This is a genomic window from Dyadobacter sp. AC419 (assembly GCF_979253085.1).
Window position 1 is genome coordinate 229,257 of record NZ_CEEDCD010000023.1, and the last position, 115,343, is coordinate 344,599.

The following is a 115,343-nucleotide window of genomic DNA, read 5'->3' on the forward strand; positions in this document are numbered from 1 at the left end:
CCCGCGAGCACAAACGGCCAGGTCCAAAAAAATCCGGGACCGGCAATGCCGTAACCCATATGGAACATCTGGAAAAGCCCCGTCAAAATAGAAATGTAAGAGAAGCCGGCAGCAAAACTGGAAAAGCTGCCCATCGAGCGTTTCAATTCCTGCCGATAGCCAAAGCTGGCCAGGTCGGCGTGATCAGCAGCCCGGGAATCCTTCATATTAGTTTGTAGGGTTTATCTTACAATTACTACATAAAAAAGGATAGCTCCTACTTTATACTTGACCCCCGGCCCGATTTATAAGGCTTTATCAAACTTATCTTCATTGATAACCTGCGTTTTAGCTCAGAAGCGCTTCTAGGGCATGGTTATGGAATAGCAGTGTGGCGGAAATCAACGCCAGCGATTTTGTAACTTGCCGGTTGATCAAACATTTAATAAACTATAAATCATCAATGAGACTAAATACATTCATGTTATCGCTAACCCTGATCTGGCTCTGCGGATGTGCCGCCAGCAAGAAAACGGGCGGAAAGATTTCAACAAACGATGCAGTCCAGGTGTCGATCGACCTGGCTAATGTTGCATCAGACCAGGTAAAGGTGACTGTCACTTCCCCAAAACAAACGGCTTCAACCATTGCCTATCATTTTCCGAAAATTATCCCTGGAACATATGCGATCGCAGATTATGGCCGCTATGTGACTGACGTTAAAGCTTTTGACAACAAAGGAAAAGAGCTAAAAACCACCCGGACCGATTCTAACACCGTCACTATTGATAATGCAAAGGCGCTGAAAAGCATTTCTTATCTGGTCAATGACACCTTTGATAACGAGAAAGATGATGACACATTCACGGCGGAAGGAAAAACGATTTTCTCACCTGCCGGGACCGATATTGACGCCGGAAAGCATTTTATGCTCAATATGGCAGGATTTGTGGGTTACTTTACGGGCCAGCTCGAAAAGCCTTACCAGATTTCAATCACGCACCCAGCCAATTTATACGGATCAACGGCCTTGATCGACACCGATAACAGTCCGCAATCCGACGTTTTCAACATTGCGCGCTACCCCGATGTGGTCGACAACCCGGTGATGTATGCCGCACCTGACACTTCCACATTCTATGTCAATGGCATGGAAGTGCTGCTGGCTGTGTATGCCAAAAGTGGCACCGTGCGCGCCAGTGATCTTCGTCCCGATCTGGAAAAGATGATAAGGGCGCAAAAAAAGTTTCTCGGGCCGGTCAACGATACAAAGAAATACGCAGTGCTCACTTACATTTCATCGGGCGGCGAAAATGATGCAAAAGGATTTGGCGCACTGGAACATAACAATTCCACAGTGGCAGTTTTTCGTGATCCGATGCGCAGCAAAGATTTGATCCATGTGGTCAGCCATGAGTTTTTTCACACCATTACGCCACTGAAAGTCCACTCAAAGGAGATCCAGTATTTCGATTTCAACGATCCGAAAATGAGCCAGCATCTTTGGTTTTATGAGGGCGTGACTGAATATTTTTCCAATCTTTTTCAGGTTAATCAAGGTTTGATCAACGATAACCAGTTTTACGACCTGATGGCCCGAAAAGTGGAAAATTCAAAAAGATATGATGACGAACTGTCCTTTACTGAAATGAGCAGCCAGGTTTTGGACAAGAAAATGAAGACACAGTACACCAATGTTTACGAAAAAGGTGCGCTCATTGCCATGTGCGTGGACATTTTGATCAGAGAAGAAAGTAAAGGCGAGCGCGGGTTATTGTGGCTGATGGGCGAGCTTTCTAAAATTTACGGTCCTACCAAAGCATTCGATGACGCGGAGTTGATTCCGGAGATCACGAAACTGACAAGCCCCGCCGTCGGCGACTTCCTTCAAAAACATGTTGTCAAGGGAGAACCTATTAATTATGAGTCTTTTACAAAGAAAGTGGGTGTCGTTGCGGAAGTGGTTCCTTTCCCTGAGCCGCTCGTTTTCATGATCAAACGCACGCCTTACATTCGAATTGACAAGACAAGCAGGCAAATCCTCGCCGATTCCGTTGACGGTGCAAATAACTTTTACAACAATCTGGGCATCAAAGACAATGACCGTTTTGTAGAGATCAATGGGTTAAAATTAGACCCAAAAGACCCTAACGGGTTCATTTACATGGGTTATGAACTCCAAGAAGGCAGCCCGATAACGGTAAAAGTGAATCGCAATGGCCAGGATCTGGAACTGAAAGGAACCGTAAAGCAAAACTATTCCGACGGCGACGGTTTCCGTTTCAAAGACGAGTCAAAACGTGCTTTGAATGAGGCTTGGCTGAAAAAATGACCCGGTTCCGCTATTCAATTAAACGCCATGCGTCAACACCAGAATCAATGTGCTGCTGTTTGACGGTTCCTTCAAACAGTTTTACAATGTCCGGATGTTTGGACGCAATGTCAGTGGTTTCGTTACGGTCTTTTTTCAAATTGAATATCTGCCACGGGCTTCCCGGATTATTCTTTAAGTCCGTTTTTACGCCTTTAAAATTGCCCATGCGAATGGCCAGTTGACCGCCTTTTTCAGGATATTCCCAATACAAAAAGTCGTGTTTTTTCTGCTTGCTTTTCCTGCCTAGTAATTCAGGTAAGAATGAGATTCCGTCCGTTTTTGGCAGCGTTTGACCGGTTAGTTCCGCCAGCGTTGCCATTAAATCATACTGAACAGAAATATGATTGCTTACACTGTTGGCCTTGATCCTGCCCGGCCAACGCGCGATAAATGGCTCCCGGATGCCGCCTTCATACACATCCATTTTAAGTCCGCGCAGACCGTCAACGCTGTTAAAAAATTTCGCATTGACCCCGCCATTGAATGTTGCACCATTATCGCTGCTGAACATAACAATCGTTTTTTCATCCAGGCCAAGCGCTTTGAGCTTTTCCATGATAATGCCTACCTGATCGTCCAGATAGGTGATCATTGCCGCGTAAGTTGACAGCGGATATTTTGTAGAGGCATAACCATTTTCACCGTAATAAGGCTTCTCATCAAAAAGACCAATATACTTTTTCACATATTCGTCGGGTGCTTGCAACGATACGTGCGGGATGGTGTATGGCATGTATAGGAAGAAAGGCCCGCCTTTACTTTTTTCAATGAAGGCCAACGCCTTCTCCGTCATTTTAGCTGGCGCATACGCTTTCCCTTTAAAATATGCGAAATCCGCATCGGTTGCCGTCGATGGGTCCAGCTTCTTATGCACATTTATCCAGGGCTGTGGCAATGTGTCCCACTGATCATTTTCCCACAAATGGGAAGGGTAAAAGTTGTGGGCCTGCTTTTGATCGAGGTAACCATAATAATAATCGAAGCCTTGTTTGAGAGGCGATCCTTCTGTATTATTCATTCCGAGACCCCACTTTCCGGTTAATGCTGTCGCGTAACCTTTTTGTTTCAACATTTCGGCAATCGTAAATTCTGCTGCCGGAAGCGGTTTTTGACCGTGTTCTTCTTCGTCTTTGAACCCGCCAAGCTCTAAGTTGCCTCGAATTGCTGAATGTCCGCCATGTTTGCCGGTCAATAGCATAGCGCGTGCTGGTGCGCAAACGGGCATGCTCGTATAATGCTGCGTGAACCGCATTCCTTCTCGCGCCATTTTATCCAGATTGGGCGTTTTGATCTTCAACTGACCATAACAGCCCAGCTCTCCGTAACCCAGATCGTCGGCGTAGATATAAATGATGTTGGGCAACTGCGTTTTTTGAGCAACGCTGAAAACCGGACTTAAACAGAATCCTAAAATCAGAAAAAAGAAGGCAAACTGTTGTGCGGGTCTAAACATAAATGCGAATTTCAAGTGGTTTTGTAACAAAAGTAAGCGGAGAAGCGCTTAGTCTTCTTAAAAAGCCGTTACTAAAACACATATTTGTGATACTTTTATAAAAGGCGAAGCGCTGAGTTAAATACAAGAAAACATTGAAATACTTTAAACTTATTGTTCTGGTTTGTTGGATCTTAACTGCCTGCTCCAAGAAAGAATCGAAGCAGTATACCGTTGGTTTTTCGCAATGCACGGGTGCGGACGATTGGCGAAAAACCATGCAGGAGAGCATGTATCGCGAGTTGTCTTTCAATCCGGAGATCAACTTTGTGATGAAGGATGCGGGCGGACAGAGCAAAACACAAATCACACAAATTGAAGAACTGCTCAAACAAAACATTGACCTGCTGATTGTCTCGCCCAATGAAGCCGAGCCGATTACACCCATTGTAGAAAAAGCCTATCAAAGCGGAATTCCGGTTATTATTCTCGACCGCCGGACAAATTCGGATCAGTATACAGCTTACGTAGGTGCTGATAATGTGGAAGTTGGACAGATCGCCGGCGCTTATACGAATACGCTTTTAAAAGGAACCGGAAAGGTCATTGAGATCAGCGAAAAACCGGGATCGTCTGCGGACATTGATCGCCACAAAGGTTTTATGGAGATCATTAATCGGTTTGCCGGCATCGAACTGGTTGCCAAACTCGATGGTGACTGGGATAAATATTCCTTTGAAGCTCCGCTGACCAAATTGCTAAAAGCAAATACAGACATTGATGTTATCTTCTGCCAGAATGATCGCCGTGCGCTGACTGCTTTTAAGGTTTGTAAAAATTTAGGTCTTGAAAAAAGATCCGTTTAATTGGTGTTGACGGCTTAACCGGCCCAAATGGCGGCATTGATCTGGTTGATAGGGACATTTTAAATGCTACCATTCTTTATCCCACCGGCGGAGAAGAAGCCATACGAACTGCCATTTCTATTCTTCAAAAGAAGCCCTTCAAAAGAGAAAACCGCCTGCAAATCACCATGATCGATTCGACCAATGTCAGGATCATGAAGTTGCAGAGCGAGAAACTGGTGGCGCAGCAGCAGGACATTGAGCGTCGGCAGGAAAAAATTGAAGAACAGCGCGCGATCTCTGAAAACCAGAGCATTGTCATTTACACCGTTTCCATCACGCTTGCATTAGCACTAATTTTCGGGGCCATTTCCTTTTATTCTTTACGCGAAAACCGGAAGATCAACAAGCGGCTGGAAGTGCAGAATCATGAAATATCAGATCAAAAAAATCAGATCGAGCAACTGGCGCAAAGTGCCGAAATTGAAAACGAGGCCAAGCTCAAATTCTTTACCAACATTTCACACGAATTCCGCACGCCGCTGACATTGATTTTAGCACCGATTGAGGATGTTCTGGCGAGCGAAAAAATCCGCGATCCGTTGATCAAACAGGAGCTTTCACTGATCAGGAAAAACACATTAAGACTGCTTCGGCTGGTGAGCCAGCTGATGGATTTCCGCAAACTGGGAAGTCACCGCATGCAGGTGCGCGCTGGCGAACATAACCTTGTAGCATTTGTTAAAGACATTATGGTGGCGTTCGAACGCATTGCCTCCAAGCGCAAGATTGATTTTCAACTGATCACTTCCGATCCCGAAGTGATGGTCTGGTTTGATGCCACGATGCTCGATAAGGTGGTTTTTAATTTGCTTTCCAATGCATTCAAGTTCACGCCGGATAAGGGAAGGGTTTATTTATATATCAAAACAATTGCTAACAATCAGGCGCAGATTACGGTGGAAGACAATGGAATAGGGATGACGGAATCGGAAGTAGCGCACGTTTTCGAGGTTTTTTACCAAGCCGAAAGCGGTTATAAAGCGCTCGGAACCGGACTCGGCCTGGCGCTTTCCAAAGAGTTGATCTCGCTGCACAAAGGAACCATTTCCGTCCGCAGCCAGCCGAATAAGGAAACAGCATTCACCATTGAACTGCCGCTGGGTAACAAGCATTTCCGGGAAGATGAATTACAAACCGGGCACGCGGAAGATTTTTTTATGGTTCAAAACTTTGAAATTCAGGAAGAAGATCCGGCTTCGAATAATGCTTCTGCTAAGGAGGTTTCCGTTCACGATCAATCTGTCCTGCTCATTGAAGACAACAATGATCTGGTCAGGCTTTTGGAACAAAAACTAAATGTCAACTACCAAATATTGGTGGCTAATGACGGTGAAGAAGGTTTGAGGCTGGCATTTGAGCACATTCCCGATCTGATCGTTTGCGACGTGACATTGCCCAAAAAGGATGGATTGGGCGTGAGTTCAATCCTTAAATCCGATTTCAGGACATCACACATTCCGGTGATTTTGCTAACCGCCAGGACCACCATCGAACAGCAGATCGAAGGCATTCAAACGGGCGTGGATGCGTACATTACCAAACCGTTCAACCTGCAATATGTGCAGGAAAGCATTAAGACTTTGCTGAAAAACCGGTCGATGCTTCGCGAGCACTATACAAGCGAGCTGCCCATTGAAACCTCGTCGGGCACGAATCCGAACAAACTGGACAAAAAATTTATCACGCAATTCACTGCATATATTGAGGAGCGTTACGATAATTCCGAGCTCAGCGTGGAGGACATTGGCAGAGACCTCGGCATGTCGCGCGTGCAGCTTTACAGGAAAGTGAAGGCGTTGCTGGGTATGAGCGTGAATGAATACATTCAGCAGGTAAGGCTCAACAAAGCCAAGTTCCTGCTGCGCCGCGACGATCTGACCATTGCTGACATTGCCTATAAGGTCGGATTTTCCTCCCCTACCTACTTTTCCACGGCCTTTAAGGGAAAATATAACCAAACGCCGATGGAATATAAGAAATCATAAAGAATGATACGAATTTTAAAGATCATGTATCAAAATTGAAACATCGCGCATGTATCAAATTTTAAATTCTTAGCTAATTCACTGGTTATCATCATTATAACCTTCTAAAATACCACTGTATCAAAGTTTAACTTTATTGAGATATTATTTAGTTATTCCGGGTAGCAAGTGGCGGTAGTTTTGACAAAAAATCAGAACTACCAATGAAAAACAGTAAGGTATTAGTTTGGTCGATCGTCGTTGCGCTTGGCGGATTTCTTTTCGGATTCGATACGGCCGTCATCTCGGGAGCGGAAAAAGCCATTCAGCATGTATGGGATCTCTCCGCGGTCGAGCACGGATTCACCGTTTCCATCGCGCTCATAGGAACGGTGCTCGGCGCCATGCTAGGCGGCATTCCGGCTGACAGACTGGGGAGAAAAACCACCTTATTCTGGATCGCCATCTTATATCTGGTTTCTCTCTCGGCTCGGCGCTTGCAACCGACTGGTATGTTTTCATATTCTTCCGCTTCCTGGGTGGCTTGGGCGTTGGCGCTTCTTCCGTCGCCGCCCCGATGTACATTTCCGAAATTTCTCCTGCCAAATCACGTGGGAAAATGGTTGGGCTGTTCCAGTTCAATGTCGTTTTCGGCATTCTCATCGCTTACTTCTCTAATTACTTCATGCAGGATATGGGCGACAATGCGTGGCGCTGGATGCTGGGCGTGCAGGCTTTGCCCTCGCTGATTTTCCTTCTGGCCATTCTTTACGTTCCGGAAAGTCCGCGCTGGCTGATCATGAAAAAGGGTGATGTGGCGCAGGCAAAAGAAATCCTGAACATTATCGATCCCCAAACCAGCGAAGAAACATTGTTTGCGATCATGAATGCAAACGAAGAAACCAAAGACAAACCTTCTGCCCGGCTGTTTTCTACCAAATACAAAACACCCGTAATGCTTGCCATTCTGTTCGCGGTTTTCAACCAGGTTTCAGGCATTAACGCCATCATTTATTACAGTCCACGCATTTTCGAAATGACAGGATTAGGTGCAAAAGCTGCGTTTTTGTCTTCTGCGGGAATTGGTTTCGTCAACTTCGCTTTCACACTTTTAGCCATCAACTTTATAGATCGTTTCGGCAGGCGCACATTGATGGCGATTGGCTCCGTGGGTGTCATTATCACACTTGGATTGGTTGCCAGGGCATTTTTTATTCAGGATTTTACGGGTGTTCCGGTTTTCCTGTTCGTTTACATTGCCTTTTTTGCCTTCTCACAGGGCGCTGTTATCTGGGTTTTCATATCTGAAATTTTCCCAAACGAAGTGCGTGCAAATGGTCAGGCACTGGGAAGCTTTACACACTGGTTTATGGCGGCCGTCATCGCCTTTTCTTTTCCTATCATTTCCGAATATCTGGGCGGCGGAATCACATTTTCCTTCTTTGCGATCATGATGATTTTGCAGCTCATTTTCGTGTGGCGCATCATGCCGGAAACCAAGGGAACCTCGCTGGAAAGAACAGATAAAACAATGATTCTACATTAATATCTCCACTTATATGACACCAACAATAACCGTTTTCGGAGAAATGCTTTGGGATATGCTGCCTTCTGGCAAGCAACCCGGCGGAGCGCCTATGAATGTGGCCATTCACCTGAAAAACTTTGGCTTGAATCCGGCATTTATCAGCCGCGTAGGCGACGACGACCTAGGGGCTGAACTCATGGATTACCTTAACAACCAGGATTTTAACACAGATTTTATCCAAACCGGCATAACACATCTTACCGGCATTGTAAAAGTTAACCTGACGGACAAAACCGAAGTCACCTACAAAATCGTGCAGCCTGTTGCCTGGGACTACATTATGTCGACGCCTGAAAACAAGCAACTGGTAAAGGATTCAGATGTGTTTGTCTACGGCACGCTTTCCGTTCGCAGTCAGCAATCGCGCGACACGCTTTTTGAATTGCTGAAAGATGCGAAACTGAAAGTGTTTGATGTCAACATTCGCCCTCCGCATCTGGACAGAGCCACCACCGAATATCTGCTGCAACAGGCCGACATTGTAAAAGTTAATGAGCACGAGCTGAACACCGTTTGCACATGGTTTGGCATCCAGCCCGAATTGGAAACGCAGATGAAATTTCTTTACGAACGCTTCAATCTGAAACTGGTTTGCGTTACGCTCGGTGCCGATGGCGCGGTTGTTCTTTCCAACGAAGGATTTCATTCGCAAGGAGGATATGCAGTGGAAGTGCAGGACACTATTGGCAGCGGCGATTCCTTTCTGGCGATGTTTCTGAAAGAATATATGTCCGGCTCTTCCATTCCGTCGGCTCTCAAAAAAGCCTGTGCCGTTGGCGCATTGGTTGCCTCCTATCCCGGCGCTACTCCCCGGATCTCTGAATCAGAACTTGATCATTTTCTTACCGTTAACCAATAACTCCATGAACAAAGGATTACTAATGATGGCATTTGCCATCCTATGCAGTATGCAGCTGGCATGGGCACAAAACAGGGTTTCGGTCTCCGGAACCGTGAAAGCAGCGGACGGCGAAATCCTTCCGGGCGTGAGTATCCTCGAAAAAGGAACCACCAACGGAGCCGTTACGGACGCCGCAGGAAAATACACGATTTCGGTAACTGCATCTGCGACATTGGTTTTTTCCTATGTCGGCATGATTGCAAAAGAACTGCCGGTTGGCAATCAATCTGTTGTGGACGCTACGCTGGAATACGACCAGAAAAGTCTGGACGAAGTGGTCGTGGTCGGTTACACGAGTTCTAAAAAGGAAGATCTTACCGGCGCGATTGCCATTGTGGACATGGCTCCGCTTAAAAACATCAGTTCAGGAAACCCGATGCAGGCGCTGCAAGGACGTGTTCCGGGACTTTACATTGAAAAAACAGGTTCGCCCAACGGAGCAAATTCCCGCATCCTGATCCGCGGAGCCAACACGCTCGGCAACACCGATCCGCTGTACATCATCGACGGCGTTCCCACCAAAAGACCGGAAGTTTTTCAGGGCCTGAACCCGAATTCCATTGAGTCTGTGCAGGTTTTGAAAGATGCCTCTGCTTCTTCTATTTACGGTTCAAGGGCTTCAAACGGGGTCATTATCGTCACGACCAAAAACGGAGCCAATGCCGACGGAAAGATCAGCATTGATTTTAATACGAGCATTTCGGCGCAATCGGAAAAATACGCGAGGTTCAAAATGCTCAATTCCGTGGATCGCGGACGCGCACTTTGGCAAGCTTCGGTAAATGACGGCGTAAATCCGGAAGATGGTTATGGCGCGCTTTACCAGTTTGATTGGAACAAAGACTTTAAAAACCCGGTCTTGAACGGCGTAACCGTTCAGCCGCTGGTTGGTGGCAATGCGAATATGCCCGCTGGCAACACGGATTGGCAAAAAGAGCTGTACAAAACCGGCATTGTAACCAACAATGAACTGACGATTTCGGGAGGAAATAAAACGTCTTCGCTGCAAATCAACCTGGGTTATTTCAAAAACACGGGAATGCTCAGATATACGGATTATGACAAACTGAGCGGCCGTATCAATGCATTGACCAGCGCGTTCAATGGCAAACTTAAAATCGGGGCCAATGTGCAGATCGCTTCCTCCAATGAAACCCTTGCTTCCACAGACATCGGCGGTGCCGCAACCACGGGCCTTGCCGTTACCCTTGCACCTACGATTCCCGTTTATGCCGAAGACGGCACCTGGGGCGGCGCAATTGGCTCAGGATATTCGGACCGGAACAATCCGCTGCACATGCAGGAAATTAACAAATGGGATAACACAAACCGTGTGACCTTGTTTGGAAACGTATTTGCTGAAATTGAACCGGTTAAGAACCTTTTCCTGCGTACAAGTCTGGGTATGGACAATGCGCGGTATTATTTCAAAAACATAGAGCAATCATTTGAAGAAGGCTCATTTGGACGGACCAATAATAGTCTGACCATTGATCAGAACCGCTATCTGAGCGCAACCTGGTCCAATACGATCCGCTACAATTTTGATCTGGGTGAGCATCATTTCAAATTGCTTGGCGGAATTGAAGCTATCAAAAATGACCTGAATTTTGAAACGGCACGTAAGGAAGGATTTGCGCAGCAGTCGGAAGATTATTTTGTATTGAATGCAGGAACCGGAAATGCCAACATTACCGGAACAGGATCGGGAAGCAGATTGCTTTCGCAGTTTGCAAGAGTCGATTACGGGTTTTCTGACCGCTATCTGGCGGCTGTAACGATCCGCCGCGACGGTTCGTCCCGGTTTGGAAAAGAGAATGCCTATGGAATTTTTCCGGCTGCGTCCGTCGGCTGGCGCATTGACCGTGAGGCATTTATGCAAAACCTGAAGTCAGTGAGCAACCTGAAACTTCGTGCCGGCGTGGGCCGCGTGGGAAATCAGGAAATTGGTGATCTGGCAAGATTTGGTTTATACGACACGCGTTACGGCTCCCGACGTTCTCAGTTTCCCGACGGCCATAACAGTTTCTTTGATCAGTTTTATAACATTGGAACGGCTTACGATTTGAATGGCGCCAATACCGGCAACCTTCCTTCCGGAATCGTTTCGATACAAGGCGCTAACCCGAATTTAAAATGGGAAACAACGGATGAAGCCAATTTCGGGGTCGATTTCGGGTTTTTCAACGGAAGCATTCAGGGATCGCTTGATTATTTTACCCGCAAAACCAGCGACATATTAATTACTCCGCCAATTGCATCCGCCGTGGGCGAAGGTCAGCTGAAAGTGGTGAACGGTGCGCAGAAATCCAATAACGGTTTCGAGTTTTCAGTCGGCTATTATGCCAAACCAAAAGGCGATTTTACGTACAACATTATGGCAGGCGTGAGCCGTTTCCGGGACAAAATCACTGTATTGCCGGAAGAAGTTCGTGCAGCTTACGCGGGCAATGTTACGCAGACGATTTTAGGACATTCGCAGTTTGATTTGTTTGGTTATAAAACCGATGGACTGTTCCAAAATCAGCAGGAAGTCGATGCTGCTCCGACGCAGGTGGGCGCAGGTCTGGGCCGTATTCGTTATGTGGACACCAACGGTGATGGCCGGATTGATGATCTGGACCGCGTATTTTTTGGAACGACCTTGCCCGCATTCGAATACAACCTGAAAGTGGAGGCATTTTATAAAAACTTTGACCTGTCCATATTCGGCTCAGGCGTTGCAGGCCGCGCAGGTTTTGATGCGTACACATTCTATAACAACTTCATAAGAGGTCGTGAAAACTCCGGCCCGGGTGTGTTCGATGCCTGGACGCCGCAAAATACCGGCTCAAAAATTCCTGCGCTATCACTTTCCGACGCCAACAATGAAACCCGCGCTTCCGATTATTTCAATGTGAATACTTCCTATTTCAAGTTAAGGAATGTGCAGCTGGGTTATGCCATTGATTCCAAAGCCATTGAAAAAATCAAACTGCAAAGGCTGCGCGTGTATGTAATGGCTGAAAACCTGTTTTTGATCAAATCAAAGCAGTTTGCGGGTCCGGACCCAGAGCGCGTGGATGTGAACGCCATCCCGATTCCAAGGACGATTACAGTTGGCTTAAATCTTTCATTCTAACTTTTGACAGAACTCCAATGAGAACCAAAATCATATACGGCCTTTTACTGGCAGGCGGCTTACTTACCGCCACATCCTGCAAAGATTACCTCGATTACGAACCGAAAGGACTTTTATCCTCAGATGCCGTAAAATCCGCTTCCAATGCAGAAGCCCTGGCCACTGCGGCCTATGCAGCGATTGGCAACGATGAAATGATCGGGCCGATGACGAGCATGTGGGTGTACGGCAGCGTGCGTTCCGATGATGCCTACAAAGGCGGCGGCGGGGTTTCCGATGTTGCGGAAATCGATTTTTACGAGCATTATAATCTGACGCGCCCTGATCTGGGTTCCATGCATCCATTTACATGGGAGAATTTTTACAAGGCAATCAGTCGCGCCAATGCTGCGCTTGCCAGTATGAATGCGCTGAGCGATGCGGAGTTTCCCTTAAAGCAAACGCGGATAGCCGAAATGCGTTTTTTGCGTGCGCATTCTCATTTTATGCTAAAAATGCTTTTCAAGAATATTCCCTACATCACCGAAAACCTGACCAGCGAGGAAATCCTGAAAACGTCCAATGTGGAATTTACCAATGATCAGCTTTGGGATAAAATCGGAGAAGATTTCCAGTTCGCGGTAGACAATCTGCCGGCCAAACAAACGCAGATCGGAAGGGCCAGCAAAATCGCAGCGGCGGCCTATCTTGCCAAATTGCGCTTGTATCAGGCTTACGAGCAGGATGATACGCATAAAGTTACGAGCATTAACAAAACCCGTTTGCAGCAAGTGGTGACGCTTACGCAGCAGGTGATCGCTTCGGGACAATACAGTTTGCAGCCGGATTTTGCCGAGAATTTTATCGCTGAAACAGAGAACGGCCCGGAATCGATTTTTGCCATTCAATATTCCATCAATGACGGAACGGCCGTCGGCCGACTGAGTTATGTAACCGGCTTAAATTATCCGCACGGCGCGCCGCAATACGGCTGCTGCGGTTTTCACCAGCCGAGCCAGAGCCTTGCCAATGCATACAAAACAGGAGCCGACGGCTTGCCGCTTTTTGAAACGTACAATGATAAAAATGTTGATTTCAAAACCGAAACCGTCGATCCGCGCGTAGATCACACCATTGGAATTGACGGACATCCATACAAATACGACGCGACCAAACCATTCAGCAACAGCTGGATACGTGACCCGGGAGTTTATGGATTTTTCCATACCATGAAAGAGCAGCAACTGGCCACAAGTGCTTCTTATCATAAAGAAGGCCCGTTTATCGGTTCATCCAAAAACATTGATGTGCTGCGTTACGACGACGTTTTGCTCATGCAGGCAGAAGCTTACATCGAACTCGGACAACAGGCTCTGGCGCTTCCGCTGATCAATCAGATCCGGAAACGCGCGGCCAACAGCACTGGCAGGTTGAAAAAGACAGACGGCACATTTGCTTCCAAATACAATGTCAAAGAATATTCGGCAACGGGCTGGACGCAGGAGTATGCGCGCAAAGCATTGCAATGGGAACGCCGGCTGGAATTTGCAACGGAAAGTCCGCGCTTTTTCGACCTGGTTCGCTGGGGAATCGCTGAAAAGACGCTGAATGCGTATATTGAAAAGGAAAAAATGAGAAGACCATTTCTGGCAACCGCCAAATTCACGGCCGGCCGGGACGAGTATCTTCCCATTCCGCAACGTGAGATTAGTTTCACAAAAGGCTTATACAAGCAGAACCCGGGATTTTAAGGGAGCAGTCGGCTATCGGCTTTCAGCTTTCGGCCATCGGCTGGTCGATCAACGGAATTGAAAGCCGACGGCCGACCGCCGACTGCCAAAACAACAAACACCTACTTATATGAAAAAAATCATTATTGCATTACTCCTTCTTTGTGCCATAACCGGCTCGACTGCTTTTGCTCAGGAGTTTAAAGAAAAATACCGTCCGCAGTTTCACTTTACGCCCAAAGCCAACTGGATGAATGATCCGAATGGCATGGTGTATCACAATGGGATTTACCATCTTTTTTATCAATACTACCCTAATGACAAAGTCTGGGGGCCGATGCACTGGGGACATGCTACGAGCAAGGATATGATCGCGTGGAAAGAGCAGCCGATCGCTTTGTATCCGGATAGTCTGGGTTATATCTTTTCAGGAAGCGCGGTTGTTGATAAAAATAATACGGCAGGATTTGGCAAAGACGCATTGGTTGCCATTTTCACGCATCATGACCCGGTTCAGGAAAAGCAGCAAACCGGCAAACACGAAACGCAGAGCATTGCGTACAGTTTGGACGACGGTAAAACGTGGACGAAATACAAGGGAAATCCGGTGATCCAGAATCCGGGTGTAACGGATTTTCGGGACCCGAAAGTGCGGTGGTTTGAGCCTCAGAAAAAATGGGTGCTGACTTTGGCAACCAAGGACCGCATTACGTTTTATTCTTCTCCTGATCTGAAATCCTGGACGTGTGAAAGTGAATTTGGTGCGAATGAAGGCGGCCACGGTGGCGTGTGGGAATGCCCTGATCTTTTTCCGATCAAACACGAAGGAAAAGACATTTGGGTGCTGATCGTGAACATTAACCCGGGAGGGCCAAACAAGGGTCTCTGCAGGACAATATTTCCTCGGAGATTTTGATGGTAAAACATTCACTTCCAATTCCAAAGAAACCAAATGGCTGGATTTCGGAACAGATAATTACGCGGCTGTAACATTTGCGAACACAGGCAACCGCAACATTCTGATGGGCTGGATGAGCAACTGGCAATATGCGAATCAGGTCCCGACAGATCCGTGGAGAAGTGCAAATACAATCGCTCGTGAATTGGGTTTAAAAACAGTTGGAAAAGAAACTTACCTGACGTCAGTTCCGGTAAAAGAACTGGATGTTTTGAACACTACAACATTTTCAATGAGGAATGTAAAGGTGAAAGATCATCTGGATCTGACGGATAAGGCAAAGAATAAAACCGGATTGTTTCGCCTGGATTTAACAACCAAAAACACAGCGGATTTTTCGATTGTGCTTGCGAATGAAGCTGGTAACGAACTGATCGTCGGTTATGACAAAGCAAAAAATCAATTTTACATTGATCGGTCAAAATCCGGTGCCATTGACTTTGAAAAAGGTTTTGGAGAGAAACACATTGCACCCAGGTTTGCAACGGGAAGCGATATTCCATTAACATTAATTGCAGATGTCGCTTCTGTGGAGCTTTTTGCAGATAACGGACTTACCGTAATGACGGATATTTTCTTTCCTGAAACCCCGATGTCCAAAGTGTCCATTAAATCCGTTTCGGGGATTAGTATTGATAATTTGAAATACACGGTTTTGAAACCTTCGATTGAATAAAGTAGGTTTTCCATCTGACCACTTTTAAGAGGTGACTAGCTCCCTGCCGATTTTGCCGGTAGGATCATATTTCAAAGCGCATTTTATCTAAAAGCACATGACCAAACAATGTTTCACCTTTCTTCTCGCAGCTTCGTTGGCCGTAGGATCCGCTTGGGCACAGGTGGAAAAGTCTGCTGTCAAGGACGACTTTAAGCCATCGGAACTTAATCAGCCCGGCCAGGACTATCCTCAGGTGAATTCACAGGGATATGTCAGGTTCCGTATCAAGGCACCGCTGGCAGATAGCGTAAGGGTAAGCCTTGGACTGGGCGGAAGGGGTGGCACCAAACTCACTAAGGATCCGGAAGGTTTTTTTACCGGAACCACCGAAGGCCCCATGGACGAAGGCTTTCACTATTACCACCTTAATGTGGATGGAGGGACCTTTAATGATCCGGGCACACTGAACTATTACGGCTCGGTTCGATGGGAAAGCGGCATTGAAATCCCGGCTCACGATCAGGACTTTTATCAGGTGAAGAATGTACCTCATGGCCATGTGCAACAAATATTATTCCCATCTAAAAGCACAGGCACTTCCCGTCGTGCATTTGTTTATACCCCTCCCGGATATGAAAAGGGAAACAAACGCTACCCGGTACTGTATCTCCAGCACGGATGGGGAGAAGACGAAACCGCATGGAGCAATCAGGGCCGTGCAAACCTGATTATGGATAACCTGATTGCAGACGGCAAAATCGAGCCTTTCATCATCGTGATGACCTACGGAATGACCAATGAAGTAAAATGGGGAAAGATAAAAGAATTTAAGATCGACCCTTTTCAAACCGTACTGGTTGACGAGCTAATCCCGTATGTAGACGCTACTTACAAGACATTAGACAGCCGCGACAAACGCGCCATGGCAGGCCTTTCAATGGGCGGAATGGAAACTAGGATGATTACGGTGAACAAGCCAGACGTTTTCGGGTACTATGCGCTACTCAGCGGAGGTCTTTATTCACCGGAAGATCTAAAAGACAAAACCAAGCCTAAGCTTGTTTTCCTCAGTGCAGGTAGTAAAGAGAAACCCGACGGCGTAAGGAACGCGGAGACTGAGCTTAAAACGGCCGGATATAATGCGGTTTCGTACGTTTCCGAGGGAACAGCACATGAATTTCTTACATGGCGCCGCAGCCTGTATCAGATGGCACCGCTTTTATTTAAATAAAACCAGCCTTGGTGTTTGGGTGGTTGATAAACGGTTGAAATTTCGCTAAAAGCTTAGTTTCAACCGTTTATTTGTTAAATATTACTGTGGATTTTGCTTAATACTACAAAGGATCAGTTACCCGGAAAATAAGTCTCTTTCAAATAATCGCGCAGCGAACTTGGCTTGCGGCCCAGTAAATGTTCGACCGTATTGTGCGTCCCTCCCAGCATGCCGTTTTTGGCGGCCTGGCCCCATTGGGCGATGAAGTTGGCAACGATCTCCGGGAGGCCGGCGGCTACTTTCTGTGAAACAAAAGTTTCAGGCTCAACGCTTTTGTAAGTAATGGTCCGTCCCGATAACTCGGAGAGTTCGCGGGCAATGTCGTGAAACGAATAGGCTTCACTTCCGGCCAATGTATATTCCTGATTATCATGCCCTTCGCTGGTCAGCAGCGCCGCTGTGGCTTCTGCCAATTCGTTCCGCGTCACGAATGCAATCTCCCCATCTCCGGCCGAAAAAAGGATTTCTGACTCCGGTAACTCGCTTCCGATCATGTACGAAAGACCTTCAAAATAGAAGCCGTTTTTGATAATGGTGTATGTCAGCCCGGACGCTTTGAGATAGGCTTCCGTTGCCAGATCGCTTTCTGTAACTTCCACCATATTGAATTCTGCACTGCGCTGAATACTTGTATAAAAGAGGTGTTTCACTCCCGCCCCCTTCGCAGCGTCGATCACATTCCGGTGCTGAAGCAGCCGATCTGTAAATGCCACCGCGGAAACCAGCAGCACTTTATCAATGCCCTGAAATGCTTTCACCAGCGCAGGATAATCAAGATAATCGCCCTGCCTGACATCCACACCCCGCTCTGCAAGGTCGGTGGCTTTGCTGATATCACGCACCAGCGCGGCAATTTCTGTGGGCGGAGTCGTATTAAGTAAGAAATCGATGGTTTGGTGTCCTAGCCCGCCGGTGGCTCCTGTTATTAAGATCATGATGAAAAGAAATAAAAATCCGTGTATATTTACTTGCAAATTGCAAGTGTAAAGGTAAGCTATTTTACTTGCAATTTGCAAGTAAAATATAAAATCAGTTGTATGAAAGAAATAAAACAGCGATCCACCTGCCCAATCAGCACATCACTCGATGTGCTTGGGGACAGATGGACTCTGCTCATTCTCAGGGATATGGTGTTTGCGGGGAAATCTACTTACGGAGAATTTCTGATGTCAGGAGAAAAAATAGCGACCAACGTCCTGGCCGACCGACTGGCTGTCCTGGAATCACAAGGCATCTTGACGAAGGATGTGGCTGCTGATAAAAAATCAAAATTCACTTACCGCATGACGGAAAAAGGCGTCGATACCCTGCCGATCATTGTAGAGCTCATTCTCTGGGGAGCCAAACATTGCCAGACCGTCATTGACCCGGGCCTCTTGGAAGAAATCCGGGCCGATAAGGACGCAGCCATCGAAAAATACCAGCAGCGCGTACGCGAAAGCGAGTAAAATCCGTTTAGTCTCTCGCTATAAGCACCTTATGCGTGCTTAAGGTTCCATCCAGGTGTGTTATGGTCATGGTGTAAATGCCCTCACTCAGCTTCGAAACGTCGATTCCATCATTAAAGTGGTTTTTCATTTCATACACTTTGACACCGGATACTGCGTGTAATGTTACCTGCTTCACCTTTTCATCATCGGTGATCCGGATCACATTGCCCGCTGGATTTGGATAAACAGTGAGCGTAGCGGTCTTGTCAAAAAGAACATTCACAATTTTACTCAACGAGAAGGTTTTGTCGTTATCGATCATTTTGAGGCGATAAAAATTCTGGCCTTTTACAGGATTCGCGTGTTCGAACGTATAATTTGCCTGAACGCTGCTTTCGCCCTTTGCTACTACGGCCCCGATTACATTCCAGTTTTTCCCGTTGGTGCTATGCTGAATATCAAAACGATCTGCATTGGTTTCCTCGGCTGTGGCCCATTGTAGTGCCACATGATTTTCTTCTATGCCACCTTCAAAAGTCATTAATGTAACCGGAAGCGCGCCTGAAAATGGTATAAAGTAATCTTCAACTTCTCCGTCAGTAGCGAAGCCAGCTACACTGGCGGTTATTAACGAATTCGTGCTAAGCCGAAACCTGGCGTAAGTCCCCTTCGTGCCTGCGGGGCCAGTGAGCGTCGAAGACGGCCACACCAGCGTAGCTTCTGTTCCCGATGCCGCCAATGTTGTGCATACGCCTTCCTCTGACTCAAAATTGCCGTTATTGTTCCAGTCGATCCAGCCACATAAGTTAGCGGTAGCCCCTGTCGTGTTACGGGCCGAAACTTTCACCGTATAATTTGTAAATGTTGTGCTTACGGCGGGTGAAATCGTCGGGAATTCGGAAATACCGTCCTCGTCGTTCTGGCCTCCGGAGTTGTCACCTCCGGCTAATGCATCCGGTGCACCATTTGCGTCAACATCAATTGTGCTTCCCAATGTAAGCCCGGGATTTACTTCATGAAATGCCCCACCGGTTGCTGATAATGTGCCATAAGAATCGGGTGCATCACCATAATCATATGCGGAATTTACAAACTCCACATGCACGGTCTGACCTGCGAACACTCTGATGGATGCACTGTTCGTTTGAAGACTCTTAACCACGGGGACGGAACCACCAGCTGAATTGATGCCCGTAAGTTTCCAGTTACCGGGATTCTCAGTCACGTTGTAAAGGCCCGGGGGAACATTCACAATGATACTGTTGCCACTGCCAGACGCCCGCACTTTGTGGCTGTTCATCCAGCTGCCGTCTTCCCTGCGCTGGACGATTTGTCCGCGAGAGGTTGCGGGCGCATCGTCTTCTGCATTTAATGTCATAATGGGTGTATCGCCGTCGGATCCAGCCGATATACCTGATCGGTTACGTCCCTCTCCTACACCGCTGCTGTTGGGTGCTTCAACAAATACATCGTTTTCCAGATAATAGCATCTGTCCCTGGTCACACCCCAAACTTTACCATCGGCTGCGACTGTAATATCCCTGAATCCCTGAGCAGGAAACGATTTTTGGATTGTAGCAGTCGTTCCTTCGATTGTGACAAGCAATACTGCCGCCAATTGTTCGCTAAGCACATATATGTCGCCATTTAGACCTACGTCCAGGCGCTGACCGCAAATATTTGGATAAGAAGTCAGATTTTCTAATCCTGAATAATTTGCCAGTGTGTTGCATCCACCAGCATTCCTGACTAATACATACAAACCACCACCACCAGCTGCGGGAGCTCCGACGTCCACAGCATTTGCTCCTTGTGATAACAGTTGAAATTGGTTGTTCCTCCAGCCGAATAAATTACCATCTGTATTCACAAGGACGGCCTGGCCGCTCACCGTGGCATCTATTCTTGTTCCCATGCCATTCACCTGCACCCACCCTGTGTTACCAGGATTCCTGTAATAAACGTTTCCATTGCCTTGTTCTACATCTGGCGCACCAATGGCCCAGATCGTATTCTCCCCTCCCATGCCAAGATCCTGAATGGATATAAATGCCGGATCATCATTCAATATGATGTTTTGGCTGACCGGGAGGTTACCCGTGAAAGAGAAATCTGCACCCGGAGAAATTGGCGACACTGCTTTTTTAGAAATCACGATTGTTCCCTGAGCACGAGCGAAGGAATTAATGCAGACAAAAACCAATAGCAGGATTAGTCTTTTGCTCAGTGATAATACCAAGTCATTGAAGTATAAAGTTTTCATATCGAGTAAATAAGGTTGGCTTCAACACAAATTTACCGCGTCAAAAACTAGCGTGGTATAGCTAATAATTGCTATACCCAATGCTGCTGCTCCTGCCAGGACAAATGCCCACCAACTGGTTAGCATTCACACACAAGCTGGATATTTTGAAAACGAAGGATGCCAACGCCAAACATTGAAACTTACAATTTTTTCAATCCGATTGATCCAGAATCCTTTGGTAAGCGTACCTCAGTGAAAAGTAGATGATTTCTTCTGCATAATGGACCGGACCGTTTTGCAACCAATCGATTCCATTAGATGAGTATTCGCATTGCCGTGTTTTCAGGGATATTTTTTCTGATCCTTTTTCTGAGTGCAGAGATTTTGCTCAGAATTGGACTCACCTTTTACGGCTATCCATTCCTGCGGCCGGGCGATTATCTGTATTCTGGCTTTTATCCGAACCTGGAAGAAGTCAAGAAAAACGACATTCGGAATGACGACGATATTCAGGACGTGCTGATTTTGGGCGGCTCAGTAATCAGCAAGCCATGGTCGAACATGGGTTACCGGCTTGATACTATTTTACAAAAGAAATACGGTCAGGGAAAGAAATTTGCTTTTTACAACATTGCAGCGGCCGGGCATACTTCTCTCGACAATCTCATCAAATACAGGTTACTCAAAGACGAGCGGTTTGATCTGGTCATCTATTATGAGGCCATCAACGAAAACCGCGCTAACAGCATCCCTAAGGAAGATTTTCGCGCAGATTACTCGCATATGAAGTGGTATAGCGACCTCTATATGCTGCAAGCCCATCCCGAAATGAATGTAACGGTCATTCCCTTCATCATGGATATGGCCTTCAAAGCGCTTAAAGACCGGGTCACGAAAAAGAAATATATCAGCATGGATAATGTGGATCAGGTGTACTCGGTTCTCGGCTCGGACATTAAAACTGCGGCTTCATATAAGCAGAATTTATCCGATATCGCAGATCTTGCGGCGGCAAGAGGCGATCAAATGCTGTTTACAACTTACGCATCTTATTTCCCGGACAGCGTCCAGCTTACCGGCGAGCAAAGTGATATGAAGTATTTTGCTGGCTGCATATATGCATCGCCGGTCAATATTTGGGGCAAAGCGGACAATGTTAAAAAAGGCATTGCGGCGCATAATCAGATCATGAAAGAGCTGATGGCGAGCAGGAAGCTGCCTTACCTGGACATGGAAGCGATTATGCCCAAAAAAGGCTCGCTTTTTTGCGATGTTTGTCATGTGAGTGAGCCTGGCGCAACGCTGTTTGCCGAAAATATGGCCTCCTATATTGTTACAAATCACCTCCTTGAAGATCGTCAGCGACAGCTCAGCAGCAAGCCTTAGTCCTGATTAATTGAAATATCAGAAGCCGAAACGGAAAATATTTCCATCATTTTACTCCGGCCTTTCAGCAGATTTTCTCCAACAGATCGTATCTCGTATGTGGCTGGAAGATGTAGTATTTTGGCAAGGTCTTCCGATATCAGCAGGTCCGCACCGAAATCGTTGCAAAGTCCCTGAATCCTTGCGGAAGTGTTAAGCACGTCCCCTGTAAAAATGATTTCCTTTTTGAGCGATCCAATTTCGCCGGCAGTCACTGTGCCACAATGCAGCCCGGCCTTAAAAGCTGGTAAAATACCGAAATTTGCATTGTATTTCTCCGCCTTACCCGCCAATGTCTTTTTCATTGCGAAAAAGCATTCAATGCAGTTATTATTTGTCAACCCGCCTTTCAGTTTCCAGCTGATGATCATTTCATCACCGGCGTATTGATAAATGGCGCCCTCGTAATCAATAACCGCCTCCGACAGGTCAAAAAAGTATTCTTTTAACATTTCAAAGTATCTGACATGCCCAAGTTTTTCCGCGATTGTAGTGGACGACTTCATATCCAGAAACATGAATATTCGCTCTTCCTCGACCGGATGATGATATTTCCCCAAGAAGAAATTATGCAATGTGCCCGGCCCGATACTCTGGCTGAATTCGGCATAAAATTGTGTGATCAGGATTATCGAAGCAATGTAAAGCGTCAGACCGACCGCAGCGTAGTCCGTGAAAAAAGCGAAGGCTGGCGAAGCGAAGTTTTCAAAAGTGTGCTCACCAGGCGAATTCAGCGCATTCATAAACAACGTGAGCGCCAGAAAAAGGATCACAATGATCAGGTAAAGAAGCGATTTGAAAACAATTTTCCTGGCAAAGCTCTTTTTTATAAACCACTTACTAAAATAACCGATTTCCATAATCCCGGTAATCAGGCCCATCATCAGTCCAGCGGCGGGCAGGGCGATCAGGTTTGCTGCAAATTTGTACTGATTGCCAGTCGAAGGATAATGGTCCAGATCGCCTAGAACTCCCCTTTCCAGCATGCAATAAATCACGCTGAAAATAAACCACAATGCGCCAAAGGGAATAACACGCGCAATATTTCTCTTGGTTTTCGGTGACAGCATGAATTGAGGGTTGTGGTCGGGTTTGAAATTAAACCTAAATTTTCAAAACGAGCCTTATTCATAGGAAAATGTTAATGGTTTACGACCCGCCGTGGGCATTTGCTTCCTGAAGTAAAAGCAAGGGTTCCAACTATGACGAAGAGCTGCGATTTACCGGAACGGCCATCATTAAAAGCAAGCTTGGCGTAGAAGACGATAGAGTTTCAGGACTTCTCAAATCCTCCGACGGATCTGCATTTTGGAGTTCCGCAGATGATCGTTATGATCAAAAAATTCCGGTTACCCTGCATAGAAAACAATATCCGAACCCGATCCGATAAGCAAGCTGGCAAATCGGATTTAGAAGTAGCCAAAATGAAAAATCGTTGTCAAAACCATCCGTGTTTAGGCTAAGACAAACCGAGATTCGGCTAAATTTTCCGAAGTAATCATCCTCATTTTTGCAGTCAAACAAAATGAAGATTATGAAAGCTGTAAGAATAAGCGAGTTTGGCGGTCCGGATGTCATGAAAATAGAGGATATTGAGGTTCCTGTTCCGGCATCTGATGAAATTCTGGTGAAAGTGTACGCTAGCGGTGTCAACCCTGTCGACTGGGCAATCCGGAAGGGCGACAATGAAAGTTTGAGATCATTTTTAACCTTACCCTTGACCCTCGGCTGGGATGCGGCAGGACTCGTTGAAGCGACCGGAAGTGATGTAACCAGCCTGAAAGCGGGAGATGCTGTTTATGGTGTGCCGAACTTTCCTGGCGATGGGAGTTACGCTGAATACTGTGTCGCAAAAGCAACGCAATTTGCACTAAAACCAAAGCGCCTCAGCTTTAATGAAGCCGCAGGTGTTCCCTTGGCAGCACTTACTGCCTGGACAGGGTTGTTTGCGCACGGAAAACTAATGCCCGGCCAACGCATTTTCATTCAGGGCGCCTCAGGTGGCGTTGGAGGTTTCGCAGTGCAGTTTGCCAAAGCAAAAGGGGCCTTTGTAATCGGAACGGCTTCGACAGACAACTTAGCGTATGTTAAGGAGCTCGGTGCCGATGAGGTCATCGATTATACAACCCAGAACTTTCTGGAACTGGTGCGTGACATCGATTTAGTTCTGGAGGCTTCCCCGACCCGGTACCAATGATGAGCGGATTAGGGCATTGGGCATATTAAAAGAAGGAGGAACATTTGTTAGCGTGAATACAGATTTCCCCTTCAATGATCAATTATTGGAAACCGCAGCTGTTAAGAAAATAACTGCAGAACTTTCCGCTAATCAGCCCCGTCAGCAATGGCTGTCTGAAATTGCGCAGTTAATTGATGAAGGCAGCGTGAAGGTTACGATCAGCAAAGTATTTCCTTTGCACGAAGTGGCCAAAGCACACCTTGAAAGCGAAACCTGGCATGTAAGAGGCAGACTGATACTGGAAGTAAAGAAGGATTTTTAACCAGGATACGGCTTGTAGCACGATAATGGCTTTAAATTTAACCACTTAGACGAGATCGGGACACAGAGAATTGTCCCGATTAATCTTAACTTTATGAAAATCATATTAAATACCATAACTAAACTAAGAAGAACTGATGATGAAAAATTTATTCAAATTCTTACCGCTACTGCTATTACTGAGTGTATTCTCGGCTTGTGAAGATCACAATATTCCAAGCGATGTCATTGAGCAAAAAGGATTGCTTTTAAGCCCTGAGCAGGAGTTCCCAGTAAAAGAAAGCGGGGCTTATGGTTGGGCTGATGTATCGTATAACAAAACCACCAAGATTTTAAGTTATACGATCAACTGGTATAATCTGTCTGGTGTACCCACGGGAGCACACATGCATGGGACGGCGTTGCGGGGCGCTAATGCAGGCATTAAACACGATTTCTTTGGATCAATTCCCAAAACACCAACAGGCACTTACTCTGGCAGTGTGCTGGTCGACGGAACTGCTATTAATGAAACGGACTTGTTGAATGGGCTCTATTATTTCAATTTCCATACAGCTCTTAATCCGGGAGGCGAGATCAGAGGCCAGATAGAATTTTATAATCAGCCGCATATTATCAGCAAAAAGGGCTTGTCCATTGATGGAATGCAGGAAGTGCCTACCAAAACTACGCAGGCAATCGGTACAGCAGATGTCTCTTACAATAAGAACACAAAAGTGCTCAGCTATTATATAACCTGGAAAAACCTGACCAGTATCCCAACCGGAGCGCACATTCACGGAACGGCTGCCAGAGGCTTCAATGCTCCCATTAAGCATGACTTCTTCGATTTAATTCCAAAGAAACTTGCGGGGGCATACTCTGGTTCGGTTTTGGTTGATGGAGCCAACATTAATGAAACTGACTTACTGAATGGCCAGTATTATTTCAACATCCATAACATCATTTATCCAAGTGGAGAAATCCGTGGACAAATTGAATTCTAAAACCGATTATTTTGAAATAAAATGATTTGTTGAGGACACTGTAAAAGAACATTCATATTGTTTAAGAACTCGGCCGTCTCATTTAATTTGAGACGGCCAAGTTACTTTTTTGACCAACCTTAATGCTTTATAAATTTGTTTTGTAATGACCGGCCGTCTATCGTTTTTATCAACAAGACATATACACCACTCGGCAGATCACTTACTGAAATTCCATCCGCGGAATATTTTCCAAAACTCCTAACGGCAACACCCGAGGCGTTATAAATCGTTAGTCCTTTTATATCACTGGTATGTTTCAGATTAAGGAACAACCTGTTTGCGACCGGATTGGGATATATAAAGGCAATTAAGCTTTCGTGCTCAAAAACAACAGCACGAATGTTACTATATGCAAATGTTCCGTCCTAGTCAATCATTTTCAGGCGATAGAGATTTTCTGCTGCATGCGGATTCAAGTCCAGAAACTCATATGCTTTGTTCAAAGAGCTGTTTATTGATGCGCTAACCGTTCCAATTGTTTTCCACTTTTTCGCATCCGCTGTTCTTTCTATTTCATAGTGACTACTGTTTGTTTCCTGTGAAGTCGCCCACGACAGTTTTACCAACGTTTCTTCCTTCATTGCTTTAAAACTGATCAATGTAACAGGCAATGGATCATTTATGACTTTCAGTTTGACCGTTCCATTCACCTTATCATAAGTGGTTTCCCAGATTTTGGGCGCGATTGAGGGAAGATTTAATGTTGTAAATATGCCGGTAAGACTTTCGGCATCAATCATGGTAAATTCATTTCCCAAAACAGGTGCGAAACCGTTGATAAGCGTCACATTGAACGTGCCTGATACGACAATGCTGCCCGCTACATTTATCTGATCGTAACCTGTGGCCGCGGCCATTCCGCCGATTTCCATATCAAGCGTGCCGCTATTTGTAAGATCACCATTGAAGGAAATTTTGCCCGCAGAATTTCCCGGAGCTATCGTTCCCGCGTTATCAAAGTTACCATTGACGATCGTGCCGTTGCCTTTGAGTGTGCCAGCGTTCGAAAACAAATCCGTAATAGTTAATCCACCTGAGGCCAGATCAATGGTCCCGTTGTTATTCAGATCTTCCACTTTTGCATAAAAGTCAGCCGGAACAATGATAGTCTGATTGGCTGAAACGGTAGCGACCGCACCCAAAGCATCAGGATAATTTGTTGCATTGATCCAGATATTATTGTCGGGAGAGGACTCCCAGCTTGAAGCCTCATCCCAGTTTGCGCTGTTTAATGTTGCTCGATAATAATCTGATGGAGAACTTTCAGGAGTTTTGGTGTTAAAATCGATTTCATTGCCATAAGAAGTCCCCACAGAGTTGGTGGCGTAAGCTCTTACGTAGATGCGCGAACCTTGCGGCAGGCCGGTAATTACTTTGGTAAAATTGCCTGTGCCTGCGTCGATTTGCACTTTATTGGACGAAGTTGTAGGATTAGGCGATGTGCTCCATACTATGCCGCGGTCGCTGACAGGCGCGTTGCCGTCGGCTGTAACTGCGCCACCAAGCCGGGCCGATGTCTGCGTAATTTCTTCGGCAGTGGCTGTCGTAACGGTGGGCGCCGTCAACGTCACACCAGTTGTAAATCGCAATGCAGCATTGCTGCTGATGCCTGTGAAGATGCGGCCGTCCGGATCCACAAGATGCAGCCTTGTCGATTGTAATGTAATAACCCGTTGCACCATCCAGATCCGAGGTGGGATCAATGGTGATATTGTTGGTTCCGTTGCCTGTTACCTGCGAGCTGTTGGCTGCAATGGTCGCGACGATGTTATTGTTATCAAAGCGCCGTATCAGAATGTTTTTGTTTGCCGCTCCGCTCACCGGACGGCTGAATGTAAGTGAAATATTTCCGCTCGCAGATACGCCCGTTGCCTGATTTGCAGGATTGGTAGCTGTGATCAAAGGCGGCGCGTCGTTCTGACGAAAGAAATAGTTTTGCTTCGCAGCCGTGTAGTTGGTTACGAAAACATCCACATCCTTATCATTGTCCCAGTCTGCCACGAAAGCCTTTTTCGCATTATTATAAAATGCGCCCGCATTAGGAAGCGAATTGAAAGGGTTGCCCGCGCCCGTCACCTGAGTAAAAACGCCGCTCCCATTATTGCGCCAGAAAACCAGTGTGGTAGACCCATCTGAGGTGTGCAGGTCTATATCCCCGTCAGAATCAAAATCCCCGGAAAGGATCTGATTGTTCGTTGCGATCGCCATTCCGTTGAAAGGGTTGGCTGAGCCCGTTTGCAGCGAATAAACGCCATTGTCGTTGCGATAGTAATCTCTGACGGTCTCATTTCCTTTCAAAGTATTTAAAATGTCAATATCCCCGTCGTTATCCCAATCCGCAACATAAGCGTATTGTGCGGAGGAAAATGCCGCTTTTCCTGCCAAGGTGTTAAATGGATTTTCGGCCCCGGTTGTTTTTGTAAATGCACCGCTGCCATTATTTCTCCAAAATTCATTTTCCAGCTGGTTACCCGGATAGTTGTGCAGATCTACATCACCATCATTGTCAAAGTCGCCAAAGATGAGCTGGTTATCGCCACTAACATTCACATTCGCGAACGGGCTTGATCCGCCGCTTAGCAGCTTATATTTTCCATTGTCGTTGCGATAGAAAAAGTTTTTCTCACTTTTTTGTGGTCACGCATCGGCACGTAAATATCAACATCCCCGTCGTTATCCCAATCTGCAACGAATGCCTTGCTAGCAGCGTACAAACTGCATTTTCAACAACTTTTTCAAACGGATCTGCTGCACCGGTCACCTTCGTGAAAGAACCGGATCCGTTGTTTTGCCAAAAATCGTTTGTGGTTAATGTGCCGCCCCAGGAGTGGATATCGATGTCGCCGTCAGCGTCGAAATCTCCATAGATCAATTGGTCATCCGTGAAAATGGGTATGCCAGTGAATGGGCTGTCGGAGCCAGTTAGTATCGAAAACAGAGGCACCGAACCGATTTCAAAGTTACCGCTGGCCAGCTGGCAAACAGAAATTGTAGTGCAGGCGGCAAAAAAGAATTTGATAGAAGTTTTTTTCATGTATTTTTTTCCGAAATCTATGTTTCCTTTTTTCGAAAAATCGTAACATGATAATATTTATTATTAATTGAAAAATCCGTTGAAAGGAAATGCGTCAACGGACTAAAAATCAGCTCAAAATATTTTATTGCGGAACTGTCAGTTCGGACCGGGCATTTTGGTAGGACCATTCAACAAGTTGGCCCACAGCCTTTTGAACCTGCTTCATATCTTCCGATTTATTAATGTCAATGCCGCAAAATGAGCTCCCGTTCACCTTTGCATTGAGAACGAGATAATAAATACCTGGAACGATAACGGCGAGCACTGCCCGGAAATTAACGTCCGTATCTTCAAAATAGGGTTGTATGATTTGTAACAATTCCTCGCCGATCCTTTCCCTTGCATCTGCAAGGCTGCGTGCAATTTCGTTCGGCCCGGAAATTTGCCAGCGCATGATTTCCTGCATTTCTTCATTTTGGAAAAAATAGGCGATTTGGCCATTCAGCGTGTGTTTGGTGAACTCTTTTCCATTATCGTCCTTGGTTGCTGCGAGCAAATCTACAAGCTCTCCCTGCATCGATATCCAAAAATCTTTTTGTGCCAGATACACCTTAAAAAGCTCCTCTACATTTCCGAAGTAACGGTAAATCAGCGTCTTACTCACGCCAGCCACATATGCGATTTTGGAAGCCTTCAACCCAAAATAACCTTTGGTCATAAAGATTTCACCTGTTGCCTGAATGAGCTTCCTCTTCGTTTCTTCCTTATCCTTTTTTTGTAAATTATCCATGAGTGCTTATAGTACAGGGTTTGTTGAGCGTGTTTCGCATTGAAATGCAGCAGCAAGAAGCGCGTGATCTGTCAGTCACAAAAGGCGAAGAGCTGGAAAAGTTATTTGTCGCCCTTGCAAATAGAAAACAACATTCCCTGTGAATCAAACAGTAACTCGAAATAGCTGTCCAGATAATTGTTTCCATTCTTTATCTCATTGATACTGGCGAATGCAAAACTCATATTCCTGGATTCACCGGCATAACGATTAATAATCAGCCCTTGAAAGTTAGCAGGCCTCGCTGATCCAGACGTCAATCTATCTCCAATTTTGAAGATTTGACCATTGACCTCTCCAACCCAAATATTGCTGTCCTTTATCTCATAGCTGGTTAACTTTCCTTTCAGGAAATACAGCTCATTTTGTCCATACTTGTACATTTTCATGGGTATCCTCATCGATCTCGGAGTAAAAATTCGAAATCGTATCAGGATGTCCCAATATCCGTATGCATTTCTCGGAATTCTCATTCAGTAGCAGTCCCGCGGATTTGCTATTAGGGTTGATTAGCGCAATCTGCAGCAACATTTACTTCCGCAATCTGGGCCTTCAAACTTAAAGCACTAAGCGTAAACAGCAACATTAAGTTGTATCTCATGGACGACATTCTGTTGTTTTGGATATTGATAGGAAGTGCATTCTTCTTGGACAGACGCGAGAAGTTACGGCAATTTTAATGATCTCATCATTAGTCACAAGGGCACCTCATTAGTTTGTCTAAAAAAAGTTTATCCTCTCAATTTTCGCATTCATAAAAAACATCTATACATTTGTATCGTACACGATTTAATCTTAAACGATACAAATATGGAGACCATATATCAAACCACGGTGGAAGTAACCGGTGGCCGCAACGGAAAAGTAAAAAGTGAAGATGGCATTTTGGAATTGGAAGTGCGCGTACCCAAGGAAATGGGGGGCGTTAGTGGCTAACACAAATCCTGAGCAGCTGTTTGCAGCTGGCTATGCAGCGTGTTTTGACAGCGCATTGAATCTTGTAATGAACCAGGCGAAAGTAAAAACTGATGAACCAACTTCTGTTAAAGCGACCGTTGGGATGGGATCTAATGGAGCTGGCGGATATGGACTGGCAGTGACGCTGGCAGTGACAATTCCGGGTGTCGATAAGCTTCAAGCCACACAGCTGGTGGAAAAAGCCCACTCCGTTTGCCCCTATTCTAATGCAGTAAAGGGCAACATTGAGGTCCATTTACAGGTAATTTAATTTGTGCGGCAGCCCTGCCAGGGTTGCCGCATCTTATCAATTTAAGTAACTTCGGCGGTAAGCTGAACATTAATTTAATTCCTCATTACCATGGCTGTCAGTAGCGAAGAATCTTTGAAATTGGAAAATCAATTATGCTTTCCGCTCTATGCAGCATCGAGGTTAGTAACGCAATGCTATCAACCCGCTTTGGAGGAAATTGGAATAACTTATCCGCAATACTTGGTGCTAATGACGCTCTGGGAAACGGACCTTGTTAGTGTGACCGTGCTTTCCCAAAAACTTTATTTGCAATCCAACACCCTCACGCCGCTCCTGAAACGCATGCAGGAAATGGGTTTGGTTAATCGCGACCGTTCCCGAGAAGACGAGCGCAGTGTCATTATTTCGCTTACAGCAAAAGGCAATGCACTAAAAGAGCAAGCACCAAAAATTCAGGATCAATTAACAGAAAGCATCGGAATTTCAGACCAAGAAGCGCAGGAATTGCATGGCTTATTATACAAGCTGATCAAAGCGGTCAAAAAGTAAATTCAATCAGGCAGTTGTTACTATCAAAACCCTGTTGAAACGCAACGTCGTCTCATCCTTTTCATTGAATAAAACCCGCAATCCGCTCCCGACAAATCCGCTCCGTCAAATCTCTCAGCAACGCCACCCGGGTTCCTAAATACGCCAGTTCCGCCTTTTCAATCTTGTAATTCTTGTTATATCTCGCATCGATATATGCTTTTTTAAGAAGCACAAACAGCCGCTTTTCCTCCTCACTCGTCATCGGAAAAACAGTTGCAAACTCAGCATGCTGCTTAATTACCTGATTTCCCAATATCTCAATATCATGGATTCTTGGTTTATAATCGGTAAAAACAAGGAGAATAGCTGAATAAAACCTTTCTGTGGTTTGATGCAGCAGAAAGGCGGCTTCTTTAAAATTCGCGCGGTTAAAAGTATCCTGGTAACTTCAGGAAGAAGTTGCTTGCACTTTCAAACCAATGCTCAAATTCCTCCGTCGACTTTTCAACCCGTTGCGCCGGATTTAGACCTTTCGGCTCTGACAAGGTAAATTTTCCCGAATCAAAAAGCGTGATTCCTTCTTTCAGGATATCGACAAAAAAGTAATAATTCCGCTCGATTTTGTCATTCACAAAACCAATGCTGTGGTAGATAATGCTAGTCCGGGTGATGTCGTCATTGGCCATCAATTCCTCGTCCAGCTCACGCGATTTCTTGACTTGCTTAGCCGAATTTTTGTCTTTGGTAACGATCAGAATGTCAAAATCGCTCACATATTCGTATTTCTCCTGATAATCCTCAACCCAGTCACCCCGCGCATAGCTCCCGAAAAGAATGATCATTTCAGCCGGGACTTTATCCAGGACAATTTGAGTAAGCGCTTTTAATTGGTTTTGTTTGTTTTGCGGAAGGTGCGATAGGGAAGTTTTCATTCGTGTGTGGGGTTTTTGAAATTTCGGTAAGATACAAAATTTCAAAAACCCATTTTATAATAAGCCCTAATGTTCAATTGCCATCGCGCGCACTTTTCCATTTTCAAAAGTATAAACGTGAAATAATAGTGTGTCGGTTAAAATGTGGCCTTCCAAATCTTTTATAATCTGACGGACTTTGATCGCAATCCGCCCGTCCGGCCTCACATCAAACGAAACCGGCTCGACCAGCGGATCAATCTCCTGCCATTGCCGCAACCAGTAAGCACGCACTTCCTCGTGCCCGGATACATAGCCGCCCTCCCAGCCATTGGGCCAGCTTACGTCAATGTGCATATGCGCCAGCACCGCATCGATCCGGCGAGCATTAAAGTCCTGGTAAAGTCGGCGAAGCAGTGTTTGATTGTCCATCTTTTAATGTTGTTTGAGATCTCAAAACTACATTCAGTCAGACGCTTCCAATGTCGGTAGATGTTGACATTTAATCGCAAATTCCGATCAGAGTTTAAACGAAATTGATTTGCGGAAATAACGTCTCATGGCACAATGTCCTCCCTATGCTCTTTAAACCATCGCCAAAAAAGTTATCAGAATGTTGAATTATTTCTGTATTTATGGCAATTAATCAGTTTAATCGAAACACAATTAACTAAGTAAACCGGGTCATGCGTAAGCTATTGGTAATAATTTTTTGCTTTGTTTCTATGAACTCTTCGTTCGCTCAATTTGGCGTGAGCGTTCACCAATCCAATTTGCCTTTCATTGGCTTTAACTATGAAGTGGCAGACCGCTTTGTTCCGGAGCTCCGCTTGGGAATGGACACAAATCTGGAAAATATGTCGATAGAAGCAGTTGCAACGTACCAGTTTGTCAATAAAAAAGATGTGGAAGTTTATGTTGGATTAGGAGGTCGAGCTAATAATATCGCAGGACTGGTTATACCCGTGGGAGCCCATTTTTTTCCTTTTTCTTCAAAAAATTTCGGATTTCATATTGAATTGGCGCCTATCGTTTATGAGGGTTCAGCAATTGTTAGGGGCAGTTGGGGAATACGCTACCGGTTCAAAGAGAAAGTAAATTAGGTGATTCGGCAGACCGCTAGTTCATACAAAGCGTTGACTGCCCGGCGGGAATGGCACTGCGGATTTTGAGGAATAAGTTGATGCCTAATGGCTCCTGCTCGACGGTAATGTTGTCTGGATGCACACCGGCTTCTAACGAAAGACCCTTTAATTCTGCTACGCTTCTGTGAATCAGCACCCATTCGCCGAAAATCTCCATATAACCGCGGGTTGGGTTATTTTCCGAGAAATTACCAATCAGAATCTCGCCGCCTGGTTTGAGAAAAGTGAGTAACCTTTTGAGCGCCAGGGTGAAAACGCGATCTTGAAAATAATCGAAAAGCCCTGCGGACCAGATCACATCGTATTTCTCAGCTCCCGAAAAATGCAGCACATTTTGCCGGCGAAAATGGATCTGATCTGCAAACGGCCTGCAAAGTTCACTCGCAAAAGCCACGGCATCCGCATCAATATCGACGCAAGTTGTGTTAAGCACCGCCGGATCGATCATTTGATAAAGCTCGAATAAATCTCTTGCGGGGCCGCTGGCTACATTCAGCAAATTCAAAGGTTCGTTGCGGCCTTCCAGCTTTTCAAGCAGTTTGCTTTTGAAAAATGCTTTCCGGTTTCGCACTGCCTGCGTGGCCGCATGATAGTGAAAGTAACGGTCCCAGTTCTGGTAAGCAGGGTGGCCGAAACTGTCATAGGTGTAGATCATGTCAATGAGTGCATAATCGCCTGCATAACCCAACGGCTTGCGTAAAACGTAACCATGAATCGTGTTTTTCAGGAATTCTTCGTCGAAAATGCTTTGCAGAAAAGCGGTTTCCTGCTGGCCGATCAGACCATTTTGCTTCATGCGGTACAACTGCTGCATCAATTTATCAAGAGCAGGATAGTCACATTCCTGTGGCCCGCCATTGGAGACCAATTTATGCAGCATGGAAATGGTAGCAGATTGAAATTTGAAGTCATTTTTTGATTGAACAGAGACATAGATGTCCTGGTCTGCATCCGCGGGGAATGCAAGGCTGAGCTTGTTCATGAATGAAAGCTTTTTGGTTGAGTAAATAATGTTTTGGTGACCTGTTTACATCACAGCTTCGGCAGTCCTGACTTTGCTGGCCATGTATTTTTTCGCCTCTTCCGCGTCATCAAGCCACGGGAAAATCGAAGGCGGATGGTTAAATCCGTTGACGAAATCAGATGCGATTTCAGGGTTTTCCGTGGCTGCGCCCAACACTTCTATCACATGCGGCTGCGCTGGTGCGAGGAATATGTCTGAGAACCGGTTCACGTATTTGGAGTAATTCCAGAATTCTTCAAAAGTCTCATTCATCCATTCCACATCGAAAGGCTCGTTGCCTCTTGCAATGATCGCTTTGGCATATACGTTGGCCATTTTGGATGCATTGTTGCCCCCCTGCCCAACGATAGGATCATTTAAAATCACCGTATCCCCCACCCCAAGCACCGCGGCAGATGAGTTTAGCTGCACGACCGGTTTGCGCACGACCGGCGTGAATGCGCCTTTCAAAAATGCATTGTCTGCAATGACTTCTGCATTGGCAAAAGCCGGGTAACGCCACGGCAAGTAAGTGCGGATCATTTCTTTTGCTTTTGCAAGCAATTCCGAAGCGGTTGTCGCCTCATCAAAAACATCCATCGGGCCGCCGGGGATACATTCAAAAAGCACGAAGGAACATTGAATGTCGTCTTTTTGATAAAACGGAGCCGTGATAATCTCCCCGCCGCCTAAGAGTGCGTCCAGGGTTATGGAAGTAAATTTGGTCTTATCACTTTGTTCAAAATCATTGATATGCAGCTGCACGAGCTTACGTGCAGGCTTTTCATGCGTAGAACGCGCCTCATCTTTGGTGAATAACCTTGCAAGCGGACCTTTGCCCGAGGAGACGATTACCAGATCAAACTGCGACGTGCAGGCAAGCAAATCGGAAGGCGTCGTGTCGCTAACCACAAATTTTCCGCCTAGTTTTTCAAAAAGCTTGATCCATTGGTAAAATTTCAGCCGCTGATCAATGGATACGCCAGGCTTGCTGGTGCGGGATTTAACGCCGAACGCGAAGCTACCGTCGGTCTTACCGAAATTAATGTTAAAGCCCGTCGAATGGTAAGCGGTGTCGCTCCAAAAGTCCAGACCAAGCTCGCGTTCCAGTTGCAGTGAATCGTGAAAAAGATACGTAGCACCTGTCGGCTGGCCATTGAATATTTCTTCTGCTGAGCGTTCCGAAATGATCGTCACATCATACCCGTTTTTGACAAGTCTAATCGCCAGGTGCAATCCCGACTGGCCGGCTCCCATAATTGCTATCTTTCTCATTGATCCTTAAAGTTTTAATTTCGTTTTGACAGTGACAAAGGTAATGCAGTGCGCCGTGGGCAAATCGAAAGAACTCCTTAAAAAGTATAAAAAATTATAAAAATCGGGCAGCATGAATTTGACGGCAAATGCTGATTCCTACCTTTACATAACTTTGACATACAACATATTAAGCTAACGCTGGCCGCCGTATGATAACCATTCCCGATTACCGGATCATTGCCGAACTGCATAAAGAATCGAATAAATCGCTCATCCGCGCTGTGGAGCAAATCACCGGCAGAAACGTTATTTTAAAGATTATTCCGTTCACCGGGATCGTGGATTCACATTATAAAGAGATCGATCAGGAATTCAGTTTTGGCAGCGCATTTGCATTCAGCGGGATATTGAATTACCATCGGATGCTGCGGCCGGAGAATTATCTGGTGCTTGAAATGGATGATTTTGAAGGTTGCAGACTGGAAGATTATTTGCTAGAATATAAACCTTCCGTTCAGGCAGCACTGCGCATTTCATTAGCACTTACCCAGATCGTCGAAGAGCTTCATTATCTCGGAATCTCCCACCCCGACCTCCGGCCTGCACATTTCCTGATTAACGCCGAAACCTATGAAATCCGACTTGCTGATCTAACCTGCGCTGTTGCGGACGATCGTCCGGATGAGTCTGCATGCCAGAGTAAAGGTGCGATTGCGCTGCAATATATGTCACCGGAACAGAGTGGGTTAATGGATATTCCTGTTGATTTCCGGTCGGATTATTATCATTTAGGCGTCATTTTTTATCAGCTTTTTACGGGTATTTTGCCATTTGAAAATGCGGACGCTAACGAGCTGGTGCACGCGCATCTCGCCCGTTCGGCTGCATCCCCGTCAGCAGTTGATCCGGCAGTTCCGGCAATTGTATCTGACATCATATTAAAGCTGTTATCAAAAAAGCCCTCAGAGCGTTACCAGACCACATTAGGAATCCGGTCTGACCTTTTAGCTTGCCAAACATGCATTGAAAACAGCAGCATTCCCAAGCAATTCCAAATTGGCAAAAACGATGTTCCCGGCCGGTTCCATTTGTCTGAAAAGCTTTACGGCAGAGAAAAGGAAATGGCATTGCTGCTTGCGGCTTTTGAGAAAATCAGCGAGCGTAATGAAATGGTGCTGGTGTCGGGCAATTCCGGCATTGGCAAATCGTCTCTTATCCGGGAATTACAGCGGAAAGTTGAGTCTAAGAATGTGCTTTTTATCACGGGTAAGTTTGATCAATATGTGCAAAACATTCCTTTTGAAGCCATTATAAAAGCATTTAATGAGCTGGTTTGTAAAATATCGCACGGTCAAACGAACTATTGGAAAAAAGAGATTCTGAATGCCGTTGGCCAGTTCGGGCGCGTCGTTATTGATGTGATTCCGGAGCTGGAAAAGATCATCGGCACCCAGCCGGCCGTGGAAGCATTGACGCCCGTTGAAGCGCAAAACCGCTTTGTGAATGTGTTTACCAGGTTTATCAATGTATTTACCAAAAAAGAACATCCGCTCGTCATTTTCCTGGACGACCTGCATTGGGCGGATCCGTCCAGTTTGCGGTTTCTCAGTCGGGTTACCTACGCCGTCGAAGGTTCTAATCTGCTGATTGTGGGCACTTATCGCGACAATGAATTAGCAGAAGATCATCCACTGAAAGCGGCGCTGAAATCCATGGACGCCGCATCCGGTTTGTCGCAGCTCAGACTGTATCCGCTACGATCAGCCGACATTACCGAAATGATCTCGGAAACGTTTTCCTGCCCGCCAAAAGTCGCTGCACAGCTGGCAGAAATTGTGCTCACGCGCACGCTCGGCAATCCGTTTTTTGTTACTGAAACCATTAAAGATCTGGTTGCCAAAGGCTTTGTAACCTATAACACGCAGGCTCGCAAATGGACCTGGGAGCAGCAGCGCGTGCTCAACTACGCATTATCCGGCTCTTCCCAGCAATTGCTGACTTCCAGAATCAACGCATTAAGCGAAGCTGCGCGCCATGCATTGGTCACGGCCTCGTGCATCGGTTCAGATTTTGAGCTGACCATGCTTTCGGCATTGACCGACAAAACGCCGCAGGAAACTGCGGAAGATCTGCGTGAATGTGTTACAGAAAATTTGCTTCGGCTAACGGCAGAACGTGGTCATGAAAATCAGTTTTTATCGGCAAATCGCTATCAATTTGTCCACGATCAGGTGCAGCAAGCTGCTTACAATGTGCTTTCGCCAGAATCCCGGGATGAAATGCACGTTAACATTGGCTACTTTTTGCTTGAAAGGCTTTCGGCGGCCGAGCGTTATGAGCAGTTGTTTGAAATAGTCAACCACCTGAATCACCATCCGAAGGCGTTTGCACTGGCCGAAGAGCGTTATAAAATTGCCGGGCTAAATCTTGACGCCGGTAAAAAAGCCCGGTCATCGGCTGCATACTCGGTTGCGATGGCCTATTTTCAGATTGGGAAAGACCTGCTGGTGACCGAAGATTGGGCTAATGAATATCCGCTGACATTTACCTTGCATTTGAACCTTGCCGAAAGCGCATATCTGGCTGGTAATGCTGAAAAGTGTTGGGAAGTTGCCGAAACAGCACTTGCTCACGCCAATACTACGGACCAAATTGAGCTCTATCATATTCAGATTCAAAGCCTGATATTTCATGAGCAGCATTTGGATGCAGTTCTGCTTTCATTGAAAGTTTTGAAAACGCTTGACGTCAGTTTTCCTTCGAAAGTCACGAAACTGCACACCGCCGCTGCCTACATTAAATCCAAATGGCTCATGCGCGGAAAAACGATTGAGGAGCTGGAAGATTTACCTAAAATGACTGCTTCGGACAAGCTGACGGTCATGCGTTTTTTACAAAATATAACAGCAGCCTCCTTCTCGGCTATCCCCGAATTGTATCCCTTGATGGTGCTTAAAATGGTTGAATTGTCGCTCAAATACGGCATTGCACCAGAGTCTGCCATTACATTCGCCACCTACGGAGCGATTGTGAATGCAATTGAAACCAACCATCAGGCTTGTTACCGTTATGGAAATGTGGCATTGAAACTGGCGGACCTGATGGAAAATTCGGACGCGAAAGCACGCACATTACTGCTCTATAATATCGTCAACAGGTCGTCGGGCGAGCATCTTAATGAATCACTCGAACCGCTCCGCATTTCCTACCAGACCGGCCTCGAACGAGGCGACGTAGAATATTGCTCCTACGCATCAAGCTCATACAGCTTTCATTTGTTGCTTTCGGGTAAAAACCTGCACTGGGCAAAGCATGAAATGATCACCTATAATCAACTGCCCAAATCGCTTTCAAAAGGATCTTTATCGCATTATAATGAGCCCCTGATCCAGATCGCTTCCAATCTGCTCGGTGAAAATAATGACCCTTTGTCCCTTACCGGTGATTATTTCGATGAAGGAGAGGCCAGTGAAGGCATTTTTGCGATGAAGAATAATTCCCGGATGTTCGTCGCTTTCACTTATAAAATGATCCTGGCTTATTTTTCCGGTGAACTGGAAAAAGGGCTGGTCTTCGCCCAAACTGCTACGGGTTTTGCGACTAATGTGCGCGGAACCCATTTCGAAGCGCTGTTCTCCTTCTTTTTTGCACTGCTTAACATTGCCGTTTATAGAACGCGTCGTCAAGATTCAGCTGGTTTGAAAACCGCTATAACACATTACAATAAGCTCAGGAAACTTTCGCGGCATATCCCGATTAACCTGGAACATCGAGTGTTTTTATTAGAAGCAGAAATCTACGCTGCCAAAGGGAAAAGCGAGCAGGCCGCAGCCTGTTACGATAAGGCCATTAAAGCCAGCAATGTGAACCGGCACCCGCATGAAGCTGCATTAGCCAATGAGCTTTGCGGCAAATATTGGCACGAAAAAGGCCAGCATAAAATGGCGCTGACGTATCTGACCGCCGCTTTGGAAGGATACAGAGAATGGGGTTGTATGTTAAAAGTGCGGCTATTGCTGGATGCATTCCCGGCACTGTTGCAGCCAAATACTGACTTTTCATCGCCTTTTGCAGCCAAAAATGTCGCAGGAGAAAGCATTGTTTCGACTTTGGATCTGGCTACACTCATGAAGGCGTCCATTGCCATTTCCAGTGAAGTGATTTTCAGCCGATTAATGGACAAGCTAATGCAGTTTGCCATTGAAAATGCCGGGGCGCAATCGGGTTATTTTGTGTTGGACTGGGGAGGTGAACTGTACATTGAAGCCCGGCGGTCTGTGGTGGACGAAGGCAGCGAAATCCGGAAATTGCGGCTTGCAGATTCGGATCAGGTTCCTGTAAGCATTATCAAACACGTATTTGAAACCAAATCGGACGTCATTTTGCATGACGCACTGGCCAGTGATACGTTTGGCAGCGACCCGGTGATTGTTGAAAAGCAGATCCGTTCCACATTATGCATTCCGGCATTGAATCAGGGCAAACTGGTTGGCGTGCTTTATCTTGAAAACAATCTTGCGACCGCCGTCTTCACCAATGAACGGACGCAGCTTTTGAAATTGCTTTCGGGGCAAATCGCTGTGTCGATCGAGAATGCCATCCTGTACGAAAAGCTGGAACAAAAAGTGGCTGTCAGGACAGCTGAAATTCAGGTGCAGAAAGAAGAAATCGAGCGACAGAAGCTTTTGGTGGAGGAAAAATCGAGGTTTAAGGAGCAGTTTTTTGCCAATATGAGCCACGAGATCCGCACGCCGATGACGGCTATTCTGGGCATGTCGGAGCTTATATTTGATACACCATTAAACCCAAAACAAACCGAATATGCGAAGGGAATCCGCTATTCTTCGGAGAACCTGCTCGCCATTATCAACGATATTCTGGACTATTCGAAAATTGAGGCTGGCAAATTTTCATTTGTAAACAAACCATTTCAGGTCCGTGACCGGATGAACCGGCTGGTTTACATTATGAAAGTCATTGCCGAGGAAAAAGGGCTGCAATTGGAACTTAGCGTGGATGAGAATGTGAGTCCCCAGCTCATCGGCGACCCGATCCGGCTGCATCAGATATTGCTGAATTTGGCTGGAAATGCGGTTAAGTTCACCGACAATGGCGCAGTTCGCATTAAGGTAAGCATGGTAAGCCGCGACCATGAAAGTGAAGAACTGCTTTTTGAAGTCATCGACACGGGGATGGGCATTGCGCAGGATAAGCTGGCGTATATTTTCGAAACTTTCACCCGCATTGACGACGATCTGAACACCAAACAGTCGGGGACGGGACTTGGCTTATTTATTGCGAAAAAGCTGGTTGAAGAACAAGGCGGCACCATGCGTGTGCACAGCGAGCTGGGAAAAGGCACAAATTTCAGTTTCAACCTGACGTTTGAAATTTGCAATCCGGGTGAACAAGTTGACGATGAAGACAATCAAAAAGTGCTTTCCGGCGTCAATATCCTGCTGGTCGAAGACAATCTTTTCAATCAGGTGGTAGCTGAGGAAACATTGAAAAAGATCATTCAGAATGTGCGCGTTACGATTGCAGATCATGGAGCAATCGCGCTGCAAAAACTGGATGAAGCCAGCTTTGACATTATCTTAATGGATGTAAAAATGCCGATTATGGATGGTTATAAAGCCACGCAGGCCATCCGTGCTCGTGAAAAAGACAGGCACACCCCCATTCTGGCATTCACTTCAAATGCTAATCCGGCAGAAGCGCAAAAGTGCCGGAATGCAGGAATGGATGATTACATTACCAAACCAATTGAAGCGAAAAAGTTGAAATTTAAAATCAGGAAACTGCTCGAAGCGGCAGCAAAAACAGAAGAAACGCTTTGAGGATATTGTGTCAGTTTTCAGGAAATTCGGTTTGCCAGAAATGATCAAACTTTTTGGTGAATTCAGCTATGCGGGTTGCAATGAATGCGGTTTCACCATTGTCGACACTTTCCTCCATCTTGCGCATTTGTTCGGCAAAGTCGGTCATTAACATATAATTGAACTGCGTTTTAAGACTGTGAAATGCGGATGAAAGTTCTTCCCAATCTTCATTCTCACATAAGCCCGGCAACTGACTGACCTGTGCTGGGACCTGCGCTTTAAAAATGGAAACAAAGCGAGCGACAAGCTTCTCATCACCAGCCATTTGCCTATTCAGAAAAGAAAGATCCATCATGAAATAACACGCTGTTTGGAAACCAGTTTGTAACCTTCGCCGTGCAGATTAAGAATCTCGACAGAGGAATCCGGTTTGAAAAATTTGCGCAGCTTGCTTACATACACATTCAGGCTGTAACCGCGATAATGTTCTTCGTCGCCCCAGATTCCCATCATCGCCACTTCGCGGGTGAGCACTTTGTTTTGGTGTTCACAGAATAATTTGAGCAGCTTGGATTCGATGGAAGTGAGCTTGATTTTCTCTCCCGCAACGGTAAGCTCGCGTAATTCAAGATCAAATTTCGAATTTCCCCATTGATACTGGTCGATTACAATGGCTTTTTCCTGCACTTTGACCCTTTTCAGAATCGCTTTTATCCGCAGATAAAGCTCTTCCATACTGAACGGTTTGGTAAGATAATCGTCGGCGCCAAGCATGAGACCTTTGATTTTATCTTCTTTGAGCGACTGACCAGTCAGGAAAATGATGGGCGTCATTTCATTAATTTCCTTGATCTCCTCAGCCAGCGTGAAGCCGTCCTTTTTGGGCATTTTAATATCGAGCACGCAAAGGTCAAATGTATGTAGTTTGAATGCGTCCAATCCGGCTTGTCCATCGTGTTTGAGCACCACATTGCAGCCTTTCATTTCCAAATATTCCTTAGTCAATTCACTGTACTGGACTTCGTCGTCGATCAATAAAAGGCTTGTCATCTTTAAGAGTGAGTTTAGTTGAGAATCCCAGATGTAAGGGCGCCAAAAATAGAATAATCTCCTCTTTTACTCCTGTATTTTCCAAAGTTCTTATTTAAAGGTTTGGCCATAAAAACTCCGCTTATCTGTGATAGACTAATTTATGATTACAACTCACAAAAAAGCCCTACTATCTTGATAACCAATGAACTATAATCGATTTTTTGATGCTCATTTTTATACTTTTTTAGAGTTTTTAGCATTTCTTTCAATTTGCACAATCCCGCGACAGGTAATTTTGTCGAGTCAAAAAAGTAAAAGAATTTAAATCAAAACTCAATTATGAAATCACAAAGTTCTTTCGAAAAAACGATTAAAAATGCGGGCGCAATGATGTGTATTGCAATCATGTCTGCGTGCAGTTCCAGCAGTGACGAGCCTGAAACTCCTGCACCATCCGTAAACTTTACCGAAGTAAAAGGCAGTGGAGACATTATTTCGCAATTGGCTTCTTTCAAAAGTCTGCTTGGTGACCAGCTTAACACAACGCCCGGACAAACCACCGGACGCCGCGAAATAAACTGGGACGCAGTTCCCGACAATCAGACCAATACAGACACATTCCCCGGCGACTTTTTCAATAGCATAGACCCGAATGTTGCAGCCGGAAGAAAGCGTGGAGCCATTTTCACAACGCCAGGAAACGGGCTTCGGATCAGCGATAAAAATTTCAGCGATCTCGTTTCAAATTACAAAGACCAGTTCAATGCATTCAGCCCGGCCCGCACATTCGCCGCCACCGGAAGCAACAAAATGGACGTTACATTCAAGGTGCCCGGAACGGCAACGGCGGCTTTTGTGAAAGGATTTGGCGTTGTATTATCAGATGTCGACAAGGCGAATTCTACGACCTTGGAATTTTTTGAAGGTGATAAAAGCCTTGGAAAGTTCGCCGCACCGATCCGAAAAGATGACAAAGGATTTTCTTTCCTGGGAGCCGTTTTCCCGGATAGCAAGGTGACAAAAGTGACCATTACTTCGGGTTCGGCGGCAATCAGCAATAAGTACGCGGATAATGCTGAAAATGACCTGGTTGTGATGGATGATTTCCTTTATAGCGAACCGGCTGCATTGCAGTAGCACATTGATTTTTAAACCAATGCAAAATAAAACCGCCACTTTGAATGGCGGTTTTATTTGTTATTAACTAAATCCACTTCATTAATGCTGCTTCTTCTCACATCGTAATTCCGGTGCCGATAAGTGAACAACTCAAACTCCGACTATCCTGTCAATGTCAACATAATATCGTCCTGATTTCACATTGACATCCAGGAGGATTTTTCGGCAAGTATCGGCAGTGATAGCGCCGCCCAGCGCAACTGCGGAAGCTAACTGAGGCCAGGATAGAATCGTCTTACCAATCTGGGTCATTGAAAATTTTAAGCGATCTGAGATGTTATTCATATCAATGATCTCACCAACCAATTTTATTTTCTCTTCTGTTGTGAGGTTAGTCATGCTGTTCATATCGAAATCTTTCAATAATCCGTGAAATATCGGGCGTTGCGGCTCCATGTCGAAACGCTCAATATCAATCATTCCCCGATCGCTTGTATCCATCACAACCGGAATTTCAAATGCGCGCGCCCGATGTCGCGTCATGAACTTAATGTCCAGGCCATCACAAACCTCCACCAACAGGTCAAGCTTTCCTCCCTCCGTCAGAAACTGATCAATATTGCCTTCCGAAATTCCACTCTGATACACCTGGACATTGATAAACGGATCCATTTCTGCAACGGCCCTCGCCGCGACGATAGCCTTATTGATGCCCAAATTGTGCGTACTCGTCTGGATCCGGTTCAGGTTTGACAGTTCAATTTGATCATAATCTGCCAGGCGCAGTTCGCCGACGGAGCGTTCTGTGGCCAGCGTCATTGCGACGGCATGTCCAATCGACAAGCCAATGATGCCCACTTTTTTCGTTGACAAAACCTGCTGTTCCTGATTGGTGATCTTGCAGTTATTCCTGTTGGTCCGCACGGTGTGAAACTCTTCACGGTCAAGCAGGTGAATTAGCCTGCGGCTCCATGGGTAAAAAACCCAGACACCGTATTCTTGCAAGTCCCTGCCATCAAGATGGTTTTGAACACGCTCTTCTGCCTGCTCCTGACTTAATCTGACGCCCGCATTTTCAATCTTTACGAGCTCAATAAGCTGATCGTAAATCGTATCAAATACTAAAACATCAGCATTTCGTTCGAGCAAAAGGTCCAACCTTTCTTTGTCAGCTAAATCAACCAGCCGGAACATCAGCGGTTTAAAAGTGATGCTTAATTGCTCTGACATATTCTGGGTATAATTCGTTATTGAATCCATAAATACTGGTGTGAAGATTTATAAAGCGAAAGATGGAAGTTGTTGACCGGCATTGGTTTTCTCGAAAAAATTATCGCCCAACACACCAATTCCATATCTGCAAACAGTGCCGGCAAGAATAGCCTGGTTCATCTGTTTTGGCGAAATATGTTGGATTGATGATAGGACAGCCGCAGACGACGTCGGGAATTTAAATCCTGGATAACCATATTCTTTTTGCACCGCCGTGGTGTTCTCCATCATTGGCACCAGATCTTCATGAAATTTCACTGCGCTGGTCGAGCAAGAATAAAGACAATATTCAGCCTTGTCCAGAATCGAAATCCCGATCGCTGCCAACATTGCAAACCGGCATAAACCCAATCCTCTATACGCATCTGCTACTGCAACCCTGCTAAGCTCGACAGTTGCATCATTGTAAAGCGGGCATCCGTGTGAGCTTATATCAAAGGCATATTCCGTGGGAAGCGCATTGGATAAATCGGGCTGGATTTGGAGGTGAAATTTTTGATTAATGTTCTGCAGCTGTTTTTCAATCGATTTGTTAACATGTCTTGTCACAACCCTTATTGTTGCAATTTGTTCTCCCTTAGAATATATGCCGATCAAATTTGCTTTCCAATCACTGGGTAGCAAATCATATTGATTGTCCGTGTATTCGCGGGAATATTCCTTTTTATAGATCTCTCGTCGTAAAGCAAGGTGATCTACGATATCCGTCTCACTTCTGAGTTCTCTGAGTTCGAAGTTTTCAATTAAATGGTGAAAGTTGAATGACATTGGAGCTGGAATTAAATGATTTAAAAATGTTTTCGCGCCGATGGTCTAGAACTTTAAATAACTGAAATCTCCTTTTGCAAAGAGTTGCATCATAATGGCATCGGCTCAACAAAATTACCTCCCGCTCAAAGCCGAGTTTTTCAACAAGTCTTAATAAGTGTAAAGAATTATTAAAATGTAGTCCAACCTGACAAGGCGCTCACGCCAAACATTCTTCCTACAAACGCTACAAACAAAAACAGGTCTCCACCAGTTGTTCGCACCGAAGCATTTATCTTCAATTGACACATTTTCAAACGTATCTGCAACAAATTCAAAACCCATTTCCAGCCTCATCGTCGAGCTTTGTGATCTTCTTAATCACCAATCTTGAAACCGATGAAAAACTCAATTACCTGGCTGATTTGCCTAGCTGGTATTTTAACAATTGTCTCTTTTATAAGCGCCCCCGATCCCATTGTGGGACGCTGGCAACGGATACAAAAATCTCCAAACGGAGACATTAACCTGATGTTTGTCTTTCGGGCCGACAGCACTTATGATGGCATTGTGAATGGGAAAGCATTCACTACCGGGCGCTATTTTATCAAAAATGACACCATAAGTGTTTCTGACAACGGTTGTAATCTCGCTTACTACGGGACTTACAAGCTGAAATATTACGCTCAGGATTCACTGCTGTTTACTGCCATTTCCGACACCTGTCAGGAGCGCTATCAGGGTGCGAATGGTTTGGCTTGCAAGAAGTTGCCAAAAAAATAACCGCAATATTTCCCGTGAAAGCAAAAATAGTCATACTGCTCTGCGCCGTTCCGCTGCTTTTCATCCGCAGCGTGATGCACGAACCCGAGCCGGCGACTTCCCTTGAATTGGGAAAGCGACTGTTTTTTGACCCGATCCTTTCCGGAAACCGGGCCATCAGCTGCGGATCTTGTCATAAAGAAAATCTGGCTTTCGCAGACTCTTTACAAATAAGCCCGGGCGTGAATGGACGGGTGGGGACAAGAAATACGCCTTCTGCTATGAACATGCGTTTTCAGGAAAGTTTTTTCTGGGACGGAAGGGCTGCGACTTTGGAACAACAGGTGCTCATCCCCATAGAAAATCCGGTCGAAATGGACTTGCCGGTGGATTCGGCCATTGCCCGGTTGAACAATGATGCATTTTACCAGCAATCGTTTCTGCGCATATTTAACGAGCTGCCATCGAAAAGCAATTTAGCAAAGACATTGAAAATTTCCTGATCTCCCTCACAGACAGGCGTTTTTTGAAATAATTATTACACAATCTTTCATCATTTATCCTTAAAACTATGTTCAAACTCAGCATTACCTCATTTTTTCTAGCACTTGCTTACGGTGTACTTGCGTTGGCCGTGTCTTGTTCAGATCACGACGTGCCAGCCAGCAACCTGCCCGAATCCAAATGCAAGGATGTGAACGGCGGCGACCGCCTCTATCCCTGCGAATTTTTAATTGAAAAAATCACCTTCCTGGGTGCAGATGGCGTAGAGGCCGGAACGGTAACCGGCTCGAACCAGGTGCTCGCATTGCCGCGATCACTCGCTAAGACGGACAGTTACGCCGGAAATGAAGAAGGAAAAATTGGCTCGGCTATATTTGACATAAAAATCACGCTGAAAAGAATCGCTTCACCTTCCTTTCCGGTAAATGAGGGTTACCTGATCGGATATACGCACAACACTTCGGGCGGAAAAATTCTCCATACCAGCACTGGAGGCGGCACATATGGAGAAAGAGATAAATTTGGGCCGCCTGTGGCTTTAAACATGGCAATTGGTGAAAATATGGATGTTACGTACGAAATGATCTTTCCTTACAGGATGGAAAAAACAGGGTCAGTAGTTGTGCCTATCACGGTGTTTTCCTCGTCGTCTTTCTTTGTTGACAATGATGTTACAACCGTGAAACTGCCCCGCAACACCAGTCCTTATAATTACGTTGGCAGCGTAACCGAAGCTTTTTACGAAAGATTGAGGGTGACCTTGAAAAACTGATCATTACTGTTTTTCAAAACTTACAGCACTGGGCGGATAGCCGAAATGTTTGGAAAAGCTGGTTGAGAAATTGGCCGGGTTACTGTAACCGACCATATAGGAAACTTCGGCAATGGTCCCGGCCTTATTTTCCAGCAGTTCATGCGCTTTCTGCATGCGAATGCTGCGGACAAATTCGCCCGGACTCTGGTTAATCAACGCTTTTAGTTTGCGATGAAGCTGCGCCCGGCTCAGGCCAAGCTGCCTGCCAACCCAATCCGTACTGATCTGTTCATCGTCGAGATTTTGCTCAATAACCGTCCTGATTTTATAAAGAAATGCCTTCTCCACAGAAGGCATTTCTTCTGAATGGGTAAGCCAACGGTAATTCTGAGTGTATTTTTCCTGCAAAGTCTTGCGTTGCCGCATCAGGTTTTCGATCACCGCCTGCAACTCCCGGTTATCAAACGGTTTACCCAGATAGGCATCCGCACCCGTTTCGAAACCGTGGATCCGGCTAACCTGATCGGCTTTGGCCGTAAGCATGACAATGGGAATGTGGCTGCTGCGCTCATCTGCTTTCAATTCTGCACAAACCTGATAGCCGTTTTTGACCGGCATCATTAGATCGGTGATGATCAGCGCAGGGATTTCTGCCAGTGCAAGATCAATTCCCGCCTGTCCGTCTTCTGCTGTCAGGACCAGATATTTTTCGGACAAAGTTGTTTGGATAAATGCGTTCAGTTGCTGATTGTCTTCAATAAGCAGGATTACGGGTAAAGAGCCTCCGGCTTGCTGTTCAGCAACTTGCTCATTTCCGTTTAAATGGTAAACGGGCGTTTCGGGATATGGCATTGGTTCCGCATTTTCGGCACTTAATTTGTAAGGCAGGCGGACGGTAAAGGCGCTTCCCTTCGCCTCGGAACTCTCTACGCTAATGTTCCCGCCAAGCAATGTGACCAGTTCCTTGACCAGCGCCAGGCCTATCCCCGCTCCTTCCCTGGTTCGGGTGTCGCTGCTATCAGCCTGATAGAACCGGTCGAAAATGAATGGCACTTTATTCTCCGGAATGCCAATTCCATCGTCCTCCACCCTGATCTCGTACTGCTCCTCAGCCAGCATATTGAAAAAAATCTTCACTTGTCCGCCTTTATGACTGAATTTGATCGCATTACTGATCAGGTTCTGAATGATCTTTTCAAGCTTGTCGGCATCTTCGTTGATAATCAAAGATTCCACATTTGTAAAGAAATCCAGTTGAATGTTCCGGTCGTTTGCGAGAGAATCAAACTGGGCAACGTGCATGCGCAAAAGCGCAATGATATCAACCGGATTTATGTCGAGATTCGTCTGCCCGGATTCCAACCGGCCTAGGTCAAGTAACTGATTGATAAGCTGTAACAACCGATTGCTGTTTTGGAGGATATAACCAGCGTATCGCTCGGCAACCTTGCGGTCGGGGTTAGTTAACAATTCCCTCGCAGGGTTCATGATCAGCGAAAGCGGCGTTTTGAACTCATGCGTGAGATTGATAAAAAACCTTGATTTCGCAGCGTCCATCTCCTGCAAACGCTCGGCTTGTTCTCTTACCTGGGCGGTTCTTTTCAAAACAGTGGTTTCCAGCTCCGTTGTATGTGCCAGAATCAGCCTTTGTTTTTCCTGTTCCTGGGCTAAGTTGGCGGCTGCCAGATCGCGGGTTTCAATGAGTTGCTTTGCCAGAAAACGATTGGTACCGGCCACTTCCAAAGCCAGGTAAATGGTAAAGAGCGCGGGCACCACCAGATTTCCCCAGGCAAATGCAAGCATTACTTCCGGTACTGTAAACCAGTTGAAAACATTGGCGCCGATAAGTATTCCTGTCAAAAAATGAAAGATCACCCCTGCTGCAACCAACCACAATGTCTTTCTGCCTTTTCGCACTTCCCGCAACACGGCAAGAAAGGCATCGGTATAAAAGAACAGGATAAATAGCAGCAGATATAAATTGTGAATGTTGGTTATGATCTGGTCATACCATATGTCATACCAATTCCAGACGGTCAGGAACGTAACGGGAATGGAAATCGCAAAGACCGCGATTATTTTTCTGCGCGGCAATGTGCTGTAACCTGCCGAATAGAGCAGTAATGCGCCAAATGCGAGGTTCATGGTAATAAAGCACAAGAACACTTTCGTATAAAAGATCTGCATCGCCGGGTCAGTCGCGACAATGGTCTCATACCGCGCATAAAGCCCCAGCGCAATCATGGAAACATACAACACGTAGCACAGATGAATCCGCTGTTTGGGATAGAATGCAAACAGGAGCAGATGCAGCAGCACCAGCGTACAAGCGGCAGCCACGCTCATGAGAAGCAGATCCATGAAATGGTGATCTGCCACGAGCTGGCTGTTCATTTGATGCAGATCCTGAATCTGGGCCTCAAAGCCGATGAAGTTTGGATAAAATGCCTCGTGGTTGCTGAAACGGATCGCGATCAGGTGCGGCAGCGTGTCCCTAATAGCCAGCGGAATCGCCACATTCGGTCTCCGTACGGCCTGCATGGCCTGTTTTGAATTTCCCAGCCGGCCAAAAGACATGATCTTTTTACCATCCAGATACGTTTCAGAAGCTGCGTCGTGGCTCAGTTTCAAACCCCAGCTGTCTGTCAAATCCGGGCTTGTCTTTTTGACCCATAACCGAAACCAGCCAAAGCCTGTACAGTTCTTGGGCGCTGCGGATTTGATATATTTTCCTTTTCCAAAGTTCGTCCCGGCAAGGGTTTGCCAGCTGCTGTCAGAAAAGCCGGGGCTAGCCCATTGCGCATTGTCCCCTGGGTGGAATTTCCAAGGGGATTTGATCAATGATAGAGGTTTAAATCGAGCGCTATCGGTTAGTAGAACCGGAGCTGTTTGTGCAGTGGCAGAAAAACTAAAATGTAAGAAACAAACAAAAAGAAGTGCTTTTTGCAAGGCGTAATGCTTGTGAAAAACTTTGATCTTTCCAGTCAAAATTCTGTTTCGTTATTACAATTAGCAAATATTTCGGCCAATCCGCATTTCCCATTGTACAACCGCTGTACAATTTGAAATGGAGCAAACTATTCCTAAAAATAAAACTTACAATAACATTTCCTATTACTCGTACCCAAAAGTATAACTACCGCAGAAGCTTTCCCAGTCTGCATTCTTGGAATTTTTATTGGGGATCATGTGAACTGTGCTGATCATCCATTTGCCAGCGCCGTATTAAACCAGGCATCTGACTTGTTCGGTTTTAAACAGCCGAAGATCTTAACAAAGCAGTATCATAAGCCCCCGGACTTGCCCAGTTGTCTGGCGCGATTGCCTGCCACCATTTCCTCTCGTGTGGGCAAAGATTTGCGCTGCACCAGCTCACCGATGATCTCATCGCGTATCTGCGGCGCCTTTCCTGGCACTGCATCATCGAGTGCTGCTGTTAATTCAGCAGCGGTCAATTCTGTGCAGTAAGCTGGCGTGCCTGGCTGCTGTCGCCAGGAGTCGGCCAGGGTTCCTCCATCTACCACATCAAAGCCCAGTTCATTGGCAAGGCCAGCGATTACCTGTTTGGCATGTTGATCATCACCTGCAATAGAAAGCGCAATCCGGCCGGGTGTACCCTCGGGCTTTCCGCCGGCGGCAATCGTTTCGGAGAGCAGGTTGTTAAATGCCTTTGTAATAGGACGTCCCAGTTGCTGAGCAACCCACACACTTTCAACTTGTCCCTGCTCTAAGGCATCGATTTTCTCGTCCCGGAAAGGATAATAATTGCCTGTATCCGCTACAATCACCTCGTCTGGCAGTGATCGAAACAGGTCTTTGGGAAATTTGGGAATTGCGCCGAAAGGCACACTGATGAAAACAATGTCAACATCCTTAACAACATCTTCAATTGTGGCGGGACTTGCGCCAAGAGATTGCGCTTTTTCAGTCAGTTCTGCAAACGGGCGGGTATTGGTCACTTTGACATTGTGTCCGGCAGCTGCAAGGTTCCTGGCAAGTGGGGAGCCGACTGCGCCGGTTCCAATGATTCCGATATTCATGATTCTGTATGTTTTGTTAGAAATTATATTTGTAAAAGCGACCGGATTGCCCGGCTTCGCGGGAAACTACAATGGTTAATTAAGCAGACTGTCCCGGAATTTATTGGGAGCAGCCCCTACTTCTTTTTTAAATAGCCGGGAGAAATAAGTGGTATTTTCAAAGCCGAGTAATTGAGAGATTTCTGAGATATTCGGAGTTCCTTCTCTCAACAGGTTCTTTGCCTCGCCAATTAAAAAAAGATGGATCAGCTCGAGTGCTGTTTTTCCTGTTTCCTGTTTCAACAGATCGGTTAAATATCTGGGAGAAATGTTCAGTTCATCTGCCATGCCCGAAACGGTGGGAAGACCAATATTTTTAGTCTTTCTGTCTTCAAAATTAGCCACCAGCAATGCATTAAACCGGGTGACGGTCGAGCCGGTTAGCTGTGTCCGGTTGATGAATTGTCTTTTGTAAAAACGCTGTGCATATTTAAGCAGGGAATCTAAAAGGCTTATAATGATAGCCTTGCTGAGCTCATCCGTATTGTTGTAATGTTCTTTTTCTAAACTATAATATAGATTCCAGATGATGTCTTCTTCGGAAGGGGAAAGGTGCAACGCCTCATTGACCTCATAATCGAAGTAACCGTATTTCTTAATCTCGCTGTAAAGGGCAGTTCCAGGCAAAAAGTCTTCATGAATGATGATCAGAAAGCCCTTATCCTGTAATTCCACATGCTTAAATGTCACCTTCTGCTGTGGTTTTACAAACGACATTGCTCCACGGTCATGGTCATACTTTGTTTTTCCGTAATGCATGCTGCCCGATTTCAACCTTTTGAAACCGATGATGTAAAATGCGGAAGTAAATTCAACATCATAAGTTCCATCACATGAGCCGTATTCGCCATACATGACGCTAAAAAGCGGATGCTCTGGGGGCTTTACACCCAGCGCTGCATGCAGTTCGCTTATTTTTGTGAAATGTTTCATTGGTTTGCATTGATAAAAACGGAACCCGGGAAATCCGGATTCCACTTATTCTAAACTTCATCAACCGTGTGCTGCCACAGATATTTCCTCCCATGATTCCCACGTTTTCAGGCGCTGTTCATAGGTTTGTTTCACCCAGGGCAAAGCAATTTTACCTAATATCAATCTTGATGGCGGATTCTCGGCATCTACCAAGGCAAAGAGCGCATCGACCGTCGCGGCAGGATTACCCGAATCTCCCGCCTCGGCATATTCCCAAAAAACCTTTTTCATACCATCATAAACCGGGATCGGCTCACTTACAGCCAGCGAATCCGAACCATTGAAGTCGGTGTCGTAAGGGCCTGGTTGCAAAAGCGTGACCTTGATTCCAAAATCAGCCACTTCGGCAGCCAATGTTTCTGTTAGACCTTCAATGGCGAATTTAGTCGCACTGTAAAGTCCCATGAATGTCACCGTATTCAACCCCAGCGCACTTGAAAGTTGAATGATATGCCCAGAATTTTGCTCCCGCATCACAGGTAACACAGCCTGAATAGTCCATAATGAACCCAGAACATTCGTTTCAAACTGGGACCTTACTTCCTGCTCGCTTACTTCTTCAACGGCTCCGATTTGTCCATAACCTGCATTGTTGATTAACACATCGATGCGGCTAAAATGTGCTTTTGCAGTTTCGATTGCCTGAAAACTTGCTTGCTTGTCCGTTACATCCAGTTTTAACACCACTAGATTTGACGGAAATGCTTTTGAAAGTTCGGTCAATGTTTCAGGCTTACGCACAGCTGCGACTACATTGTCACCACGTTTTAAAAATGCCTCTGTCCAAATCCTGCCAAATCCGCGGGAAGCGCCTGTTATAAAAATAGTTTTTGTCATTGTTTTATTTGTAATATTTATAACGACAAAGTTCCGCCGATCGAGCGTAGGAAGTATGATACAAAAGTCGGCAATAGTGAAACGTTTTTACGAAATCCGGACATCCATGCCATACTGTTCCGGCGCGCCCAAATGCTTGCGTAGCGTTTTCCCTTCGTAATCCCGATGAAATAATCCCCGCTTTTGCAGGATAGGAACTACTTCATCTACAAAAGCATCGATTCCGTCTGCATTCACGTCCGGCGAGATCCAGAAGCCGTCGGCCGCACCTGCTTTGAACCATGCCTGCATATGATCTGCCGCTTCAATGCCCGGACCGACAATCACGGGATGATAGTCTATGACTCCGTGAGCCAGGATATCGCGCAAACTCCATCCTTCTTTTGCAATCTTCAATGCATGGGGAGAACGCGGGTCGTAGCGGGATGGACGGGCATCGGCCAGCAGCTCTTTTGCTATTGGCTGGTCGAGCTGGTTTGCGTCAAGTGGAATACTGAGCATTTGCTGCAGATAACTTACTCTCTGACGGAACGTGTGCTTGTTTAGCTGAATCCGGCGATCGAGGGCGGTGCGCCTGTCTTTTGCAATGGTGGTCATCAGGCCGGGAATGTATTTGATCTCGTCCGGATCACGCCCGTAACGTTTCGCCGCCTCCCTGAATGCATTCCGCTGTGCGCGTGCATCTTCAATGGTAAATGCCGCACCGATAACCGCATTGGCAAAACGCCCCGCAAGCTCATGTGCATTTGGACTGCCTCCGGCATGAAAGACGATGGGTTGCCCCTGCTCAGAAGGGGGAATGTAAAGCGGCCCGCGCGAACCGACATATTTTCCCTGAAAATGGATGGGAAGGATCTTATCTTTCTTCGCGAACTGGCCGGTTTGCTGATTATGAATCCAGGCATCCTTTCCCCAGCTGCCCCAAAGTGCCTGGATCAACTGGATAACCTCATGGGCGCGACCGTAACGATCCTCGCTGGATGGAATTTTCCTGCCATAGTTCGCCGCCACATCGTCGCCGCTTGATGTAACAGCATTCCAGCCCGCCCTGCCGTGGCTCATCACATCCAAAGCTTTGAATTGTCGTGCTAAATTAAAAGGCTCATTGAATGTGGTTGACCCTGTTGCGACCAAACCGATATATTCCGTCTCCCTTGCCACGGCGGCAAGCGTCATCATGACATCCAGATTGAAACCCGGTGATTCCGTAGCGATATCAGACATAATTGCGCCAGGGCCATCCGGCAAAAAGATAAACTGAAACTTTCCACGCTCTGCTGCCTGCGCCTGCTTCACTCGCGCATCAAAGCTGGTATAACTTTCCGGATCTACACCCGGCATTCGCCACGCCCCAGGCTGAGAGCCATAACCGTTACCTAAATGCAGGCCGATCAGCATTTGTTTGTTTGAATTGGAAAGTTTATTGGTTTGTTTTATTAAAGAATCCATAATTCTGTTTTTTGAATTACATATACAGTGTACGGTTCAGTCGACGGACGAAATCCCAATCAATATTGTCAGGGGAAATACCACCAAGACGTTCCGTAAGAACTGCAATGCATAATTCTCTACGTTTCGGTAAACGCTCCTTTTCTGCGGTATCAATGACAGCTTGTAGTTCCGCTAATGTCAGATCTGTACAGTAGGCAGGAGCTGCCGGCTGATGCCGCCAGGAATCGGCCAGACAGCCAGCATCAAAGGCATCAAATCCGGTTTCATCAACCAGTTGCAAAGTGATTCCCCGGTCAACATCCCGGTCCGCTGATATCGGTATTGCAATACGGTCTGGATTTCCTGCAGGTTTGCCCTTTGTAGCAAAAGAATGGGCAATAATCGCGTTCCAGGCTTTTGCGATAGGACGTCCAAGCTGCTGCTGAACCCATAAGCTTTCAACGAGTCCTGCTTCTATACTCTCAATTTCACCATCGCGTGCTGGAATATAATTAGAGGTATCAATCACAACTACGTCCTTGGAAACGTCCGCAAACAAAGGCGCAACTTCGGGTGTCCGCTCCAAGGGAATAGAAAGAATGATAACATCTTTATCCTGCACGGCCTGGTGGGCCGTAACGGCAACAGCACCCGTAGCAATCACAGACGGATCTATACTTTCAGGTCCACTCGAATTAGCCACAACTACTTCATGTCCCGATTTGGCCAGCTTCAAGGCCAATGTTTTTCCAATATGGCCGACGCCAATAACTCCGATCTTCATTTTTAAACTGTTTTTAAGTCACATCATTAAATAAATATATAAGCAAACGTTTATATGTTTGATTAAAATAAAACCCACTGCAATGTGATTTCAGCGGGAGTAAACTTCTTATGCTATTTTTAGGGATTGGAGAAAATGAGTCAGCTCCTCCAACTTTTCATCATTAATGGCAAGGCGCATATTCCGGCCTTCCTTATGTGACTCAATTAACCCAGATTCTGCCAATGATTTCAGGTGCTGCGACATGGACGGCTGGCTTATCGGAACAAATTCAAATAGGTCAGCGCACCCTCTGTTCGTTCCCTTTGCTATTTCCTGTAACAACGCCAGCCTGGTAGGATCGCTGAGCGATTTGGCCATTTTTACAAGTGATTTGCTATCCATTTATTTGATTTTTTAAATACATGCGCATTCGTTTATGTATTAGTAACTGGATGCTGGATGAAATAGTTCTTTTAGCAAGTAATTAATCTCGGGAGAATAAGAAAAGCGCCGCTGGTTTAGTGCATTGTCAAATCATAACAGTTTGACCTTGAACAAGTAACCACAATTCTGCTATGCGGAACCTCTTCGGCTGCAAATACTGCAGTTAAAAAGTCAATTAAATCAGCCGACGATCGCGATATGATCCATGGCGTTACGGCTGTGTAGTTGTCGGGGATAACTTTGATTTTCTTGTCTTTCATGCTGCCTGTTTTTAATGAACACTGTATCGCCGCCCACTGACAGCGCTATGTCAGGAGCATTAAAAACCATGATTATCGCTGACGCCCAACACAAGCCACCGATCAAAAAAAACCCTTGCTGGCGTATCGATTCAAAAAGTAACTCTGGAATGACGGAACCCGCCCGGTAACTTACAATCGATCGCCCTACGCGGGCCGCCCGTAAATTATCCGGAAACTTCCCGGGAGATTTACATAAATTGCCTTTTTAACCAAACACCCTTTACAAATGACACATACTACCTCCAATCCCAAGATCCACGAAGGCCGCAATCTCAAAAGATTTCGGGAAATGCTCGCGATCAAACAAGACGCCCTCGCATTCGAACTAGGCGAAGAATGGAACCAGCAAAAAGTCTCGCTGCTAGAACAAAGGGAAAAGATCGATTCTGATATTTTGGAGCAGGTGGCGGCAATTTTGAAGATTCCTGCGGAGGCGATTCGGAACTTTGATGAAAATCAAGCGATCACCGTTATTTCAAGTACATTCAATAACAATTCGGCTGTCGTAAATAATAATCCCGTTTTCCATCCAATTGACAAGATCATTCAACTTCATGAGGAGAAGATTGCATTGTATGAGCGAATGTTGAAGGAGAAGGATGAGATGATGGGAAGGTTGGAGCGGCTGATTGGGAAGTAGCAGAAAAATAGCACACTATAAAAAAACAAGTGACACGTGACACGTTTCGTGTTGCATTCATGTTATGATTATAAGTTTTAGACATAAAGGCTTGGAGCTTTACGCTACCAAGGGCGACCGTTCAAAATTACAGCAAAAGCATATTCTAGGATAAAACTGATTTTGACCAGGTTGGATGCGGCCAATGCGCCAGAAAAAATGAACGAGATAGGGTATTATTTTCACGCCCTAAAAGGTGATTTAAGATCGTTTTATTCGGTCAGAGTATCTGGAAACTGGCGAATTATCTTTCGTTTTATTGGAGAGAACGCCGCAGATGTTGATTATGTAGATTATCACTAAACAGGAGTTACAGTTATGGCTTTATTTGATCCAGCTCATGCGGGCGAACTTATTCGAGAAACCCTTGACGGGATTTATGAGGAAACAGGGCAAAAACTTACAGTTGAGCAGGTTGCCACAGTTTTGGGGACAACCAGGAAAACGCTATCTGCCATTATCAATGGGAAATCTGCGGTGTCACCCGAAATGGCAATCCGTTTAGGCGCAGCGTTCCCTAACACGGATGCCGAGTTTTGGTTAGCTGTACAGAAAAATTATGATCTTGCACAGGCGAGGAAGCGTGTAGATGCATCTAAAATTCGTGCAATATGGCCGCCGAAGGCGGTGCAGACTGCGTAAACATTATAATTTAGAAAGTACAGATATTGTCAGATTTCGTTAATTATTTGAATGAGGGATGTGTAAGGAAAGGATGAGATGATGGGGAGGTTGGAGTGGTTGATTGGAAAGTAGCGAAAAGCCATTGTAAAGGTCATGTCGCGTTTCGATGAGAATGATTTTTCTTGTAACTTCCATTGTTGTATGATAAAATTAAGGGAAATGAGAACAGGTAATGCAATGACACCGACCGAATTTATAAAGACCTTTGAGGCCTTCCCGGCAAAGGCACAGCTAACTATTGCTAAAAAAATACAGGACCGCATGATTGATCAACTCTTCGAAGAACTCGACGCAGAGCTGCCTGATATCGAAATGTCTACCCGAGAGATCCAGGATGAAATCAATGCGTACCGGAATGAAAAAAAGCAAAAAGCTCAGCATCGTCCTTGATGCTAATTGGTATGTATCTGCCTGCATCAGTCGAAAATCCCGCCGAACACTTTATTATAATATCCTAAAAAATCCAGATTTGCAGGTATTCTATTCATCTACCTTAATGGATGAATTCAGTGATGTTATTGAACGTCCTAAATTTTCAAAATACATTTCGCACAAGCAGGTTAATCGCTTCAAGATTATTACATTGAAGTTTTTGAAGAAAACCGAGGACGGTGTAGCTCCTGAAATCGTCCGTGACATAGATGACAACTATTTACTTGGAGTTTGCGAAAGTTGTAAAGCTGATTTTTTAATTACCGGTGATCAGGATTTATTAGTTCTTGGCGAATATCAGAAAACTAGAATTGTGACAATGTGGCAATTTGAACTAGAAAAGAAGTAGTTAGATACTTAAAATGTCGAAAGCATCAAATTAGCCGCCGGTCAGTATCAATTATCCTACAACCAGATTTTCAGCTGGACGTTTCAGTCTCTCTCTGTAAATTCCCGCATTCAAAAAACATCCTAAATCTGAATGCAACTCGCCGCCAATTAATACCCGCAAATCCCTGCTGAACTAAAATCCACTATCCGCCAAAGTCACCTCAAAGCGTCCCTTTCGGCAAATGCAGAAATGCTGATGCTATACTGGCAGATTGGAAAAATGATCGTCGAGCAACAGCAGGCTGTAAGTTGGGGAGCGAAAGTCATCGATCAACTGGCATCGGACCTACGAAAAGAATTTCCTGATATGAAGGGACTTTCGCCTAGAAACCTGAAATATATGCGCCAATTTGCTACTGCATATCCCAATGAAGCAATTGTGCAAGAGGCACTTGCACGAATTACCTGGTACCATTATCAATCCGCACAATCTTAACGGCTGCGCGCGCTCCTTCCAACTTATTAAAAGGTAGCACTCCACACCTATCACATCCTTACTTTCAGTTGCGCTTCTCCTCTCAAATATCAGCTTAAATAATCAACGCAAACGCTACGCGTCCATTTTAGCGGTAATGGGCACATTTGCTCCTTTTTTGAATGCCTTTAATCTAAACAAATCAACTTCAACATTCATCATCCTATGAAAAGAAACGCATTCATTGGCAGTATGGCTGTCATTTGTTCACTTCCTGCCATTGTATTTGCTAAGGCAGCGGCACTAAGGGGAATGATCGGAAAAGTATTTAAAGCGAAGGCTGGGGAAGGCCGCAGACATGGTCACATCCAGTTAAAGGGCGTCAATGCGAATGTATTGGATGTTAAGGTTTCGGGTAGTGATACGGATGGTGGTTTTGCGATTTTTGAGCAAACTTCACTCAGTCAGGGCCGTGGAACTCCGCTGCATGTGCATCCGGGCCAGGATGAAGTTTTTTATGTGCTGGAAGGCGCTTATGAATTCCTTGTGGATAAGGAAAGATTTAGCCTGACTGCCGGAGAGAGTATCTTCCTGCCGCGGGCAGTCCCCCACGCTTGGACGCAGGCATCGGCCAAAGGCAAAATGCTGGTAACCTTGCAGCCGGCCGGGAAACTGGAAGATTTTTTCTTGCAAATGGCGGCGCTGACACATGATCCTTCGCCACAGGAAATTGCCAAAATATTTGAACAAAACGAAATGAAGGTGGTTGGGCCACCGTTGAAACTGGATTAATGGTGCATCCTACATCGCATTATCTATGTCAAATAGAACTTGGCAAAAATTGCTGAAAAACGTCATAACCATAGCGCAGGATCATCAGTGAAACGACGACCAGAAATATTTTCCGGACGAATCCATTTCCTTCACGCAATGCCATTCTGCTGCCGATAATGTTGCCGGCAATGTTAAAAACAGCCATTGTCAGGCCGATGCCTAACAGGAAATTGCCATTCCGGATAAAAACAAGCAATGCTGAAATATTGGTGACACAGTTGATGAGCTTTGCATATCCCGAGGCTGTTACGAAATCGAACCGTAGCAACACGACAAAACCCAGGATCAGAAAACTTCCTGTTCCCGGGCCAAAGAATCCGTCATAAAAGCCAACTACCAGACCGATCAATGATCCCAGCACCAACTGTTTAGCCAGAGGAAGTCCCTTGTTTTGTGCTGCTCCGAGGTTTTTATTTGTGTAAACGTAAATCAGCATTACAATCAAAATGATCAAAATCACTGGTCGTAAAACTTCTGCCCGGACCATGCTTACCACCTTGGCGCCTAGAAACGAGGCCGTAAAAGCAGCCAGACTAACGACGATGAGGAGACGATAGTCAAACCTAATCCGCTTGCTATAATTGTAAGCGGCCACAGATGTTCCGGAAATAGCCGCGATCTTGTTGGTGCCGAAAAGGGTCGCTACAGCCTTATCCGGAAATGCGATCAGGAGCGCTGGTATCTGTATCAGGCCGCCCCCTCCTACCACCGCGTCAATAAATCCGGCAACAAAAGCTAGGGAACTTAATGCGACGAGCAAGGCAAACGAATAATCTGTGCTGAAAGAACTTAGATCCATGATGGACGCAATTTAGCGTCTAAAAAGCCAGTTCATATCGTTTTCGCACGGGAATTTCTGATTTAAGTTTTGCGCTGCTTTTAATGAACGCCTACTTTTTCTGAACCATTCCAATGTCCGCTAACCACCCTAAAAAACTTTCAGGCCAGTATTTCAGGGTTTCTCCTTTTGTAAAATCCATTGCAAATCCATGAGAGCCTTTGTTGTAAATATGCATTTCGGCCGGAATTTCTGCTTTTAGCAATGAGGAATAAAAATCAACACATTTGGCGGCTGTGGTCAACTTATCGTCGTGCGCATTGATGAGGAAAACCGGGGGACAACTTTCCTTTCGAACCGTGTAGTTTTTTAAAAATGCAGCATAGAAAAGACCGGCGAAATTGGGTTTCCAGCTAACCTTGCCGGATCCCTCATTGATTTCGTCGGTTGCTGCGAGTTCTACCGCCAATGTTCCGCCAGCCGAAAAACCTGCTATGCCAATTTTATTGGGATCAATTTTAAGTTTAGCTGCATCTTTTCGCAAAGTGATAATGGCCTGCTTTGCATCATCGAATGCAGCTGCGAAATAGGTTTCTCTGGGAATGACAAAATTTTTGCTGCTATCTCTGGTATTAAGTCGATACTTCAACACCAACGATGCAACGCCCCGTTCTTTTAGCCAAAGTGCAAGGTCAGTCCCTTCCCGATCGAACCAATTATCCACAAAACCACCTCCGGGACATATCACTACGGCTACTCCCGTTTCCTTTCCCGGCGGCGGCAAATGAAGCACGTAAGTAGGAACGGACACTTTGCGAAAAACCCTGTTCTTCTTTGAAAGTGACTGGGGATTTACATCGAAATCTACCACCTCTTCGCCAGTAGGATATTTCACGGGATTATCTGTGATACCCGATGGCCATAGTGGTTTTTCTTCGGATGTCTGGGCATCAGCGGTAAATCGCAGGGCAAGTGAAAGACCGAGTGTTAAAAATGTTATTAATATGCATTTCAGGTTCATAAAGCAAGATTTATGATTATAAACTCTTCAAAAAATAGCACCCTACATCGCCTCAATCTCCAACACCACGCTTGTCCTCCGCGCATTCACAACCGGATTAAAACCAGCCGTCATCAAATATTCTCCCGAATAAACCTGATCTTCCTTAATCGCAGATTTGGTCCCTGGATAGAGATTCAACTCCCTCACTTTATAATTCTTTGTTGCATCCAAACCTTCCAGTCGGATCGGCGTGTCGGAGCCGTCACCGTTCCTGTTGCCGACCAAATAGGAGAATAGAATGGCTTTCGATTTGTTTTTCGCCGCGTACATCAATGCTGCATAGTCATTCTTTTTAGGATCTACCAACCGGAAAAGATCACCCTGGAAAATGACGTCTTTCACTGCATTGTAATTGGCGACTGCCTGCTGGCTGAATTGCAGATCTTTTTCATTTAAATGACTGACCACAATGTCATAACCCAGCCGGCCCATCATGGCCACATCCGTACGGAATTTCAAAGGTTGTTTTCCCCAATCGGTTACGTGTGCGCTTTGCGCGATCGATGGGAAAAAATACGAATATTCCCATTGCATAAATACGCGCTCCAAAGGATCGGTGTTATCGCTGGGCCAGAATTCTGTGAAATATTTCAGCGCTTCATAATCCACTCGACCGCCGCCCCCCGAGCAAAGCATCATGGGGACTTTCGGATATTTCGCCCGCAGCTTTTCCAGCACTTTATACAGTCCTTTCACATAATCCACATAAAGCTTGCCCTGACTTTGCTTGCTTTTTTCGAGGTAAGCCGAGTAAGGGTTGAATGTGGTTGCATTGCAGTCCCATTTGATGTAGGCAATGTCCGGATTTTCGGTAAAAAGCTTATCCAGAATGCCATAGACAAAATCCTGAACTTCCGGGTTTGACAAATCCAGCGGAAGCTGGTTGCGCATGTAATGCTCCGGCCGTTGCGGTTGTTTGATCACCCAATCCGGATGCTTTTCATACAGCTCACTTTTAGGATTTACCATTTCCGGCTCAACCCAGATCCCGAATTTGATTCCCGTCTTCTGCGCTTCCTTCACCAGATAGCCAATCCCGTTTGGCAATTTCTTTACATTTTCCTGCCAATCTCCCAAACCCGCACCGTCGCTGTTTCTTGGATATTTGTTGGCAAACCAGCCGTCGTCCAACAAAAACAGATCCACACCCAGCTTTTTACCATCTTTGAAAAGCTCAGAAAGTTTACTTTCATTAAAATCAAAATAAGTGGCTTCCCAGTTGTTCAAAAGCGTCATTCTGGTGCCTTCCCCATCCAGGATGCGGTATTTTCTGGCCCAATTATGCAAGTTGCGGCTGGCTTCCCCTTTTCCGTTTTCTGAGAATGTGTAGATAAATGAAGGTGTTTTAAATTCCTGTTTTGAAGCAAGCGGATACTCTGAGGAGTAAGGATTGATACCCGCGATCAACCGCAGATTATGATAAGAATCAACCTCAAATTCCATTTTGAAATTGCCTGACCAAGCGAGTGTTCCCAGTAAAACTTTCCCTTCTGTTTCCGTGGCCGGTTTATCAAAAGACAAGGAAAAACTCGGTGGCTGATAGAGATTCGCGCGTGTTCCGAGTTTCGAATCCAGCACCCGGATCCCGGCCGTCAATTGTTCTTCTTCCGGATTCATTTCTTTGGCCCAGGTGCCATTGTAATGCGTCAGATAATAATCTTTTGCAATGAAATAGAGATTGGCGGAAGCGTATTTTTGAAGCGTAACAGGTTTCTTCTCTTCGCTTTTGATCACACTCCACTGCTCCACCACATTTTCCTGGAAATAGGTTTTGTAAAAAAGTGTCACCTCCACCGCATACACCGGATCTTTCAAAACAATGCTCGTAAGACTGACATTGTCGTTTTCCTTAGCGGTTTTGTGGCTGACATAAACAAGATCCAACGATTTATTTCCATCACCATGCGTCAATTGCAGCGCGGGTTCGGAGACATTCCACGTTCCCGCCGGAGTGTAAGCCGAGTTGTAAATCCCCGCATTTCCATCCTGTTGGCGACTCTGTGATGGGATGAGTTTGTATTCTGCAGGCTGACTTAATTTCTTTCCGAAATAAGTTATTTCAAGATGATTATCCTTGTCTGTTTGCAAGACCAGCACATTCTGTCTGGTTTCAATCGGGATGATGGTTGGCGCATTCTGGGCAAAAGAGCTGGCCGCGGTTACTGCCAGAAAAACGCTGTTGAAAATATGCTTATACACAACTATACTATTTGATATGGATTGATTTTATTCACCGGCGCCGAAACGAACAGCTTTAATTCTGATCGGCGCTCCTGTAAACACAAAATAAACATCTTTTACACCGGAAGCTGCACCGGCAGCAATGTTAAGGATCATTTGATCGCTGTATTCACCGGAAAATTTTCCCAAAAGAACTCCGTCGGCGCTGCCAGCATGTGCCTCGATCGTTCCCGAGGGAGGTGTCGGTGCATTCCGCCCGGATGCGCGGACGATTTCAATGTGTTTGATGCCTGTCAGATCAGTGCCTTTAAGCCTGAAAGACGCGCCGGAATTTCTGACAAATGCCATCGTACTGTCGTTGTTGAAACTGATATCTTTTACCTGGTCGGCCAATCTTACCGGCACCATCGGATTTCGAAGGACAAGCGTCGCTTCCGAGGATTGCGAGGATGCTGTTTTTGTGCCCCTATCAGCATATGCGGCGCGGAAAATGAAGCTGCCTTCAGTATCGCCCTTGGGAACAACGGTTGTATAAGTGCCTTTTACTGGCAATGTTTTGGCCGGTTTGGGCGCGTCCGACAAGCTCATAATGTAGCGGACAATTCCTTTCACATCGCTTTCCGCCATGGTCGGGTGCGCGGGCATGAATGCATCTCCCCAGACGCCCGAACCACCATTCAATATCTTCTTGGACAAACCTGCTATTGCAGTTGGGTCACCCTTGTATTTGGCAGATATAGCCGTAAAAGATGGCCCCAGCACTTTTTCTTTAATGGCATGACAAGCCTTGCAATCCCCATTATTGATCAGTGAAATGGCAGTTGCATACTGCGCCGAAGCATCCACGCTCATTTGCTTTTGAGCGATGCGGGTGAGATTAAAACCCTCTGAAAGATAGTTCGTACTGACAGAAACCTGGGAAGGGGCGATCTTCTTGTTTGCAAGACTGCCATCTTCGTTGTCGCTCACACGAACCTCATAATCAATGCTTTTTCCCGGAAAATAGAAGGTGGAATTCCCTTTCAGTGATTTTAAATTCAACCACCGGAGGTTCGTTACCTGCCTTTATCTCAACCGATTTGGTATTCTTTTCTCCGGCTTTATCCGTGACAGTTAAAGTTGCCTGATAAGTGCCCGGCGTAGTAAAAGTGATCGAAGGATTCGCCTCTTTCAGCGTTTTGAAAACGCCTTTGTTTTTGGTGACAACCCATTCGTATTGCAGCGCGTCGTCTTCGTCAAAGTCCTTGGTGCCTTCCGATGACAGCGTGACCTGCATGGGAAGCGCGCCTGCCGTTTTGCTCACGGATGCTTCTACCAAAGGTTTTCTGTTTCCGCTGTTGTATTCGATCCGGATCAGTTCTGCCTCGGGGTTGTCTTTGAAATACCCATTCCCATATTCCAGCACATACAGATCACCGTCAGGCCCGAATTTCATGTCGATCGGCCCCTTTAATTTCAAGTCAGGAAGAAAACGCTCCATCGATTTGTATTCGCCGTTTTCATCCATTTCCACCACATTGATCCAGCCTCTTACCCAGTCGGTGATAAACCACTTTCCTTCATAGTATTCGGGAAATAACCGCGATGCATTTTTGAAATCATCTTTTCTGAATACCGGGCCGCCTACTGCGCTGTTGCCGCCACTTTCCATGAGCGGAAACTCCTGGCTTTGCGCTTTTGAATACCAGATAAATGCGGGCTGCGCAGCCGGAAGCTCCTTTAAACCAGTGCTGTTGGGAGAATTGTTGACCGGGCGGGCAGGGTCAAAAGGCGCGCCGGAAACTTTGGTGGCGAAGTCATATTTCACATAAGCCTTATTATTGGCAACAAAATACGGCCATCCGTAAAACCCGGGTCCTTTGGCGCGGTTGAATTCATCATAGGATTGCGGTCCGCGTTTTTCGATATCATCACGGGAACCATCCGGGCCTACTTCTCCCCAGTAAAGCCAGCCGGTTTTTGAATCGATCGTTGGCCGCCACGGGTTTCTGTTGCCCATTGTGTAAATCTCAGGTTTAGTCTGCGGCGTTCCCGGAGGAAAAAGGTTGCCTTTGGGAATGGTGTATGTACCATCCGGTTCAGGATGAATGCGCAAGATTTTTCCTCTCAAATCATTGGTGTTCGGAGATGATTTTTGAGAATCGCGGGGTGATTCTCCTGGCCTTTCATCAAGGGGGGCAAAACCGTCGGAAGCTCTGGAAAAAGTATTGTCGCCCGTAGTCAGATACAGGTTTTTGTCTTTGTCGAAAAGCATTCCACCACCCACGTGGCAGCATTCTTCACGCTGCACTGGCACTTCCAGAACCACCTTTCGCGAGCTTTCTAATAACTCCTTGCCATGCCACTCGTAACGCACCAGCACGTTTTTTGCCTCGTCGCCAGCCAGCGAATAGTAAATGTAAATCCAGTGGTTTTTGTCATAATCCGGATCCAGGATCACGCCCTGCATGCCATCTTCCCCTTCGGTGACCTCGCCTGCTTTATTGACATATTTTGTACTGACGGCAAACTCAGCCACCGTTTCCATGGCCTGCGACTTTGGATCATACACCTTCAACTTCCCTTTCCGCTCCGCATAAAGTACCCGGCCGTCTTTCAGGATCTGAAACTGCATGGGCTCTTCAAGCCTTTGCGCAAGAACCACTTTGGTGAACCGGTTAGCTTCCGGTTTTTTGGGGGTCTGGGCAAATAAATTTTCAGTTGTTAAAAGCAAGCTTAGCAATGCAGAAAAGAGCATTGAAGGTTTCAGCACTGCATATCTATTGCAGAAATTGTGTGGTTTTGACATTAGGAAAATGCTTGAATAAATTTCAATTCTATAAGTCTGAACAGCTGACAATATTACTTGAAGAGCTGATAGGCTTTGCTCAAAAATGGCTTATACATCGGCTCGTGCTTGGGCATATTCAGGTAAAACAGCACGATCATGTTGTTTTCCGGATCGATAATGTAATCTGTGCCGTATAACCCACCCCAGGCAAATGCGGTGTTGGAAACCTCAGGAACCGGTTTCTTTTCTGCATTGTAAAGTTCAAATCCAAGCCCGAACTGAAAGCCTTTTCCACCGGAATTGACCTCAGGCAGGCGGTTAACTTTCGTCATCAGTTCAATGGTCTCGGGTTTGAGAATGCGCTTGCCATTGTACTCGCCTTTATTCAAAAGCATTTGGCAAAATTTGGCATAGTCGCCGATAGGTCCGTTTAACCCGATAGCGCCCTCGGCATAAGTTTGCACCGGGCTGATCGTGGTCTCGCTATATTTGTTGGATTCCGGCACGAGCTTGCCATCAATGTCGCTGTAAGCCTTCACAAACCGGCTCATTTTCGAGGGCTCATAATACCAGTCCGTTTCGGTCATTCCCAACGGATCCAGAACCGTTGACTTAACATATTCACGCAGGCTTTTGCCCGAAATGAGCTCTACCATGTAAGCCAGCATATTGGTGCTGATATGGTAACTCCACTCGCTGCCGGGATCAAAGCCCAGCGGATATTTTGCAAGCGCGATCATTTCATCTTTCAGATACTTCGAAGTGCCAGCTCCGCCAGTCCGCTGTCCCGGCCCTGCCGGTGGCGTGGCTCCCGAAGTTGCAGCGGCGTTTTTTTTCTCCATTTCGGCGCGACGAGCCTTTCCTACCAGCCCGGCGCTGATTCCCGATGAGTGCGACATGAGATGCGCGAAGGTCATCGGCGTTTTCACCGGCCTTGTCTCAAATGTTCCATCCTCTTTAATGGCCGTCGCCACTTTATCGGATATCTCCGGGAAATATTTCGAAACCGGGTCATCAACCGAAACCAGTCCCTTTTCCACCAGCGTCATAAAAGCGACTGTCGTCACTGCTTTAGTTTGAGAAAACAGGATATAGTAATCGTCCACAGCCGCTGGAACCTTGTTTTCAACGTCTTTATAGCCAAATGCTTTATTGTAAACGACATTCCCGCCTTTGGCAACAAAACCTACAATGCTGCTCGCCTTTTTATGATCAATAAAACTTTGCAGCAGCGAGTCGATGCGTTTTGTTTTGTCCTCGCTTGTGCCGGTGGCTTTGAGATCAGCTTTGTAGTTTGATGTTTGCGGCGCAGGCGATTTCTGCTGCGCTATTGTGCTGTTGAATGCAGCTAAAAGCGCAATGCTTAAATAGATTTTTTTCATAATAATTTAAAGGGTTAGGAATAGCAAAGCTTACTTCTCGCCAACGAATTTTAGTGAGTCTTTCGATTCAACCGGCAATCCGGAATAAGCGATCAAACTAATTTTCCCCTTCGTGGCTGCCTTGGGAATTTTCACAACCAACTGACCGGCTGCTTTGCTGACGAACGTTGTCACAGGTTCTGTCAAACCGGTAAAAAGCACGCCCATTGTCAAATCCAGATTCGTGCCCGTGATAGTAAGGTTTTTTTCACGTTCGGCAATCGCCGGTGCGAAGCTTTTTATTGCTGGCAATGTGATGACCAGTTCCGTTTCAGATTCAATGGAAAGTGGTTCGGTGCCACCGGCTGAAAAAATGACCGGGCCGGTTTGAGCGCCAAAAGGCACAGTTACGACCAGCTCCGTCATGGTTTGGCTTACAAATTCTGTTATCGTCGTATCCTGCGCAAATGTGACTCCCTTCACCCAATTCAGGTATTTTCCTGAAATCGTGATCTTATCGCCGGGTTTGGCCTGCGTGGGGATTTTGGTAATTTCTACGGGCACTTCCAGGCTCAGTATGGTTTTGGAAACAATGTCCCCTGCGGTCGTTTTTAGCGTTACAAGTCCTTCCGAGGTTTCGTTCGGAACGGTCAGCACAATGCGATCGGGAGTTTGTTTTACAAATGCAGATGCCGGAACGCTGGCTCCTGTCAGTTCGACAGACGTTACTTTATCCAGATTTTTACCAATAAAACTGATCGTATCCCCCAGGCTCACGCCCGATGGCCCGAAACTGAGCAATTGCACTTCGCTGCTTGTGGCCACCTCATCTTCTTTGCAGGCTACAAGCAACCCCGCAAGCATTAGAGAAACCGCTGCGTTCAACAACCGCAGATCATATATTTTTTTCATCCTGAATGTCTTTGATGTTACTTTTTGAGAATTTTTGGCACTACCCTGAAATTGTCCATGGAAATATCGGCATCCAGATCTCCGCCACCATGGAAAAGCAGCCGGGTGTAGTAACCGTTTGGATTCACAGCCATTTTTACGCCCAAAGTTTCATAGCTGGCTGCTATTTCGTTAAAAGGAATTGTAACCGTTCTCCATTCGCCCTTCGTATCGTAAGGCGGTGCCCATTGGTAAGCGTCGGTGATGAAGTCTTTTGCCAATCCCACATTGATTTTCAACAGGTTGTTATTGTAAGGCTTCAAAGTATTAACCTCGAATTTCAGGTTGTAATCCGCCGGTCGCAGGATCGCTTCATCGGGAATGTTTTTGCTGATCGGCCCCATCGCCTCGGGTGGTCCTCCCGCAACTTCCTTCCATTGCCAGCCGCTGACCGCTTCTTTCACCCGAATGTAATTTCCATTAATCGCCACCGGATCTCCTGCGCCTGGCTTAGTAACCACATATGCCTGGTTCCACCAGCCTGTAAAGGGATCATTGCTTAAAAAGATGTTGCGGTTATCTCTGAACCAGAAATCCGATTTGGTTTCTCCAAAAGCAGTTTTTACCGTCACCTGCCCTGGCAGCGCGCCTTGGGGCACACGCACTTGAATGATCTGGTCGGTTACAGAAACGAGCTCACCCGTTATGCCTCCTGCAAATGTGACCGTAAGCGGCGGGTAAAAATAGCTTCCGTTAATGGTCGCTATGCCGCCCGTTGCCACATATTCACAGTTCATTCCCGTCAGTTCGGGTTCGCTGATCTGCACTTCGAAATCGTGTTCGAGCGTCCGGCCGTTTGAGAAAACCATGCGCATTTTGTTGCTGATTTCCTTCGGGACCATTGCGGGAACACTCACCAGAATCGTCTTATTGGTAATATAAGTTGGTGTCAGAACTGCTTTTTGGTCATTGAACCAGATTTCGGTAACGTTCTGCAAATTCTCCCCTACGATCGCGATGAGGTTACTTTGGAAAGCGCCGACCAGCAATGAGTCCGACGAGGCCGGGTTGGTCACGCGGATGTAAGTAATGGAAGGTTCGCCATGTGAGTCAACGTCATCTTCCTTACACGAAATCTGAAATGCAGCCATGAGCGCCAGCAGGGCAAACATCAGGGCCGATCTATATCTGTTTTTCATTTGAATGTCGATTTTTATAAATCCGAAAATTATTTGCTGTAATAATCAACAGCGGGTTTTTGCAGATTGGGCGCCTGGCTCAGTTCTGCCGACGGGATTGGAAGCAGGAAATTTCCGCTGTTCGCATTGATCGTGCGCTCGGTCGTCGACCAGGCCGTTTTGGTAAATGTCCATGATGTCGGGTTTGGAAAAACGTCTGGCGCCGTAGCGAACAATCCCCTGTCCTGACTGTTCAGGATGGCATAGGCTTTCGTGGGATTGTAGTAATGCAGGCTTACCAGGTCATACCACGCCATTCCTTCCATGGCAAATTCCACCAGCCGTTCCTTGAAAATAATGTCGAAAGTCAAAGGCCCCGCGAACACCGGCAAGCCAGCACGCGTATGTATTGCATTGTAATATTTCAGTGCGGTGGGATCATTGGTCGATGCATTGTTTCCCAAAACCGCTTCTACATACACCAGATACATTTCAGCAAGCCGCATCATGTACGTGTCGTGTCCGTAGTTCTGCGAAGCCGACAAGCCGCCGACGTCCTTGGCTTTTCCGGTTACGTATTTTTTGATGGAAACAAAATTGTTGTCGCCGCCTGGATTGGGAACGATCAGTTTCTGCTCACCACCTGGGATCGTCTGCGTAATCTCAGGATAAGATGCGCCCGGAAGCATGAATGTTGCTTTCAGGCGCTGATCCACGGTGCGTCCCTGCATACCGGTGGCCGTTTGCTTTATACCTTCATATTGACCCAGCATCCACCAGGTGGCGCTTTTGTCACCGCCCCAGCCGTCGCCATTTGCAATATCCGGACTAAATGCCAGGTAAGCCGGTGTCGAATTTTGCGTACCATACGCTCCGGGGGAATAGACCCATTGCAGCGAGAAAAGCGACTCGGAATTGTTGTCATAAGGAAACAGGAAGAGGTCGCCATAGTTTTTGAGCAGCGACAAGCCGCTTTGCGTAATCACCCTTTCGGAATAGTATTTGGCGCTATCCAAAAATGTTTGGTTTCTGGTTCCCGATCCTGCGGACTCCACGCCTGCACGCGTCAGGTAAAACCGCGCCAGCATTCCTTCTGCCGACCACCGGGTAATGCGGCCCGGACGTATAGGTGTTGCAGGAAGATCTTCGGCCACCTGACGCATCTCGCTTGTGAGAAACTTCCAGACACTTTCAGGCGTGTTTCGTGAAACGGTCGTATCGGAGAGCAGTTCCAGGTTATTTTCAATGATCGGCACTGCGCCCCAGTTCATCACAAGCGACCGGTAAGCCACGGCGCGCATAAATCGCGCCTCAGCAATCGCCATTTTCTTGATCGCCGGAGAAACCGCGTCTCCCGCATATTGATTAATGTTACTGATCGCCAGATTGGACTGACCCACCACGATAAAAAACGAACGCCATGCAGAACCATTCTCCGGCGTGTTTCCAGTGGTATTAAAAAGCACATTTCCACGATCGTTATAGGCAGAAAACGCTGTTCCGGCCCTGAAATCGCCCAGATTGTAGGATGCTTTGTCGTTATAATCAAACCATACTTTGCTGTAAAGCAATGCGGTCGAGGCCAGAACCTGATCATCTGTTTGGTAGAAACCTGCATCCACAATGGCGTCAACAGGAGGCCTTTCCAGAAAATCTTCTGAGCAGGAAGTTACCGCGAGCAGCGAACCGAATAAGCTGCCGAGATAAAGGATATTGTTTAAAATTTTCATCTGATTCGTTTTTAGAAGTCCAGGCCGAGGCTAAAAGTGTAAACAGGAGTCAGCGGATAGCGACCGTAATCCAGACCGATCGCCTGGTTTCCAGGACTTGCATCCCGCGATACGTAGGCGCCTACCTCAGGATCAAAACCGCTGTATTTGGTGAATGTGAGCACATTCTGCGCGCCAACGGAAAGTCTTTGCGCCCCGGATTACTTTCTGTTTTGACATAAAAGCGGCGGGCACATTGTAGCTCAGCGAAACGTTTTTGAGGCGGATAAATGAGCCGTCCTCCACCCATTTGTCTGTATGCCGGTTGAAATTATTGTTGGGCCCATTAGATATGCGCGCGACGTCTGTTCCGGGATTGGCCAGCACCACTTCGCCCGCTTCGTTGGTGATCGGCTTGGCATAATCCATGGCGTGTACGAGCAGGTTGCGGCTCAGGTTAATGTTGCTCGCATTGGTGTTGAGCTTGCCGAGGTAATTATAAATGTCGTTTCCATACGTGCTGGTGAACAACAAACTCAGGTCAAAACCTTTGTAGGAGAATGTGTTGGTAAAACCGGCAAACATTTTCGGCCATGGGTTACCAATGTTGGTAAGGTCCATTTCATTGATCTTTCCGTCGCCATTGATGTCTTTGAATTTCACATCGCCTACCCAAATGTTATCGATATTGGTAGGCAAGCGGTCTCCATTGTTATCAACCGGAACTGCACTGCCGTCAATCTCAGCGACATTCTGGAATAAACCTTCTTCCATATAACCCCGGAAGAGCCACGGCGCTTCTCCCACTTCGGAACGTTGCGTCCAATCCTGCATCCACCAGGAGGTGCGGTCTACGAATGCGCTTTCGGAGTAAAACGATTTTATCTTGGTTTTGAAACTGGAAATATTCAGGCTGCTTTCCCATTTGAAGCCGCCTTTATTGATGTTGATCGTGTTGATAGTAAAGCCATAACCCTTATTTTGCAGCGCACCAATGTTCACCGTCGGAGAGCTTACCGCACCCGTGCCGTTGGTGCCCATATACCAGGGAAGCGGCTTCTCCATCAGCAGGTTATCGGTGTCTTTGATATAATAATCCACTTCAAACTGGATCCGGTTGTCAAACAATGCCACGTTGATACCGAAGTTGTTGGTTTTGGTTTCTTCCCATTTCAAACCCTGGTTGCTGTATTTGGTAGGCAAAAATCCCGTGGAAGTGGGCGTTGCCCCCGTTCCCATCGGCGAGTAAATGCCTCCCCCGCCCTGATTTCCCGTTACGCCCGTTTCAAAACGCAGTTTCAGGTCGCTGATGGCGGGTATATTAAAGAAAGACTCCTGCGAAACGCGCCATGCTGCGGACACCGACGGGAAAAAGCCCCATTTGTTTTCTTTACCAAAATTGGCCGAACCATCGCGCCGTACGGTCGCCATTACAATATAGCGATCGGCGTAATTGTAGTTCAATCTGCCCAGATACGATTCCATGGCCCATTCGCCCGAGCCGCCTGAGTTGCTCGATGTTAATGCATCACCTGCTGCCAGATCGAGAATGTCATTGGTCAAAAATCCCGTCCGGGTTCCGCCCACATTTTTATAGGTGGAAGCCTGCGCTTCGTGCGTTACCATCACATTGATGCTGTGCTTGCCGAGCTGCTTGTTATATTCCAGAAGCTGGTTCCAGTTGTAATACGTGTTGACACCCGTTCCGTTTGTGAGTGAGGCTGTTACGTTTCTGGCCCAGCCAATGGCATAGGTTGGAATGTAATAGGTGGAATTTGAAAAGCCCAGGTTTGTGTTAAAGGATGAGCGGAAGTTCAGGCCTTTCATGATTTCAATGCCCAGGTTCAATCCACCCAAAAATTGCCTTCTTACGAGCTTATTGGTAGTCAGGTTGGCAATCGCGATCGGGTTTACGGGCGCAAACTGGTTGGCACCATTGTTCTCATCGCCCCCACCCCAAGAACCGTCCAAGTTTCTTACCGGAACCTGCGGAGTCAGCTGCAATGCGCTGGCAATGACGTTTTCCTGGCTGGTGGTCAGGTTGTCATTTGTTTGGTTAAAGCTCAGATTTGCTCCGATGGTGGCCCATTTTCTGGGTTTGTTATCAAGGTTCAGCCTGAATCCATATCTGTTAAAACCAGAGCCTAATGCAACACCATCCTGTTTCAGATATTCGCCTGACAGATAATAGGTTGTCTTGTCATTTCCACCACTCAGGCTCAGCTGGTGCTTGTTCATGGGGGCGCTTTTGAAGAGCTCCTTTTGCCAGTCCGTACCCGGACCGAGCAATGAAGGATCCAGAAATTCGCCCGGCGTATCACCGCCCGCAATGGCATGGTATTCACCCACCATCTGCGCGTATTGCTGCATATTCATTACTTTCAGCGGCGACGGGGGCGTCTGCAAACTATATTGATATCCGTAAGAGATTTTGGTATCGCCTGATTTTCCCCTTTTGGTAGTGACGATCAAAACTCCGTTGGTAGCTCTTGAACCATAAATCGCAGTCGCCGAAGGACCTTGCAAAACCTCAATGGACTCAATGTCGGCCGGGTTCAAACCAGCAAGTGGATTGGAAGAACTCTGCGATCCATAGGAAGCCGACTGGCCCGGAATCTGCACGCCATCGACTACATATAAAGGCTCGTTACTGCCGCTAATCGAGTTAACACCCCGGATATTGACCGAAATACCACCGCCCGGTTGCCCTGAGTTTTGCGTCACATACACACCTGCGGACCGACCCTGGATAGCCTGTTCAATGGTTGTATTAACCGTTTTTTCAATATCCTTTGAAGAAATGGATGTCTGTGCGGTGGTCAGATCGGCACGTTTCATTTCGCCATATCCCACAACCACCACTTCTTCCAATGCCTTCGTATCGGCGGCTAGGGTTACATTGATGGTGCTTTGCGTGCCTACAACGATTTCTTTGGACAAATACCCTACAAATGAGAAGATCAACACCGAGTTGTTTCCCGGAACCGCCAGCGCGTACTTGCCGTCTGCGCTTGTGGTTGTTCCCTGCGTTGAGCCTTTGATCACAATGCTGACGCCCGGCAGCGGCTCTCCTCTGTCATCTACCACCTTGCCGCTCACCTCAATGACCGGCAGCTGATTTTCCTTGCTATTTTTAACATAAAACTCCCGAACGCCGATTGCATATACGTCATCGTTTGTCTGCATTACAGCTAGCACAAAAACACAGGCTGCCAACTTCTTCATTCTTCTGATCTTCACCTGATTAAGCACTGGCACCAGGCGGGTGACAGCCGCGGCACAGGCGCGTCGACTTAGTAAAGCATGTTTCATACTTTTACATGGTTTGGTTTTAAAGGTATAATTCGTTTAACGCCACCGCATCCGGCAGCAAATTGAATGCACTATCGGCTGTAAATCTGCTCCAAATCGCCTTCAAACAGCGTGTATTCATCGTCGTAAAACTTCTTGAAATCCAATGCGGCCGGATGCCCGGGAAATGGCGCATAATAATGGGTGGGGCTTTTGGTATCATTGCGCCAAACAAGCACGTAAGCCAGATTCAACTTGTTCTTTTGCAGCACTTTAAGCAGCACATCGGTATACCAAACCGGATTCACAATGGATTCCAGACCGGTTTCGGTGAATGCGGCGAGTTTTTTGTTTTCCAATGCAAAGTCATTGACAATTTTGATTTTTTTTATCGCCTGATCCAGGTTGTACTTGCCATCGCGGCCCATATCTCCGTAATTATCCATGCCGACCATATCAACCCATTCATTTCCCGGATAACGCTCGGTGAACTCTGCAACGCTGTTAAATTTGTTGTCAGGAGAAAAGGCGTAAATCAGGTTATGAACATCCAGACTATCCCGCAGATAGCCTGCCGTGAATTGCCACAATGACTTGAACTCATCTGGCGTGCAATGTGACTTTCCCCACCAGAACCAATCGCCATCAAACTCATGATAAGGCCTGAAAATAAGCGGAATAGCTTCTCCGTTCGCGCCTTTCAGACTTTTGAACCAGCCAGCCAGACTTTGCAAAATGAGCTTGTAATCCTCATGGTTTTTTCCGCCCGGAACAATGTATTTCACCGCTGGCAATGAAATGGAATCTTTCCAGTAAAAACCGCCCCCCGAAACCGGATTAGAAAAATGCCAGGAGATGGTTGTAATCCCACCACGGGCGTAGGTGTCGGTAACCAGTTTTCTTAAACGCTCTTCACTCTTTTTTATGGATTCCGCAGGTCTGCCTGTCAGCGGCGCAATGTCCACACCAATAACCGCCGGATGCGCGCCAACGACCGATTTTACATCCGATCTTCCAGCTTCATCACGCCAGCCGTGACCATAATCCGTAGCATCCTGATGTCCAAAAAGTATGTGCTTTTTGGCAAGCTTGTGCATATTCTGGTATAGTGCCGCCGTCTCTCTTGTTGCTTTCGGGTCTATCAGTTTTTGCGCCCGGGTCACAGCATTTGAGGCAAAAAAGAAGACGATTAAAGCGATTGATATTCGAATCATTTTAAAAATTAATGTACATGAAGGTCCCGCAGGATAAATAGAATTTTATCCAGCAAAAATAGGACGAATCAACATGGACATAGAATAAGGGAAACCCTACTTTTTTAAAACTTAGGGAAAACCCTTGGAGTCAGTCCAATTCTGCTTAGAGCAGCACCAATGCATAGCAGCATGCAATCCTGAAAAACGTACCCAACAATCTGCAACCGGTAACTTACATTCCCTGGCCTGTAAAATATACCTGAACTTCCCGCAGTATTTATATAAATTGCCTTTTTAACAAAAACCGTCACTGTATGACACATACTACCTCCAATCCAAAGATTCACGAAGGCCGCAACCTGAAAAGATTTCGAGAAATGCTCGGGATCAAACAAGATTTCCTTGCGTTCGAGCTCGGCGAAGAATGGAACGAGCAAAAAATCTCATTGCTCGAACAGAAGGAAAAGATTGATGCTGATATTTTGGAGCAAGTTTCTGCAATTTTGAAAATTCCAGCTGAGGCTATTCGGAATTTTGATGAGGAGAAGGCAATTAATATCATTACAAATACTTACCACGATCATGCAAATGACAACTCATTTAATCAGGGCACCATTTATCTAAATCCTATCGAAAAGATTATTCAGCTTCATGAGGAGAAGATTGCATTGTATGAGCGGATGTTGAAGGAGAAGGATGAGATGATGGGGCGGTTGGAGCGGTTGATTGGCGGGAAGTAATTTGATGCGAACCTTGAAATACGCAACGCCTAATTTACAGGAGAACTAGCCAATGAAAACTGATATCTTTTTTTTCGCTTCAGACACAATCAATAGATATGGGTTTCGTATTGACATTGAAGCATTTGAACGAGTAATTAAGAATATTCATGAAGGAGGAATTCCTATGCTAATTGGACATGACTTTCATCGTCCAGTCGGCTGGAATCTTCCATTTGGTGTTTTTATTAAGCCGGGTATCGGTTTCGCTACCACCTGCAGATGGATTGCTGAAAATGAAGCAGATCAAGAGATCATATTATCCAAAACAAAAGATTTTCTAAACGATCGGTATGAAAATAAATTTATCCCGGTAAAAGAAAGTTCTCTCAATTCACTGAACACTACGATTGGAGATAGATCATTAAAAATTGATTGTGGTTGTGCCGCAATCATGCAAACTAACATTGCTATCAACGAATTCAAGGATTTTTTTGAACGAGCGGAGATTGACAAGAATGGTTTACTTCCACTTTCACATATTCTATCAGAGTTTAATTATTATAAACAGGGTATTTTTAAACATAAGAAAAGACCATTATGTGTTTTTGCGCATCAATTCTTTCGAAGATCGCAATCTAGATTTAACAATTTCTTTTTTAGTTTTCTAGATGAATTGATATCCTTGTCCAATAATTCCGATATAACAATCCGCATTAAGCTTGACTCAGACCTCATAGGTTATTCTCCTTCTTGCGTAGAAATGGGCGAGCTAGCATATCATTTTGGCCCCAAGTATAATAATCAAATTGACCAGATTAAGCACGGAATTACAAAACATGTGTCCAGTGATTTTCAGAGGAAATTTAGTGGAATATCAGCGACCGAATTTTTTGGAAAACATGACGGTAAAGAATTCACATTTGAATCAGAAGAAATACGAGAGTTACCTACCGGTGTAACTGATGAACATTATGCTTGTCGATATGTGCATGCAATCTATGAAAAGAGTTCGGGTAATTTTCGGCATTTCGATGGTGCTATAAGATCTTACAATTTAGAGTCCTTTGTTGATAGGGTTTCTCAATCTTTTGTTGAAGCAGGACGGAGATCTGAATACACTAAGCTTTTTAGAATAGATGGCAAATTATCTATTAGCAAGTGGAAGACACTAGTAACACATTATTATCAAGAAAATCCGCTCATTTACGAATACTTTGATGTCGATCTTGAACATCTTAACACTCAATTACCTCCAAAGCAGTCTCCAATTCGGAAAGTTTTGCCATTTGAGATAAAGTCAGAGGAAGGCCTTAAAATTCTGTTATCTTATCATGAAATCAGGGAGTCAATAAAAGTTGGACGATATGTCGATGTATTTGACAGATTAAGTACCGATGGTCAGACAATCTACTTTTTAGAACAAAATGTGTTTGAATTGAAATTTGCATTGGCGAAGCTAGGAGAAGAACTCTCGATTCCCGTAGATATAGATCTGTTGAAGTTGGACGACGATCTATGGAATATACCCTCAATCATGCATTTTGGTGAAAATTCTTTACATCTATTGTATAAGACAGTTGAGGCAATGCGCAATCTATTTAAAGCGATGATTCAGCGAAGGATATTCAAAAGTGTCTCGTTGACGCTTAGCTATGTGGTAAATCACAGAATTGTTAGGATATCATCTTTCGGCACAATACAAAATCAATTGAATTGGTTGGAGACATTAACTGCTTTTCCAATGACAGAAGAGGATCTAAGCGTCTGGATTACGATGCAACGGAGATACCTTGATAAATTCAAACCAATTAACGACGACGCTTTTGACGAGGCACTGCTCCAACAAGATGGCGTTTTATATATTAAACGTGTTCAACTTCTAGGAGGTTTTAAGATTGATTATAGTCGGTCCGCTGGATATTCCATCATTTTGTTGCAAGATGGTATTAAAGAAGAGATTATGGATATGTGTTTGAAAAAACAGATAAGACCTGTCCTGGCATTAAAGGTAAAGGGTGCTGTTTGGTCTGATACTGGTGAAGACTATTTTACCTCTGGTCGATCTAAGTGGATGGATGTTTTAGCTGGAAATCTTGTAATAACAGAAGATGGCCCCAGTGCCGTTTTCTGGGCTAAGCAAAACTAAAAGCATTACTCAGTTTTGTGGAACTATAAATGTAAGTGTTATTTAAATTAAATCTTTACAAGAAAGCCTTTAAACTATTCAACCCTAACCCCAATCAACTCAACCCCCAAAACCTCCCTCAATTCGGACAATCGTTTCAATCGTAAAGTTGCTATTTCCTTTCACCCAGGAATTTACAGTCTGCGGCGTCACTTGCAATTTCTCCGCCAAATCCTTTTGACTCATTCCAAGTTTACGCAATTGGGCAAGGATATTAATCGCGATAATCCTTGATTTTTCAAGTGCCTTCGGATTTTCGGCTTTGCGGGCTGCTCGCTCTTTCCATTTGCTGGATTCAGTGGCTGTAACCGACTCCAATTTTTGTAATATGTCTTCTCTCGTTTGCATAGTCATTCAAAATCAATGTATCCCCAATCTTCTACGGTTTCAATATTCAGTTCTTTTCAGAAATCTTACGAGCACATCCAGCTTTTTGAGTTCTTCCTGCAAATGCTTGCGCTCATTCATTGTCTTTGTCAATTTGATGGCGCTTCCGGAGATTACAAAAAAATTGTAGTTAAGTCTGACAGCATAAATTCTGAGCCACGATTTTGCGCCTGTTCCATAGGCTTTGCTCTTTTCATTTACGATTTTGATTCTCGCAATTTTGTCCAGTGGTTTGAAAATATCTCCTAGTTTACCCAAATCCTGTTCTTGGGCCACTTTCAAAAGCTGTTTTTCAAATGCATCTACCTCTGACATTGTAATTGAAACAGCTTGACTCACTGAACAATAACCATAAAAGTCTTTGACGAGATCTTTTTCGTGTGCGGTGAAAAACGTATCCAAATACTCCGGATTTGCCCAGCAGTTGAATGTGCGGTCAAATTCGTTTTCTTCATTTCCTTCAAACCGCGCCGCCCAAAGCGTCTCGAACAATGCGTGTAAGCTCAACAATCTTCATGAATCCTGCCGCGCGTTTGCGGCTTGCTAATGTGTGTACAGACTAACTACTGGTTTTCAAAGCTAGCAAAATTTTGTTAATAATAAGATTATAACCTGATTTTTGGCATACTTGCCAGTATAAATGTGTCGCTACTTTGAGTGATAGTCTGTAATAATGACCTTAGCTACATCTTTATCAATAGTGAGAAAACGGCCGGATTGCGATTGGCAACGAAATCATCACTGATGTTCCTTTGCCGGCTTCGCTTTGCCACATGACGTGCCCGCCGAGGTAGGCAATGCGGGATTTAATGTTTGCCATGCCACTTCCGGTGGATAGCAGATTATCGAAATCGGCGCCCAGGCCATCGTCATCTACGCTAATGAGGGTTGTTTCTTCATTGACCATCAGCTGGACCGTCACCACCTGGGCGTGTGCGTGTTTCAGCGCGTTATTGAGCAACTCTTGTACGACCCGGTAAATCATCACCGCAGCTTCATCGCCCAAAGGCGGCATTTCGCCGTAATGGTCTAAAATAAGGTTTGTTTGATTAACGAGATTCAGTTTTTGCACCAGATCTTCCAGCGCCGGAACGAGGCCAAATGTGGATAGCGCATACGGGCGCAGATCGTTTGAGATCAGCCTGGTTTCGGCGCATGCTTCATCCAGAAACTGGTTCAAGGGCTCTTTGACGGTTGAAGGCAGTTCTTCTTGATGTGCTTCGATGAACAGCTTAATCCGTGACAGTTGGATTCCCAGACCATCATGCAGATCACGCGCAATCCGACTCCGTTCGCCTTCCTGACCTTCGATCATGGCCCGAAGCGATTTTAGCTCCAATTGCCGGATCTGCTGCTGGGCGATGACGGTGTGCTGATGATCGATCAATGTTTGCTGTCGTCTCAGATACACAAGCGTGAAAACACCTATAATGCTGATGATCAGACCAATGAAAAGCGCCGAGTTCAAAACATGCTGATTGCGGCTTTGTTCCTCAACGAGTTGCTTTTCGACCGCCAGCGTCTTGATCTGACTATCCAGTTCCTGCAAGCGAATACTTTTTGTTTGCTCGGATGCGTAAAATTGTACCGTATAATCGAGCATTTTTTGTGACCAGTCGTATGCCTTTTTATAGTCGCCCATGCGCGAATAGCTGTCCGCAGTATGCCGCGACAATTCCCGCATCATGCCCAGACTATTTTCCGCCTTCGATAAGTTGTAGCTCTTTTGATATTCTTCAATAGCAGCCATACTATTGTTTCTAAACTGCTCAACCAAGCCCAGGTAAAAGTGATTCAGTGCAATTAACCAGTTGACTTTTAACTGATTAGATATAATCAAACTTCGGCTGGCAAAATAATATGCAGAATCGGGCTGCTTGTCTCTAGAATAAGTCTTGGCCAGCAAACTGAGCGCATAAGCCTGAGAATAAGGTCGTTTGTACTTTACACTAAGTCGTTCCGTTTCCCGCAGGTGCGTTTTCAAACCTGGTGGCGTGGGTTCTATATGTTGGGCGATATTATCTAAACCCAAACGCGCTTCGATGACTTTGGGCATGTTGTGGGTTCGCTCGAAATACTGTTGGGCTTTTTTCAGATATTTTTCGGCGTAAGCATGCATGAAATAGTCCTGCGAATAGTAATCTCCAATCACCAGATACTGATTGAAATAACCCAGCGAATCGCCCATCAGACTGTAATATTTCAAGCTGCTTAAATAAGAATCCATCGTGTACTTATTGTACCCGTACTGCCGGTGGTAAATCTTGCCCAAAGAATCATAAGCCTTTGCAGCCTGACTATAATGCTTATCCTGAACCAACAGATTGATCTGTTTTTGTAACCGCTCAACGGACGTTGTGTCCGCTACTGCCTTCACAGATTGAAACCCGCCAGTTATAATAATTAAGTAAAGGAAAATGATCCGCCAACCAGACCGAGGAGAACAAAATCTCATGAGCATCGCTTGTTTTGACAAAATAAAACTAATCGATCATTTGCATCTCCATAGCCGTCTTGATCAACAAGGCTGTATTCGGAACACCGAACTTCATCAGCAGGCTGCTTCGGTGAAATTCGATTGCTTTGGCGCTCACGAATGACTTGAGCGGCCATTTGCTGCGTAGTCAATCCCTGCGCAATGCGGGTCAGCACTTCCGATTCGCGCGGACTGAGGTGCGGTTTTACGCCAGTTCCGGCTGCTGACCTTCTGGTTTTGGGACTATCGTTCAGGAGAATTTGTGTGATTGATTCATTGAAATACTGTTTATCGTTGTGAACCGCCTGGATAGCCTGAAGCAACTCTGTTTTTGTAGTATTTTTTAACAAATAACCTTTCGCGCCTTTTTTCACAATCCGCTTAATGAGACTCGCATCGTCGTGCATCGTTAATGCTACCACTTTCGTTTCCGGAAATGTGCGGCCGATATACTCACAAAGCCCGAGCCCGTCTTCAATGTTGGGAAACGAAATATCAAGTAACACGACATCGATCGCAGTCTGGCTTAACCGCTCAATAACCGACTTTACCATGTAGCAGCGTTCAGTCACTTCAATGTCGAGTGACCCTGAAATAAGCGACTCAATGCCTTCAACAAAAACATTATGGTCATCCGCGATGAGGACTCGTATCATGTAACCAATATAAATTTAGATCTGTCCATCTAAATTACGATGAATCCTCGGTGAAGATTAATCAAACAGTTTCCATCTTGTAAATCTTAGGGAAAACCCTAAGGACATAATGGTTGGTCGACCAAAAAGGCGTTAACGAAAGCCGAAGTAATAAAAATCACTTCAAGTTGTTCAACCTGCTCTTTTTTAGCTAAGCGGCGAACCATGCAGTCCAGAGCATAGCGATAAAGGGCAGGCCGAAAATAGCAGTGATTTTCAAATCTTTGTGCAGCATACCAGCACGGATCAAAACACCGAAATAAACGACGGTGACCAGCATCAGGATGGGAAGAGCCCATTTACTTTCGTAAAGCGACGGCTTTCTCGTTGAAGCCAAATTGTTGGCTCGTGCGTAAAGAATTAAGGTTTTTTCCAACTCATTGCAGAAGGTATTAAACGGTGCTGCGTTACAGAAGTTTTCATTAGCAAAAATGCTCAGCTTTGGCTCGTTAAGTAGCCTGATGTCCAACGCTGTACCATTACCGTATTCCACTTGGAACGACTTGATGCTTTCAAATGGAATGATCCTGGCTTTGCCATTCAATGTTATGTCCAGTGAATTTTCAAGGATGGTAGCTTCACCAGTCCCTTTCCACCTTTTTCGGTTCGACAGAAAGAAAATAAACCCAATGATGAAAGATGCGATTGGCGTGACAGGCATCCCTAAAAACACTCCAAAGTCCGGAAGCAATAGGGCAAGTGAAATAGCTATACCAAAGGCAAGCAAACAAAAACCAACCGCAACCCAAATGCGGGAATACTCAAAATCAAAATGATTCATAGTTTGGCAAGACTGTGATTATTAGCGAATTGCATATACCAAAGCGGATTGAACACAGCAAACTTAATCCTTCCAAACAATTTCCCTAAAAACAATCGACTTATAACCATCAAACTCATACAAAACCCCCACGCTTTTCTTCCCGGTCTGCACCAGATCTGAATAGGCTGTATAATCCTTTTCGCCGTTTTTGCTTTTGTCAACCACGTAACTTTGCTTCCAGGTTTTGCCGTCGTCGAAGCTGATCCTTAAGGTGAGGTTGTCGCGTTCTTTGGTGTCGGCTGCGTTCGAGAATGCGAGAATGTTGTGTTTTTCGTTTTTACCAATGGTTAAAATGCTTCCTTCGCAAACGGGATCGGGCAGGTTATGGTCAAAATAAGTGGTATCCCATTTTACACCGCCATTGCTGCTTACCGCCACGATACGTGCACGCACATCGCCTTTTTGGTTTCTTGCATTGAACATAACCCTGCCTCCTGAAATTTCGGCGGCAGTGGATTCATTGGAACCTTCGAAAGAAATCGTTTCGCTTAGTTTAAATGTTTTGCCATGATCATCGCTGTAAAAACCATGCGCCTGGTAATCCGCTCCTTTGGGTTTGGGGTCGCCTGCTGAGTGATTGGCAGCAATGTAGATCCTGCCCTTAAATGGCCCTTCCGTCATTTGCATGCCGTGGCCGGGTGTGTTGGCGTAACTTCTCCAATCCTCGCTGAAATTGTAAGCCTCATTCACATCCGGCATTTTCGGTTTGTGAACTTGTGTCGTAATGTTAACAGGTTCGGCCCAGGTTGCGCCCGCATCGGTTGATGTTTTATACCAAATCTCACGCAATCCTTTGCCCTTTCGAACTTCGCCTTCATGGTTATTTCCTGTGTTAAAAAACAAAAACAACCGCCCTTTTGGAAATGCCGGATCGCTCAGGTCGAACACCGGAGCCGGATTTCCGGCTTGCAGCTTGTCATAACCCGCCACCACTTGTGATGCAGACCACGTTTTGCCTTTGTCTTTACTGCGTTTCATGACAATATCAATGTCGCCAAAATCCCCGCTTCCGGCCACCCTACCCTCTGCAAATGCGAGCAGATCACCATTCGGTGCGCGCACAATGGCGGGAATACGAAAAGATTTATAACCTTCTGCGCCGGAAACAAAAACGGGCGTCTGCGCCTGAACGGCGAGCTGGCAAATCAGTAATGCGATGAGGGTTAGTTTTATGATTTTCATGTTCAAGCGTTCTGTTTTTCAATTTCAAAAATGTTATTCTCCGCTCCGTCACCGACCAGCTCCTGCATCAGCTGCGCGCAATACCACTCCTGCCTCGGCAAATGGAACGGGCCTTTGAATAAATTACCTTTGGCGGTTTGCGCGACACTTCCGTCGCGGTGCAGATAACCAAACCATTCCCCATTTTCCTGATCGTGAAAGTGGGTGTAGGCCCAATCGTGCACCATCGTGTGCCATTTTGCGTATTTTTTGTCCTGGGTAAGCGTATAAGCCAGCAGCGTGGCAATAATTACTTCATTATGCGGCCACCAGAACTTCATATCCTGCCAATATTCCTGCACGGGCTTGCCATACACGTCCCTGAAATAGAATATCCCGCCAAATTCCTTGTCCCAGCCGCGCTCCCACATGTAATCGAGCATTTTGCAGCCAAGCGCGATCAGATGCGGGTCATTGTTCCGGTATTTGGCCTCATGTAATATAAACCATGCACCCTCTATCGCGTGGCCCGGATTGAGCGTGCGGCCGTCGATGTGGTCGATAATGCTGCCATCGGGGGCGACTTGTTCCATCACACATTGCATGTCGTCTTTGACAAAATCGGTTTCAATTTCCCTGATAAACCCGTCGATCAATGCATCGCAACGCGGGTCGCCGATGGTTTCGCGCAGTTGCTGGGCGGTGTTCATCAGGATCATTGGCACGCCTATTCCCTTGGCCGGTCTGGTGGAAGTGAACTTGGGTTCGAGCAGTCCGGGTGTGGTTGCGTACTCCATGCATTTACCAAATAAATAGCGCGCCTTTTCCGCGGCTTGCTGGTCTCCGCTCGCTTTTGCATAAGCCGCATGGGCAATCACGGCGAATGTTTCCGAAAAGAAATAACGGCGTTTGCGGATGGGCTCACCGGCGCGTGTCATGTGGAAAAACATACGTCCGTCGGTGTCAAAACAATGTTTATTTAAAAACTCAATTCCTGATTTTGTGCCGTCCAGCCATTCTTGCCTGGGCTCGACGGTGTTGTACAATGTCGCCAGCAACCATGCCGTGCGGCCTTGTATCCAAACGGCCTTGTCATCATCGAGCAATGTGCCGTCGTGATCGCGCATTAAAAGATATCCGCCAAACTCCTCATCCAGCGACCTCGGAAACCAGAACGGCAGCGTGTCGTTCAAGAGCTGATTTTTGTAAAAATCTCCCAGGTTTTGCAATTCTGCTTTTGTGTAATGCATTGCTTTTTATTTTACTGCTATTGAAAAAGTCGAAGCAGGCAATCCCGCCTCATTATAAAGATTAGCCCGCGTAAAAGGCTCATATGCGTACAAAACGGTGCTGATCCGCTCACCAGCCGGAACGCTGATCACTACTGCATTGCCTGAAATTCTCGCATTTACAGACATTCGTTTCCCGTTTTCCGTCAGCAATTCAAAGCCCGTCAGCGGTGCATTGTTTTTGGTCAAAAGGCTTTTTGGTTTTGATAAAACACCTTTCCCATTTGAAAACTGAATCCTGATTTCGCCGTTTTTAAGAACTGCTTGTTCCGCAACCGGCCCTTCGGCTACAACATTCTTTTTATATGTGTCCCGAAGTGCAAGCAATGCGAGCCGCTCGCCGACTTCCTTCTTTTGTGTGGGATGCACGTCCAGCGAATCGCCAAAATCATAGCTCACCGCCATGCCGGAATTGGGGATTTTGGACAAAAGCTTTCGTTGCGAATCCCTGAATTCGGGCCAATTGGGCCTTTCAATGCTCGATAACTGCACATAGTAAAACGGAAATGCATAACCCCACTTCTCCCGCCAGTTTTTGACCAGCATTTCGAAAAGCTGCTCGTGCAGCGGCACATTAAACACATTGCTTTCGCCCTGATACCAGATCACGCCCGCAATGGGGAAGTCCGTTAGCGGAACAATGCCCGCTTGAAAGTTGTAACCTGGCTGAAAAGGATGTTTTTGATCCTTTAATTGCGCGTTACTGATATTTTTCGCAGCACGTTCGCGGCACCAATCCATGACTAGGTTTGAATGTTGCCAGTCGGTGAGCATTCCGGTAAATTGCTGATCTTGTTCGAGAAGCGCACGATCAATCCAGGATTCGGTTGGAGAACCGCCCAATGCAACCTGTATGAGGCCAATTGGGACGTTTGTTTCTTTTTTTATTTGTTTACCAAAATAATAACCGATTGCTGAGAACGTGGCTGCCGATGCTTCATCCAGCGTTTTCCAGCTGCCCGCGAAGAATTTATATTGATTGATTTTGTGGAGCGAAGCAGAATCCCAAGCCACATTCCCAGTCGAAACGGTTCCGCTCATTTTCAACAAACGTAAGTTGGAATCAAATTTTTCCGCTGCCAGTTCCTCCGGCCCGGTTTTCGCATCCTGCAATGCAAAAGCCATATTCGACTGCCCGGAGCAAAGCCATACATCGCCGATCAAAATGTCACGAACATGGATTTCCTGATTCTTCGTCGAAACGGCAATATTATAAGGCCCGCCTTCTTTTGATGCCGGAAACGCCGCGCTCCATTTTCCTGAACCGTCCGTTGTTACAGTCCGTATTCTTCCCAAAAACCCAACAGTTACGTCAGTTCCACTGGCCACATTTCCGTAGATCTTAATGGGTTTGTTTCGCTGCAAAACCATGTGGTCCGAAAATACGGGAGCCAATGCGAGCTCGGTTTCCGCCACATTTTGGGCTTTGGAAAAATTAAATGCTAATACATTCAGCAGCAATAAAAATACGATTCGCGCCATCATTCGTACATGGTTAAGCCTTTCAAATCGCGCTCGGCGGGCATGATCAAACTAAAAATGTATCCGAAAACCACGCAGCTTACCAGTCCGGTAAATGCGTACATGAGCAAGTGAATGTTGGTATAATGCTGGATCAGGATCTGCGTAAAACAGCTGATGGCCATCCCGGTCATCACGCCGTTTCCGCTGGCTTTTTTGGTAAAAATCCCTAGAATAAACGCGCCGCCAATGCAGCCGGTAAATAAGCCGAGAATGGTGTTAAACTTGTCCCATAACGAAGAAACGCCCTTATGCGCCATATACAGCGCGATGCAGGTGACGAAAATACCGAGCAACAATGTCGTGGTTCGGGCAAAGAACAGCGTTTGTTTTGGCGTAACGCCGGGTTTGAATTTTTGGTAAAAATCCGTCGTCAGCAATGTGGCAGTGGAGTTCATGCTGGCTTCCGTGCTGCTCATGGCCGCGGCGAAAATGCCTGCGATGAGCAACCCCGACAAACCGGCCGGAAGCTGGCTTACGATATACCATGGAAAAATGTTGTCCTGATCATTCAAAGCCATATTCACCTCCTGCGGATGCTCGCGGAAGAACAAAAAGAGCAACGTGCCGATCGAAAAAAAGACCAATGTGGAAGGCAATGTGAGCCACGCGCCGAGTTTCAAACTTTTGATCGATTCCTTCTCGGATTTCGTCGTCAGATAGCGCTGCACCGTCGTTTGATCGGTGCCATAGGTAAGCAAATTGATCGCTAACCCGCCGATTACCACGACCCAGAACGTCGGTTCGGTGAAGTCGAAACGGAAGTCGAAAACCTTTAATTTATCCGCATGATTAATGGCATTGATGCCCGCATCCCAATCCGTAATGTGAAACGGAAGATAAAACAAGCAGAACAATGCGCCCGTGGCCAGGATCAGAACCTGGATCACTTCCACCCAGATCACCGCCTCAATGCCGCCTTTGACCGTGAAGAAAATACTGATCGCGCCGATCATAATGATGCAAATGTTGATGTCGATGCCCGTAACGAGCGTCAGCGCAATGCTTGGCAGCAGCACCACAATGCCCATGCGCCCGATTTGCAGCAACACGTAAAGCGCCGAGGCCATGACGCGCGAGCCATAATTGAAGCGTTTGCCCAGATATTCGTATGCCGATGTCACGTGCAGTCGCCGGTAAAAAGGAATGAAAAATTTGGCAACCAGCGGCATTACCATAATGATCGTCATGAGCAGGAAAAAGTAAGTCCAATCCGTGCCGTAAGTCTTGGCCGGAATGCCCATGAATGTGATGGCGCTGAGCTTTGCACCAAAAATGCTGATGCCGGCAGCCCATTGCGGAATGCGCTCGCCGCCTTTGAAATAATCGTCTGTGTTGCTGGTTTTGCCGGTGAACAAAAACCGTCCGGCCGTCATTAATAAAAAGCAAATCCCCAAAACAGCTGAGTCAATCCAGGAAAAAAATGGCTTGTGCTGAATGCTGCCTTTGGTGATCACGGGCGTGCGGGTCCCGGGGCGGATCTCGCCGCTGGGAATGATGATGTCGTTGTTCCATTTTACCGCTGTGGTTGTCACCTGCGCTGCTCCCGGGAGCTCGCCGACGGTTGTCCAGGCGTTGGTAATGGTGTTATATAAATAAATGTCTTTGCTAAAACCTTCGTGGGAAGTCAGTAATGCGACTTTTTCCGTTTGCAGCTTTTGTTTCAGCTCGGTTGTTCCGGCTTTTGCAATTTGTGCGTTGAATGTTTCGATCTGGTGAAACACATTGCCTTTGTCGCCGCCGATCAACAGAATGTAGGAAGCGCCACTGGCAACGCCCGTGCCGGCTGACCACGTGGTAACCTGCTTTCCGTCACTGATATCGCCAAGTTTTTGCCAGGATTTTTTAGCAGGATCATAACTAAAATTGCTGCTATGCAGATCACTGATCCCGCTCGCCATCGCGCTTCTGCCGCCGAGCACATACACCTGCGCATGCCTGCCATTGTGCTGCGAAACCACCACCGAATGCGACATAGCAACCGGCAACGCAGGCAAAATCTCCCATTTCGCCGCAGCATCGGAAAGATTCAATGCAAAAAACTGATTGGACGGTTTGCCATTGTTTTCGCCGCCCGCCACATATATTGTGTTACCAATGCTGGTCGCGCCGGCATTGGCCAGCGCAACCGGCATATCCGGTAAGGGTTTAGAAATGATTTCATTTTTTGCAGCATTAAATTGCATCATAAATGCCTTGTTATTCACGCCATTTTCCAGCTCTCCACCCAGACAAACAATCCCATCTGCCACGGAAACGCTAGCCCCATAAGCCGCTTTCACGTGCAATCGAGGTGTTTTTGGTGTAACCCACTCGTAACTGTCCTGCTTTTTTTGCAAAACATAAACTTCATCCCGATACACTTTTTTGCCGCCTTCCCACGGCATTCCATTGGGAAAATTGGCCCCGCCGGCGACGATCAATACGCCGTTATGGACGCCTGTGAATGCTCCGGCCACGCCCAGCTGTTTTTCGTCCTTTGCGGGAGCAGGCAGGTTGGCAAGTTCCGACCAGACGATTTCATTCGCCTTCTGATCCTGGGCGCGCAGCGTTGGTGACCACATAAGTTGTAAGCAAAAAAGAAGACAGAAAAAAGCGGTTCGGAGCTGCATTAATGAATGGTTTTGGTCATAATCTGACCTGATTTAAACGAATCGAAATCCAGCGCGGCCACATCCGATTGGAATGCTTCAAACTGCGCGTCGCTCATATTTTTCACGGGTAAGCGAAATTTACCACAATCCATGCCCACCACCTTCATATAAGCCTTACCCACCGAAATTCCACCGTATTTGCCCAGCAAACGGATCATATCAATCGATTGCTGCTGCAATGCTCCTGCTTTAATAATGTCATTTTGTTCAAAAGCTTCTATTAGTTCATAGTATAGCGGCGCTGCATAATTGAATGTGCTGCCTACCGCCCCGTTTGCACCGACAGCCAGGGCAGAAAGCATATTTTCATCACGTCCCCAAAGCATATCGTATTTGCCATTCAAGAAATTCAGGCATGATTGAAAATCCATGAAATCCTCGTGCGTATACTTGATCCCGGCGAAGTTCGGAAGCCGCCCATCGATGGCTTTCAGCAGATCAAACATAGGGAAACCGACGCCGGTGAGCACCGGAATGTGGTAATAATAAAAAGGCATTTGGGGCACCGTTTCGGCAACGGCGATGATGCATTCGGCCAGCATTTCAACATTCGCCGGTTTAAAATAAAACGGACTCGTGAATGAAACCGCATCCAAACCGATCTGCTCGGCATGTTTTGCCAGTTCAATGCAATCGGCAATGCAGGTCCCGCCCAGCAAAGGCATAATGGTGAAATCCTGATCTGCTTTGGCACAACCTGCCCACGCCTCGGCCACCTGCTTTTTCTCCGAAACCGTCAGCGAAACGCCTTCGCCCGTGGAACCGCAAATGAATGCGCCGGTCACGCCATTTTGTTTCAAAAATTGATAATACGCCGGGATCAGATCCAGGTTAAGGCTGCCGTCGGCCTGCATGGGTGTAAACGGAGCGGCAATGAGGCCTTTCAAATGTAAATTCATAATATAATGTTGATAATCTGATGCTTAATTAGGTCTTGCGGTTTGGTAGCCCGGCGTTTGTGCCACGAGCGGATCATTGGTCCAGATGTTAGCCTCGATCGGCCATAAAATCCGGTAAGCTTGTGTGGCTTTGTCGAGCAGGCCGAAAGGATGACTTGCACTTTTAAATATAAGTGGTTCAGCGCCATACTTCATCCTGCGGAGGTCATACCAGCGCTTTCCTTCGTGCACAAACTCCTTGGTACGCTCTTCAAAAATCGCCAGTTCATTGGCGTCTTTTCCTGCGTTTTTAAATGGTTTCGGGTCCTTTGCAGGTGCAAAAGCGCGGTCGCGCACGGGCTGGATGAATGCAGTTGGATCGCCGCCTTCGGCGTTGGTAATCTCAGCAAGCATCAGCAAGCGGTCTGCCTCGCGATACACCGGCCAGTCATCCGAAAAGTAGCGTTTGTTGGCATCGATCGTTCCAGGAATTTCACCAGCGCGGTGTTTTTAATGGTTGTTACAAAAGGCTTCACGTCCGTGTTGACTTTATAAAAATCATAAAATGTGGCATTCCGCCGCGTGTCGGCCACATCGTAAGATTGGAACAGCTCAAAAGTGTACGCATAGCGCTGGATCACCTGCATGGAATTGGGCGCAGCCAATGTCAAAGGATCAACCAGAAAATTGCCGACTCCTGCGCTGACCGTTGAATCCTTGTAATGCAGGCCGTTGAAATTAAATGTGGAATAAGTATAAGCCGCCACATTACCCATTTCAGCCTCACCTACCCGGAAGCGGATGGCGAAAATCATCTCAGCATTATTTTTTTGATTATAGGCAAAAACGTTGGCGAAACTGGGAAGTAACGCGCTGCCCGTCACTGCATTCAAAGCCGTTTTGGCTTCTGCGAGATCGGCTGTTGCATTATACACCTTGGCCGACCATAGGAAAACTTCTCCTTTGAGCATTAAAGCCGCATTCGGTGACCATTGACTTTTGTCCGTAGCCGCAGCCTGCGCGCCAAATAACGAGATGGATTTGTTCACGTCCGCCTTGATCGCCGCCAGCACATCCGCCACTGCAGCACGCGCTTTTCTGAGCAAAACCGCATCCGTTGTGCCATTCAAAACATCGGCTTCGAGCACCAGCGGCACGCCGCCATAAGTCCGCAGCAAGTGAAAATAATAGTAAGCACGCATCGCATAAGCTTGCCCCAAGAGATAATTTTTGCGCGTTTCAGAAAGGAAAGTGATCGCTTCTACTTTCTGGATAAATAGATTTAGCTGCAAAATCGGGCCGTAAAATCCTGCCCAGTTGCTCACGCCGGAAGATGTTTCTTCCAAACGCTGCTCGATCACCGGAAGCTCGTTCAACGAGGTGGCCTGACGGTCGACGGTGCTGTAAGTGCCGCCGCGCATTTCGCCCAGGCGCAGAAACTGAAACTGGTTATCCCGGAATTGCTTGTGCAAACCCACCATGAAGTTGCTGACCTGCGATTCGTTTTGCCAAAAGTTGCTGTCCCCGAAATAATCCTGCGGCGCAAGTTCAAGCGCATCCTGGCAGGCGCTGCCCAGCACCGAAAGCAGTGCCCAGCAAATGTAATATCTGATCTTTTTCATCATGTCAAAAAGTGAAGTTGGCTCCAAGAATAAGGGTTGTAGGAATAGTATAAGCGCTGTTTTGCGAGCCGGTGCGCTCGGGCAGGCTCAGCATTTTGTTGGTAACATAGCCCAGGTTCTGGCCGGTGGCCGTGAATGTTAATCCCGCAATTTTTGCACGCTGCAAAAGTGAAGAAGGAACGGTGTAGCTCAATGAAATTTCGCGGATTGCGAGGTAAGACGAGTTGACCCAAAACATGCTGCTAGGGCGGTCGAAATTCTTGGAATTCAACTGATCTGCCCAGGTGTAGCGCGGATATTTCGCATTAGGATTCTCCGGCGTCCAGGTGTCTTTTACCAGTTCGGTTGCATTGAATTCTCCCTGAAAACTGCCCAGTGCCCACATTTGCTGGAAGTCCATTTGTTTGTGACCCAAGGCAAAATCCATCCGGGCGAAAAGAGAGAGGTTTTTCCAGCGAACGGTCGTGTTGAAACCTCCCGTCCATCTTGGAATTGTGCGGCCAAGCGAAACCATATCTCTGGTGTCGATGGTGTCGTTCTGATCAAGATCCTTCCACATCATATCGCCCAGTTGAGTTGAAATGTATGTGGCCCTGTTCAGGTTTTTGGAATTGATCAATGCATTGCTTGCTACCCGTTTTCCGGCGGATGCGCCATATTGCACTTCGCCAGCGGCGATGTCTATCTTATTGTATTTGTCAAGATCTTCGCCCGTGCGGATGATGCCATCGCTCACGTAACCAAAGATTTCGCCTGGCTCCTGCCCTTCCTGCAAACCGCCAGCCCAGATCACATTACCCGACCTCGGATCATACACGCGCTGGCCGCCCTGACGGTTATTTTCATTGCCGTTGAACGGCAGTTTCAGGACCTTGTTCTTGTTCCAGGCCGCATTAGCCCCGATCTGCACCGTAAAATCCTGCTTTTGAACTGCTTTAAAAACACCTTCCAATTCCACCCCGCGGTTGCGCATGCTTCCGTTGTTGGTGCGAACGCTGGCCACACCTGCGGACGTCGGCAACAATACGCTGGCGATTTTGTCCGTGGTTACGCGGTTGTAGACGGCAATGTTCGTGGTGATGCGGTTATTGAAAAATCCCATTTCCACGCCTGCTTCCACCGTGTTGCTCTTCTCCCATTTCAGGTTTGGATTGGCTACGCCGGTTTGCAAAAAGCCGATGCTGCCGTTGTAAGGAATTTGCGAACCATATGACCCTTGCAGTTCATAAACGCCGATCCCATTGTTTGTGCCAATGCCAATGTTCCCGTTCTTGCCATAACTCGCGCGGAGTTTCAGGAAAGAAAGCCACTGCTGTGTAGAAGCCATAAATTCCTCTTTATGCACCAGCCAACCTGCCGAGAATGCAGGGAAAGTACCAAACTGGTTGTTGCCGATGAGCCGCGAATAGCCGTCACGCCTTACTGTAAACGAAGCCAGATATTTGCCGTCGTAATCGTAGTTCAATCTTGCAAAACCAGACATAATGCGCTCCTGCGTGTGGTAGGAATCAACGCTGCGCGTGTTTGCGTCATTGATCGTCAGGCCCAGGTCCTGAAAATCGTCTGTGGGTGCCAGACGGCCTGCTGCACTGAAACCACGGGTGGCTTCATCGTAATATTCGAATCCGGCCATGGCATCGATGTAATTTTTGCCAAAAGATTTTTTGTAATTTAAAATGGCATTGTAAGTCTGGCGAATGGTGCGGTCGAAACCGGCAGATGATGCCCTGTCGCGGTTCCAGCCTGTATTCGGATTCGCCGGGTTCATAATTCCAATCCGATAATCACGGTTGAAAGATTCACTTTCGGCCTCGTCATACATTAAAATCCCGCCGATCCGCAGAAACAAATCATCACTGAAATCGACTTTGAATGCCTGCCCGAGCGTGAATTTGTCCGACTGATTTCTTCTTTTATACTTGTCAATGTTCAGACTTGGATTCCCGTCACTGGCATCCCGGCCCAGGATCAAGTCGCCGTTCGCATTCGTGCCGCGCATGGTTGGCGGCGCAGAAAGCATCCTTCCCCAGTAATTCGCTTCACCGTTTTGCAACGACTGATCGCGCCAGTTGGCTCTTGCAAAAGCAAGGCTGCTTTCGGATTTCAACCAGCTTTTGATCTTATAATCACCATTCAATGTGAAGGTTAATCGGCGATAGAATGTCCCGAGCGAAAGTCCGTCTTCATTATAGTAGCCCAAATTGGCATAGTAACCGCCCTTTTCATTCCCGCCATTCATCCCAATGTTATAATCCTGGGAAATAGCAGGCGATTTGAATGCATAATCACCGTAGTTAAAATCTTTGTAAATCAGATCCGCATTCGTGCCGTTCGGATCGTAAGCGCCTGCTTCATTGGTTTTGATGGGATCTTTCATCGTTTTCCAGCCGTCATTTGCACTAAGCAATTCGCGGTTCTGGTCGGTGAGGCGCATGGTGCTCCATATGGCGCGGGAATCATAATTTCCGTCCAGAATGGCTCCATTCGCATCTTTATATAAGTTTCCTGTTCCGCGCGGACCAACGCCGCTGAGCAAAGATGAAGTTGTCACACCGTTTTTGATGGCTTCCACCACGCCCATCCGCGTCCATTTAATGTAGTCTTCCGCATTGAGATAATCATAAGGAACATTCAGAAAATTGATTCCCGTTTTGGATTTGAATGTAATGGAAGAAGAGCCGGCTTTCCCTCTTTTGGAAGTGATCAAGACCACCCCGTTACTCGCACGCGCCCCGTAAATGGCTGTGGCAGAAGCATCTTTTAACACTTCCATACTTTCAATGTCGTCCGGGTTAATGTCGCTTAACGAACCGCGGACCTGGCCATCCACCACGATGAGCGGACTTCCGCTGCCGTCGAAGTTGGTGCCGCCGCGCAATGTAATGCTGGCAACCGAGCCCGGGCGGCCTGTTGAAGTGGCAACCCTTACGCCTGCGATGGTTCCCGCCAGAGCCTGCGCCGGGTTCGAGCGCATTCCCGTTTCCAGGACTTTGGAATCTAGCTTGGCAATAGACGAGGTTATCTTGGTCCGGCTTGCGGAGCCATAACCGGTTACCACGACCTCATTTAATGAAGAAACATCCGGTTTTAGAAAAATATCGAGCTTTTCAGAAACACCGACGGGCACTTCCTGCATCACATAGCCAACCATTCTGAATTGTATCACATCACCGCCGCTCACCTGGATCGAGTAATCACCGTCCACCGAAGTTTCCGTAGCAATGCTTTTTCCTTTGAGCAAAACCGTGACGTTGGGAAGCGGCTGCTTGTCGTCTTCGGATATCACCTTGCCGGTGAGCAACCTGCCCGACTGCGCTTGCAAAGCCACCGCAAGGAACACGCCTGCGAGACTGAGAAGCACATTTAAGCGCGTAATGTTGAATTTCATAAAAGGTTAAGTTTTAGGATTTGTATTATGTATGACATAATAAAGGTAAAGGGACCAGCGTCTTGATTCCAAGCTTCTTGTGAAAATTATTTTTTATGATGTTAAATTGATAATAAAAAAATCACTTGCAGATTGAAGGAAAACCACCACTTTTGTCAGACATAATACGCAATACGCATCAATGGACGACATTTTTCAGAGCATTAAGACGATTGACACAAGCTCACTGGTAGACAAGGTGGAGAGTAATCTCATCGCATTATTTATTGAAAAGAATTTCAAAGTGGGCGAATCCATTCCGAAAGAACTGGAACTCGCGCAGTCGCTTGGGGTTAGCCGGACGGTGGTTCGGGAGGCAATGTTACGCCTGCGCCTGATGGGTTTAGTGGAATCCAAAAAGCACCGGGGCGCGGTAATCACAAGTCCGGATCTGGTTTCGATTCTTGAAAAAAGCATGAACCCGAAAATCCTGGATGACAATACATTAAGGGAGATTTTCGAAATGCGCCTTTCGCTGGAAATCGGAATGGCCGATTTTATCATGGAGCGCGTTACGCCGGAAGACATTGCGGCATTAAAAGTCCTCGTCGAAAACGAGCCGTCAGCTTCCGACCGGATGCTTTTTCAGATCGAGCATGAGATCGCGTTTCATGGCAAGCTCTATGAAATCACACGTAATGAGACGATGAAGAAATTCCAGCGGATGCTTTTACCTGTGTTTGATTATGTGCACAAAAGTGGGTTGTTGCGCAAATATTCGGCAAACGCGAGCTTTGTCTCCCATAAAGGCCTTGTTGACATTATAGAAACCGGCAACTCGGAGCAGTTGCGCAATGCCATGCGAAGCCATTTGGAAAACCACTTTGCGAGACTTTTTGAATAACAAACCTGACCTCCTCATGAAACTGCATATCCTGCTGCTAGTCATTTTTCTTCAATTTTGGTCAAAAGAAGTCTTCGCTCAAAAACAAATCGCCATCACTATTGACGACTTGCCAACAATTAGCAGGACCATGAATACCAATGCGTTAAGAGCTGAGCTGACAGATCAGCTTTTGGGTCATTTGAAACAACATAAAGTCCAGGCGACAGGGTATGTCATCGGGGAAAAACTTGTCAAAGACGGAAAAGTTATTCCCGCTCAATATCGGTTGCTAAGAAAATGGCTGAAAGCCGGCCATTCACTTGGTAATCATACTTTCGGACATCTAGGCATCAACGATATTTCGGCAGCCGCCTATGAAGCGGATGTGCTCGGAGCCGATACACTGCTTCGGGGTTTCCTCCAAAGAGAAGGCGCTGAACTCAAATATTTCCGGCACCCCTATCTACACAGAGGAAATACGGTTGCGAAACGGGATTCGCTGGAAATGATACTGGCCAAACACAAATACATCCAGGCTCCGGTAACGGTCGATAACGAAGAATACATTTTTGCCGCTGCCTTTGACAAGGCGATGGGAAGCAAAAACCAGCCACTTGCCGATTCGATATCGAAGACATATGTCAACTATATGATGGATTATGTCCATTACTACGAAGCCCAGGCCGACTCGCTGTTTCACCGGCCCATTCCGCACATTCTGCTTATGCACGCTAACTTGCTCAATAGCAAGGCACTTGGCCAGTTGCTTTCCAGACTGGAAGCGGATGGTTATCAGTTTGTCACGATTCAAAAAGCGCTGGAAGATCCTTGTTACCTCACGGAAGATCAATATATCGGAAAGAGGGGCATCTCATGGATCCACCGCTGGGCTCTTACCCAAGGAAAGAATGGGGCATTCTTCAAAGGCGAGCCGACAGTTCCAAAATATATCTCCGATCTGATGCAATAGCAATTTGTCTGCAAAGTAGAAATAGCTGGAAAACCCGTCTCTAAATATGTTAGGCGATAAAAGCATCTAAAATTGCCATGCATGCCTGGGGCAAGCAACATTTTAATTTCAACCAAGAACGGGTTAGTCTGCAAACGGGGACGATATTTCCTTTCCAATAATGAGTTTATCAGTCCAGATCTCGTTTACAATCGTGTTCCCAACGGCATTTGTATAATGTATGGGATCTTCGAAGTTGACGTGATTACTGGTAATATCATTGAGGTAATCAAAGTCGTAAACTCTTGCACTCAACCCAGCCATGATCTGCTTAAACTTCGCCTCTTCTTTTTGCAGACCAAAATCGACTAACCTTTTGTGAAAGTCTCTGTGATGGGGAACAATAATGAAAATCACATCTATCTTATTAGCCTTTGTGAATTTGTCGAAGTTTAAGAGCTGGGAATATAATTTATCCGGAAATGCATACTTACCATACCAGTGGCTGGCCTTTGTATTGACACTCCAATCCCAGAACTCTTTTCTGGACATAGGCGGAGCGAAGTCGGGCCTCTTGTCGGTAACGGTGTGTTTTACAGTGGAATAGGCTGCTTCCGCAACGTCTTTATTATACACATACATGAACGGGTTATCCAGCATTCGTTGCACACCTTCTACCCTATTTTCATGACCAAATTTGTTGAACATATTAAAGTTAATTCCGATCACAACCCGTTTGATCGGCGTTTTTGAATTTGCAAAATAAAAGAGATCAAATATTTCATTTAGTTTCGCTCCATTTATGTTGAGCTTTTTGTATTTCCGTTTTGAAATCTCCTCAATTCGGTCCAATGGAATGTTATAAGTTCTGGAATCACCAAAGATGACATTTTCGGAAGGTTCATTCACATAATCGATTGTACGGTAAATGAGCGTATTCAAACTTTCAGCCTCTTTTTTAGCTGTTCTATGGAAAACCTCAAACCCAAAATAATTGAATGGGTCAATGATTGCGATTAAAATACCCCAGATAAATAAGGGCAAAAGCAATAAAAAAGAATTTGGTTAAGAATTTTTTCATTTGCTGATCATTAGAATTGGAAATAGATAAAGTTACCTGCCGGGTTTTTTGTGGCGCTAAAAACGATCGCTATCAAGAAGAAATAATAGGCTGCCCATCTCATTTTAGAATTTGAATAGACAATTGTCCGTAACTTATCATTTGCCATCACATATTCCATTATCAGAAATACGCCAAGAAAGAAAACAGAAGTAACAAGATCTTCCTGCTTCAATCCTACACCCCGGAACTTCAATGACATAGCCATCGGATCAGTATAATCTCTGATATCCGAAAACATGTGTGTAATGATGTAAATAGCGTCGCTTAGATTATTGCTTCGGAAAAAAATCCATGCGAATGCAACAAATACAAAGGTCACGATCATGCGCATCGCATTTACGAACACACTCGCCCTATCTGCTTTTTGAATATTGAACGTCTTTTCGACGATCAGACCGAGTCCGTGTACGAAACCCCAGATTACATACGTCCAGTTAGCACCGTGCCATAAACCGCTCATTGTGAAAGTAATGAGAAGATTCCTGTTCGCGTTGAAGGTGGATGTGCGGCTCCCACCCAGCGGGATATAGAGATAATCCCTGAACCAGGTTGACAAGGAGATATGCCACCTGCGCCAGAACTCAGTGAGTGATCTTGAAAAATACGGCGAAGCAAAATTAGGTCGCATATCGAAACCCAATAGTCTTGCTGTACCGATTGCGATATCAGAATATCCGGAAAAATCACAATAGATCTGGAATGTAAAAAATATCGTTGCCACAACCATTGGAAAGCCCGTGTACGCTTCGGGATTATTGTAAACTGTATCAACTAAAATCGCAGAGACTGTCAGGCAATAACTATTTTTTTAAAGAATCCTTTTAAAATAAGCCGCCCCCCACTTGCTGCAACTGCATAGTCGAATTTTCTCTTTTGAAAAAACTGAGGTAACAAATGTTCCGCCCGCTCGATCGGCCCGGCTACAAGCTGTGGAAAAAAGGAAACGAAGGCGAAAAAATTCAGGATATTATGAGAAGGTTCGAGCTTTTTCTTATAAATATCAATTGTGTAGCTGAGCGACTGAAAAGTATAAAAGCTGATGCCGACCGGAAGAATAATGTGAAGCGTATATACATTAATAGGCATATTCATTTCAGTCAGCATCCCAATAAAGCTATCAATAAAGAAGTTGAAGTATTTAAAGAAACCCAGAAAGCAAAGATTAAATACTATGCTCACCATCACGAGTCGCTTTCTGAGGACAGGATTTTCTGTTTTCCATATCTGATTTCCCAGAAAGTAATCGATAGAAGAACTGGTAAATATCAGTAATAGAAATCTCCAATCCCACCAGCCATAAAAGAAATAGCTTACAATAAGCAGAAAAGCATTTTGAGCTTTAATGTGCCGGTTCAATACAAACCAGTACAAGACGAATACAATTGTGAAAAACACAATGAACTCGATTGAATTGAATAGCATAATTGAAATTGATAGAAGGAACGTTTAAGATCTTGTGCTTACTTAGTACTCATTTTTAAACGGCATTCAAATATTCGAGGGTTGAGTTGTCCTCGGTTGTGGTGTTTCGTTGAGGTTTTTAACTACCAGGAACAGCATTCTTGATACCCGAATCTAGATAAAAAAGAGTAAGCCGAATAGAAATTTGGGACGATCTCCCGATAATTAGGGGTAACACCAGAAAATTCGGTGGAAAACAAACAGAGCCACCTGACGATCCAGGTAGCTCTGTTTCACTTTGAAAAAAACATCTTGTACTGCTCATTTTGAGCATATTCTGTTCAGTACGGCATCCCGATGTTGGCTGTCACATAGGCGTACGACTTGGTTTCAACCAGGGCGCCACCATTCAGTTTGAACTGCTTCCGTTGGGCCACGTAGCCATCAGCGTCCAGATCGTAGGTGAAATAGTCGCCACCGAGTGAACCCTCCTTAGTTACCAGCGTGACAAGATGCTTGCTTGGCTTACCGAAAATCCGCAGGTAAGGGTCATGTTCGTTCACTCCTATCACGTTCAACGGATATTTATCGTTCATGATCGGGTCGCCCCCTGCCGGACTGTAGTTGAAATTTGTTGCGAAAGTATTTTCAAATCCCATTATTGCCTTCGCCGAGATCATGTCTCCATCAGAATTGTAGCTATACCCGAATCCACCATTGCAACTGTTTTTGTTCTGGTAATTCCACAACTCACCCTTGGCGTTATAGGCATATTTCCACTCTCTTGTGAGATGAAGAGTGCCATTGTTGTTGACAACTGTAATCGCTTCGACCGATTCGGTGCAGCGGCCGCTGGCATCCAGCATAAAGGTTTCATCCCGGAGCTTGATCTTTCCCTGATGCGTAAACGCTCTGATCTTACCGGGGCTGTAGGTGTAATCGGTCTCGATAGCCAGACCACCACGTGCGGGGGTGATCACGTTCAGGAGTCGGCCATCGTTGTCGTAAGACAGGGTTGCCTGACCATGTTTAGTGAGCTTGTGCACCTGGGGAAAGTTGGGTGAACCAATCTCACTTCCGATCCGCGCTGCAGATGCTGAGGCTGCGTCAGAAGGCATGGGGTCCACAGCGCTATCTTTCTGGCAGGCAAATGAGCCAATCGCTAAGGCAAGGAAAAGGGTACTTTTGAAAAAATGTGTTTTGTTTAACATGGCTTTGTTAGTTTAAAAAATTATTATTCACTTCTCATTTTCGCCTACTCTGTTTCAGGTTTTCGGCGCTCCCTGCTTTTCTATGATACAAATGTGAGGCGAGTCTGGGAAGGCGGCAAAAGTTTTGCCCTGAGCGGCTGTAATCGGGGCATTGAACCGTAGGTCAATGGCGATGAGTCGTTTGTGTGATTCCTCCACGACTGGTTCATGATGAAGACTCTGATTCGTTTGGCGGTCAATTGGATGAGGAATTTCCGACCGACTTGACAGCCACCAGGACATAGCCTGCCAGGCCGGCGAGGAATCCGATTCCGAAGTTTTTCATAAGATTAATTTTAGTTTAGACGAGGCGAGTTGGTGATAATTGTGTGGCGGGGAATCAGGCTTTCATCTGACTTATTAAATAGGTTGAGACGGCGATCCCGGTACATTCTATACGTAAGGGCAACTTGTCACCGGTTATCTCCTTTTGTGCTGTTGTTATTGTCCCTGCCGAGCACCCTGCAAATGCGAGAAAAAAACGGCAAATAGTAAAATGCTGAACGCACTTATAAAACATCCGCCCCCACCTCACTCCTGCGCCAGCATCTGATGGGCCAAGCCATCGTAGCAGGCTTCCCAAGCCTCTCCGACCGTCTCGTTCCAGTCGTTGCCCAGCCCTACTTCCAGCGTCCAGAGCAGGGCGGCTTTCACGTCTTCATAATGAGAGGGCTGCACACCATAGCCTTTGTGGCTCCGGCCCAAGGCGGCAATTTCCGGCCCCAGGTTATCGGGCAGGTCGATGCGGGCAACAATTAGACTGAGCATGTCGAAGAATTTGTGGTACTGCTCATCCATTGGCCCTTTGAAAAGCGGGCGTAGAAAAGGATATTTGATAAAAAGCCGTCCGTAAAACACATCGCCAAGCACAATAGGGCTTATTTCGCGCAGCAATTTCCAGGATTGCTTGACGAGTCGGACTTGTTGTTGGGTCATTGGAACTGGCATAGCGGGTGTTAATAGATGATTGTATAGTAAAGTAAGCGGAAGTCGAGTCTTAAACCCAGTATTTTTGCACGAATCGTTAATTTTAAGCAATAAGTCGTTTTCAGGCGGCTTTAAAGGCGACTCTTATGCAGAGGCATTACGACTGGAAGCTGGTTACGCGTCATTAATGGTTTGTTTTCGACGGCTCATACCCAAAAATGTGCAGAATTCTACTGAAAATGAAAGATTTACAAGTACATTCAATTTCCTTTTCCAGCCTCGATCATGAATGCTCTGATTATTGAAGATGAAAAATTGGTAGCGCAGGAACTGGCGGCCAGCATTGCAGAAGTCGATGCAACTATTAACCTGGTTGGCACCGTCGGTAGTGTAAAAACGGCGTTGACCTGGTTTTCCGAGCACGCCGAACCAGATGTGATATTTGCCGATATTCAGTTGGCCGACGGCGTTAGCTTCACCATTTTCAGTAAATACCAGATTTCGTGTCCGGTCATCTTCACAACCGCCTACAACGAATATGCCATTCAGGCATTTAAGGTTAATGGCATTGATTATCTGCTTAAGCCAGTCGACCATGACGAACTGAAACAGGCGATTGGTAAAGCCCGTAAGTTCGCTAAGCCAGTGGCACATGCCGGGCTCGACGTGCAAAAACTACTGGATGCACTGAACCTGCCTTCGCCTTTCAAACCGACATTTAAAGAGCATTTCCTGGGCAGTGCCCGCAATAGCTGGGTGCCCATTAAAATCAGTGAAATCGCGTATTTCGTCCGCGATCAGTTGATCTTTTTGGTGACCAACACCGGCGAACGTTACATTCTGGATTATGACTCGCTCGACGAGATCGAACAGTTGCTCGACCCGTCCATATTTTATCGCGCCAGCCGGCAGTGCATCATTCATATCAATGCCGTACAAACACTGAAAGGGTTGGCCAACCTCAAATTGCAACTCGTCCTGAAGGCACCCAATAAATCGTTTGCCATCGACATTAGCCGGGATAAAGCACCCACCTTCCGGAAATGGCTGGAAAAATGAGTGCCTATATTCCCAGATATGCGTTTTGGCTGCTTTGCCTGCTGATTGGTCTGGGCAGTCGCTCGGCGGCTCAGGAACTATCCCCACGCTTTGAATTTGGACATATTCGGGAGCAGGATAGGCTTTCGTCCTCCAAAATCCATTCCCTGTTTCAGGATAAGGAGGGATACTTGTGGATTGCTACCAACACGGGCCTGAACCGCTTCGACGGCACACATTTTATCCAGTTCCGTCACCAGCGCAATAACCCTCAATCGCTGCTCAACAATCAGGTGTATGCCATCTGCGAGGATAAGCAGGGCCGTATCTGGGCAGCATTCGAAAACGGTGTCAGTCGCTACGATAAAGCAACAGGAGTGTTTGAGCACCATCACTACTGTCGGGAATAAGGCATTGGGCATTTGCAAAAATATTCGCTGTGACCGGGCGGGAAACATTTGGTTCACCAGCCGTAATCTGGGCCTGTTCGGCTACACCACTAAAACTGGGGCGGTTCAATACTACCCTGCCTACGCGTCTGACAGCACCGGAGGCGTGCGTACGCTGCCCAACGGGTTGGTGGAGGACCCATACCGGGCGGGTTTTTGGATGGCGGAAGCACATGGCTTGCGCTACTTCGATACGGTCCGGCGACAGTTTACCACCCACAGTAATAATCCCAAACATAGTCCGGTGCTGAACCCTAATGATGTGTCTGCCCTGGCCGTGGATGGGAATCACCTGCTGATCGCCGACCATACAGACAGTTGCATTGTAGTATATGATCTGCGCAGCCAGCGGATATTGAAGCGGATCAAACCCCAGACCGCGCAGGACCGGGCTCGGTTTTTCGTAGCCACTATTTTCGTGGACCGGCGGCACAACCTCTGGGTGGGTACATGGGGGGCCCAAACGTTTTATATCGACTCACAAACAAGCCGGGTAACGCCACTTAACCATGCCAAATCCGAACCCACATCGCTTGGTGCCGATTTTATCTTATCTGGCTGGCAGCAATCCGACGGAACCGTCTGGCTGGGCACGACCAATGGCCTTGCCTACACCAATCCAGAAAGAACATTATACGATGTATATGACCTGGAAGCATTATTTCCAGCCCTGACGGATGAGCGGGGCATCATCTCATTCGCAGAAGGCCCGGACGGGTCGTGGTGGCTGGGCACATCTATACGGGGACTGCTGCACTACGTACCAGCTACTAACCAGCTTGATGTCTATCGACTGCCTAACAAAACAAGTCAATATCCTTGGGGAATGCCTGTTACGAGTATAGAACAGCACGACAATGAGCTGCTAATAGGATCTGCAAAAGTAATTTATAGCTTTAATACGCTGACGCACCAATTCAAGACGATCGCGTTGCCCTCAGCGGCGAAGTTGATTGAGCTACGAACATTTCGGCTTATTGGTAATCAGTATTGGGCCTTTGGTGATGGCAAACAGGCGTTCGCCTACGACCTGGACCGGCAGGAATGGAAAACTTACCCAATCCGGTCGACTAATACTGATCCCAGATTTCTGGTACGTCAAACCCTGCTCGACAGGCGGGGCAACTTGTGGCTGGATATTTTTCCCGAAGGGTTTGCGCGGTTCTCTCAGCAGCAAAAAGAGTTTATTGTGACCGATACGCACCAGGCTGATTACGAAAATACGCTGAACTCAGTAGCCGAAGACCGGGACGGGTCCTTTTTGATGGCAACAGATATGAATGGGTTGGTAACCTACGACCCGGTGCGCCGTCGGGATACCATCCGGGCGGAAAATGATGCCATGACGCTGAGTCAAAGCGCAGCTGCCCGACCCGACCGGTTCGGTAATACCTGGGTGGCTAACCAGAATCTGATTTCGGTGATTAAAGCGGGCGAAAAACAACAGGTTCTCAACTTCCGGATACCTATCAATGAGTACACGACCGGGTACAGCACATGGCTGTTCCCGATGCGGAATGGCCACCTGTTGTCGGGCCAGAAAGGTCATCTGGTCGAGTTTAAGCCCGAAAATCTGCGCCCTGTCCGCCGACCTGAACCTGTGCTGCTCAACCGGCTCCGACTGAATGATACCACCCTGATGCTGCACGGCCGAATGTCCCCCATACGGCTTAAACCCGACGATAACTCATTTATGATCGAGTTCAGTACACTGGCGGTTTCGGTAAATCAACAGTACCGGTATAAACTGGAAGGCTACGACGATGACTGGAAAGACTCAGGTAACCAAAACAATGCTGTTTACACCAAACTACCTGGCGGGGACTATATTTTCAGGGTTGAAGCCATAGCGGGCGACTTGCGAAGCCGGGAAACCGCACTGCGCATTCATGTAGATACGGCTTTTTACAACACCCGCTGGTTTAAGGCCCTGCTGGTGGCTATCTTCCTGGTTTTACTGTACAGCTTATATCGGTATCGGCTCCGGCAATCGGCAAGGCTGCATCACTTTCAAATCCAGATGACTAGGCTCGAACGCGACAAGGCCGAAATCCAGTATCACAACCTGATCAACCACCTCAATCCTCACTTTCTGTTCAACAGCCTGACCTCACTGAACAGCCTCATTCTTACCAAACCCAAAGAAGCATCAACATTTCTGCGGAAACTGTCGGTGATTTACCGTTATATTCTGCAAAACAAAGACTCGGAACTCGTCACCCTTCGAGGCCGAGCTTGCGTTTGCTCAAAACTACATTGACCTGCAAACCACCCGGTTCGGCGACGGTCTGCGCATCAGCATTGACGTTACCCCAGAGTCATTGACCCGGCAGATTGTACCCGTAACCCTGCAAAATCTGCTTGAGAATGCCATCAAGCACAACATTGTCAGCGACGAGTCTCCCCTGACGATCCTGATTCATGCCAAAAACGATACGCTTTTCGTGGAAAACAGCTTACAGCGGAAGAGCTTCGTTGAAACGTCAAACAAGCAGGGATTGAACAGCCTGAAATCACTGTACCATTATCTAAGCCCGCGCGAAGTCAGCGTGGACGAAACGGCTACTGAGTTCAGGGTTTCGGTGCCGTTGCTTTAATTTTTCAGAGCCAACTTACCTGTACACGCGGCTGTACACCTTTTATATACGGTGGAATACAAACCGTTACGTTTTGTACCCTCCAATTTATTGCCCTCGCTTATTTTACAATTTAAGTTTGCATCGTCTTGCGGAACACGATTTACTGATCCGGAAAGGGACCATTTATCTCTTATCATTCATTTATTAGTCACGAAAAAATCAATTACAAAAAAACATTCTTCAACTTTTAGCAGGGCTTTGCTAGCCGGTGTCACTCGATTCGATTTACACACGACTCAGGTCCAGATTACTACGCTTCGTGCAGTTAAACTTTCCATCACAAAAGCAGCGCCATACTTTTGAAGAAGCTCCCAAAGCGACGCTAACCAAGGTAAGTGACACAGGCAAACACTTTCCAAGGGTTACGTCCACACACTACCGTTCGTTAAAACCAGCTGCGGTTATCCCTGTTAGTCATGAAAATTAAGTTTACCAAGTATCGTCTGGCCTTGACAATTAATGGCAGAAATTTAAAAAAAAAGCTTCTCTTACTATGAAAGTTTTAATAAAATGCTCGGTTCTGATGACTGTCGTTCTTACTTCCTGCAACCAAACGGGCATCAATGTTCCGTTTGGTCCACTGGATGGGCAGGCTACAAATTTGCAGGAAAGTGTCATGCAGGCCAGCCCGACTGATTGTCAGGCGATAAAGCAAAACCAAGAGGATCATCTGGAATGGCAGCAAACCCAAACCGAGACTGTGCCTGTAAAAACGAACCAGTTCAGGGTAGTCCTGTAACCCGCTGGTTCATTCCACATCATTTACTCGTAAAAATTTAGTGAGTTTCATGTTTCAAACAATATTTTATTCTTATTCATTAATTTAAACAAACAATTATGACTCGAATTTTTTTTACTAACATTATTTGTGTGCTGGTCTTATTTATTGTCAGCTTTTCATGTACAGACCACAATATTCCAAATGAAAATATTAACCCTGTAATTGAAACTGAACAGGCAGAGTATAGGCCTAATGGTGAAATGGTATTTAAGGTTAACTTTACAGAACTCGGGACTAAAAAGATATTAGACTATGGGATATCTTATGAGCATTATGATGGAGCAACACCACCAGATGATGATCTACGTGCTGATAAACTCGACCGCCCACTTGAAGTATTTAACAGTCCAGCGCTTCTTGGAGTATCCACACAGATTCATCCAAAATTTAAAAATGTACCCCAAAATATTTATTACAGGGCATTTGTAGTTGTAGAAGAAAAAGACGGTACTGTTTATTTTGGATATGGAGAGCGAAAAGAATATCACATTCCGACATTCTGATACATTTCAAAGGCATTAACTACTTCATGAACGGAAGTTGTTAATGCCTTTTCAAATACTAAATCACTTTGTTGATTTTGGCAGATTATGTATTATTAAGAAACGGATTCTTTGAGAGAATTATCAACCGTTTTTCCGAGACAAGTGCTGTTCTGATCTTCCGTAATAGAGGTAAAATAGCGTTCCGAATGCCGGAAGGAAGATAATTGCCACCAGCCAAATTAATTTTGCAACAGCCGAATAGTCACTATTAGACATCAGATCAAGAACTGCCCAAATTACAAAAGCAACAAACAAAATAAAGCAAGAGATAAGAAGCAACTCCTGGTTGCCTAGACCAAAGATTGCAGCGAATGGATTGTTCATGTAAGTTCCGTTAAGTAACTATTTCAAATATAGAAAAATATTACCAACACACAACTACCTCTATTTGGAGAAGTTAAAGGCAAAAATGCATTCCCAAAACCGCTTTTCGCTAAAATAAAAATATTTTGCTAGCTCCGTGATCAGCTTTCTTTCAGATAAGTCCTGATTTCGGAAGCTACCTTCCCCGAGCTTGGCCTTGGCGCGTGCGCTTTAAGCATTGTACCGTCTTTATTCACCATAATATACCGCGGAATTCCCCACAACATATATTTGCCCCAGAGCGAACCGGGAGCATCGCTTTGCTGATTAATGTGGCTTCCGGGAGGCACAGTTCCATCTTTCAGCATCTTTTTCCAGGCAGCAACATTCTCGTCCAGAGACACGTACAAGAACACAACTTCGTCATTTGCTTCAAATTCCTTCATCAGTTTTTTCGACTCAGGAAATTCTTCGCGGCAAGGTCCGCACCAGGTGGCCCACACATCGATGTACACCAATTTTCCTTTCAGACTGCTAAGCGACATTGTTTTTCCATCAGGTGTTTTTCCGTCAAAATCAGGCGCCTGCTTACCCGGACCAAGTGCCTCCCACTTGGCAAAGCTTTTGTCCAAAGTTTTTCTGTAAACCGGCAGCACCGGAGCTTTGTAAAGATCTTCACGGAGCTTAGCAATTTCAGGAGACAAGCCTTCCATTCGCACCCAATAGTTGATATTGGCAGCTCGGAAATGCCTTTTCAAAAATGGATCCAATGATGATTTTTGAATATAATCATCTGACACTTCCAACCAGTGTCCATCCAATGAATCCTGGTTCATTTTGTCAGTAAGTTTGCCCAGTGGCCTGTGAATACCGGAAAGCAGGTAACTCGACAAGATTTCGCCGTATTCATACATGTTCATGTCAAATAAAACTGAATCCACGGGCAACGTCGTCACGACCTTTTTCAGATCTGCCGGAATCTTGGGATCGTCTAGGTCATAGCTGTAATGGTTGTTCACATAGTGCTGCTGATAAGCGTACAATATCATCCCAACTTTCTTTTTCATTAAGTCCAGTTCTTCGGCATCTACACCTTCCTCTTTTTTCAGTTTTTCAAGCTCTTCGTTCAACTCATTCTGATACAATTTGAAGCTGGATTTGAACGCAGCAGGCTCATTTTGCCATATCGCTTTTCCTTTATAATCGTAATACTTCCGCGCCATTTTCTGAGCATTCCGAATAAACCCGTTAACCGCAGATCCGTCACCGCTAACTTTTATCTCATCGCCCTTTTTACTGGTATCCGCTTCCAAAACTACTTCGTCACCTGCTTCGAGATACAATGGAATATAATGATCTTGCACAATAACATGGCCGAAAAAAGGCTTTTCAATCGTTGTTTCTATTATCCCAAAACCATTACTATCCAATGTAGATCTCCCCAGAAGCAATGTATCCGAATTGAGCATATTGTAAGTGGCCAGATCTGCGCTGGCACCTTTTGCTTTATTCAAGCGGAATGTAATTTTAATTTTCCCGTCATCCTTTTTCGTGCAACTGGCGAACAACAATGCGGCAATGCAGCTTAACAGAAGGTTTTTAAGATGAAGGAACATAGGATATCTGAAGATTTATGGGACAATTAATGTTTGGAAGTGTTGTGAAGGAACCATTTTTGTAGCGAATTGCCAAATTTCAATGGAATCCATCTAAACACAGAAGTTATGGCAGATCAACAATTTAAAGAATGCATTGATGCTTGTGCAGCTTGTGCAGTGGCATGCAGCTATTGTGCAACACAGTGTTTAAAAGAAGCCAATCCGGAACACTTGGTCAGATGCATCCAGGTCGACCTCGAATGCGCTGCCATCTGTCGCAGCGCTGCGGAAGTAATGAGCCTTGAAAGCCAGTTTAGCGCACATTTATGCCGTATTTGTGCCGATGCTTGTAATGCTTGTGCACAGGAATGTGAGCAGCATGCGCAGATGGGGATGGATCATTGCCGCCAGTGCGCCGAAGCCTGCCGCCATTGTGCTGATATTTGTGAGCAAATGGCAACGCCAGTATGAATTAACAAACAATCGAAATTCAACTGATTTCCTAGTGGAACAATTGTTGTAAACAAATGGTCTTTTCACTTAACACATAAAACGATGAAATCTATTAAAATTGCACTTTCGATCACCTGCTTAGGAATGCTACTGAGCATGGCTTCTTGTAATAGTAACAACAGCGGTAATGACGCAAGCACGGATTCCTCTGGCATGGACAATACGCAGTCCCAGATGCAAACAGACAGCATGTCAACCGATTCAATGACGGGTGATTCTGCTGCCAGGCCGCTATAACAATATCATCTGGTATGCATACTGAGTGGTCTATCTTTTATTGATAAATAAGGGTAGACCACTCACCTTTTGTAGGGTGTGCGTGTAACTTGTCATTCCTGATTCATGAAAATCGTATTTGAATAAACTGATCGATAAAAAACTAAACCTTTGCGCCTAACTTGGTCACAACCTTGCCGATCGTAAGACCTTGTACGAGCACCGAAAAGAGTACGATAATGAAAGTCACTGAGACGATTGCATTCTTGTGTGAACTGGAAGGCAATGACAAAGCGAGCGCAACAGAAATCCCCCCGCGCAGACCTCCCCAGGTCATTATTTTCAAAGTCGAAACAGAAAAATCTTTAATAAAGCGGAATGTCACCGCTGTACTGTAAAGTGCAACAAAGCGCACGCCAATAACCAGCAAAGCCATAATCAACCCGACAATTATATAGATAAGATCAAAGTCAACAATGACAATTTCCAGCCCGATGAGCAGGAACAGGATTGCGTTCAGGATCTCATCAGTTACCTCCCAGAATTTCCCTAAATAGTCGCGTGTAACATCGCTCATTGCCAAGATCCTTCCCCGGTTCCCAGTCATTATACCCGCTATTACCATGGCCAGCGGCCCCGATACATGCAGATAATGGCACAGGGAATAACCTCCCATTACCATTGCTAAAGAAATCAATATCTCTGTTTGAAAATGGTCAATTGATTTCATTAGCCGGTAACCTGACCAGCCGATTACTCCGCCCGCTAAAATTCCACCGCCGGCTTCCTGCAAAAACAGCCCTCCTATTGCCCCTACTCCAAAGTTTTCAATGCCCACAGATGCGATTTGAAGAAGGGTTGCGAAGATTACTACGCCGATCCCGTCGTTAAAAAGGGATTCGCCAACGATATTGGTTTCTACACTTTTGGAAAGGTTTGTTTCTTTTAAGATGCCCATTACGGCGATCGGGTCTGTGGGTGATATCAATGCGCCTAACAGAAGGCAATAAACCATCGGTAGCGGTTTGTTAAACACATCCATTAAAAAGTAAAGCCCATATCCGACAAGTACAGTGGAGACGATCGTGCCTACCACGGCGAAGCTACCGATACTTTTAGCAGATTTTTTGAGATCTTCCAGGTTAACATGGAGTGCCCCTGCAAAGAGCAGGAAGCTAAGCAGCATCCCCAGCAAAAATTCAGAAAAGTCTATTAAAGCAATTTCATGTTCTATAAATGCACTAACACTGCCCGACACATTTCCCAAGGCAATCACACCCAAGGAAACAACCGTTCCCATAAGCATCAGGCTAATTCCCGAAGGAAGTTTGAGCACTTTGACATTGACATAAGAAAACAAAGCAGCCAGGGTAATCAATACCGAAAAGAGTGAAAAGATTTCCATTTGAGATAAATTCTACTAAATGCAGATGATTCGGTGAGACGGTGCCAATTTCATGCCGTATTAATGATAGCTATTCAGATAATCTATTATATCATTCTCTGTGTAGAAAAGTCTCAGAAACGGTAAGAGACTCACAGGCAGTCATCATTGCACTATTGGCCCAGTAGGTCCTATATAATTATCCGTCATTGCTGATTATTGCTAAACAATATCGTGGAAACTTTTTTTATAAAAATAATTTCCTCACCTTTAATGGAAGCAATTAATGTCCGACTTTGAGGCGATGGCTAAAAGACTTAAATAATGAAGGAAGAGATATTACAAAGGTCGCTAGCGCTTTTTTTGAAGCATGGTATTAAGGAAATGTCCAATCAAAAGCTCGTCGATTGGCTTGGTATCTCTACAAAAACCATCTATAAATACTTCCAAAACAAAGAAGGGTTACTGGAAGAAGCCTTGTATTTATATCATGATATACAATACGAGAAGCTTTTAAATCTTTCGAATGAGCAAAATGCCGCGTGCCATTTTTTAGACATCTGGCAAATTGCCGTTGAAATGGAGTATCAGATCAACCAATCGTTTTACAAGGAACTTGAATACTATTATCCGGAACTCGCCAGGAAAGTTGAAAAAGTGATTGCACCGAAATTTGAAGCCCATTTTTTGGACGTCATAAAACGGGGAGTTTCCGAAGGTGCTTTTCGTAGTGATATCCATCCCGAAGTTGCTTTACGAAGCGCATTTGCACTGCACCGTGCGTCCGTGGCGAGTGAATCTTTTACACGGCTCGGCCTTTCGGCCACAGATCTGCTGCTGCAAACAACCGCCAATTACATTCGCGGCATGTGTACCCCAGAAGGCCTGATGGCCCTGGAAGAGCACATTCAAACGCTAACATTATCCGAGTCGGCATAAAACCGGATCTTAACCCAGAAACATTAACCGTACTAAAATGCCTGCCAAAACTTTCCGCAACCTGTGGGTTTGTCTGTTGCTTACCCATGCCATGATGACTCATGCACAAACCAGCTTACTGCCCCTGAGCGATAAGCTTGCTCAACAATTCACTACGCAGGACACCCTGTTTGCAAGGCCGTATGTAGACGTCGATGAGTGGCGCGACAAACCTGTTCGCCACCGGTATGTACATGGTGGTTTCAAAGGCACAGGCGCACGGTTCTCTCTATATTTCCCGGCAAAGGAAAATTATCAGGGACGCTTTTTCCAGTACATTACGCCTTTCCCCGATAGTGAAACCCTTTCACAAGGAGCTTCCGGAGAAGAAGATAAAATCGGTTTTGCGATCACACACGGCTCTTATTTCATTGAAACAAATGGTGGCGGACGCGTTGATTTTGCTAAGCCTGGGTCGAACGATCCAACCCTGGGTGCTTTTCGCGTAAATGCCGCTACCGCGCAGTTTTCCAGAGTAATCGCCAACCAGATTTACGACGGCAAACGCCCGTACGGCTACGCATTTGGAGGAAGCGGTGGTGCATACCGCACCGTCGGCAGCATTGAAAACACAAATGGTGTTTGGGATGGTGTGGTTCCGTACGTGTTGGGTTCGCCAATGGCTATCCCCAATGTGTTCACTGTCCGCATGCACGCCATGCGAATCTTGAAAGACAAATTTCCTTCGATTATTGACGCGTTGGAGCCTGGCGGAAGCGGTGACATGTATGCCACATTGAATCAGGAAGAAAAGGAGGCGCTTGTGGAAGTGACTAGAATGGGGTTCCCGCCAAAATCCTGGTTTGGGTATAAAAATATGGGTATTCACGGTTTTTTGGTGCTGTATCAAGGCGTAGTGGGGGCAGATAAAAGCTATTTTGAAAAGGATTTCTGGAATACACCCGGATATCTAGGCGCTAATCCCACCGCTTCTTTAATCAAAGCCCGTATTCAGCAGCCAAGCCATATAAAAGCAGGAATTGCGATTGACGAAGCTGTTGGCTTGGGATTGGCACAAGCTATGTCGCCTACGGAGCGAGGAACCGCAGATGCAGCCTGGAAAGCCATTGGTGGTGTGGAGAAATCTATGCCCGTCGCTTTTCAGTTGACAGATGCGTTACCCGACATCGAATTTCTGGGGGGTGATCTGCAAATATTAAGTGGTACAGCTGATGGGAAAGTCTTGCAGATAACCAAAATCCAGGGAGACAAAGTAGTATTGGGCCCTGCCGATGCGGCCGTACTTGCCCAAATTAAACCCGGCGACCGGGTTCAGGTAGATAATTCCAATTTCCTTGCTGTACAGACTTACCATCGTCATCAGATCCCTGGGAAAGAATATTATGTCTATGACCAATTCCGTGACAAAGAGGGTAAGCCGATTTATCCGCAGCGACAAATGCTACTTGGGCCACTGTTTACGCGTGGAGCTGCGGGCGTGCTCCCAACTGGGAAGTTTACTGGTAAAATGATCTTGTTAGAGTCACTTTGGGACCGCGAAGCTTTTCCCTGGCAGGCAGACTGGTACCGGTCGAGAGTACAAGACAATCTCGGTGACAAACTGAATGATCATTTCAGGCTTTGGTACACCGACCACGCGCTGCACGGAGATATCGCTGTTGAAGATGATCCGACCCGGACAGTCGGTTACCTGGGTGTATTGCAGCAGGCCCTGCTTGATCTGAGTGCATGGGTTGAAAAAGACGTCGCTCCCGCAGCCACTACAAACTATACAATTGAAGATGGTCAGGTAATTGTGCCCCAAACGGTAAATGAACGCAAAGGCATTCAACCTGTAGTTACCTTGATGGCGAACGGAGGCAAGCGGGCGGAGATAAAGGTGGGCCAGTCAGTCACTTTTACGGCGGAAGTTGAAGTTCCTGAAAACATGGGTAAGATCGTTGCCGCCGCCTGGAATTTCGAAGGTTTGTCAAAAGAAGTCGAAAAACGTTCTGGATGGAGCTTTGAAGATTCTGACGAATTCCCTATTGCGGCGAAGATCTCCCCGGCAAACAAAACCGGTTCGAAAGTCACCATGAAGACGACGTACCAATTTTCAAAGCCGGGCACCTATTTCCCAACACTTCGGGTTGCCTCCCAGCGCGATGGTGATGACAAGACCCCATATACCCGCATTCAAAATCTGGACCGTGTGCGGGTGGTGGTTAAATAGGAGCGCATAGGCATACTTAATCAGTAGCAGTCACTTACCCAACATCGATCTAGTATACATAGTGCGTCGCAGAAGTATACGGCACAGATTTGCCAGAAAAACCATTGATTTAAACCCGTTACCAGAATATCCTGATTCTAGTTATCAAGCCTGCTGATTTGAGGACTAACAAGCAATTTTGGCGATTCAGATTTTTGGGACATCCACTTTTTAATGGATGTCCCTTTCGCATTTAGTTACTGTTTGACAAATTTCTCCACCGTCCCGTCGGCAAATTTCAACATATACACGCCACTTGTTAGTGAGCTGATGTTGAG

General features: G+C 46.0%; 102 protein-coding genes and 2 pseudogenes (2 of these 104 cut by a window edge). 44 read left to right on the plus strand and 60 right to left on the minus strand.

Annotated features, from left to right (window positions below; all coding sequences use genetic code 11):
• Positions 1 to 206, minus strand: partial view of an amino acid permease gene (locus AC0IYG_RS21365; protein WP_471713099.1) — the 5' end (the start) only. The gene continues 1,282 nt to the left of window position 1, outside the view; only the first 206 of its 1,488 coding nucleotides appear in the window; its start codon is at positions 204 to 206; its stop codon lies off the left edge, out of view.
• A 236-nt stretch (positions 207 to 442) separates the two neighbouring features.
• Here AC0IYG_RS21365 and AC0IYG_RS21370 point away from each other — a divergent pair, with 236 nt between their 5' ends.
• On the plus strand, positions 443 to 2,311 hold the full coding sequence (locus AC0IYG_RS21370; protein WP_471713100.1) for a M61 family metallopeptidase: 1,869 nt from the start codon (positions 443 to 445) through the stop codon (positions 2,309 to 2,311).
• A 10-nt stretch (positions 2,312 to 2,321) separates the two neighbouring features.
• Here the strand turns inward: AC0IYG_RS21370 and AC0IYG_RS21375 are convergent, their stop codons facing one another.
• Positions 2,322 to 3,806 carry an arylsulfatase gene (locus tag AC0IYG_RS21375; RefSeq protein WP_471713101.1) on the minus strand — a complete coding sequence of 495 codons (1,485 nt, stop codon included), beginning with the start codon at positions 3,804 to 3,806 and terminating at the stop codon, positions 2,322 to 2,324.
• A 134-nt stretch (positions 3,807 to 3,940) separates the two neighbouring features.
• On the opposite strand from AC0IYG_RS21375, the gene AC0IYG_RS21380 reads away from it, so the two are divergent.
• The 8 genes and pseudogenes from AC0IYG_RS21380 (at position 3,941) to AC0IYG_RS21415 (ending at position 16,823) form a co-directional block, all read left to right on the plus strand.
• Complete coding sequence (locus AC0IYG_RS21380; protein WP_471713102.1) at positions 3,941 to 4,651, plus strand: substrate-binding domain-containing protein; 711 nt, start codon at positions 3,941 to 3,943, stop codon at positions 4,649 to 4,651.
• 167 nt (positions 4,652 to 4,818) lie between these two features.
• Positions 4,819 to 6,678: an ATP-binding protein gene (locus tag AC0IYG_RS21385; RefSeq protein WP_471713103.1), complete on the plus strand. Its 1,860-nt coding sequence runs from the start codon at positions 4,819 to 4,821 to the stop codon at positions 6,676 to 6,678.
• 203 nt (positions 6,679 to 6,881) lie between these two features.
• A pseudogene (locus AC0IYG_RS21390) lies at positions 6,882 to 8,203 on the plus strand (sugar porter family MFS transporter).
• A gap of 13 nt (positions 8,204 to 8,216) precedes the next feature.
• Positions 8,217 to 9,104: a carbohydrate kinase family protein gene (locus AC0IYG_RS21395; RefSeq protein ID WP_471713105.1), complete on the plus strand. Its 888-nt coding sequence runs from the start codon at positions 8,217 to 8,219 to the stop codon at positions 9,102 to 9,104.
• A gap of 4 nt (positions 9,105 to 9,108) precedes the next feature.
• Positions 9,109 to 12,267, plus strand: a complete 3,159-nt coding sequence (locus AC0IYG_RS21400; protein WP_471713106.1) for a SusC/RagA family TonB-linked outer membrane protein — start codon at positions 9,109 to 9,111, stop codon at positions 12,265 to 12,267.
• 17 nt (positions 12,268 to 12,284) lie between these two features.
• Positions 12,285 to 13,997 (plus strand): RagB/SusD family nutrient uptake outer membrane protein, encoded by a 1,713-nt coding sequence (locus AC0IYG_RS21405; protein WP_471713107.1) that lies wholly within the window; start codon positions 12,285 to 12,287, stop codon positions 13,995 to 13,997.
• Positions 13,998 to 14,106: 109 nt separating this feature from the next.
• Positions 14,107 to 15,610: pseudogene (locus tag AC0IYG_RS21410) on the plus strand (glycoside hydrolase family 32 protein).
• A gap of 97 nt (positions 15,611 to 15,707) precedes the next feature.
• Positions 15,708 to 16,823, plus strand: coding sequence for an alpha/beta hydrolase-fold protein (locus tag AC0IYG_RS21415; RefSeq protein ID WP_471713108.1), 1,116 nt, complete (start codon positions 15,708 to 15,710; stop codon positions 16,821 to 16,823).
• A 113-nt stretch (positions 16,824 to 16,936) separates the two neighbouring features.
• Here the strand turns inward: AC0IYG_RS21415 and AC0IYG_RS21420 are convergent, their stop codons facing one another.
• Complete coding sequence (locus tag AC0IYG_RS21420; protein ID WP_471713109.1) at positions 16,937 to 17,800, minus strand: SDR family oxidoreductase; 864 nt, start codon at positions 17,798 to 17,800, stop codon at positions 16,937 to 16,939.
• 102 nt (positions 17,801 to 17,902) lie between these two features.
• Between AC0IYG_RS21420 and AC0IYG_RS21425 the strand changes: the two genes are divergently transcribed.
• Entirely contained in the window at positions 17,903 to 18,313 is a 411-nt protein-coding gene (locus AC0IYG_RS21425) for a winged helix-turn-helix transcriptional regulator (protein ID WP_471713111.1), read from the plus strand.
• Positions 18,314 to 18,320: 7 nt separating this feature from the next.
• Here AC0IYG_RS21425 and AC0IYG_RS21430 read toward each other — a convergent pair whose 3' ends face one another.
• Positions 18,321 to 20,558 carry a GEVED domain-containing protein gene (locus AC0IYG_RS21430; RefSeq protein ID WP_471713112.1) on the minus strand — a complete coding sequence of 746 codons (2,238 nt, stop codon included), beginning with the start codon at positions 20,556 to 20,558 and terminating at the stop codon, positions 18,321 to 18,323.
• Between the two features lie 300 nt (positions 20,559 to 20,858).
• Between AC0IYG_RS21430 and AC0IYG_RS21435 the strand changes: the two genes are divergently transcribed.
• A complete protein-coding gene (locus AC0IYG_RS21435) occupies positions 20,859 to 21,926 on the plus strand; it encodes a hypothetical protein (RefSeq protein ID WP_471713113.1) in 1,068 nt (355 codons plus the stop codon).
• On the opposite strand, the gene AC0IYG_RS21440 is transcribed toward AC0IYG_RS21435, so the two are convergent.
• The gene (locus tag AC0IYG_RS21440; protein WP_471713114.1) at positions 21,923 to 23,035 is read right to left on the minus strand and encodes an adenylate/guanylate cyclase domain-containing protein; all 1,113 of its coding nucleotides are present in this window, start codon (positions 23,033 to 23,035) and stop codon (positions 21,923 to 21,925) included. The two genes, AC0IYG_RS21435 and AC0IYG_RS21440, sit on opposite strands and share 4 nt — an antisense overlap.
• A gap of 464 nt (positions 23,036 to 23,499) precedes the next feature.
• On the opposite strand from AC0IYG_RS21440, the gene AC0IYG_RS21445 reads away from it, so the two are divergent.
• The 3 genes from AC0IYG_RS21445 to AC0IYG_RS21455 all read left to right on the plus strand — a co-directional run bounded on the left by AC0IYG_RS21445 (position 23,500) and on the right by AC0IYG_RS21455 (position 25,451).
• On the plus strand, positions 23,500 to 24,162 hold the full coding sequence (locus tag AC0IYG_RS21445; protein WP_471713115.1) for an NADP-dependent oxidoreductase: 663 nt from the start codon (positions 23,500 to 23,502) through the stop codon (positions 24,160 to 24,162).
• Positions 24,163 to 24,178: 16 nt separating this feature from the next.
• Positions 24,179 to 24,466, plus strand: a complete 288-nt coding sequence (locus AC0IYG_RS21450) for a zinc-binding dehydrogenase (RefSeq protein WP_471713116.1) — start codon at positions 24,179 to 24,181, stop codon at positions 24,464 to 24,466.
• A gap of 136 nt (positions 24,467 to 24,602) precedes the next feature.
• Complete coding sequence (locus tag AC0IYG_RS21455) at positions 24,603 to 25,451, plus strand: CHRD domain-containing protein (RefSeq protein ID WP_471713117.1); 849 nt, start codon at positions 24,603 to 24,605, stop codon at positions 25,449 to 25,451.
• A 119-nt stretch (positions 25,452 to 25,570) separates the two neighbouring features.
• On the opposite strand, the gene AC0IYG_RS21460 is transcribed toward AC0IYG_RS21455, so the two are convergent.
• From AC0IYG_RS21460 to AC0IYG_RS21480, 5 genes are all read right to left on the minus strand, one after another.
• Entirely contained in the window at positions 25,571 to 25,834 is a 264-nt protein-coding gene (locus tag AC0IYG_RS21460) for a T9SS type A sorting domain-containing protein (RefSeq protein ID WP_471713259.1), read from the minus strand.
• Positions 25,835 to 26,924: 1,090 nt separating this feature from the next.
• Positions 26,925 to 28,043, minus strand: a complete 1,119-nt coding sequence (locus AC0IYG_RS21465; RefSeq protein ID WP_471713118.1) for an Ig-like domain-containing protein — start codon at positions 28,041 to 28,043, stop codon at positions 26,925 to 26,927.
• A 73-nt stretch (positions 28,044 to 28,116) separates the two neighbouring features.
• Positions 28,117 to 28,527 carry an FG-GAP repeat domain-containing protein gene (locus tag AC0IYG_RS21470; RefSeq protein ID WP_471713119.1) on the minus strand — a complete coding sequence of 137 codons (411 nt, stop codon included), beginning with the start codon at positions 28,525 to 28,527 and terminating at the stop codon, positions 28,117 to 28,119.
• A gap of 124 nt (positions 28,528 to 28,651) precedes the next feature.
• Positions 28,652 to 29,299, minus strand: coding sequence for a TetR/AcrR family transcriptional regulator (locus AC0IYG_RS21475; RefSeq protein WP_471713121.1), 648 nt, complete (start codon positions 29,297 to 29,299; stop codon positions 28,652 to 28,654).
• Positions 29,300 to 29,400: 101 nt separating this feature from the next.
• Positions 29,401 to 29,727, minus strand: a complete 327-nt coding sequence (locus tag AC0IYG_RS21480) for a hypothetical protein (RefSeq protein WP_471713122.1) — start codon at positions 29,725 to 29,727, stop codon at positions 29,401 to 29,403.
• A gap of 421 nt (positions 29,728 to 30,148) precedes the next feature.
• On the opposite strand from AC0IYG_RS21480, the gene AC0IYG_RS21485 reads away from it, so the two are divergent.
• The 3 genes from AC0IYG_RS21485 to AC0IYG_RS21495 all read left to right on the plus strand — a co-directional run bounded on the left by AC0IYG_RS21485 (position 30,149) and on the right by AC0IYG_RS21495 (position 31,097).
• Positions 30,149 to 30,274, plus strand: coding sequence for a hypothetical protein (locus AC0IYG_RS21485; protein WP_471713123.1), 126 nt, complete (start codon positions 30,149 to 30,151; stop codon positions 30,272 to 30,274).
• On the plus strand, positions 30,267 to 30,566 hold the full coding sequence (locus tag AC0IYG_RS21490) for an Ohr family peroxiredoxin (RefSeq protein WP_471713124.1): 300 nt from the start codon (positions 30,267 to 30,269) through the stop codon (positions 30,564 to 30,566). The genes AC0IYG_RS21485 and AC0IYG_RS21490 overlap by 8 nt, the downstream gene beginning before the upstream one ends.
• 90 nt (positions 30,567 to 30,656) lie before the next feature.
• Positions 30,657 to 31,097, plus strand: coding sequence for a MarR family winged helix-turn-helix transcriptional regulator (locus tag AC0IYG_RS21495; protein ID WP_471713125.1), 441 nt, complete (start codon positions 30,657 to 30,659; stop codon positions 31,095 to 31,097).
• 61 nt (positions 31,098 to 31,158) lie between these two features.
• On the opposite strand, the gene AC0IYG_RS21500 is transcribed toward AC0IYG_RS21495, so the two are convergent.
• The 3 genes from AC0IYG_RS21500 to AC0IYG_RS21510 form a co-directional block, all read right to left on the minus strand.
• Positions 31,159 to 31,479 carry a HEPN domain-containing protein gene (locus AC0IYG_RS21500; RefSeq protein WP_471713260.1) on the minus strand — a complete coding sequence of 107 codons (321 nt, stop codon included), beginning with the start codon at positions 31,477 to 31,479 and terminating at the stop codon, positions 31,159 to 31,161.
• Between the two features lie 28 nt (positions 31,480 to 31,507).
• Positions 31,508 to 32,011, minus strand: a complete 504-nt coding sequence (locus AC0IYG_RS21505; protein ID WP_471713126.1) for a nucleotidyltransferase domain-containing protein — start codon at positions 32,009 to 32,011, stop codon at positions 31,508 to 31,510.
• 66 nt (positions 32,012 to 32,077) lie between these two features.
• On the minus strand, positions 32,078 to 32,422 hold the full coding sequence (locus AC0IYG_RS21510; RefSeq protein ID WP_471713127.1) for a nuclear transport factor 2 family protein: 345 nt from the start codon (positions 32,420 to 32,422) through the stop codon (positions 32,078 to 32,080).
• A 254-nt stretch (positions 32,423 to 32,676) separates the two neighbouring features.
• Here AC0IYG_RS21510 and AC0IYG_RS21515 point away from each other — a divergent pair, with 254 nt between their 5' ends.
• Positions 32,677 to 33,093 (plus strand): hypothetical protein, encoded by a 417-nt coding sequence (locus AC0IYG_RS21515; protein ID WP_471713128.1) that lies wholly within the window; start codon positions 32,677 to 32,679, stop codon positions 33,091 to 33,093.
• Between the two features lie 16 nt (positions 33,094 to 33,109).
• Here AC0IYG_RS21515 and AC0IYG_RS21520 read toward each other — a convergent pair whose 3' ends face one another.
• Together AC0IYG_RS21520 and AC0IYG_RS21525 are read right to left on the minus strand one after the other, a co-directional pair.
• Entirely contained in the window at positions 33,110 to 34,117 is a 1,008-nt protein-coding gene (locus AC0IYG_RS21520; RefSeq protein ID WP_471713129.1) for a class I SAM-dependent methyltransferase, read from the minus strand.
• Between the two features lie 45 nt (positions 34,118 to 34,162).
• Positions 34,163 to 35,413, minus strand: a complete 1,251-nt coding sequence (locus AC0IYG_RS21525; protein ID WP_471713130.1) for a styrene monooxygenase/indole monooxygenase family protein — start codon at positions 35,411 to 35,413, stop codon at positions 34,163 to 34,165.
• A gap of 191 nt (positions 35,414 to 35,604) precedes the next feature.
• Between AC0IYG_RS21525 and AC0IYG_RS21530 the strand changes: the two genes are divergently transcribed.
• A complete protein-coding gene (locus AC0IYG_RS21530) occupies positions 35,605 to 41,235 on the plus strand; it encodes a hybrid sensor histidine kinase/response regulator (protein WP_471713131.1) in 5,631 nt (1,876 codons plus the stop codon).
• 10 nt (positions 41,236 to 41,245) lie between these two features.
• Here the strand turns inward: AC0IYG_RS21530 and AC0IYG_RS21535 are convergent, their stop codons facing one another.
• Together AC0IYG_RS21535 and AC0IYG_RS21540 are read right to left on the minus strand one after the other, a co-directional pair.
• The gene (locus AC0IYG_RS21535) at positions 41,246 to 41,572 is read right to left on the minus strand and encodes an Hpt domain-containing protein (RefSeq protein WP_471713132.1); all 327 of its coding nucleotides are present in this window, start codon (positions 41,570 to 41,572) and stop codon (positions 41,246 to 41,248) included.
• Complete coding sequence (locus AC0IYG_RS21540; RefSeq protein ID WP_471713133.1) at positions 41,569 to 42,267, minus strand: response regulator transcription factor; 699 nt, start codon at positions 42,265 to 42,267, stop codon at positions 41,569 to 41,571. Before AC0IYG_RS21540 ends, AC0IYG_RS21535 begins: the two co-directional genes overlap by 4 nt.
• A 321-nt stretch (positions 42,268 to 42,588) precedes the next feature.
• Between AC0IYG_RS21540 and AC0IYG_RS21545 the strand changes: the two genes are divergently transcribed.
• Complete coding sequence (locus tag AC0IYG_RS21545; protein WP_471713134.1) at positions 42,589 to 43,386, plus strand: hypothetical protein; 798 nt, start codon at positions 42,589 to 42,591, stop codon at positions 43,384 to 43,386.
• 132 nt (positions 43,387 to 43,518) lie between these two features.
• On the opposite strand, the gene AC0IYG_RS21550 is transcribed toward AC0IYG_RS21545, so the two are convergent.
• The gene (locus tag AC0IYG_RS21550) at positions 43,519 to 44,598 is read right to left on the minus strand and encodes a ThiF family adenylyltransferase (protein WP_471713135.1); all 1,080 of its coding nucleotides are present in this window, start codon (positions 44,596 to 44,598) and stop codon (positions 43,519 to 43,521) included.
• Positions 44,599 to 44,646: 48 nt separating this feature from the next.
• The gene (locus AC0IYG_RS21555; RefSeq protein ID WP_471713137.1) at positions 44,647 to 45,408 is read right to left on the minus strand and encodes a hypothetical protein; all 762 of its coding nucleotides are present in this window, start codon (positions 45,406 to 45,408) and stop codon (positions 44,647 to 44,649) included.
• A 378-nt stretch (positions 45,409 to 45,786) separates the two neighbouring features.
• Between AC0IYG_RS21555 and AC0IYG_RS21560 the strand changes: the two genes are divergently transcribed.
• From AC0IYG_RS21560 to AC0IYG_RS21570, 3 genes are all read left to right on the plus strand, one after another.
• Entirely contained in the window at positions 45,787 to 46,170 is a 384-nt protein-coding gene (locus AC0IYG_RS21560) for a hypothetical protein (RefSeq protein WP_471713138.1), read from the plus strand.
• Between the two features lie 14 nt (positions 46,171 to 46,184).
• Positions 46,185 to 46,652 carry a cytochrome-c peroxidase gene (locus tag AC0IYG_RS21565; protein WP_471713139.1) on the plus strand — a complete coding sequence of 156 codons (468 nt, stop codon included), beginning with the start codon at positions 46,185 to 46,187 and terminating at the stop codon, positions 46,650 to 46,652.
• 68 nt (positions 46,653 to 46,720) lie between these two features.
• A complete protein-coding gene (locus AC0IYG_RS21570; protein ID WP_471713140.1) occupies positions 46,721 to 47,425 on the plus strand; it encodes a hypothetical protein in 705 nt (234 codons plus the stop codon).
• Between the two features lie 3 nt (positions 47,426 to 47,428).
• Here the strand turns inward: AC0IYG_RS21570 and AC0IYG_RS21575 are convergent, their stop codons facing one another.
• The 7 genes from AC0IYG_RS21575 to AC0IYG_RS21605 all read right to left on the minus strand — a co-directional run bounded on the left by AC0IYG_RS21575 (position 47,429) and on the right by AC0IYG_RS21605 (position 55,897).
• Positions 47,429 to 50,248, minus strand: coding sequence for a hybrid sensor histidine kinase/response regulator transcription factor (locus AC0IYG_RS21575; RefSeq protein WP_471713141.1), 2,820 nt, complete (start codon positions 50,246 to 50,248; stop codon positions 47,429 to 47,431).
• 443 nt (positions 50,249 to 50,691) lie between these two features.
• Positions 50,692 to 51,447 carry an NADPH-dependent F420 reductase gene (locus AC0IYG_RS21580; protein ID WP_471713142.1) on the minus strand — a complete coding sequence of 252 codons (756 nt, stop codon included), beginning with the start codon at positions 51,445 to 51,447 and terminating at the stop codon, positions 50,692 to 50,694.
• Between the two features lie 75 nt (positions 51,448 to 51,522).
• On the minus strand, positions 51,523 to 52,419 hold the full coding sequence (locus AC0IYG_RS21585; RefSeq protein ID WP_471713143.1) for a helix-turn-helix domain-containing protein: 897 nt from the start codon (positions 52,417 to 52,419) through the stop codon (positions 51,523 to 51,525).
• Positions 52,420 to 52,479: 60 nt separating this feature from the next.
• Complete coding sequence (locus AC0IYG_RS21590) at positions 52,480 to 53,298, minus strand: SDR family NAD(P)-dependent oxidoreductase (RefSeq protein WP_471713144.1); 819 nt, start codon at positions 53,296 to 53,298, stop codon at positions 52,480 to 52,482.
• A gap of 87 nt (positions 53,299 to 53,385) precedes the next feature.
• A complete protein-coding gene (locus tag AC0IYG_RS21595; RefSeq protein ID WP_471713145.1) occupies positions 53,386 to 54,747 on the minus strand; it encodes an NtaA/DmoA family FMN-dependent monooxygenase in 1,362 nt (453 codons plus the stop codon).
• Positions 54,748 to 54,763: 16 nt separating this feature from the next.
• Positions 54,764 to 55,513, minus strand: coding sequence for an NADPH-dependent F420 reductase (locus AC0IYG_RS21600; protein WP_471713146.1), 750 nt, complete (start codon positions 55,511 to 55,513; stop codon positions 54,764 to 54,766).
• A 108-nt stretch (positions 55,514 to 55,621) separates the two neighbouring features.
• Complete coding sequence (locus AC0IYG_RS21605; protein ID WP_471713147.1) at positions 55,622 to 55,897, minus strand: ArsR/SmtB family transcription factor; 276 nt, start codon at positions 55,895 to 55,897, stop codon at positions 55,622 to 55,624.
• Positions 55,898 to 56,467: 570 nt separating this feature from the next.
• Between AC0IYG_RS21605 and AC0IYG_RS21610 the strand changes: the two genes are divergently transcribed.
• The 7 genes from AC0IYG_RS21610 (at position 56,468) to AC0IYG_RS21640 (ending at position 59,633) form a co-directional block, all read left to right on the plus strand.
• Complete coding sequence (locus AC0IYG_RS21610) at positions 56,468 to 56,881, plus strand: XRE family transcriptional regulator (protein WP_471713148.1); 414 nt, start codon at positions 56,468 to 56,470, stop codon at positions 56,879 to 56,881.
• Between the two features lie 171 nt (positions 56,882 to 57,052).
• A complete protein-coding gene (locus AC0IYG_RS21615) occupies positions 57,053 to 57,223 on the plus strand; it encodes a type II toxin-antitoxin system RelE/ParE family toxin (RefSeq protein WP_471713149.1) in 171 nt (56 codons plus the stop codon).
• Between the two features lie 15 nt (positions 57,224 to 57,238).
• The gene (locus AC0IYG_RS21620) at positions 57,239 to 57,562 is read left to right on the plus strand and encodes a HigA family addiction module antitoxin (RefSeq protein WP_471713150.1); all 324 of its coding nucleotides are present in this window, start codon (positions 57,239 to 57,241) and stop codon (positions 57,560 to 57,562) included.
• Between the two features lie 201 nt (positions 57,563 to 57,763).
• Positions 57,764 to 57,994, plus strand: a complete 231-nt coding sequence (locus tag AC0IYG_RS21625; protein ID WP_471713264.1) for a hypothetical protein — start codon at positions 57,764 to 57,766, stop codon at positions 57,992 to 57,994.
• Positions 57,960 to 58,385, plus strand: coding sequence for a putative toxin-antitoxin system toxin component, PIN family (locus tag AC0IYG_RS21630; protein WP_471713152.1), 426 nt, complete (start codon positions 57,960 to 57,962; stop codon positions 58,383 to 58,385). The genes AC0IYG_RS21625 and AC0IYG_RS21630 overlap by 35 nt, the downstream gene beginning before the upstream one ends.
• Before the next feature lie 162 nt (positions 58,386 to 58,547).
• Positions 58,548 to 58,862: a DUF1016 N-terminal domain-containing protein gene (locus tag AC0IYG_RS21635; protein WP_471713261.1), complete on the plus strand. Its 315-nt coding sequence runs from the start codon at positions 58,548 to 58,550 to the stop codon at positions 58,860 to 58,862.
• Positions 58,863 to 59,066: 204 nt separating this feature from the next.
• Positions 59,067 to 59,633: a cupin domain-containing protein gene (locus AC0IYG_RS21640; protein ID WP_471713153.1), complete on the plus strand. Its 567-nt coding sequence runs from the start codon at positions 59,067 to 59,069 to the stop codon at positions 59,631 to 59,633.
• Positions 59,634 to 59,661: 28 nt separating this feature from the next.
• Here the strand turns inward: AC0IYG_RS21640 and AC0IYG_RS21645 are convergent, their stop codons facing one another.
• From AC0IYG_RS21645 to AC0IYG_RS21700, 12 genes are all read right to left on the minus strand, one after another.
• Complete coding sequence (locus AC0IYG_RS21645; protein WP_471713154.1) at positions 59,662 to 60,474, minus strand: sulfite exporter TauE/SafE family protein; 813 nt, start codon at positions 60,472 to 60,474, stop codon at positions 59,662 to 59,664.
• 91 nt (positions 60,475 to 60,565) lie between these two features.
• Entirely contained in the window at positions 60,566 to 61,348 is a 783-nt protein-coding gene (locus AC0IYG_RS21650) for an alpha/beta hydrolase (protein WP_471713155.1), read from the minus strand.
• 168 nt (positions 61,349 to 61,516) lie between these two features.
• Complete coding sequence (locus tag AC0IYG_RS21655) at positions 61,517 to 63,715, minus strand: alpha-galactosidase (RefSeq protein ID WP_471713156.1); 2,199 nt, start codon at positions 63,713 to 63,715, stop codon at positions 61,517 to 61,519.
• Positions 63,716 to 63,742: 27 nt separating this feature from the next.
• Positions 63,743 to 64,738: a c-type cytochrome gene (locus AC0IYG_RS21660; RefSeq protein WP_471713157.1), complete on the minus strand. Its 996-nt coding sequence runs from the start codon at positions 64,736 to 64,738 to the stop codon at positions 63,743 to 63,745.
• Complete coding sequence (locus AC0IYG_RS21665) at positions 64,680 to 66,485, minus strand: PQQ-dependent sugar dehydrogenase (RefSeq protein ID WP_471713159.1); 1,806 nt, start codon at positions 66,483 to 66,485, stop codon at positions 64,680 to 64,682. The genes AC0IYG_RS21660 and AC0IYG_RS21665 overlap by 59 nt, the downstream gene beginning before the upstream one ends.
• A 53-nt stretch (positions 66,486 to 66,538) precedes the next feature.
• Entirely contained in the window at positions 66,539 to 67,849 is a 1,311-nt protein-coding gene (locus AC0IYG_RS21670) for a serine hydrolase domain-containing protein (RefSeq protein WP_471713160.1), read from the minus strand.
• A gap of 30 nt (positions 67,850 to 67,879) precedes the next feature.
• Entirely contained in the window at positions 67,880 to 68,740 is an 861-nt protein-coding gene (locus AC0IYG_RS21675; RefSeq protein ID WP_471713161.1) for a hypothetical protein, read from the minus strand.
• 17 nt (positions 68,741 to 68,757) lie between these two features.
• Positions 68,758 to 69,918 (minus strand): glycan-binding surface protein, encoded by a 1,161-nt coding sequence (locus AC0IYG_RS21680; RefSeq protein ID WP_471713162.1) that lies wholly within the window; start codon positions 69,916 to 69,918, stop codon positions 68,758 to 68,760.
• A gap of 29 nt (positions 69,919 to 69,947) precedes the next feature.
• Positions 69,948 to 71,627, minus strand: a complete 1,680-nt coding sequence (locus tag AC0IYG_RS21685; RefSeq protein WP_471713163.1) for a RagB/SusD family nutrient uptake outer membrane protein — start codon at positions 71,625 to 71,627, stop codon at positions 69,948 to 69,950.
• 11 nt (positions 71,628 to 71,638) lie between these two features.
• Positions 71,639 to 71,791: a hypothetical protein gene (locus tag AC0IYG_RS21690; protein WP_471713164.1), complete on the minus strand. Its 153-nt coding sequence runs from the start codon at positions 71,789 to 71,791 to the stop codon at positions 71,639 to 71,641.
• Entirely contained in the window at positions 71,760 to 74,918 is a 3,159-nt protein-coding gene (locus AC0IYG_RS21695) for a SusC/RagA family TonB-linked outer membrane protein (RefSeq protein ID WP_471713165.1), read from the minus strand. Before AC0IYG_RS21695 ends, AC0IYG_RS21690 begins: the two co-directional genes overlap by 32 nt.
• A 71-nt stretch (positions 74,919 to 74,989) precedes the next feature.
• Positions 74,990 to 76,111 (minus strand): glycoside hydrolase family 26 protein, encoded by a 1,122-nt coding sequence (locus tag AC0IYG_RS21700; protein ID WP_471713166.1) that lies wholly within the window; start codon positions 76,109 to 76,111, stop codon positions 74,990 to 74,992.
• A 296-nt stretch (positions 76,112 to 76,407) separates the two neighbouring features.
• On the opposite strand from AC0IYG_RS21700, the gene AC0IYG_RS21705 reads away from it, so the two are divergent.
• On the plus strand, positions 76,408 to 76,833 hold the full coding sequence (locus tag AC0IYG_RS21705) for a helix-turn-helix domain-containing protein (protein ID WP_471713168.1): 426 nt from the start codon (positions 76,408 to 76,410) through the stop codon (positions 76,831 to 76,833).
• A gap of 52 nt (positions 76,834 to 76,885) precedes the next feature.
• Positions 76,886 to 78,961 (plus strand): hypothetical protein, encoded by a 2,076-nt coding sequence (locus tag AC0IYG_RS21710; RefSeq protein WP_471713169.1) that lies wholly within the window; start codon positions 76,886 to 76,888, stop codon positions 78,959 to 78,961.
• A gap of 99 nt (positions 78,962 to 79,060) precedes the next feature.
• On the opposite strand, the gene AC0IYG_RS21715 is transcribed toward AC0IYG_RS21710, so the two are convergent.
• The 13 genes from AC0IYG_RS21715 to AC0IYG_RS21775 all read right to left on the minus strand — a co-directional run bounded on the left by AC0IYG_RS21715 (position 79,061) and on the right by AC0IYG_RS21775 (position 95,894).
• Positions 79,061 to 79,348 carry a helix-turn-helix transcriptional regulator gene (locus AC0IYG_RS21715; protein WP_471713170.1) on the minus strand — a complete coding sequence of 96 codons (288 nt, stop codon included), beginning with the start codon at positions 79,346 to 79,348 and terminating at the stop codon, positions 79,061 to 79,063.
• 39 nt (positions 79,349 to 79,387) lie between these two features.
• A complete protein-coding gene (locus AC0IYG_RS21720) occupies positions 79,388 to 79,897 on the minus strand; it encodes a hypothetical protein (RefSeq protein WP_471713171.1) in 510 nt (169 codons plus the stop codon).
• Positions 79,898 to 80,081: 184 nt separating this feature from the next.
• Positions 80,082 to 81,764 carry a sensor histidine kinase gene (locus AC0IYG_RS21725; RefSeq protein ID WP_471713172.1) on the minus strand — a complete coding sequence of 561 codons (1,683 nt, stop codon included), beginning with the start codon at positions 81,762 to 81,764 and terminating at the stop codon, positions 80,082 to 80,084.
• Between the two features lie 74 nt (positions 81,765 to 81,838).
• Positions 81,839 to 82,519, minus strand: a complete 681-nt coding sequence (locus AC0IYG_RS21730) for a response regulator (protein ID WP_471713173.1) — start codon at positions 82,517 to 82,519, stop codon at positions 81,839 to 81,841.
• A gap of 190 nt (positions 82,520 to 82,709) precedes the next feature.
• Positions 82,710 to 83,339 carry a hypothetical protein gene (locus AC0IYG_RS21735; RefSeq protein WP_471713174.1) on the minus strand — a complete coding sequence of 210 codons (630 nt, stop codon included), beginning with the start codon at positions 83,337 to 83,339 and terminating at the stop codon, positions 82,710 to 82,712.
• Between the two features lie 63 nt (positions 83,340 to 83,402).
• Positions 83,403 to 84,563, minus strand: coding sequence for a sialidase family protein (locus tag AC0IYG_RS21740; protein WP_471713175.1), 1,161 nt, complete (start codon positions 84,561 to 84,563; stop codon positions 83,403 to 83,405).
• Positions 84,564 to 84,565: 2 nt separating this feature from the next.
• A complete protein-coding gene (locus tag AC0IYG_RS21745; protein ID WP_471713176.1) occupies positions 84,566 to 85,792 on the minus strand; it encodes an AGE family epimerase/isomerase in 1,227 nt (408 codons plus the stop codon).
• 6 nt (positions 85,793 to 85,798) lie between these two features.
• Positions 85,799 to 87,316, minus strand: a complete 1,518-nt coding sequence (locus AC0IYG_RS21750) for a sialate O-acetylesterase (protein ID WP_471713177.1) — start codon at positions 87,314 to 87,316, stop codon at positions 85,799 to 85,801.
• Positions 87,313 to 89,916, minus strand: a complete 2,604-nt coding sequence (locus AC0IYG_RS21755) for a sodium:solute symporter family protein (protein ID WP_471713178.1) — start codon at positions 89,914 to 89,916, stop codon at positions 87,313 to 87,315. The genes AC0IYG_RS21750 and AC0IYG_RS21755 overlap by 4 nt, the downstream gene beginning before the upstream one ends.
• 47 nt (positions 89,917 to 89,963) lie before the next feature.
• Complete coding sequence (locus AC0IYG_RS21760; RefSeq protein ID WP_471713179.1) at positions 89,964 to 90,905, minus strand: dihydrodipicolinate synthase family protein; 942 nt, start codon at positions 90,903 to 90,905, stop codon at positions 89,964 to 89,966.
• 24 nt (positions 90,906 to 90,929) lie between these two features.
• On the minus strand, positions 90,930 to 91,298 hold the full coding sequence (locus AC0IYG_RS21765) for a RagB/SusD family nutrient uptake outer membrane protein (protein WP_471713180.1): 369 nt from the start codon (positions 91,296 to 91,298) through the stop codon (positions 90,930 to 90,932).
• Positions 91,298 to 92,533, minus strand: coding sequence for a RagB/SusD family nutrient uptake outer membrane protein (locus AC0IYG_RS21770; protein ID WP_471713181.1), 1,236 nt, complete (start codon positions 92,531 to 92,533; stop codon positions 91,298 to 91,300). The genes AC0IYG_RS21765 and AC0IYG_RS21770 overlap by 1 nt, the downstream gene beginning before the upstream one ends.
• Positions 92,511 to 95,894, minus strand: a complete 3,384-nt coding sequence (locus AC0IYG_RS21775; protein WP_471713182.1) for a SusC/RagA family TonB-linked outer membrane protein — start codon at positions 95,892 to 95,894, stop codon at positions 92,511 to 92,513. The genes AC0IYG_RS21770 and AC0IYG_RS21775 overlap by 23 nt, the downstream gene beginning before the upstream one ends.
• A 181-nt stretch (positions 95,895 to 96,075) precedes the next feature.
• Here AC0IYG_RS21775 and AC0IYG_RS21780 point away from each other — a divergent pair, with 181 nt between their 5' ends.
• The gene (locus AC0IYG_RS21780) at positions 96,076 to 96,777 is read left to right on the plus strand and encodes a FadR/GntR family transcriptional regulator (protein ID WP_471713183.1); all 702 of its coding nucleotides are present in this window, start codon (positions 96,076 to 96,078) and stop codon (positions 96,775 to 96,777) included.
• A gap of 16 nt (positions 96,778 to 96,793) precedes the next feature.
• Complete coding sequence (locus tag AC0IYG_RS21785; RefSeq protein ID WP_471713184.1) at positions 96,794 to 97,729, plus strand: polysaccharide deacetylase family protein; 936 nt, start codon at positions 96,794 to 96,796, stop codon at positions 97,727 to 97,729.
• Between the two features lie 123 nt (positions 97,730 to 97,852).
• On the opposite strand, the gene AC0IYG_RS21790 is transcribed toward AC0IYG_RS21785, so the two are convergent.
• From AC0IYG_RS21790 to AC0IYG_RS21810, 5 genes are all read right to left on the minus strand, one after another.
• Positions 97,853 to 98,752 carry a hypothetical protein gene (locus AC0IYG_RS21790; RefSeq protein WP_471713185.1) on the minus strand — a complete coding sequence of 300 codons (900 nt, stop codon included), beginning with the start codon at positions 98,750 to 98,752 and terminating at the stop codon, positions 97,853 to 97,855.
• Positions 98,753 to 98,799: 47 nt separating this feature from the next.
• Entirely contained in the window at positions 98,800 to 99,552 is a 753-nt protein-coding gene (locus tag AC0IYG_RS21795; protein ID WP_471713186.1) for an MBOAT family O-acyltransferase, read from the minus strand.
• Positions 99,553 to 99,620: 68 nt separating this feature from the next.
• Positions 99,621 to 100,253, minus strand: a complete 633-nt coding sequence (locus AC0IYG_RS21800) for an MBOAT family O-acyltransferase (RefSeq protein ID WP_471713187.1) — start codon at positions 100,251 to 100,253, stop codon at positions 99,621 to 99,623.
• 320 nt (positions 100,254 to 100,573) lie between these two features.
• Positions 100,574 to 101,443 (minus strand): hypothetical protein, encoded by an 870-nt coding sequence (locus AC0IYG_RS21805; RefSeq protein ID WP_471713188.1) that lies wholly within the window; start codon positions 101,441 to 101,443, stop codon positions 100,574 to 100,576.
• Between the two features lie 570 nt (positions 101,444 to 102,013).
• Entirely contained in the window at positions 102,014 to 102,418 is a 405-nt protein-coding gene (locus tag AC0IYG_RS21810) for a globin domain-containing protein (protein ID WP_471713189.1), read from the minus strand.
• Positions 102,419 to 102,694: 276 nt separating this feature from the next.
• On the opposite strand from AC0IYG_RS21810, the gene AC0IYG_RS21815 reads away from it, so the two are divergent.
• The 6 genes from AC0IYG_RS21815 (at position 102,695) to AC0IYG_RS21840 (ending at position 107,819) form a co-directional block, all read left to right on the plus strand.
• The gene (locus AC0IYG_RS21815; RefSeq protein WP_471713190.1) at positions 102,695 to 103,468 is read left to right on the plus strand and encodes a LytR/AlgR family response regulator transcription factor; all 774 of its coding nucleotides are present in this window, start codon (positions 102,695 to 102,697) and stop codon (positions 103,466 to 103,468) included.
• A complete protein-coding gene (locus AC0IYG_RS21820; protein ID WP_471713191.1) occupies positions 103,453 to 103,857 on the plus strand; it encodes a ligand-binding sensor domain-containing protein in 405 nt (134 codons plus the stop codon). The genes AC0IYG_RS21815 and AC0IYG_RS21820 overlap by 16 nt, the downstream gene beginning before the upstream one ends.
• Positions 103,829 to 106,156 (plus strand): ligand-binding sensor domain-containing protein, encoded by a 2,328-nt coding sequence (locus tag AC0IYG_RS21825; protein ID WP_471713192.1) that lies wholly within the window; start codon positions 103,829 to 103,831, stop codon positions 106,154 to 106,156. Before AC0IYG_RS21820 ends, AC0IYG_RS21825 begins: the two co-directional genes overlap by 29 nt.
• A 61-nt stretch (positions 106,157 to 106,217) precedes the next feature.
• Entirely contained in the window at positions 106,218 to 106,493 is a 276-nt protein-coding gene (locus tag AC0IYG_RS21830) for a hypothetical protein (protein WP_471713194.1), read from the plus strand.
• A gap of 535 nt (positions 106,494 to 107,028) precedes the next feature.
• Positions 107,029 to 107,274 (plus strand): hypothetical protein, encoded by a 246-nt coding sequence (locus tag AC0IYG_RS21835; protein WP_471713195.1) that lies wholly within the window; start codon positions 107,029 to 107,031, stop codon positions 107,272 to 107,274.
• Positions 107,275 to 107,372: 98 nt separating this feature from the next.
• Complete coding sequence (locus AC0IYG_RS21840; protein WP_471713196.1) at positions 107,373 to 107,819, plus strand: hypothetical protein; 447 nt, start codon at positions 107,373 to 107,375, stop codon at positions 107,817 to 107,819.
• A gap of 123 nt (positions 107,820 to 107,942) precedes the next feature.
• On the opposite strand, the gene AC0IYG_RS21845 is transcribed toward AC0IYG_RS21840, so the two are convergent.
• Entirely contained in the window at positions 107,943 to 108,185 is a 243-nt protein-coding gene (locus AC0IYG_RS21845; RefSeq protein ID WP_471713197.1) for a PLD nuclease N-terminal domain-containing protein, read from the minus strand.
• A 140-nt stretch (positions 108,186 to 108,325) separates the two neighbouring features.
• Positions 108,326 to 109,678, minus strand: a complete 1,353-nt coding sequence (locus AC0IYG_RS21850) for a TlpA family protein disulfide reductase (protein WP_471713198.1) — start codon at positions 109,676 to 109,678, stop codon at positions 108,326 to 108,328.
• A 210-nt stretch (positions 109,679 to 109,888) separates the two neighbouring features.
• Here AC0IYG_RS21850 and AC0IYG_RS21855 point away from each other — a divergent pair, with 210 nt between their 5' ends.
• A complete protein-coding gene (locus AC0IYG_RS21855; protein ID WP_471713199.1) occupies positions 109,889 to 110,233 on the plus strand; it encodes a four-helix bundle copper-binding protein in 345 nt (114 codons plus the stop codon).
• Between the two features lie 84 nt (positions 110,234 to 110,317).
• Complete coding sequence (locus tag AC0IYG_RS21860) at positions 110,318 to 110,512, plus strand: hypothetical protein (RefSeq protein ID WP_471713200.1); 195 nt, start codon at positions 110,318 to 110,320, stop codon at positions 110,510 to 110,512.
• 142 nt (positions 110,513 to 110,654) lie between these two features.
• Here AC0IYG_RS21860 and AC0IYG_RS21865 read toward each other — a convergent pair whose 3' ends face one another.
• Positions 110,655 to 111,896 (minus strand): cation:proton antiporter, encoded by a 1,242-nt coding sequence (locus AC0IYG_RS21865; RefSeq protein WP_471713201.1) that lies wholly within the window; start codon positions 111,894 to 111,896, stop codon positions 110,655 to 110,657.
• A 303-nt stretch (positions 111,897 to 112,199) separates the two neighbouring features.
• Here AC0IYG_RS21865 and AC0IYG_RS21870 point away from each other — a divergent pair, with 303 nt between their 5' ends.
• Positions 112,200 to 112,814: a TetR/AcrR family transcriptional regulator gene (locus tag AC0IYG_RS21870; RefSeq protein WP_471713202.1), complete on the plus strand. Its 615-nt coding sequence runs from the start codon at positions 112,200 to 112,202 to the stop codon at positions 112,812 to 112,814.
• Positions 112,815 to 112,851: 37 nt separating this feature from the next.
• A complete protein-coding gene (locus tag AC0IYG_RS21875; protein WP_471713203.1) occupies positions 112,852 to 115,026 on the plus strand; it encodes a hypothetical protein in 2,175 nt (724 codons plus the stop codon).
• 236 nt (positions 115,027 to 115,262) lie between these two features.
• On the opposite strand, the gene AC0IYG_RS21880 is transcribed toward AC0IYG_RS21875, so the two are convergent.
• A protein-coding gene (locus tag AC0IYG_RS21880; protein WP_471713205.1) for a choice-of-anchor Q domain-containing protein crosses the window boundary here: on the minus strand, positions 115,263 to 115,343 show its 3' end. It continues 2,973 nt past the right edge of the window; 81 of the gene's 3,054 nt are visible here — the last part of the coding sequence; its start codon lies off the right edge, out of view; it ends in the stop codon at positions 115,263 to 115,265.

What these genes read in the sequence shown, in the direction of transcription:
- AC0IYG_RS21550 (WP_471713135.1), bottom strand. Translation starts at nt 44,598, where the DNA reads ATGTCAGAGCAATTAAGCATCACTTTTAAACCGCTGATGTTCCGGCTG.
- AC0IYG_RS21730 (WP_471713173.1), bottom strand. Translation starts at nt 82,519, where the DNA reads ATGATACGAGTCCTCATCGCGGATGACCATAATGTTTTTGTTGAAGGC.
- AC0IYG_RS21540 (WP_471713133.1), bottom strand. Translation starts at nt 42,267, where the DNA reads ATGACAAGCCTTTTATTGATCGACGACGAAGTCCAGTACAGTGAATTG.
- AC0IYG_RS21545 (WP_471713134.1), top strand. Translation starts at nt 42,589, where the DNA reads ATGAAATCACAAAGTTCTTTCGAAAAAACGATTAAAAATGCGGGCGCA.
- AC0IYG_RS21695 (WP_471713165.1), bottom strand. Translation starts at nt 74,918, where the DNA reads ATGAAACATGCTTTACTAAGTCGACGCGCCTGTGCCGCGGCTGTCACC.
- AC0IYG_RS21645 (WP_471713154.1), bottom strand. Translation starts at nt 60,474, where the DNA reads ATGGATCTAAGTTCTTTCAGCACAGATTATTCGTTTGCCTTGCTCGTC.
- AC0IYG_RS21680 (WP_471713162.1), bottom strand. Translation starts at nt 69,918, where the DNA reads ATGAAAAACAGATATAGATCGGCCCTGATGTTTGCCCTGCTGGCGCTC.
- AC0IYG_RS21605 (WP_471713147.1), bottom strand. Translation starts at nt 55,897, where the DNA reads ATGGATAGCAAATCACTTGTAAAAATGGCCAAATCGCTCAGCGATCCT.
- AC0IYG_RS21440 (WP_471713114.1), bottom strand. Translation starts at nt 23,035, where the DNA reads ATGCTGTCACCGAAAACCAAGAGAAATATTGCGCGTGTTATTCCCTTT.
- AC0IYG_RS21405 (WP_471713107.1), top strand. Translation starts at nt 12,285, where the DNA reads ATGAGAACCAAAATCATATACGGCCTTTTACTGGCAGGCGGCTTACTT.
- AC0IYG_RS21865 (WP_471713201.1), bottom strand. Translation starts at nt 111,896, where the DNA reads ATGGAAATCTTTTCACTCTTTTCGGTATTGATTACCCTGGCTGCTTTG.
- AC0IYG_RS21480 (WP_471713122.1), bottom strand. Translation starts at nt 29,727, where the DNA reads ATGAAAATGTACAAGTATGGACAAAATGAGCTGTATTTCCTGAAAGGA.
- AC0IYG_RS21750 (WP_471713177.1), bottom strand. Translation starts at nt 87,316, where the DNA reads ATGATGGCGCGAATCGTATTTTTATTGCTGCTGAATGTATTAGCATTT.
- AC0IYG_RS21525 (WP_471713130.1), bottom strand. Translation starts at nt 35,413, where the DNA reads ATGAGAAAGATAGCAATTATGGGAGCCGGCCAGTCGGGATTGCACCTG.
- AC0IYG_RS21740 (WP_471713175.1), bottom strand. Translation starts at nt 84,563, where the DNA reads ATGAAAATCATAAAACTAACCCTCATCGCATTACTGATTTGCCAGCTC.
- AC0IYG_RS21870 (WP_471713202.1), top strand. Translation starts at nt 112,200, where the DNA reads ATGAAGGAAGAGATATTACAAAGGTCGCTAGCGCTTTTTTTGAAGCAT.
- AC0IYG_RS21670 (WP_471713160.1), bottom strand. Translation starts at nt 67,849, where the DNA reads ATGAAAAAAATCTATTTAAGCATTGCGCTTTTAGCTGCATTCAACAGC.
- AC0IYG_RS21710 (WP_471713169.1), top strand. Translation starts at nt 76,886, where the DNA reads ATGAAAACTGATATCTTTTTTTTCGCTTCAGACACAATCAATAGATAT.
- AC0IYG_RS21855 (WP_471713199.1), top strand. Translation starts at nt 109,889, where the DNA reads ATGGCAGATCAACAATTTAAAGAATGCATTGATGCTTGTGCAGCTTGT.
- AC0IYG_RS21840 (WP_471713196.1), top strand. Translation starts at nt 107,373, where the DNA reads ATGACTCGAATTTTTTTTACTAACATTATTTGTGTGCTGGTCTTATTT.
- AC0IYG_RS21470 (WP_471713119.1), bottom strand. Translation starts at nt 28,527, where the DNA reads ATGAAAAAAACTTCTATCAAATTCTTTTTTGCCGCCTGCACTACAATT.
- AC0IYG_RS21820 (WP_471713191.1), top strand. Translation starts at nt 103,453, where the DNA reads ATGGCTGGAAAAATGAGTGCCTATATTCCCAGATATGCGTTTTGGCTG.
- AC0IYG_RS21785 (WP_471713184.1), top strand. Translation starts at nt 96,794, where the DNA reads ATGAAACTGCATATCCTGCTGCTAGTCATTTTTCTTCAATTTTGGTCA.
- AC0IYG_RS21505 (WP_471713126.1), bottom strand. Translation starts at nt 32,011, where the DNA reads ATGAAAACTTCCCTATCGCACCTTCCGCAAAACAAACAAAACCAATTA.
- AC0IYG_RS21370 (WP_471713100.1), top strand. Translation starts at nt 443, where the DNA reads ATGAGACTAAATACATTCATGTTATCGCTAACCCTGATCTGGCTCTGC.
- AC0IYG_RS21535 (WP_471713132.1), bottom strand. Translation starts at nt 41,572, where the DNA reads ATGATGGATCTTTCTTTTCTGAATAGGCAAATGGCTGGTGATGAGAAG.
- AC0IYG_RS21515 (WP_471713128.1), top strand. Translation starts at nt 32,677, where the DNA reads ATGCGTAAGCTATTGGTAATAATTTTTTGCTTTGTTTCTATGAACTCT.
- AC0IYG_RS21585 (WP_471713143.1), bottom strand. Translation starts at nt 52,419, where the DNA reads ATGAAACATTTCACAAAAATAAGCGAACTGCATGCAGCGCTGGGTGTA.
- AC0IYG_RS21445 (WP_471713115.1), top strand. Translation starts at nt 23,500, where the DNA reads ATGAAAGCTGTAAGAATAAGCGAGTTTGGCGGTCCGGATGTCATGAAA.
- AC0IYG_RS21700 (WP_471713166.1), bottom strand. Translation starts at nt 76,111, where the DNA reads ATGATTCGAATATCAATCGCTTTAATCGTCTTCTTTTTTGCCTCAAAT.
- AC0IYG_RS21580 (WP_471713142.1), bottom strand. Translation starts at nt 51,447, where the DNA reads ATGAATATCGGAATCATTGGAACCGGCGCAGTCGGCTCCCCACTTGCC.
- AC0IYG_RS21640 (WP_471713153.1), top strand. Translation starts at nt 59,067, where the DNA reads ATGAAAAGAAACGCATTCATTGGCAGTATGGCTGTCATTTGTTCACTT.
- AC0IYG_RS21805 (WP_471713188.1), bottom strand. Translation starts at nt 101,443, where the DNA reads ATGTTAAACAAAACACATTTTTTCAAAAGTACCCTTTTCCTTGCCTTA.
- AC0IYG_RS21590 (WP_471713144.1), bottom strand. Translation starts at nt 53,298, where the DNA reads ATGACAAAAACTATTTTTATAACAGGCGCTTCCCGCGGATTTGGCAGG.
- AC0IYG_RS21435 (WP_471713113.1), top strand. Translation starts at nt 20,859, where the DNA reads ATGAGTATTCGCATTGCCGTGTTTTCAGGGATATTTTTTCTGATCCTT.
- AC0IYG_RS21755 (WP_471713178.1), bottom strand. Translation starts at nt 89,916, where the DNA reads ATGTGGTCACCAACGCTGCGCGCCCAGGATCAGAAGGCGAATGAAATC.
- AC0IYG_RS21715 (WP_471713170.1), bottom strand. Translation starts at nt 79,348, where the DNA reads ATGCAAACGAGAGAAGACATATTACAAAAATTGGAGTCGGTTACAGCC.
- AC0IYG_RS21780 (WP_471713183.1), top strand. Translation starts at nt 96,076, where the DNA reads ATGGACGACATTTTTCAGAGCATTAAGACGATTGACACAAGCTCACTG.
- AC0IYG_RS21705 (WP_471713168.1), top strand. Translation starts at nt 76,408, where the DNA reads ATGACACATACTACCTCCAATCCAAAGATTCACGAAGGCCGCAACCTG.
- AC0IYG_RS21810 (WP_471713189.1), bottom strand. Translation starts at nt 102,418, where the DNA reads ATGACCCAACAACAAGTCCGACTCGTCAAGCAATCCTGGAAATTGCTG.
- AC0IYG_RS21835 (WP_471713195.1), top strand. Translation starts at nt 107,029, where the DNA reads ATGAAAGTTTTAATAAAATGCTCGGTTCTGATGACTGTCGTTCTTACT.
- AC0IYG_RS21555 (WP_471713137.1), bottom strand. Translation starts at nt 45,408, where the DNA reads ATGTCATTCAACTTTCACCATTTAATTGAAAACTTCGAACTCAGAGAA.
- AC0IYG_RS21685 (WP_471713163.1), bottom strand. Translation starts at nt 71,627, where the DNA reads ATGAAAATTTTAAACAATATCCTTTATCTCGGCAGCTTATTCGGTTCG.
- AC0IYG_RS21520 (WP_471713129.1), bottom strand. Translation starts at nt 34,117, where the DNA reads ATGAACAAGCTCAGCCTTGCATTCCCCGCGGATGCAGACCAGGACATC.
- AC0IYG_RS21765 (WP_471713180.1), bottom strand. Translation starts at nt 91,298, where the DNA reads ATGCTTGCTGAGATTACCAACGCCGAAGGCGGCGATCCAACTGCATTC.
- AC0IYG_RS21620 (WP_471713150.1), top strand. Translation starts at nt 57,239, where the DNA reads ATGGCTTTATTTGATCCAGCTCATGCGGGCGAACTTATTCGAGAAACC.
- AC0IYG_RS21875 (WP_471713203.1), top strand. Translation starts at nt 112,852, where the DNA reads ATGCCTGCCAAAACTTTCCGCAACCTGTGGGTTTGTCTGTTGCTTACC.
- AC0IYG_RS21385 (WP_471713103.1), top strand. Translation starts at nt 4,819, where the DNA reads ATGATCGATTCGACCAATGTCAGGATCATGAAGTTGCAGAGCGAGAAA.
- AC0IYG_RS21595 (WP_471713145.1), bottom strand. Translation starts at nt 54,747, where the DNA reads ATGGATTCTTTAATAAAACAAACCAATAAACTTTCCAATTCAAACAAA.
- AC0IYG_RS21530 (WP_471713131.1), top strand. Translation starts at nt 35,605, where the DNA reads ATGATAACCATTCCCGATTACCGGATCATTGCCGAACTGCATAAAGAA.
- AC0IYG_RS21800 (WP_471713187.1), bottom strand. Translation starts at nt 100,253, where the DNA reads ATGCTATTCAATTCAATCGAGTTCATTGTGTTTTTCACAATTGTATTC.
- AC0IYG_RS21420 (WP_471713109.1), bottom strand. Translation starts at nt 17,800, where the DNA reads ATGATCTTAATAACAGGAGCCACCGGCGGGCTAGGACACCAAACCATC.
- AC0IYG_RS21845 (WP_471713197.1), bottom strand. Translation starts at nt 108,185, where the DNA reads ATGAACAATCCATTCGCTGCAATCTTTGGTCTAGGCAACCAGGAGTTG.
- AC0IYG_RS21430 (WP_471713112.1), bottom strand. Translation starts at nt 20,558, where the DNA reads ATGAAAACTTTATACTTCAATGACTTGGTATTATCACTGAGCAAAAGA.
- AC0IYG_RS21600 (WP_471713146.1), bottom strand. Translation starts at nt 55,513, where the DNA reads ATGAAGATCGGAGTTATTGGCGTCGGCCATATTGGAAAAACATTGGCC.
- AC0IYG_RS21675 (WP_471713161.1), bottom strand. Translation starts at nt 68,740, where the DNA reads ATGAAAAAAATATATGATCTGCGGTTGTTGAACGCAGCGGTTTCTCTA.
- AC0IYG_RS21375 (WP_471713101.1), bottom strand. Translation starts at nt 3,806, where the DNA reads ATGTTTAGACCCGCACAACAGTTTGCCTTCTTTTTTCTGATTTTAGGA.
- AC0IYG_RS21570 (WP_471713140.1), top strand. Translation starts at nt 46,721, where the DNA reads ATGTTCAAACTCAGCATTACCTCATTTTTTCTAGCACTTGCTTACGGT.
- AC0IYG_RS21860 (WP_471713200.1), top strand. Translation starts at nt 110,318, where the DNA reads ATGAAATCTATTAAAATTGCACTTTCGATCACCTGCTTAGGAATGCTA.
- AC0IYG_RS21415 (WP_471713108.1), top strand. Translation starts at nt 15,708, where the DNA reads ATGACCAAACAATGTTTCACCTTTCTTCTCGCAGCTTCGTTGGCCGTA.
- AC0IYG_RS21630 (WP_471713152.1), top strand. Translation starts at nt 57,960, where the DNA reads ATGAAAAAAAGCAAAAAGCTCAGCATCGTCCTTGATGCTAATTGGTAT.
- AC0IYG_RS21485 (WP_471713123.1), top strand. Translation starts at nt 30,149, where the DNA reads ATGGAGACCATATATCAAACCACGGTGGAAGTAACCGGTGGCCGCAAC.
- AC0IYG_RS21665 (WP_471713159.1), bottom strand. Translation starts at nt 66,485, where the DNA reads ATGTCAAAACCACACAATTTCTGCAATAGATATGCAGTGCTGAAACCT.
- AC0IYG_RS21455 (WP_471713117.1), top strand. Translation starts at nt 24,603, where the DNA reads ATGATGAAAAATTTATTCAAATTCTTACCGCTACTGCTATTACTGAGT.
- AC0IYG_RS21610 (WP_471713148.1), top strand. Translation starts at nt 56,468, where the DNA reads ATGACACATACTACCTCCAATCCCAAGATCCACGAAGGCCGCAATCTC.
- AC0IYG_RS21400 (WP_471713106.1), top strand. Translation starts at nt 9,109, where the DNA reads ATGAACAAAGGATTACTAATGATGGCATTTGCCATCCTATGCAGTATG.
- AC0IYG_RS21775 (WP_471713182.1), bottom strand. Translation starts at nt 95,894, where the DNA reads ATGAAATTCAACATTACGCGCTTAAATGTGCTTCTCAGTCTCGCAGGC.
- AC0IYG_RS21475 (WP_471713121.1), bottom strand. Translation starts at nt 29,299, where the DNA reads ATGGATAATTTACAAAAAAAGGATAAGGAAGAAACGAAGAGGAAGCTC.
- AC0IYG_RS21735 (WP_471713174.1), bottom strand. Translation starts at nt 83,339, where the DNA reads ATGAATCATTTTGATTTTGAGTATTCCCGCATTTGGGTTGCGGTTGGT.
- AC0IYG_RS21510 (WP_471713127.1), bottom strand. Translation starts at nt 32,422, where the DNA reads ATGGACAATCAAACACTGCTTCGCCGACTTTACCAGGACTTTAATGCT.
- AC0IYG_RS21625 (WP_471713264.1), top strand. Translation starts at nt 57,764, where the DNA reads ATGAGAACAGGTAATGCAATGACACCGACCGAATTTATAAAGACCTTT.
- AC0IYG_RS21495 (WP_471713125.1), top strand. Translation starts at nt 30,657, where the DNA reads ATGGCTGTCAGTAGCGAAGAATCTTTGAAATTGGAAAATCAATTATGC.
- AC0IYG_RS21815 (WP_471713190.1), top strand. Translation starts at nt 102,695, where the DNA reads ATGAATGCTCTGATTATTGAAGATGAAAAATTGGTAGCGCAGGAACTG.
- AC0IYG_RS21395 (WP_471713105.1), top strand. Translation starts at nt 8,217, where the DNA reads ATGACACCAACAATAACCGTTTTCGGAGAAATGCTTTGGGATATGCTG.
- AC0IYG_RS21425 (WP_471713111.1), top strand. Translation starts at nt 17,903, where the DNA reads ATGAAAGAAATAAAACAGCGATCCACCTGCCCAATCAGCACATCACTC.
- AC0IYG_RS21745 (WP_471713176.1), bottom strand. Translation starts at nt 85,792, where the DNA reads ATGCATTACACAAAAGCAGAATTGCAAAACCTGGGAGATTTTTACAAA.
- AC0IYG_RS21760 (WP_471713179.1), bottom strand. Translation starts at nt 90,905, where the DNA reads ATGAATTTACATTTGAAAGGCCTCATTGCCGCTCCGTTTACACCCATG.
- AC0IYG_RS21560 (WP_471713138.1), top strand. Translation starts at nt 45,787, where the DNA reads ATGAAAAACTCAATTACCTGGCTGATTTGCCTAGCTGGTATTTTAACA.